The sequence below is a fragment of the Haemophilus parainfluenzae genome (assembly GCF_014931375.1).
Lineage (GTDB): Bacteria > Pseudomonadota > Gammaproteobacteria > Enterobacterales > Pasteurellaceae > Haemophilus_D.
The window spans coordinates 979,595-1,094,937 of sequence record NZ_CP063117.1; the positions used below are offsets into that span (position 1 = coordinate 979,595).

Annotated in this window: 118 protein-coding genes, 8 tRNA genes, 1 pseudogene and 2 other annotated features (2 of these 129 running past the window's edge); of the genes and pseudogenes, 78 read left to right on the forward strand and 49 right to left on the reverse strand. The window is 38.5% G+C overall.

Translation table 11 applies throughout. From position 1 onward, the window contains the following. The 4 genes from cpxA to yejK form a co-directional block, all read right to left on the reverse strand. Window positions 1-1,157, reverse strand: partial view of an envelope stress sensor histidine kinase CpxA gene (gene cpxA, locus INP95_RS04720; RefSeq protein WP_070591579.1) — the 5' portion only. It extends 247 nt beyond the left edge of the window; 1,157 of the gene's 1,404 nt are visible here — the first part of the coding sequence; the start codon lies at window positions 1,155-1,157; its stop codon lies off the left edge, out of view. Further along, window positions 1,157-1,867, reverse strand: coding sequence for a response regulator (locus tag INP95_RS04725; protein ID WP_049365682.1), 711 nt, complete (start codon window positions 1,865-1,867; stop codon window positions 1,157-1,159). The genes cpxA and INP95_RS04725 overlap by 1 nt, the downstream gene beginning before the upstream one ends. A gap of 63 nt (window positions 1,868-1,930) precedes the next feature. Then, entirely contained in the window at window positions 1,931-2,344 is a 414-nt protein-coding gene (gene bamE / locus INP95_RS04730) for an outer membrane protein assembly factor BamE (RefSeq protein WP_197561011.1), read from the reverse strand. 62 nt (window positions 2,345-2,406) lie between these two features. Then, a complete protein-coding gene (gene yejK / locus INP95_RS04735) occupies window positions 2,407-3,423 on the reverse strand; it encodes a nucleoid-associated protein YejK (RefSeq protein ID WP_197561012.1) in 1,017 nt (338 codons plus the stop codon). A gap of 139 nt (window positions 3,424-3,562) precedes the next feature. On the opposite strand from yejK, the gene INP95_RS04740 reads away from it, so the two are divergent. From INP95_RS04740 to INP95_RS04750, 3 genes are all read left to right on the forward strand, one after another. Beyond that, window positions 3,563-3,781: a YejL family protein gene (locus INP95_RS04740; RefSeq protein ID WP_005698664.1), complete on the forward strand. Its 219-nt coding sequence runs from the start codon at window positions 3,563-3,565 to the stop codon at window positions 3,779-3,781. A 1-nt stretch (window position 3,782) separates the two neighbouring features. Then, complete coding sequence (locus INP95_RS04745) at window positions 3,783-5,525, forward strand: DUF3413 domain-containing protein (RefSeq protein WP_197561013.1); 1,743 nt, start codon at window positions 3,783-3,785, stop codon at window positions 5,523-5,525. 190 nt (window positions 5,526-5,715) lie between these two features. Continuing rightward, complete coding sequence (locus INP95_RS04750) at window positions 5,716-6,708, forward strand: amidohydrolase family protein (protein WP_070591571.1); 993 nt, start codon at window positions 5,716-5,718, stop codon at window positions 6,706-6,708. A 118-nt stretch (window positions 6,709-6,826) separates the two neighbouring features. Here the strand turns inward: INP95_RS04750 and INP95_RS04755 are convergent. The 4 genes from INP95_RS04755 to INP95_RS04770 all read right to left on the reverse strand — a co-directional run bounded on the left by INP95_RS04755 (window position 6,827) and on the right by INP95_RS04770 (window position 7,280). Continuing rightward, window positions 6,827-6,902 (reverse strand) — tRNA-Val (locus INP95_RS04755). Between the two features lie 47 nt (window positions 6,903-6,949). Beyond that, window positions 6,950-7,025: transfer RNA gene (locus tag INP95_RS04760), tRNA-Val, on the reverse strand. 59 nt (window positions 7,026-7,084) lie between these two features. Then, a tRNA-Val gene (locus tag INP95_RS04765) sits at window positions 7,085-7,160 on the reverse strand. Window positions 7,161-7,204: 44 nt separating this feature from the next. Beyond that, window positions 7,205-7,280, reverse strand: a tRNA-Val gene (locus tag INP95_RS04770). 172 nt (window positions 7,281-7,452) lie between these two features. Between INP95_RS04770 and gltX the strand changes: the two genes are divergently transcribed. Both gltX and INP95_RS04780 read left to right on the forward strand, forming a co-directional pair. Then, entirely contained in the window at window positions 7,453-8,895 is a 1,443-nt protein-coding gene (gene gltX / locus INP95_RS04775) for a glutamate--tRNA ligase (RefSeq protein WP_197561014.1), read from the forward strand. A gap of 80 nt (window positions 8,896-8,975) precedes the next feature. Further along, window positions 8,976-9,051, forward strand: a tRNA-Ala gene (locus INP95_RS04780). A 55-nt stretch (window positions 9,052-9,106) separates the two neighbouring features. On the opposite strand, the gene mtgA is transcribed toward INP95_RS04780, so the two are convergent. The 10 genes from mtgA to INP95_RS04830 all read right to left on the reverse strand — a co-directional run bounded on the left by mtgA (window position 9,107) and on the right by INP95_RS04830 (window position 16,814). Next, entirely contained in the window at window positions 9,107-9,853 is a 747-nt protein-coding gene (gene mtgA, locus INP95_RS04785) for a monofunctional biosynthetic peptidoglycan transglycosylase (RefSeq protein WP_070591567.1), read from the reverse strand. After that, window positions 9,831-10,139 carry a trp operon repressor gene (gene trpR, locus INP95_RS04790; protein WP_049366422.1) on the reverse strand — a complete coding sequence of 103 codons (309 nt, stop codon included), beginning with the start codon at window positions 10,137-10,139 and terminating at the stop codon, window positions 9,831-9,833. Before trpR ends, mtgA begins: the two co-directional genes overlap by 23 nt. A gap of 32 nt (window positions 10,140-10,171) precedes the next feature. Continuing rightward, window positions 10,172-12,367, reverse strand: a complete 2,196-nt coding sequence (locus tag INP95_RS04795) for a transglycosylase SLT domain-containing protein (protein WP_070591564.1) — start codon at window positions 12,365-12,367, stop codon at window positions 10,172-10,174. 66 nt (window positions 12,368-12,433) lie between these two features. Beyond that, the gene (locus INP95_RS04800; protein WP_070591563.1) at window positions 12,434-12,730 is read right to left on the reverse strand and encodes a YciI family protein; all 297 of its coding nucleotides are present in this window, start codon (window positions 12,728-12,730) and stop codon (window positions 12,434-12,436) included. An 11-nt stretch (window positions 12,731-12,741) separates the two neighbouring features. Then, on the reverse strand, window positions 12,742-13,206 hold the full coding sequence (gene yciA, locus INP95_RS04805) for an acyl-CoA thioester hydrolase YciA (RefSeq protein ID WP_070591561.1): 465 nt from the start codon (window positions 13,204-13,206) through the stop codon (window positions 12,742-12,744). Next, the gene (locus tag INP95_RS04810) at window positions 13,206-13,760 is read right to left on the reverse strand and encodes a septation protein A (protein ID WP_014064871.1); all 555 of its coding nucleotides are present in this window, start codon (window positions 13,758-13,760) and stop codon (window positions 13,206-13,208) included. Before INP95_RS04810 ends, yciA begins: the two co-directional genes overlap by 1 nt. A gap of 1 nt (window position 13,761) precedes the next feature. Next, window positions 13,762-14,517: a beta-methylgalactoside transporter gene (locus tag INP95_RS04815; RefSeq protein ID WP_070591558.1), complete on the reverse strand. Its 756-nt coding sequence runs from the start codon at window positions 14,515-14,517 to the stop codon at window positions 13,762-13,764. Window positions 14,518-14,628: 111 nt separating this feature from the next. Next, window positions 14,629-15,267: a phosphoribosylglycinamide formyltransferase gene (purN, locus tag INP95_RS04820; protein WP_070591556.1), complete on the reverse strand. Its 639-nt coding sequence runs from the start codon at window positions 15,265-15,267 to the stop codon at window positions 14,629-14,631. A gap of 68 nt (window positions 15,268-15,335) precedes the next feature. After that, a complete protein-coding gene (purM, locus tag INP95_RS04825; protein WP_049370533.1) occupies window positions 15,336-16,373 on the reverse strand; it encodes a phosphoribosylformylglycinamidine cyclo-ligase in 1,038 nt (345 codons plus the stop codon). A 153-nt stretch (window positions 16,374-16,526) separates the two neighbouring features. Beyond that, window positions 16,527-16,814 carry a YfcZ/YiiS family protein gene (locus tag INP95_RS04830; protein WP_005697117.1) on the reverse strand — a complete coding sequence of 96 codons (288 nt, stop codon included), beginning with the start codon at window positions 16,812-16,814 and terminating at the stop codon, window positions 16,527-16,529. A gap of 209 nt (window positions 16,815-17,023) precedes the next feature. On the opposite strand from INP95_RS04830, the gene INP95_RS04835 reads away from it, so the two are divergent. The 3 genes from INP95_RS04835 to mutH all read left to right on the forward strand — a co-directional run bounded on the left by INP95_RS04835 (window position 17,024) and on the right by mutH (window position 19,692). Then, window positions 17,024-18,394 carry a porin gene (locus tag INP95_RS04835; protein ID WP_070591553.1) on the forward strand — a complete coding sequence of 457 codons (1,371 nt, stop codon included), beginning with the start codon at window positions 17,024-17,026 and terminating at the stop codon, window positions 18,392-18,394. A gap of 90 nt (window positions 18,395-18,484) precedes the next feature. After that, complete coding sequence (locus INP95_RS04840; RefSeq protein ID WP_070591550.1) at window positions 18,485-19,024, forward strand: methylated-DNA--[protein]-cysteine S-methyltransferase; 540 nt, start codon at window positions 18,485-18,487, stop codon at window positions 19,022-19,024. Beyond that, entirely contained in the window at window positions 19,021-19,692 is a 672-nt protein-coding gene (gene mutH / locus INP95_RS04845) for a DNA mismatch repair endonuclease MutH (protein ID WP_070591546.1), read from the forward strand. The genes INP95_RS04840 and mutH overlap by 4 nt, the downstream gene beginning before the upstream one ends. A 16-nt stretch (window positions 19,693-19,708) precedes the next feature. On the opposite strand, the gene tilS is transcribed toward mutH, so the two are convergent. The 5 genes from tilS to znuC all read right to left on the reverse strand — a co-directional run bounded on the left by tilS (window position 19,709) and on the right by znuC (window position 24,607). Then, complete coding sequence (gene tilS / locus INP95_RS04850) at window positions 19,709-21,001, reverse strand: tRNA lysidine(34) synthetase TilS (protein ID WP_070591543.1); 1,293 nt, start codon at window positions 20,999-21,001, stop codon at window positions 19,709-19,711. Next, complete coding sequence (gene pdxY / locus INP95_RS04855) at window positions 21,001-21,867, reverse strand: pyridoxal kinase (protein WP_049369150.1); 867 nt, start codon at window positions 21,865-21,867, stop codon at window positions 21,001-21,003. Before pdxY ends, tilS begins: the two co-directional genes overlap by 1 nt. A 115-nt stretch (window positions 21,868-21,982) precedes the next feature. Then, the gene (gene accA / locus INP95_RS04860; RefSeq protein WP_049368033.1) at window positions 21,983-22,930 is read right to left on the reverse strand and encodes an acetyl-CoA carboxylase carboxyl transferase subunit alpha; all 948 of its coding nucleotides are present in this window, start codon (window positions 22,928-22,930) and stop codon (window positions 21,983-21,985) included. A gap of 87 nt (window positions 22,931-23,017) precedes the next feature. After that, window positions 23,018-23,803 (reverse strand): zinc ABC transporter permease subunit ZnuB, encoded by a 786-nt coding sequence (gene znuB, locus INP95_RS04865; protein ID WP_054418308.1) that lies wholly within the window; start codon window positions 23,801-23,803, stop codon window positions 23,018-23,020. A gap of 9 nt (window positions 23,804-23,812) precedes the next feature. Further along, the gene (gene znuC / locus INP95_RS04870; protein ID WP_070591540.1) at window positions 23,813-24,607 is read right to left on the reverse strand and encodes a zinc ABC transporter ATP-binding protein ZnuC; all 795 of its coding nucleotides are present in this window, start codon (window positions 24,605-24,607) and stop codon (window positions 23,813-23,815) included. A gap of 179 nt (window positions 24,608-24,786) precedes the next feature. On the opposite strand from znuC, the gene mepM reads away from it, so the two are divergent. From mepM to INP95_RS04900, 6 genes are all read left to right on the forward strand, one after another. Then, the gene (gene mepM / locus INP95_RS04875; RefSeq protein ID WP_070591538.1) at window positions 24,787-26,262 is read left to right on the forward strand and encodes a murein DD-endopeptidase MepM; all 1,476 of its coding nucleotides are present in this window, start codon (window positions 24,787-24,789) and stop codon (window positions 26,260-26,262) included. Between the two features lie 133 nt (window positions 26,263-26,395). Continuing rightward, window positions 26,396-27,349, forward strand: a complete 954-nt coding sequence (locus INP95_RS04880) for an ABC transporter permease (protein WP_070591532.1) — start codon at window positions 26,396-26,398, stop codon at window positions 27,347-27,349. Then, window positions 27,342-28,301: an iron chelate uptake ABC transporter family permease subunit gene (locus INP95_RS04885; protein WP_070591528.1), complete on the forward strand. Its 960-nt coding sequence runs from the start codon at window positions 27,342-27,344 to the stop codon at window positions 28,299-28,301. The genes INP95_RS04880 and INP95_RS04885 overlap by 8 nt, the downstream gene beginning before the upstream one ends. Continuing rightward, the gene (locus tag INP95_RS04890; protein ID WP_070591526.1) at window positions 28,292-29,053 is read left to right on the forward strand and encodes an iron ABC transporter ATP-binding protein; all 762 of its coding nucleotides are present in this window, start codon (window positions 28,292-28,294) and stop codon (window positions 29,051-29,053) included. The genes INP95_RS04885 and INP95_RS04890 overlap by 10 nt, the downstream gene beginning before the upstream one ends. Window positions 29,054-29,067: 14 nt before the next feature. After that, window positions 29,068-29,976 carry a siderophore ABC transporter substrate-binding protein gene (locus tag INP95_RS04895; RefSeq protein WP_070583059.1) on the forward strand — a complete coding sequence of 303 codons (909 nt, stop codon included), beginning with the start codon at window positions 29,068-29,070 and terminating at the stop codon, window positions 29,974-29,976. Between the two features lie 120 nt (window positions 29,977-30,096). Beyond that, entirely contained in the window at window positions 30,097-31,047 is a 951-nt protein-coding gene (locus INP95_RS04900; protein WP_070591524.1) for a sigma 54-interacting transcriptional regulator, read from the forward strand. Here the strand turns inward: INP95_RS04900 and hflX are convergent. The 3 genes from hflX to rluC form a co-directional block, all read right to left on the reverse strand. After that, window positions 31,037-32,392, reverse strand: coding sequence for a ribosome rescue GTPase HflX (gene hflX, locus INP95_RS04905; RefSeq protein ID WP_070591520.1), 1,356 nt, complete (start codon window positions 32,390-32,392; stop codon window positions 31,037-31,039). The two genes, INP95_RS04900 and hflX, sit on opposite strands and share 11 nt — an antisense overlap. 9 nt (window positions 32,393-32,401) lie before the next feature. Then, complete coding sequence (gene hfq / locus INP95_RS04910; protein ID WP_049364479.1) at window positions 32,402-32,686, reverse strand: RNA chaperone Hfq; 285 nt, start codon at window positions 32,684-32,686, stop codon at window positions 32,402-32,404. A gap of 86 nt (window positions 32,687-32,772) precedes the next feature. Next, the gene (gene rluC / locus INP95_RS04915; protein ID WP_070591517.1) at window positions 32,773-33,753 is read right to left on the reverse strand and encodes a 23S rRNA pseudouridine(955/2504/2580) synthase RluC; all 981 of its coding nucleotides are present in this window, start codon (window positions 33,751-33,753) and stop codon (window positions 32,773-32,775) included. Between the two features lie 426 nt (window positions 33,754-34,179). On the opposite strand from rluC, the gene rne reads away from it, so the two are divergent. Both rne and INP95_RS04925 read left to right on the forward strand, forming a co-directional pair. Then, entirely contained in the window at window positions 34,180-36,993 is a 2,814-nt protein-coding gene (rne, locus tag INP95_RS04920; protein WP_197560241.1) for a ribonuclease E, read from the forward strand. Window positions 36,994-37,148: 155 nt separating this feature from the next. Next, window positions 37,149-37,238, forward strand: a tRNA-Ser gene (locus tag INP95_RS04925). 68 nt (window positions 37,239-37,306) lie between these two features. On the opposite strand, the gene priC is transcribed toward INP95_RS04925, so the two are convergent. From priC to gloA, 4 genes are all read right to left on the reverse strand, one after another. Next, window positions 37,307-37,888, reverse strand: a complete 582-nt coding sequence (gene priC / locus INP95_RS04930) for a primosomal replication protein PriC (RefSeq protein WP_049369170.1) — start codon at window positions 37,886-37,888, stop codon at window positions 37,307-37,309. Window positions 37,889-37,927: 39 nt separating this feature from the next. After that, on the reverse strand, window positions 37,928-39,280 hold the full coding sequence (locus INP95_RS04935) for a Na+/H+ antiporter family protein (RefSeq protein WP_070591512.1): 1,353 nt from the start codon (window positions 39,278-39,280) through the stop codon (window positions 37,928-37,930). Window positions 39,281-39,383: 103 nt separating this feature from the next. Then, window positions 39,384-39,511, reverse strand: a sequence feature (His leader region). Between the two features lie 116 nt (window positions 39,512-39,627). Beyond that, the gene (rnt, locus tag INP95_RS04940; RefSeq protein WP_197560242.1) at window positions 39,628-40,317 is read right to left on the reverse strand and encodes a ribonuclease T; all 690 of its coding nucleotides are present in this window, start codon (window positions 40,315-40,317) and stop codon (window positions 39,628-39,630) included. 74 nt (window positions 40,318-40,391) lie between these two features. Next, on the reverse strand, window positions 40,392-40,799 hold the full coding sequence (gene gloA / locus INP95_RS04945; protein WP_049356445.1) for a lactoylglutathione lyase: 408 nt from the start codon (window positions 40,797-40,799) through the stop codon (window positions 40,392-40,394). A 234-nt stretch (window positions 40,800-41,033) separates the two neighbouring features. On the opposite strand from gloA, the gene INP95_RS04950 reads away from it, so the two are divergent. Together INP95_RS04950 and INP95_RS04955 are read left to right on the forward strand one after the other, a co-directional pair. After that, a complete protein-coding gene (locus INP95_RS04950) occupies window positions 41,034-42,362 on the forward strand; it encodes a phosphoglycerate transporter protein PgtP (RefSeq protein WP_005634143.1) in 1,329 nt (442 codons plus the stop codon). 124 nt (window positions 42,363-42,486) lie between these two features. Next, window positions 42,487-45,159 (forward strand): GDYXXLXY domain-containing protein, encoded by a 2,673-nt coding sequence (locus INP95_RS04955; RefSeq protein ID WP_178162675.1) that lies wholly within the window; start codon window positions 42,487-42,489, stop codon window positions 45,157-45,159. A gap of 67 nt (window positions 45,160-45,226) precedes the next feature. On the opposite strand, the gene cmoA is transcribed toward INP95_RS04955, so the two are convergent. Continuing rightward, window positions 45,227-45,952, reverse strand: coding sequence for a carboxy-S-adenosyl-L-methionine synthase CmoA (gene cmoA / locus INP95_RS04960; RefSeq protein ID WP_049381649.1), 726 nt, complete (start codon window positions 45,950-45,952; stop codon window positions 45,227-45,229). 184 nt (window positions 45,953-46,136) lie between these two features. Between cmoA and aspS the strand changes: the two genes are divergently transcribed. From aspS to ruvB, 9 genes are all read left to right on the forward strand, one after another. Further along, window positions 46,137-47,903 carry an aspartate--tRNA ligase gene (aspS, locus tag INP95_RS04965; protein ID WP_197560243.1) on the forward strand — a complete coding sequence of 589 codons (1,767 nt, stop codon included), beginning with the start codon at window positions 46,137-46,139 and terminating at the stop codon, window positions 47,901-47,903. A gap of 63 nt (window positions 47,904-47,966) precedes the next feature. Further along, entirely contained in the window at window positions 47,967-48,362 is a 396-nt protein-coding gene (locus INP95_RS04970; protein ID WP_197560244.1) for a hypothetical protein, read from the forward strand. Between the two features lie 276 nt (window positions 48,363-48,638). Next, window positions 48,639-49,907, forward strand: coding sequence for an NRAMP family divalent metal transporter (locus INP95_RS04975; protein ID WP_197560245.1), 1,269 nt, complete (start codon window positions 48,639-48,641; stop codon window positions 49,905-49,907). 101 nt (window positions 49,908-50,008) lie between these two features. After that, window positions 50,009-50,467 (forward strand): dihydroneopterin triphosphate diphosphatase, encoded by a 459-nt coding sequence (gene nudB / locus INP95_RS04980; protein WP_197560246.1) that lies wholly within the window; start codon window positions 50,009-50,011, stop codon window positions 50,465-50,467. Between the two features lie 47 nt (window positions 50,468-50,514). Then, window positions 50,515-51,255 (forward strand): YebC/PmpR family DNA-binding transcriptional regulator, encoded by a 741-nt coding sequence (locus INP95_RS04985; RefSeq protein WP_197560247.1) that lies wholly within the window; start codon window positions 50,515-50,517, stop codon window positions 51,253-51,255. 17 nt (window positions 51,256-51,272) lie between these two features. Then, window positions 51,273-51,707: an ACP-like domain-containing protein gene (locus tag INP95_RS04990; RefSeq protein WP_049372933.1), complete on the forward strand. Its 435-nt coding sequence runs from the start codon at window positions 51,273-51,275 to the stop codon at window positions 51,705-51,707. Window positions 51,708-51,758: 51 nt separating this feature from the next. Then, window positions 51,759-52,331 (forward strand): crossover junction endodeoxyribonuclease RuvC, encoded by a 573-nt coding sequence (gene ruvC / locus INP95_RS04995; protein WP_049366388.1) that lies wholly within the window; start codon window positions 51,759-51,761, stop codon window positions 52,329-52,331. Between the two features lie 58 nt (window positions 52,332-52,389). After that, window positions 52,390-53,001 carry a Holliday junction branch migration protein RuvA gene (gene ruvA / locus INP95_RS05000; protein ID WP_197560248.1) on the forward strand — a complete coding sequence of 204 codons (612 nt, stop codon included), beginning with the start codon at window positions 52,390-52,392 and terminating at the stop codon, window positions 52,999-53,001. Window positions 53,002-53,014: 13 nt separating this feature from the next. Continuing rightward, on the forward strand, window positions 53,015-54,022 hold the full coding sequence (gene ruvB / locus INP95_RS05005; protein ID WP_070775702.1) for a Holliday junction branch migration DNA helicase RuvB: 1,008 nt from the start codon (window positions 53,015-53,017) through the stop codon (window positions 54,020-54,022). Window positions 54,023-54,078: 56 nt separating this feature from the next. Here the strand turns inward: ruvB and INP95_RS05010 are convergent, their stop codons facing one another. Next, window positions 54,079-54,399 carry a DUF5339 domain-containing protein gene (locus INP95_RS05010; RefSeq protein ID WP_049364495.1) on the reverse strand — a complete coding sequence of 107 codons (321 nt, stop codon included), beginning with the start codon at window positions 54,397-54,399 and terminating at the stop codon, window positions 54,079-54,081. Window positions 54,400-54,857: 458 nt separating this feature from the next. On the opposite strand from INP95_RS05010, the gene INP95_RS05015 reads away from it, so the two are divergent. The 21 genes from INP95_RS05015 to iscX all read left to right on the forward strand — a co-directional run bounded on the left by INP95_RS05015 (window position 54,858) and on the right by iscX (window position 70,352). Further along, window positions 54,858-56,423 carry a cytochrome ubiquinol oxidase subunit I gene (locus INP95_RS05015; RefSeq protein WP_049384296.1) on the forward strand — a complete coding sequence of 522 codons (1,566 nt, stop codon included), beginning with the start codon at window positions 54,858-54,860 and terminating at the stop codon, window positions 56,421-56,423. A 14-nt stretch (window positions 56,424-56,437) separates the two neighbouring features. Continuing rightward, a complete protein-coding gene (gene cydB, locus INP95_RS05020) occupies window positions 56,438-57,577 on the forward strand; it encodes a cytochrome d ubiquinol oxidase subunit II (RefSeq protein ID WP_197560249.1) in 1,140 nt (379 codons plus the stop codon). Window positions 57,578-57,689: 112 nt separating this feature from the next. Beyond that, complete coding sequence (gene ybgE / locus INP95_RS05025; RefSeq protein WP_049381656.1) at window positions 57,690-57,977, forward strand: cyd operon protein YbgE; 288 nt, start codon at window positions 57,690-57,692, stop codon at window positions 57,975-57,977. 71 nt (window positions 57,978-58,048) lie between these two features. Further along, window positions 58,049-58,477, forward strand: a complete 429-nt coding sequence (ybgC, locus tag INP95_RS05030) for a tol-pal system-associated acyl-CoA thioesterase (protein ID WP_197560250.1) — start codon at window positions 58,049-58,051, stop codon at window positions 58,475-58,477. Between the two features lie 20 nt (window positions 58,478-58,497). Then, window positions 58,498-59,184 (forward strand): protein TolQ, encoded by a 687-nt coding sequence (gene tolQ, locus INP95_RS05035; protein WP_049369196.1) that lies wholly within the window; start codon window positions 58,498-58,500, stop codon window positions 59,182-59,184. Window positions 59,185-59,262: 78 nt separating this feature from the next. Further along, window positions 59,263-59,682 (forward strand): colicin uptake protein TolR, encoded by a 420-nt coding sequence (gene tolR / locus INP95_RS05040; RefSeq protein WP_032803822.1) that lies wholly within the window; start codon window positions 59,263-59,265, stop codon window positions 59,680-59,682. A gap of 18 nt (window positions 59,683-59,700) precedes the next feature. Next, window positions 59,701-60,954, forward strand: coding sequence for a cell envelope integrity protein TolA (gene tolA / locus INP95_RS05045; RefSeq protein WP_070591484.1), 1,254 nt, complete (start codon window positions 59,701-59,703; stop codon window positions 60,952-60,954). Between the two features lie 41 nt (window positions 60,955-60,995). Further along, window positions 60,996-62,279: a Tol-Pal system beta propeller repeat protein TolB gene (tolB, locus tag INP95_RS05050; RefSeq protein WP_197560251.1), complete on the forward strand. Its 1,284-nt coding sequence runs from the start codon at window positions 60,996-60,998 to the stop codon at window positions 62,277-62,279. A 24-nt stretch (window positions 62,280-62,303) separates the two neighbouring features. Next, entirely contained in the window at window positions 62,304-62,774 is a 471-nt protein-coding gene (gene pal, locus INP95_RS05055; protein ID WP_049384292.1) for a peptidoglycan-associated lipoprotein Pal, read from the forward strand. Between the two features lie 178 nt (window positions 62,775-62,952). Continuing rightward, window positions 62,953-63,028, forward strand: a tRNA-Lys gene (locus INP95_RS05060). 30 nt (window positions 63,029-63,058) lie between these two features. Next, window positions 63,059-63,134: transfer RNA gene (locus tag INP95_RS05065), tRNA-Lys, on the forward strand. Window positions 63,135-63,256: 122 nt separating this feature from the next. Further along, on the forward strand, window positions 63,257-63,976 hold the full coding sequence (trmJ, locus tag INP95_RS05070) for a tRNA (cytosine(32)/uridine(32)-2'-O)-methyltransferase TrmJ (RefSeq protein WP_070591481.1): 720 nt from the start codon (window positions 63,257-63,259) through the stop codon (window positions 63,974-63,976). Window positions 63,977-64,035: 59 nt separating this feature from the next. Beyond that, window positions 64,036-64,491 (forward strand): Fe-S cluster assembly transcriptional regulator IscR, encoded by a 456-nt coding sequence (gene iscR / locus INP95_RS05075; RefSeq protein ID WP_049384353.1) that lies wholly within the window; start codon window positions 64,036-64,038, stop codon window positions 64,489-64,491. Window positions 64,492-64,554: 63 nt separating this feature from the next. Continuing rightward, the gene (locus INP95_RS05080) at window positions 64,555-65,769 is read left to right on the forward strand and encodes an IscS subfamily cysteine desulfurase (RefSeq protein ID WP_049384354.1); all 1,215 of its coding nucleotides are present in this window, start codon (window positions 64,555-64,557) and stop codon (window positions 65,767-65,769) included. Window positions 65,770-65,823: 54 nt separating this feature from the next. After that, complete coding sequence (gene iscU, locus INP95_RS05085; RefSeq protein ID WP_049384355.1) at window positions 65,824-66,207, forward strand: Fe-S cluster assembly scaffold IscU; 384 nt, start codon at window positions 65,824-65,826, stop codon at window positions 66,205-66,207. Between the two features lie 51 nt (window positions 66,208-66,258). After that, window positions 66,259-66,582, forward strand: a complete 324-nt coding sequence (gene iscA / locus INP95_RS05090) for an iron-sulfur cluster assembly protein IscA (RefSeq protein WP_197560252.1) — start codon at window positions 66,259-66,261, stop codon at window positions 66,580-66,582. 9 nt (window positions 66,583-66,591) lie between these two features. Beyond that, a complete protein-coding gene (gene hscB / locus INP95_RS05095) occupies window positions 66,592-67,113 on the forward strand; it encodes a Fe-S protein assembly co-chaperone HscB (protein ID WP_197560253.1) in 522 nt (173 codons plus the stop codon). 74 nt (window positions 67,114-67,187) lie between these two features. After that, complete coding sequence (locus tag INP95_RS05100) at window positions 67,188-67,874, forward strand: DUF2625 domain-containing protein (RefSeq protein WP_197560254.1); 687 nt, start codon at window positions 67,188-67,190, stop codon at window positions 67,872-67,874. 40 nt (window positions 67,875-67,914) lie between these two features. Next, a complete protein-coding gene (gene hscA / locus INP95_RS05105; RefSeq protein ID WP_197560255.1) occupies window positions 67,915-69,771 on the forward strand; it encodes a Fe-S protein assembly chaperone HscA in 1,857 nt (618 codons plus the stop codon). A gap of 45 nt (window positions 69,772-69,816) precedes the next feature. Continuing rightward, on the forward strand, window positions 69,817-70,158 hold the full coding sequence (fdx, locus tag INP95_RS05110; protein ID WP_005696659.1) for an ISC system 2Fe-2S type ferredoxin: 342 nt from the start codon (window positions 69,817-69,819) through the stop codon (window positions 70,156-70,158). Next, window positions 70,158-70,352, forward strand: coding sequence for a Fe-S cluster assembly protein IscX (gene iscX, locus INP95_RS05115; protein ID WP_049366368.1), 195 nt, complete (start codon window positions 70,158-70,160; stop codon window positions 70,350-70,352). The genes fdx and iscX overlap by 1 nt, the downstream gene beginning before the upstream one ends. A 115-nt stretch (window positions 70,353-70,467) precedes the next feature. On the opposite strand, the gene mglC is transcribed toward iscX, so the two are convergent. The 4 genes from mglC to INP95_RS05135 form a co-directional block, all read right to left on the reverse strand. Next, window positions 70,468-71,478, reverse strand: a complete 1,011-nt coding sequence (mglC, locus tag INP95_RS05120) for a galactose/methyl galactoside ABC transporter permease MglC (protein WP_049373959.1) — start codon at window positions 71,476-71,478, stop codon at window positions 70,468-70,470. An 18-nt stretch (window positions 71,479-71,496) separates the two neighbouring features. Beyond that, window positions 71,497-73,011, reverse strand: coding sequence for a galactose/methyl galactoside ABC transporter ATP-binding protein MglA (gene mglA / locus INP95_RS05125; protein ID WP_070591467.1), 1,515 nt, complete (start codon window positions 73,009-73,011; stop codon window positions 71,497-71,499). Between the two features lie 78 nt (window positions 73,012-73,089). Then, window positions 73,090-74,085, reverse strand: coding sequence for a galactose/glucose ABC transporter substrate-binding protein MglB (mglB, locus tag INP95_RS05130; RefSeq protein ID WP_049366365.1), 996 nt, complete (start codon window positions 74,083-74,085; stop codon window positions 73,090-73,092). Between the two features lie 178 nt (window positions 74,086-74,263). Beyond that, complete coding sequence (locus INP95_RS05135; RefSeq protein WP_197560256.1) at window positions 74,264-75,271, reverse strand: substrate-binding domain-containing protein; 1,008 nt, start codon at window positions 75,269-75,271, stop codon at window positions 74,264-74,266. A 214-nt stretch (window positions 75,272-75,485) separates the two neighbouring features. On the opposite strand from INP95_RS05135, the gene galT reads away from it, so the two are divergent. The 14 genes from galT (at window position 75,486) to murA (ending at window position 87,027) form a co-directional block, all read left to right on the forward strand. Beyond that, complete coding sequence (gene galT / locus INP95_RS05140; RefSeq protein WP_197560257.1) at window positions 75,486-76,532, forward strand: galactose-1-phosphate uridylyltransferase; 1,047 nt, start codon at window positions 75,486-75,488, stop codon at window positions 76,530-76,532. Window positions 76,533-76,586: 54 nt separating this feature from the next. Further along, a complete protein-coding gene (gene galK, locus INP95_RS05145) occupies window positions 76,587-77,741 on the forward strand; it encodes a galactokinase (RefSeq protein ID WP_070591462.1) in 1,155 nt (384 codons plus the stop codon). Next, window positions 77,735-78,760 (forward strand): galactose-1-epimerase, encoded by a 1,026-nt coding sequence (gene galM, locus INP95_RS05150; RefSeq protein WP_197560258.1) that lies wholly within the window; start codon window positions 77,735-77,737, stop codon window positions 78,758-78,760. The genes galK and galM overlap by 7 nt, the downstream gene beginning before the upstream one ends. A 141-nt stretch (window positions 78,761-78,901) precedes the next feature. After that, entirely contained in the window at window positions 78,902-79,315 is a 414-nt protein-coding gene (locus tag INP95_RS05155) for a hypothetical protein (protein ID WP_197560259.1), read from the forward strand. Between the two features lie 87 nt (window positions 79,316-79,402). Next, window positions 79,403-79,597 (forward strand): DUF5376 family protein, encoded by a 195-nt coding sequence (locus INP95_RS09940; RefSeq protein ID WP_365991418.1) that lies wholly within the window; start codon window positions 79,403-79,405, stop codon window positions 79,595-79,597. 189 nt (window positions 79,598-79,786) lie between these two features. Next, window positions 79,787-80,683, forward strand: coding sequence for a CNNM family magnesium/cobalt transport protein CorC (gene corC, locus INP95_RS05165; RefSeq protein WP_049371519.1), 897 nt, complete (start codon window positions 79,787-79,789; stop codon window positions 80,681-80,683). A 74-nt stretch (window positions 80,684-80,757) separates the two neighbouring features. Further along, entirely contained in the window at window positions 80,758-82,290 is a 1,533-nt protein-coding gene (gene lnt, locus INP95_RS05170) for an apolipoprotein N-acyltransferase (RefSeq protein WP_197560261.1), read from the forward strand. A 72-nt stretch (window positions 82,291-82,362) separates the two neighbouring features. Continuing rightward, window positions 82,363-83,157, forward strand: a complete 795-nt coding sequence (gene mlaF, locus INP95_RS05175) for a phospholipid ABC transporter ATP-binding protein MlaF (RefSeq protein ID WP_178162649.1) — start codon at window positions 82,363-82,365, stop codon at window positions 83,155-83,157. Then, window positions 83,154-83,939, forward strand: a complete 786-nt coding sequence (gene mlaE / locus INP95_RS05180; protein WP_005699256.1) for a lipid asymmetry maintenance ABC transporter permease subunit MlaE — start codon at window positions 83,154-83,156, stop codon at window positions 83,937-83,939. Before mlaF ends, mlaE begins: the two co-directional genes overlap by 4 nt. Before the next feature lie 12 nt (window positions 83,940-83,951). Further along, complete coding sequence (gene mlaD / locus INP95_RS05185; protein WP_197560262.1) at window positions 83,952-84,458, forward strand: outer membrane lipid asymmetry maintenance protein MlaD; 507 nt, start codon at window positions 83,952-83,954, stop codon at window positions 84,456-84,458. Between the two features lie 21 nt (window positions 84,459-84,479). Further along, window positions 84,480-85,127 carry a phospholipid-binding protein MlaC gene (mlaC, locus tag INP95_RS05190; protein WP_049384365.1) on the forward strand — a complete coding sequence of 216 codons (648 nt, stop codon included), beginning with the start codon at window positions 84,480-84,482 and terminating at the stop codon, window positions 85,125-85,127. A 4-nt stretch (window positions 85,128-85,131) separates the two neighbouring features. Next, window positions 85,132-85,467: an STAS domain-containing protein gene (locus INP95_RS05195; RefSeq protein ID WP_005696639.1), complete on the forward strand. Its 336-nt coding sequence runs from the start codon at window positions 85,132-85,134 to the stop codon at window positions 85,465-85,467. A 13-nt stretch (window positions 85,468-85,480) separates the two neighbouring features. Beyond that, entirely contained in the window at window positions 85,481-85,738 is a 258-nt protein-coding gene (locus INP95_RS05200) for a BolA family protein (protein ID WP_049384366.1), read from the forward strand. Between the two features lie 8 nt (window positions 85,739-85,746). Then, window positions 85,747-87,027: a UDP-N-acetylglucosamine 1-carboxyvinyltransferase gene (murA, locus tag INP95_RS05205; RefSeq protein WP_049384367.1), complete on the forward strand. Its 1,281-nt coding sequence runs from the start codon at window positions 85,747-85,749 to the stop codon at window positions 87,025-87,027. Window positions 87,028-87,071: 44 nt separating this feature from the next. On the opposite strand, the gene INP95_RS05210 is transcribed toward murA, so the two are convergent. Beyond that, on the reverse strand, window positions 87,072-88,688 hold the full coding sequence (locus tag INP95_RS05210) for a phosphoethanolamine transferase (RefSeq protein WP_197560263.1): 1,617 nt from the start codon (window positions 88,686-88,688) through the stop codon (window positions 87,072-87,074). Window positions 88,689-88,803: 115 nt separating this feature from the next. Beyond that, the gene (locus INP95_RS05215; protein WP_197560264.1) at window positions 88,804-89,499 is read right to left on the reverse strand and encodes a YggS family pyridoxal phosphate-dependent enzyme; all 696 of its coding nucleotides are present in this window, start codon (window positions 89,497-89,499) and stop codon (window positions 88,804-88,806) included. Window positions 89,500-89,663: 164 nt separating this feature from the next. Then, window positions 89,664-89,779, forward strand: a sequence feature (Thr leader region). Between the two features lie 31 nt (window positions 89,780-89,810). On the opposite strand from INP95_RS05215, the gene thrA reads away from it, so the two are divergent. From thrA to thrC, 5 genes are read left to right on the forward strand one after another with little or no spacing between them, the layout of a single operon-like run. Continuing rightward, window positions 89,811-92,258 (forward strand): bifunctional aspartate kinase/homoserine dehydrogenase I, encoded by a 2,448-nt coding sequence (thrA, locus tag INP95_RS05220; RefSeq protein ID WP_197560265.1) that lies wholly within the window; start codon window positions 89,811-89,813, stop codon window positions 92,256-92,258. 12 nt (window positions 92,259-92,270) lie between these two features. After that, entirely contained in the window at window positions 92,271-93,218 is a 948-nt protein-coding gene (thrB, locus tag INP95_RS05225; protein ID WP_197560266.1) for a homoserine kinase, read from the forward strand. 19 nt (window positions 93,219-93,237) lie between these two features. Continuing rightward, window positions 93,238-94,269, forward strand: a complete 1,032-nt coding sequence (locus INP95_RS05230; RefSeq protein ID WP_197560267.1) for a DUF262 domain-containing protein — start codon at window positions 93,238-93,240, stop codon at window positions 94,267-94,269. Window positions 94,270-94,273: 4 nt separating this feature from the next. Then, window positions 94,274-94,897, forward strand: coding sequence for a HEPN domain-containing protein (locus INP95_RS05235; RefSeq protein WP_197560268.1), 624 nt, complete (start codon window positions 94,274-94,276; stop codon window positions 94,895-94,897). A gap of 15 nt (window positions 94,898-94,912) precedes the next feature. Continuing rightward, complete coding sequence (gene thrC / locus INP95_RS05240) at window positions 94,913-96,187, forward strand: threonine synthase (protein WP_197560269.1); 1,275 nt, start codon at window positions 94,913-94,915, stop codon at window positions 96,185-96,187. Window positions 96,188-96,267: 80 nt separating this feature from the next. Here the strand turns inward: thrC and INP95_RS05245 are convergent, their stop codons facing one another. Beyond that, window positions 96,268-97,761 (reverse strand): PTS transporter subunit EIIC, encoded by a 1,494-nt coding sequence (locus tag INP95_RS05245; protein WP_197560270.1) that lies wholly within the window; start codon window positions 97,759-97,761, stop codon window positions 96,268-96,270. Between the two features lie 171 nt (window positions 97,762-97,932). On the opposite strand from INP95_RS05245, the gene INP95_RS05250 reads away from it, so the two are divergent. The 4 genes and pseudogenes from INP95_RS05250 (at window position 97,933) to INP95_RS05265 (ending at window position 102,518) form a co-directional block, all read left to right on the forward strand. Continuing rightward, a complete protein-coding gene (locus INP95_RS05250; RefSeq protein WP_197560271.1) occupies window positions 97,933-98,643 on the forward strand; it encodes a 4'-phosphopantetheinyl transferase family protein in 711 nt (236 codons plus the stop codon). 128 nt (window positions 98,644-98,771) lie between these two features. Continuing rightward, on the forward strand, window positions 98,772-100,013 hold the full coding sequence (gene hflK, locus INP95_RS05255) for an FtsH protease activity modulator HflK (protein ID WP_197560272.1): 1,242 nt from the start codon (window positions 98,772-98,774) through the stop codon (window positions 100,011-100,013). Continuing rightward, window positions 100,013-100,900 (forward strand): protease modulator HflC, encoded by an 888-nt coding sequence (hflC, locus tag INP95_RS05260; RefSeq protein WP_111386869.1) that lies wholly within the window; start codon window positions 100,013-100,015, stop codon window positions 100,898-100,900. The genes hflK and hflC overlap by 1 nt, the downstream gene beginning before the upstream one ends. A 229-nt stretch (window positions 100,901-101,129) precedes the next feature. Then, window positions 101,130-102,518, forward strand: a pseudogene (locus tag INP95_RS05265) (cytochrome-c peroxidase). A 457-nt stretch (window positions 102,519-102,975) separates the two neighbouring features. On the opposite strand, the gene INP95_RS05270 reads toward INP95_RS05265, so the two are convergent. Together INP95_RS05270 and mobH are read right to left on the reverse strand one after the other, a co-directional pair. Next, entirely contained in the window at window positions 102,976-103,818 is an 843-nt protein-coding gene (locus tag INP95_RS05270; protein ID WP_112081793.1) for a tyrosine-type recombinase/integrase, read from the reverse strand. Between the two features lie 60 nt (window positions 103,819-103,878). Further along, window positions 103,879-105,783 (reverse strand): MobH family relaxase, encoded by a 1,905-nt coding sequence (mobH, locus tag INP95_RS05275; RefSeq protein WP_197560273.1) that lies wholly within the window; start codon window positions 105,781-105,783, stop codon window positions 103,879-103,881. 236 nt (window positions 105,784-106,019) lie between these two features. Between mobH and INP95_RS05280 the strand changes: the two genes are divergently transcribed. Beyond that, window positions 106,020-106,724 carry a phosphoribosyltransferase gene (locus INP95_RS05280; protein WP_118796317.1) on the forward strand — a complete coding sequence of 235 codons (705 nt, stop codon included), beginning with the start codon at window positions 106,020-106,022 and terminating at the stop codon, window positions 106,722-106,724. Between the two features lie 315 nt (window positions 106,725-107,039). On the opposite strand, the gene INP95_RS05285 is transcribed toward INP95_RS05280, so the two are convergent. Together INP95_RS05285 and INP95_RS05290 are read right to left on the reverse strand one after the other, a co-directional pair. Beyond that, window positions 107,040-107,720 (reverse strand): helix-turn-helix domain-containing protein, encoded by a 681-nt coding sequence (locus tag INP95_RS05285; protein WP_232088508.1) that lies wholly within the window; start codon window positions 107,718-107,720, stop codon window positions 107,040-107,042. A gap of 306 nt (window positions 107,721-108,026) precedes the next feature. Beyond that, a complete protein-coding gene (locus INP95_RS05290; protein ID WP_070583400.1) occupies window positions 108,027-108,314 on the reverse strand; it encodes a hypothetical protein in 288 nt (95 codons plus the stop codon). Between the two features lie 247 nt (window positions 108,315-108,561). Between INP95_RS05290 and INP95_RS05295 the strand changes: the two genes are divergently transcribed. The 3 genes from INP95_RS05295 (at window position 108,562) to INP95_RS05305 (ending at window position 109,884) form a co-directional block, all read left to right on the forward strand. Then, window positions 108,562-108,753 carry a hypothetical protein gene (locus INP95_RS05295; protein ID WP_005653495.1) on the forward strand — a complete coding sequence of 64 codons (192 nt, stop codon included), beginning with the start codon at window positions 108,562-108,564 and terminating at the stop codon, window positions 108,751-108,753. A gap of 14 nt (window positions 108,754-108,767) precedes the next feature. Then, window positions 108,768-109,358, forward strand: coding sequence for a recombinase family protein (locus tag INP95_RS05300; protein WP_020910025.1), 591 nt, complete (start codon window positions 108,768-108,770; stop codon window positions 109,356-109,358). Window positions 109,359-109,440: 82 nt separating this feature from the next. Then, complete coding sequence (locus tag INP95_RS05305; protein ID WP_020910026.1) at window positions 109,441-109,884, forward strand: hypothetical protein; 444 nt, start codon at window positions 109,441-109,443, stop codon at window positions 109,882-109,884. A gap of 76 nt (window positions 109,885-109,960) precedes the next feature. Here the strand turns inward: INP95_RS05305 and INP95_RS05310 are convergent, their stop codons facing one another. From INP95_RS05310 to INP95_RS05335, 6 genes are all read right to left on the reverse strand, one after another. Continuing rightward, window positions 109,961-110,722: an N-6 DNA methylase gene (locus INP95_RS05310; RefSeq protein ID WP_020910027.1), complete on the reverse strand. Its 762-nt coding sequence runs from the start codon at window positions 110,720-110,722 to the stop codon at window positions 109,961-109,963. 103 nt (window positions 110,723-110,825) lie between these two features. Beyond that, complete coding sequence (locus INP95_RS05315; protein ID WP_020910028.1) at window positions 110,826-111,779, reverse strand: ArdC family protein; 954 nt, start codon at window positions 111,777-111,779, stop codon at window positions 110,826-110,828. 130 nt (window positions 111,780-111,909) lie between these two features. After that, complete coding sequence (locus tag INP95_RS05320; RefSeq protein WP_005667862.1) at window positions 111,910-112,068, reverse strand: hypothetical protein; 159 nt, start codon at window positions 112,066-112,068, stop codon at window positions 111,910-111,912. Between the two features lie 3 nt (window positions 112,069-112,071). Then, window positions 112,072-112,320: a hypothetical protein gene (locus tag INP95_RS05325; protein WP_005687602.1), complete on the reverse strand. Its 249-nt coding sequence runs from the start codon at window positions 112,318-112,320 to the stop codon at window positions 112,072-112,074. Between the two features lie 2 nt (window positions 112,321-112,322). Beyond that, entirely contained in the window at window positions 112,323-112,556 is a 234-nt protein-coding gene (locus tag INP95_RS05330; RefSeq protein WP_005653503.1) for a hypothetical protein, read from the reverse strand. Between the two features lie 84 nt (window positions 112,557-112,640). Next, window positions 112,641-112,997, reverse strand: coding sequence for a hypothetical protein (locus tag INP95_RS05335; protein ID WP_044509376.1), 357 nt, complete (start codon window positions 112,995-112,997; stop codon window positions 112,641-112,643). Between the two features lie 380 nt (window positions 112,998-113,377). Here INP95_RS05335 and INP95_RS05340 point away from each other — a divergent pair, with 380 nt between their 5' ends. The 3 genes in view from INP95_RS05340 to INP95_RS05350 are tightly spaced (at most 14 nt apart) and all read left to right on the forward strand, a layout consistent with a single transcriptional unit that may run on beyond the window. Continuing rightward, the gene (locus tag INP95_RS05340; RefSeq protein WP_020910030.1) at window positions 113,378-113,815 is read left to right on the forward strand and encodes a TIGR03757 family integrating conjugative element protein; all 438 of its coding nucleotides are present in this window, start codon (window positions 113,378-113,380) and stop codon (window positions 113,813-113,815) included. After that, window positions 113,812-114,753 (forward strand): TIGR03756 family integrating conjugative element protein, encoded by a 942-nt coding sequence (locus INP95_RS05345; RefSeq protein ID WP_011271853.1) that lies wholly within the window; start codon window positions 113,812-113,814, stop codon window positions 114,751-114,753. The genes INP95_RS05340 and INP95_RS05345 overlap by 4 nt, the downstream gene beginning before the upstream one ends. A 14-nt stretch (window positions 114,754-114,767) precedes the next feature. Further along, window positions 114,768-115,343 carry the 5' portion of an integrating conjugative element protein gene (locus tag INP95_RS05350; RefSeq protein ID WP_005687597.1) on the forward strand. 1,425 nt of this gene lie beyond the right edge of the window, so 576 of the gene's 2,001 nt are visible here — the first part of the coding sequence; its start codon is at window positions 114,768-114,770; its stop codon lies off the right edge, out of view.

Genomic DNA, 115,343 nt, shown 5'->3' on the forward strand with positions numbered 1-115,343 from the left:
TCCTGCTCATTTTTATGTAAATCAATGGTTAAGAAAATACGATCTTTCGTATATTTCAGTGCATTTCGAATAATATTTTCAATCGCACTGGTAAGCAAGCTTAGGTTGCCGTAAATCATATGTTTTTCAGGATGTAAAATAGAAATATTGACATCGCAGGCGATCTTGCGCTGCTCAGCTTCAAATAAGGCATCTTTGATCACATCATCCCAAAGCTGATTAATAGGAAATAAATTATGCTCCATTTGAGAATGCATTTGTTGGCGAGAAATGAGTAACAACTCGCTGATCATTTTATCCATTCGTTGTATTTCTTTCTCAATGCGTTTAACTGGTTCAATATCCCCTGTTTGATGACGAACCAGAGCAGTGGAAAGTTGCAAACGCGTCAACGGTGTTTTTAATTCATGAGAAATAGATGAAAGTAGATTGTGTTGGTTTGAAATCAGATTATCAATCGCAATCGACATCTTGTTAAAGCTTTGTCCTACTTCTCGTAATTCTGCTGGACCATGATTCACTAATTCATTATCAACCTTAAAGTTTCCTAACGCCACGCTATTAGCCGCCTTTTGTAAATTGGTAATTGGTTTGACGATAGTATGAGTAAACCACCAAAGTAAAGGGGTTGTAATAATTAAGGTCAAGAGCAATAAGACCCAAGGGTGGTCAAGCATATATCGTAAAATTTCTTGTTGACCATTTGCTCTAGACACAAAGAATAATTCGGAGGCTTGGTCGGAATCACCAATATAGACTTTAAAGGGGCCTGCAATTTGAATATCTTTAAAGGTTTTACGTTGTGGTTGGGCAAAGTTACTTGACTCTTGGGCGAACTGAGCAATATGCATTCTTTCTTCGCCTAAAGCACCAAAAATTTCTTTTTCCGGCGTCATGATGACAGGACGAGCAGAGTCAAATTTATCGGTTGGAAGCACTGGTACGCCAGCGAGGATACCGGTGATTCTATTGTTACGAATGGATTCAACGAGTTTCTTTTGATAGCTCGATATTTCGTTTTGATTCAAGTCAGAATATAAGCGGCTATCAAAATAAGGGAGTGCGACCAAAAGTGCGGTCATGGCAAAGAATGCCAACCAAAAAACAGTAAATGTGCGTATCGTGAGCTGATTTAAGCTGAATTTCTTGATAAGCATTATTCACAAACCAACAAGTAACCACGACCACGTAGCGTTTTCAGCCATGGTAAGCCATTGTCTCTTTCTGGGAGTTTTTTGCGCAAATTTGACATATGCATATCAATCGAGCGATCAAAAGGAGAAAGGTGTTTGCCAAGTACATTCATGCTTAATTCTTCGCGAGAGACAATTTGTCCAGGGCGAAGTACCAGTTTATGAAGTAGAGCAAATTCAGAGCCGGTTAGACCAAGATCTTGACCGTTATAAGAAGCTTGTTGAAGACCAGAATGAAGCACTAAACCACAGAATTCTAATGTATTTTCTTCTGATGAAAGTGCGGTCGAATTTTGTGTATTTTCTTTTTCTGCTGGTGTAGCACGACGTAAAATGGCTTTAATACGAGCAACCAGTTCACGATCGTTAAATGGTTTTGGTAAATAGTCATCGGCGCCGAGTTCTAACCCAAGAACACGATCGATCTCTTCACCACGTGCGGTAAGCATCATCACAGGGACATTTGATGTTTGGCGAATTTTCTTGAGTGTTTCAATGCCGTTTAATACAGGCATCATGATATCTAATAAAACTAACTGGTGGCTTGCATTTAGCTTGTCTAACGCTTCTTGACCATTATTGGCAACTTCAACTTCAAAACCAGTCAGTCGTAAAACTTCAGCAAGTAAATCTGTTAGTTCAATATCATCATCAACTAATAGAATCTTTGACATTTTCATTCCCTTGTAATACAACGAACCTGCTTGATATGGCAAGCAGGTGTTATTTTTTTATGATTACCAGAATTTCCACCAGCTTTTCTTATCTGCGTTTTCAGGTGTGCTGATAATAGTATTATTTTCGTCTTGTTTTGCCACTTCAGGTAATGGCTTATCTAATTCTGCACTGCTTACTAAGCCGTTTTGATCGAATTTCACCGTAAACGTGTGTTGTTCAGGTTTTTGGTAAGAGTGTTGTTGTAAGAAGACGTAATACCAAGTTAGGTTACTATAAGGATCGATTAAAACTGGTGTGCCAAGCAGATATTGTACTTGTTGTGCGGTCATGCCTGGTTTAACTTGCGCCACAGTCGCTGCTTCTAAATAGTTACCTTGTGGAACATCAATACGATAGACGACTTTTTGCACTGTTGAACAAGAAGTTAAACTTAATGCTAAAACAACTGCACCTAAAAATGTTCTTAATTGCATATTTTTTACCTTTTACTGCAAAGTTATGTCGAATGATACCGAAACTTTATGATCTTGCCAAATTAATTATCGCATTTTAATGCTTTTTGAAGTTGATCTTTCAGATTTGGTGGTATCCCTTTGATTGTTAAAGTATCTGTGAGTGGATCCCATTCAATACGGTTATTCAATAAATCCGCATCAAAACTTAATGTCACACCTTTACCAGAACCCGAAAATTTCGTTAATGTTTTTAAGGCTGAACGTACTGGTGGAATGGTTTCCTCCAAGCCGTAATCTTGCTCTTCTGTAAAGGTGACAAAAGGGCGTTCGTTTAGAGTCGGCAAATTCGCTGAAAGTTCAGTTAAGGCAATTTCATCGCCGTTTGCTAATTGACCTTTACAGTATTCAAATACCTGTTTTTTCACTGCTTGAGTTTGTTCTTTGTTCAATTCACCTTGTTCACAGTAGTCACTGACTGCTTGTAATAGGCATTGGTTTTGAACTTGTGGATTTAAACCTTCTTCTGCACCTAAGAAATCCATAAAGAAGTCACTAATTTTACGGCCAACACGACCTTTAATGAAGGTGAGATAACGGTTTGAGTTTGCGTTTATTTGTAAATCCGTTAAGTTGATACGTGCCGCAATATCAAATTGTGTAATATCTAAGTATTCCGTACGGCGAATTTCAAGATTTTCGTCAACTAACATGCTGATACGACTATCTAATAGTGCGATAAATAGGTAATCCGTCGCTAAAAAGTTATATTGGCATAGGATAAGCGTACCGCTGTCTGCAAAATTATATTTACCTAGCTCTTGCGCTAATAATTTTGTGGATTGTTGGCTGAAATTTAAAAAGTTGATTTCATTTTCTAATAAACGATTCAGATCTTGTGCAAAAATGGAATTCTCTTGGAAGACACCAAATGCTTTGCCTTTATTTTGATAACCTTGATGTAATTGCAACATCATTTGTTCGACTTCCGGCGTAATGGTCAGAAGTTCATCACGCAACACGCTTTCCATGGTAGTGGTTTCATTTTCAGTGTGCTTAACTAATTGATGTAGCACGATTTGATTAACCGTAATGCTCATAAATTTTTCCTTCGTAAAATTTACCTTAAATTATAACCGCACTTTTTAAGCAAGAAAAAAGAAATTATTCAGATTGGGCAAATTATCGGGTATGATATGAAAAGTTTTTTTGTATTTAGAACAGGCTTAAACATTCCAAATGGCTCAACATTCAAAGTATTCCGATGGGCAAGTTAATGCCATCATTAACGATATGATTAGCGTGCTTGAAACTCACAAAGCACCCGTTGATCTTTCTCTTATCGCTTTAGGTAATATGGCTAGTAATTTATTAACCACTAGCGTGCCAGCCGCACAGCGTGAAGCTTTAGCTCAAGCCTTTGCCAACTCTTTAATGAATTCGGTAAAAATAAAATAAAATGTTTTGGTTTAAAAAGAGCAAATTCAACGGACGTGAATACCGTGAAGAAACCTCACGAAAAATTTCGTGGGGACATTGGTTTGCTTTTTTTAACATTATCATCGCCATTCTTATTGGTAGTCGTTACGCCTTTCTCATTGACTGGCCAGACACCTTACTCGGCAAAATTTATTTCTTTATTAGCTTATTAGGCCATTTCAGTTTTTGTGTTTTTGCCCTGTATTTGCTGGTTATTTTTCCGCTGAGCTTTATCATCAAAAATCACCGCACTTTCCGTGGACTAACGGTAATTATTGCCACGATTTGCACCACTTTATTGCTGTTTGATACAGAAGTGTTTAATCGCTTCAATATCCACCTTTCTTCTATCGTTTGGAATTTATTAGTGAATCCTGAAAAGGGCGATCTTTCACGAGATTGGCAAATTTTCTTTGCACCGATGCCGATTATTTTGCTAATCCAAATGCTTTTCTCCCGTTGGAGTTGGGAAAAATTACGTAGCTTAGAACGTCAAAAATGGCTGAAGAAAGTCGGATTAGTGCTGACATCTACTTTTGTTGCAACACATTTAATTTACGCTTGGGCGGATGCATTTTTATATCGTCCGATTACCATGCAACGCTCAAATTTCCCACTTTCTTATCCAATGACTGCTCGAACCTTTTTGGAAAAACAAGGATTTATTAATGCGGAAACATACTCTCAGCGCTTAGAGCAAGAAGGGCGTTTAGATGCATTAAAAATTGATTATCCGAAAAAAGACCTGCAGTTTGAGCAAGTTGAGAACAAACCAAATATCCTCGTGATTACCGTTTCAGGCTTACGTTATGATGCGCTGACTAGTGAGAAAATGCCTAAATTGTTTGAGTTTGCCACAAGTTCAACTCAATTTACGAATCATTACAGTAGTGGTAATACGAACAATGCAGGCTTAGTAGGCTTATTCTATGGACTGAATGCAAATTATACGGACAGTATTTTGAGTAATCACACACCGTCGGTATTAATTAAAAAGCTACAAGATGAGAAATATCAATTTGTCGCTTATTCGTCTACGGCATTTAAAGATAGCTTATTTAAACAAGCCTTATTCCGTAATGTAAAATTGCCTAAAGTGAAAGCCTCTTCGCCAAAAGAAGCGAGAAATGGTGTTTTATCACTCTTAAAAAATGATAAGCCTTGGTTTGCTTATGTGGATTTAGATATTACGGATAAAACAGAAGAAAATTACACCAAATCGCTTGCAGATATAGACCAACAGATTGATGAAACCTTAGCATCAGTTTCTTTAGAAAATACGATTGTCATTATTACTGCAGAACATGGAACAACGTTTAATAAGCTAGATGAAAAAGAGCAAGAAAACTATTTTGGTCGTGATGAAATCCAAGTGCCGTTTATTGTTTACTGGAAAGATTTACCGGTGCAAGAAGTCTCTAAATTAACGAGCCATACTGATTTATTACCAGCATTGATGTCATCAATCTTTAAAGTGAAAAATCCTGTTTCAGATTATGCACAAGGCCGTAATTTATTTGAGCTTAATGGCGATCCTTGGGTGTTGGCATCGAATTTCCGTTGGAATGTCATTATTCAGCCCGATGGCACACAGTATCACATTGATCGCAAAGGAAACTATAAGAAATTTGACCGCACTTATACGGAGCAATCTTCTAGCCGCCCACCACTTGGGTTGTTCTTGGAAGTTTTCAAACAAGAGCGTTCTTTTATCAATAAATAGATAGCTTTTTTGCGCTTAAAATCTTATACTTTGCATTCAGTTGAAAGACTGAAAAGATGTTATTAATTAAAATCTGCGAATTTTTCATAACATTGCAAACAATTCACAATAGATCAGATCCTTATTGGGTTTGCTTTTCAATTAATACACTTCTCGTCTCTCTTTTCCTTTCTTTTTTGGCGGAGTTATTATGAGAAATCACGTTCGTAGCTTTAAAACGTTTATTCGAGACGAAATTATTAAAAAAGGTGGCTGGGTTAATGCCCATGCTCACGCAGATCGTGCTTTTACAATGACACCCGAAAAAATTGGCATTTATCACAATAGTAATCTTCAACAAAAATGGGATTTAGTGGACGAAGTTAAACGTACATCAAGTGTTGATGATTATTACGCCCGTTTCTGTCAATCGATTGAGCTGATGATTTCCCAAGGGGTGACGGCATTTGGTACTTTTGTAGATATTGACCCGATTTGTGAAGACCGAGCCATCATTGCTGCGCACAAAGCTCGCGAAGTCTATAAACATGACATTATTTTGAAATTTGCAAATCAGACCTTAAAAGGGGTGATTGAGCCAGAAGCACGCAAATGGTTTGATATTGGTTCGGATATGGTGGATATGATTGGAGGCTTGCCTTATCGCGATGAGCTTGATTATGGGCGCGGCCTTGAAGCAATGGATATTTTACTTGATGCGGCTAAATCTCGCGGCATTATGTGTCATGTACACGTGGACCAATTTAACTCTCCGAAAGAAAAAGAAACCGAACAGCTGTGTGATAAAACCATTGAACATGGTATGGAAGGGAGAGTAGTGGCAATCCATGGTATTTCCATTGGTGCACATAGCAAAGAATACCGCTATAAGCTTTATGAAAAAATGCGTCAGGCAAAAATGATGATGATTGCTTGCCCAATGGCCTGGATTGATAGTAACCGAAAAGAAGATTTGATGCCCTTCCATAATGCGTTGACACCGGCAGATGAAATGATTCCGGAAGGAATTACAGTCGCGTTAGGTACGGATAATATCTGTGATTATATGGTGCCACTTTGTGAAGGGGATTTATGGCAAGAACTAAGCTTGCTGGCTGCGGGCTGTCGTTTCCCTCATCTTGATGCAATGGTTGATATTGCCAGTATCAATGGACGCAAAGTGTTAGGTTTAGAGCCGATTTAATCTAAAAATTTAATGAAAGTGCGGTCATAAAATGAAACGTTTTGTGGCCGTTTTTATTTATAAGATAAAACAGAACTAATGCTAATTTGACTGATTTAAAAAAGGGTTTTAAGAAAAGTGGTGGGCGATACCGGTCTCGAACCAGTGACCCCCTCCTTGTAAGGGAGGTGCTCTCCCAACTGAGCTAATCGCCCGATGCACCTGAAAAGGTATTCGGATTTATTTAAACACTAAAATTAAGTGGTGGGCGATACCGGTCTCGAACCAGTGACCCCCTCCTTGTAAGGGAGGTGCTCTCCCAACTGAGCTAATCGCCCACATAAGAAAAGCGTTTAAATAATGGGAAAGTTTGAGCGGAAAGAACACTTTAGAAAAGTGGTGGGCGATACCGGTCTCGAACCAGTGACCCCCTCCTTGTAAGGGAGGTGCTCTCCCAACTGAGCTAATCGCCCGCTTGGTCAAACTTTTACAACACTAAAGCCAACTTTGGAAAAAGTGGTGGGCGATACCGGTCTCGAACCAGTGACCCCCTCCTTGTAAGGGAGGTGCTCTCCCAACTGAGCTAATCGCCCTTAATGTTGTGGATTGGCATTATAAGTATAATGAGATTTCAGTCAATATATTTTTATGAAAAAGCGTCTAGTTGTTGCAAAAATAGGCATAAAATCAGATTTTTTATTTAGAACTCACGCAAGTCGTAGTAAAATAAAGGTAATTTTTGTAAATGAATAGGTTATTAAGAAAATGAAAATTGATCCTCCTTTTGAATTAGATCCGAATGTAAAAGTACGTACGCGTTTTGCCCCAAGCCCGACAGGTTATTTGCACGTAGGCGGCGCACGTACAGCCCTTTATTCTTGGTTATTTGCAAAACATAACAACGGTGAGTTTGTACTACGTATTGAAGATACCGATTTAGAGCGTTCTACACCGGAAGCAACGGCGGCAATCATTGAAGGGATGGAGTGGTTAAACCTTGCTTGGGAACATGGTCCTTATTATCAAACCAAACGCTTTGATCGTTACAATCAAGTGATTGATGAAATGATTGAGCAAGGCTTGGCTTATCGTTGCTATTGCTCTAAAGAGCGTTTAGATGAACTACGCCATACACAAGAGCAAAACAAAGAAAAACCACGTTATGACCGTCATTGTTTACATGATCACAATCATGCAGCCGATGAGCCACACGTAGTACGTTTTAAAAACCCAACAGAAGGTTCAGTCGTGTTTGATGATGCGGTGCGTGGTCGTATTGAAATCAGCAATAGCGAATTAGATGATTTAATTATTCGTCGTACCGACGGTTCACCAACCTATAACTTCTGTGTAGTGGTGGATGACTGGGATATGGGTATTACTCACGTTGTACGTGGTGAAGACCACATTAACAACACCCCTCGTCAAATTAATATCTTAAAAGCGTTAGGCGCACCAATTCCGGTATATGCACACGTTTCTATGATTAATGGTGATGATGGCCAAAAACTCTCAAAACGTCATGGTGCGGTAAGTGTGATGCAATATCGTGATGACGGTTATTTACCAGAAGCCTTAATCAACTATCTTGTTCGTTTAGGTTGGGGTCATGGTGACCAAGAGATCTTTACGCGTGAAGAAATGATTAAATACTTCGAATTAGATCATGTGAGTAAATCAGCAAGTGCATTTAACACAGAAAAATTATTGTGGTTAAATCACCATTACATCCGTGAATTACCTCCTGAATATGTGGCAAAACACCTTGCATGGCACTATAAAGATCAAGGTATTGATACATCAAATGGTCCAGCATTAACTGAAATCGTGGCGATGCTTGCAGAACGTTGCAAAACCTTAAAAGAAATGGCATCAGCAAGTCGTTATTTCTTCGAAGAGTTTGAAAGTTTTGATGAAGCTGCGGTGAAGAAACACTTTAAAGCAGCGGCGATTGAACCACTTGAAAAAGTGAAAGAAAAATTGACCGCACTTTCTAGCTGGGATTTACATTCTACTCATGAAGCGATTGAACAAACCGCTGCTGAATTAGAAGTAGGGATGGGTAAAGTTGGGATGCCATTACGTGTGGCTGTAACTGGTTCTGGTCAATCACCTTCGATGGACGTGACATTAGTGGGTATCGGCCGTGAACGTGTGTTAGCACGTATCCAACGTGCCATTGATTTTATTAAATCTCAAAACGCTTAATATTTAGGCTGATAAGCGGGATTTGATTATTTCAATATTGACAGTTTATCAGCCGAAATTTATCATAGCTTGCGTTATTTGGGGATATAGCTCAGTTGGGAGAGCGCTTGAATGGCATTCAAGAGGTCGTCGGTTCGATCCCGATTATCTCCACCAAATTTAAAACCTTGAAACTTAAAATGAGTTTCAAGGTTTTTTCTTTATGAGGAATCTACATTTCTTTTAGATAATTCAAGCCTAATCCATTCATTTGTCCCATAATCCAACTTTGTTTTTTACGAACTAATGCACTAGGCTTATTCACTTTATAAATGATAGGGTTTGGCAAAACTGCAGCGAGTAATGCCGCTTCTGATTGCGTTAAATTCTTTGCTGATTTTTTGAAATAATATCGACTGGCTGCTTCTACACCAAAGATACCATTACCAAACTCAGCGATGTTTAAATAGACTTCTAAAATGCGTTCTTTGGACCAAAAGATTTCCATTAATGCCGTTGTGGGAACTTCCAATCCTTTGCGAAACCAACTTTGTCCATGCCAGAGAACGAGGTTTTTCGCAGTTTGTTGAGAAATCGTTGAAGCACCTCGGGTTCGGTGAGATTTTTCATTAAATTTAAAGGCCTTTTGAATCGCCTCAAAATCAAAGCCCCAGTGGTGGGGGAATTTTTGATCTTCAGCGGCAATCACCGCAAGCTGCATATTCGGTGAGATTTCATCAAGACTCACCCAATCATATTTGATTGAATAGCTGAAATCTAATTGTAATAAGTGCCCGATTTTTTGCTGTACCATATAGGCAGAGAAGGGAACAGGGATAAAGCGAAAACAAATGAAAAACGCCAGGATTGCGAGAGAGAAACGCCACGCAACCCGTTGCCAATTTTTTTTCCACCAAGAGGGGCGAAAAAGAGGTAAAAGTGCGGTTAGAATTCGCTTAGTTTTTTGTAGCTTGCTCATCGAGTTGGCTTTTTACCCAGTTTATAAAATCCGGATCCATTGTTTTGAGCATATTAGAACCACGCGTAATGGTTGCTGCACTGGTATTGAGATTCTGTTGAATCTCTCGTTGGGAGAGATTTTTATCTAATAACTGTGCCACGATTTGTAAACGCAAACCCACTGCATCGCGCTCATCAGGCGTGAGCAGAAGCGTTAAGAAATCTTGTGCTTTCCCTTGTTCAAATGCGGTTTGCAAGGTTGTGAGAAAAGCATTCCATTGTTCTAAATTGCGACTAATATACATATCAACAATCCTATACTATTAAACTAGTGCGACTAGTATAGCCGATCGTATTCCTCTTTGCTAAAGGTTTGTAATTTTTCTTTGTTTTGTAGGTTTTGATAGTAAAAATCGTAAGTTAATACGTTTTGAACATAACCTCGTGTTTCAAAGAACGGAATAGAGGCAATAAATTCATCCATAGCCAATTTGCCATTGGCTCTCGCAAGCCATTTTTCTACACGGCTTGCTCCCGCATTATAGGCAGAGGCGATCAAAATGCGATTATTTGGATATTTAGCATTCAGCTCATTTAAGTGAGCTGTACCAAGTAAAATATTATTAAGCGGTTTGAATAAATCTAACTCTCCGTTATAAGGAAGTTGCTGATTTTCTGCCGTTTTTTGCGCAGTACTCGGTAATAACTGCATTAATCCTCGAGCATTTGCGGAAGATTGTGCCATTGGATTCCAAGCACTTTCTTGGCGAGCAATTGCCATGGCGAAGGTTTTGGTGACACGATTATCCACAATGGCTTGAGGTTCTGTTCCGCTGAGATTCACGTTACTGAGGGCAATATCAAAATATTGACTGTAAGCATTTGGTAAGCGTAAGTCGATATAATCCCAAGCTTTTGCAATAATCGAGCCATCTACGCCCAATTCAAACCAATTTTGTTCATTTGCATATTGGCTTAATGCAAGTTGTTTCTCTTGCGGTAGTTTTTCTAATAGAGAACGCCAGCGTTGTTTGGCTGCACCTAATCGATCTAATTGACGTAGTTCTGCAATCTCAGCTAATTCAGTTGCATACTTCTCTTGGATATTGGACTCTTGAGGAATTTTAGGCATTTCCAGTTTGTAGGAATGACCTAATTTGACGGCTGCTAACATTGGATAAAACCCACGTTCTCTCGATAAAGCTTCTAATCGTTGTTTCGCATCTTTATCGGATGCTTGAGCAGCTATTTTAGCCATCCAATAACGCCATTCTTGTTTTTGTTTTGCTTCATCTGAAAGTGCATTTAACCAGGCGAGTAAATCTGTTTGTTGCCAAATAGCCGTACGTAAACGACGTTCAATGAGGTTATCTGCATTGAGTTTAAGAATTTCCTGATCGCGCCATTGCACAAAATTAGGACTTTCATTATCAAAGAAACGGTTAATAAAGGCGATTTTCCAATCACGTAATTCAGCTTCGTTTAATTGCCAAGTCTTCGCCCACTGCTCGTAAGGGGTGAATGTTGGCTCATTCATATTTTCTGGAATGGTCCGCAAATAACGAGCAAAACCTAGCACTACGACAAATTTATTGGTGATTTTATTCGTATTACCATCAATTAATGGCAATGACTCAGCGAGCATTTTCAAATTGGCTGGATTTTTTAAGAGATCCTGATAGAGCACTAAATGAGCGGCTACTTGCTCATCTTCTTTTTTAGCGTTCTCAATTTTTTCTAACTCTTTAGCGAGTATTTCGAGGCCTTTAGCATCATTTTTACCAAAGAGCATTTCCGCTTTTTGATAGATTTTCTCTTCAGTGCGTCCACCTTGTGAATACCAACCCGCCCATAGCTGAGCATCATTAGGTAGTTCAGCATTATTGAGCCAAAGTTGTTCATATTCAGACAAAATAGCCGATTTATTCTTGTCGTTTGATTGATTTTCTGTCGTCTGACTGGTATTGGCTGCCTCTATTTGATATTTAGCTGTAAGCACGGCAATTTGTGTTTCCAAATTATTAGGTGTGAGTTTGGCGAGTGCTTGAGTATCTTCAGCATTGGTTAATAATGTAAAAATGCTTTGTTCTAATTTTCCGCGTAGAAAATGAGAGGCGTGCTGTTGAATAAATTGTTCAATGTCTGTTCGCAATGCATTCACTTCTTCACGAGGCGTATCGCGATTAACGGTTTTTATACGTGCATCTAAATAAGCCGCTATAGCATCAGTTTGCAATGGATAACCTTTTAAAGAATCAATAAGCCCAAGGAATAATTTTGCATTATTAGAAACATGATTATTTTTGACCGCACTTTTTAGGAGCGACTCTAATTGTAGAAAAGTTGCACGTTGTTCAATCAGCTTTAATTCATGAGCGTGCTGTTGTTGTGCCCATTTGGCTTGTTCTTCTGCAAGGTTAATTTGTGGCGCTGTTTCATTTTTGCTTTTATGGGCATGCTGATTAGCCAAAGCTGAGCCTGAAAGTGCGGTTAAAATTAATAACGAAATTGTCGTGTGTTTAAGTGCTCGCATAGGAGATTCCATATAAAGAGAAAGACGGATATTTAGATCCGTCTTTGAGTGTAGAGTTCGTTTTATTTAGAAAACTTTTTTGAAAGGCTTCACAATCACATCACCGTAAACGCCAGCTTCAACATAAGGATCTTGTGCCGCCCAGTCTTTTGCTGCAGACAGGCTTTCGAATTGAGCAATCACTGTCGAGCCAGTAAAGCCAGCTTCGCCTGGGTTTTCATCGTCAATAGCTGGATTGGGACCGGCTGTTAATAAACGACCTTCTGCTTGTAATTGTTTTAAACGAGCGAGATGCTGCTCACGTACTGAAAGACGTTTTTCTAAACTGCCAGGAATATCTTGGGCAAAAATTACGTAATACATCATTTATCCTTTTAACAATTTAATTCTTCGATAGAGGCTAATGCACGTTCTAGTTCAAGATTACCTTCACGTGGAATAGCGCGGGATTTACCGTCTTTCCCAACTGCGACAAAGGTAAATACGGCATCTGTCACGCAGTAACGTTCCCCAATTGGTTCACTCGCAACTTTTTTCACCCATACTTCTACTTTGATTTTAATCGAAGAGCGTCCCACGCTGAGGCATTGACCATAACAACATACCACGTCACCGACAGCGATAGGTTTGATGAAATTCATACTTTCTACGGCAACAGTGACCACACGGCCATGAGCGATTTCTTTGGCAAGAATTGCTCCGCCCATATCCATTTGGGACATAATCCAGCCACCGAAAATATCGCCGTTGGCGTTGGTATCCGAAGGCATTGCTAAGGTACGTAATAATAATACGCCTTTAGATTGACGACCGTCTTTATCAGTAAGATTTGAAACCATTATTTTTCCCCATCATTTTTTTGATCATCTTTAGGTAAGTAACGGTAAATATAAGCACCGCTGACGATTGTTGCAACAAAGGTCATACCAAGTAAACCAAAAGATTTGAAATCAACCCAAGCATCTTCAGACATATTTTGGCTGATATAAATATTTACAAGCATACACAGAATGAAAAATCCTGCCCAGCCTAAATTCAATTTGTTCCACACATTATCCGGTAATTGGATTTCTTTGCCTAATAACTTTTTCACCAGTGGTGTATTGAATTGGAATTGTGCAACCAATAAAACAATGGCAAACAAAGCATTAATAATCGTGACTTTCCATTGTAGGTATTTGATTTCATTGAAATAGGCAGTGAGCAAACCAAAAAAGACGACAGCAATCGCCATGATTTTTTGTTGTTTCTCAATCATGCCATATTTCAGTTTTAGTACAACCATCTGAATGATGGTCGCGATAACTAAGACAATCGCCGCCTCACGCACCCCAAACATTTTGTAGGTGATGAAAAAGAGAACAAGAGGAATAAATTCAAGAAGTTGCTTCATATTATGCCTTCATAAATAAACTGTAAAAACGGTAAGTAAATACCAAAATAAATAGTTGAAATAATGCAGCCAAGATACCAACGATAGCACTTAAAAATGATGAACCCAAGATTGCACCAATGGTATTCACCACTAAAGGAAGAAGTAAATAAGTGAGCAAGGCATAAATAATTAATACGCCATTACGTTTAATACCTGCACGCCACACCTGTAAAGCACTTTGCCCGATAGATTGATTTGCGGCAATGTAATGCACAGGCGATAAGCATAGGCGAACAAAGAAAAATAAACCAAATACCATTGAAACAAAGGCTAGAGGGGAGAGGGCATTTTTGCTTAAAAATGAGCTCATGACATCCGCTATGCCAAAGAGAAGTGGCAAGCTCATAAAAATATCTAAAACGACCACACCTAAAAAACGACGCAATGTAAGCATGAGACCTTGATTAATCGGATTTTCATTTTGCAGACTAATATGATGAATGGTTGCAATACCGAAGGTCGCAATAAAAGACATCAATAATTGTTGGAATAAAAAAGATCCAATCAGTGCAGTTGGCTCCACTTTGCTCAATGCATCAATAATATCCTGTTGTGATGGATTAGGATTATCACCCAAACTCGGCATTGGGACACTGACTAGTGCATTAATCAATTGTGAGATGACGAAAATACCAATGAAAATCAGCACGGTTTTTCGCTGATTACGCATAAAGTTGAGGCTATCTTGAAAAATCTGAGTAAAATTAATTTGCATACTATATCCCACAATAATAAAACCCCGATTATACAGGGTTTATTGTTTTTTTCATAAAATCAGGTTATTTAATGGTGATTTCATTTACCATTTTCAAGAGAGAATATCGTTTTATTCATAAGCATAGCCATTAGGCGGTAGCAACTTACCATCTAAATAAGCTTGATTTTCAATCAGTTTTAATCGCTCTTCAATAAACCATTTAATCACTAAAGGATAAATATTATATTCCTGTTCACGTGTACGAAGTTCAATTTCCTCGACGGTATCACCAGGGAAAATAGGCACTTTAGCTTGTAACACAATGGCACCACCATCGATCTCTTCATTGACAAAATGCACAGTTGTACCGTGTTCGCTGTCGCCATTCTCAAGTGCTCTTTGATAAGTATGTAACCCAGGATATTTTGGCAGAAGGGAAGGATGAATATTTAAAATTTTCCCAGTAAAACGTTGTGTGAATGGCTTGGTTAAGATTTTCATGTAACCGGCTAACACAATGAGATCAATATTGAGAGCGTCTAAATAATCCCCTATAGCCTTATCCATAGCGGGATTGGAACTAAAATCTTGGCGCAAAAAAACTCGGCTAGGAATGCCCGCACTTTCAGCGCGTTCTAAGCCAAATGAATCAATTTTATTACTGATGACAGTCACGACCTTTCCTGGAATAAACCCAGTTTGACAAGCCTCAATTATCGCTTGAAGATTTGATCCTTGCCCTGAAATCAGGACGGCAATTTTTTTCATATTATTCTACATAAAAGAAGGGCGAACCTTTCATTCTGAAATTTTCGCCCTGAAATGGAAAAGAGAAATTATTTAATAATGACTTGTGGTTCGTTATCTGTCGCATTTTCAATATGACCGATTAACCAGACATTTTCACCGGATTGTTTTAAAATCGCTAAAGCAGTTTCCACTTGCGATTGTGGTAATGCAATCACCATACCAACGCCACAGTTAAATGTACGGTACATTTCATAGGTTTCAATGTTGCCTTTTTCTTGTAACCATTTGAATACGGGTTGCCATTCCCAACTGCTTTCATCAATAACAGCTTTGGTATTTTTCGGTAATACACGAGGGATATTTTCCCAGAAACCGCCACCCGTTAAGTGTGCGATAGCATGGACTTCCGTTTGTTTGATTAAGGCGAGAACAGATTTTACATAGATTTTTGTCGGTGCAAGCACTTGTTCACTTAATGGACGACCATCTAATTGCTCAGTGGCTGGGTTGACGCCAGCAACATCAATGACTTTACGAATTAAAGAATAACCATTTGAATGCGGGCCACTTGAACCTAGTGCAATTAAAGCATCTCCTACTTTAACTTGGCTACCATCAATGATTTCTGATTTTTCGACGACACCCACACAGAAGCCTGCTAGGTCATAATCGCCAGCGTGGTACATACCCGGCATTTCAGCGGTTTCGCCACCCACTAATGCACAACCCGATTGTACACAGCCTTCTGCAATGCCTTTTACCACATCAGAGGCAACATCCACATCAAGTTTTCCTGTCGCATAGTAGTCTAAGAAGAATAATGGTTCGGCGCCTTGAACCACTAAATCGTTAACACACATTGCAACCAAATCAATACCAATGGTATCGTGTTTTTTTAAGTCAATGGCTAAACGTAGTTTTGTTCCTACACCGTCTGTACCTGAAACGAGGATCGGTTCTTTATATTTGCCCGGAATAGCACATAATGCGCCAAACCCACCTAATCCCCCGATGACTTCAGGACGAGTAGTTCGTTTCACGTGTGGTTTAATACGTTCAACTAATTCATTACCGGCATTAATATCCACGCCTGCATCTTTATAACTTAATGATGGTTTGCTCACAATGCTATCCTATATTTTTAGGTTAAATGATAAAACGGCGTGATTGTATCAGATTAAGCAAACGTTTGCGATAGTGATTTAATTAGGATTTAAGCAAAAAAATAACCGCACTTTATTTTGCATGATAAAGTGCGGTCAATTTCTAAAATATTTTTAGCGATTTGCTAATTCGAAAATCATCGCTTCAGCTTGGCAGCTAAATGTAAAACGCGCCGTTAAATTGGCGCCATTTTCAGTTTCTGTGATTTCACTTTTAATGTCGCAAGGATCGCTTTCTGTTTTGCGTGCTTTTTCAATGAAACGATTAAGTGCCGCTTCAGCTTCAGCTTTATTCGCATAGGTTTGATGAATATCAACAGAGCAATCTGAACCGTCAATAATCGTACCCACATCAACACAACTACAAGTGAGAGATTCTTCTGCTTTGCATGTTACTGTCATAGGATTTCCTTATTTAAAATTAAGATTGGTTCTATTCTAGCATTTTTAAAACGCTCTGCCAAAGTACCGCATTTTTTTAATTTAAATATCATTTATTTATCACTGGTCGGAACACTTTTAAATTAATCTAAAATAATTTGCACTCCATTTATTGGAGTTTTAGAATCTCGCGGATTTTTTTCATTATTATTAATAACAAAAGGTTCCAAATGACAAAATTTAATAAAACGCTATTAGCAATGACCACATTGTTAGCAGCAAGCGGTGCAAATGCAGCCGCATTCCAATTAGCAGAAGTTTCTACATCCGGTCTTGGTCGTGCTTATGCCGGTGAAGCAGCAATTGTTGATAATGCTGCAGTAGTTACAACTAACCCTGCATTAATGAGTTTATTCAAAACTAATCAATTCTCTGTGGGTGGCGTTTATGTGGATTCTAAAATTCACATGAGTGGTCCAGTTACAGTTAATGCACTAGGTCGTACCGTTGCTGTTGGTTCTGCAGCTCATAATAGTGTTGTTCCTGGTTCATTGATTCCAAATATGTATTTTGTGGCACCAATTAATGACAAATTTGCCATTGGTGGTGGTATGAATGTGAATTTTGGATTAAAAAGTGAATATGAATCAGATTACAATGCAGGTGTATTCGGCGGTAAAACCGATTTAAGCGCGATTAACTTAAATTTAAGCGGTTCATATCGTGTTTCTCAAGGTTTAACTGCTGGTGTGGGGTTAAATGCAGTTTATGCCAAAGCAGAAATTGAACGTCGTGCTGGTATTTTAAGTGATGCATTAAAAAATGTTGCACCATTAGTTCCTGGACTAGTTAAAGCAGGAAAAATTCCTCAAAGTGCTGCCGCATCTTTAGCTCGCTTACAAGGAGTGAATAAAGAAACTGTACTAACCCACTTACAAGATAAAAATGCATGGGGTTTCGGTTGGAATGCAGGTTTAGTGTACGAGTTTAACGAAAATAACCGTGTTGGTTTAGCCTATCATTCAAAAGTCGATATTGACTTTGAAGATGATAATGCTGTGAGTGCGAGTCGTACTATTCGTGGTCAAGGCCCTGCTGCAGGTGGATTAACATTACACTTACCAGATTATTTAGAATTATCAGGTTTCCACCAAGTGACAGATAATTTGGCATTGCACTATAGCTACAAATTTACACATTGGAGCCGTTTCAAAGAGTTACACGCCACCTTTAATGACGGTGAACTTGCTTTCCATAAAGATGAAAAATACCGTAGCAATTCTCGTTATGCATTAGGTACAACCTATAATGTAAATGATAAATTAACGCTTCGTGCCGGTATAGCTTATGATGAAGCGGCAGCACCAACAGAACATGTGAGTGCATCTATTCCAGATACAGATCGTATGTGGTATAGCGTAGGGGCAACTTATAAATTTACCCCGAATCTTTCTATTGATGCGGGCTTTGCGCACTTACGTGGTAAAAAAATTCACTTCACCGAAAGCCAACCAATTGGTGGTTTAGCAACAGTAACAGCGAATTATACCTCTAAAGCAAGTGCTAACCTTTATGGTTTAAACTTAAACTACAGTTTCTAATTTGTTAAAAATTTAGCATAATACGTAGCACACCGAATGAATGTTCGGTGTGCTTTTTTCTTATATGGTCCCATAAAAAACGGGAGAAAAATGACCGCACTTTTTTATGCTTATATGGACTCACCAATTGGTCGGTTATTAATGCTTTCTGATGGTGAACATCTTACAAATTTAGATTGTGAGTTAGAACAAACCACGCCCAATCCAAATTGGATTTTACGAGAAGATTTACCGCTTTTTGAAAAAGTGCAGTGTTCTTTAAGGCGTTATTTTAATGGCGAGCCAGAAAGTTTCTCCGATATTCCTTTATCGCCTAAAGGTACCCCATTTCAACAAGCGATTTGGAAAGCATTATGTCAAATTCCTTATGGTAAAACGGCGAGTTATGGCAGGCTAGCAGAAAGCATTAATAATCCCAAGGCGGTGCGTGCCGTTGGTGGTGCAGTAGGGAGTAATCCCATTAGTATTATCATTCCATGTCATCGTGTATTAGGGAAAAAATGTGAAATCACCGGTTTTGGTGGTGGATTGCCGGCAAAACGTTTTTTATTGAAATTAGAGAATATTCCTTACATTGACAAAGGCGTAGAATACGTTAAACCAAAATTATTGAAGAAATACCACGCATGATCCCACAAACCGAACAAGCCTTATTAGAAAAAGCGCAATCTATTGCGGGGTTAACCTTTGGCGAACTTGCAGATGAATTAAATATTCCCGTTCCGCCTGATTTAAAACGCGATAAAGGTTGGGTTGGAATGTTGCTTGAAACCGCATTGGGGACGACTGCCGGCAGTAAAGCAGAGCAGGACTTTTCCCATTTAGGCATTGAATTAAAAACGTTGCCCATTAATGCAGAAGGTTTTCCGTTGGAAACCACGTTCGTTAGCCTTGCGCCTTTGGTTCAAAACTCGGGCGTGAATTGGGAAAATTCGCACGTTCGCCATAAATTATCGAAAGTTTTGTGGATTCCTATTGAAGGCAGTCGAGATATCCCTTTGCGTGAGCGACATATTGGTCAGCCTATCTTATGGCAACCTTCGGCTGAACAAGAACATCAATTACGCCAAGATTGGGAAGAGTTGATGGATTATATTGTGCTTGGGAAGTTAGATCAGATTACGGCGCGTATTGGTGAAGTCATGCAACTGCGCCCTAAAGGCGCAAACAGCAAAGCCATTACGAAAGGCATTGGTAAAAATGGAGAAGTGATTGATACCTTACCGCTGGGGTTTTATTTACGGAAAGAATTTACGGCAGGCATTTTAAACGCTTTTCTTAATCATAAAAATGGGTGAATCATCACCCATTTTTTTATTTCTCTAAGTTTTGAAAAACACGGAAAAAACCCACCGCACTTTGTAAAGTCTCACCATAAAAAATGAGTGGGATACGATTTCGTTGCCAAGGCGGAACGCCGAGCTCTTGCCAAATTTTTTTCATGGTTTCGGCAGGGCGATTATGTTGTCGTTTCACTTTGCCAGTATAAGCAAATCGTATTTGAATCGGCTCTTGTGTATTGGCAAGTTGAACTTGTTTGTCATTCCAATGCACTAAAATGCCTTGCTCATTGTTGATTGCATAAATTCTTCCAAGATTATCAGGCAAAAGAATCTGTTGATTTAACGGCATATCAAGACAAGTTTGCGACAAATCAGCGAATTTTCTCGTTAAATAGAGACATTGCTGATAACGGCGAATAATATGCTCCCCGAGTTGAAATTGTGGGGATGCATCTGCTTTAGCCTGAATAACATCATCAATAATATGCATTAATTGAACCTGCGTAGGCATAGCAATCTGATTTTTAGCCAACCACATGCGTAAAAGTGCGGTTTGTTTTTGCAATGAATATTCTAGAAAATTTACGAGTGAAAACTGTTTTTGATCCTCAAGAATGTGCTGCTCAAAGCAGGTCTGTAATAATTCATTAATGAGTTGTTGTTGCTCAAAACAATGTTGTGCGGCACGCTGAACTGCATGATCAAAATGTCCCCAGCGTTGGCGTATTTCAGGCAAAATTTGGTTACGTAAGAAATTGCGATCGTAATGATTATCTTGATTGCTTTCGTCTTCGACCCAAGACAGATTTTCTTGCTGAACGTAATCTTCTAATTCATTACGGCTAAAAGAAAGGAGTGGGCGTAGAATAGTCATCCCAAATAATTGGCTTTCTTTTTGCATAGCACCTAAACCTTGTAATCCTGCTCCGCGTTTTAGCGCCAGGAAAAAAGTCTCAGTTTGATCATTTAAATGATGTGCAGTAATCAGATATTCATCAGGCTGGATATGTGTTGAAATCGCCCGATAACGGGCTTCTCTTGCGCCCGCTTCAATGCCATTGTGCATTTCCACTTTGACTTTTTCAATAATAAGTGGAATGGCAAATTGCTCACAGAGTTGTTGGCAATGAGTAGTCCAAGTATCCGCATTCGGGCTTAATCCGTGATGGATATGAATAGCTCTCAGGCTTAAGTGCAGTCGTTTTTCGCTGAGTTTTTTAACTAAAGAAAGCAGTGCAGTTGAATCCAAACCACCGCTAAAAGCAATGAGAAGCTTATTGGCGGTAGTTGGGATTTGTGCTTGGAATAATGAAAAAAGATCCATTAGGCCACTTTAACAGCTTTGTAGTTTGTGCTTGGATTTAAGATTTCAAAACGTGCAGCAATAGGTTGGAGTTCGTAAGATTTTAAATCAAAGGTAGTTTTCATTACGCCAGCAACAGCATTATTCATTTTTTCAAAAGCTTCAACATCATTGCCACAGTTTAAGTAATGCGCCAAGAAAGTTCCCGCAATTAAATCACCCACACCAACAGGTTCAAAGTTAAATTTATAAAGCGGACGACTTAAATGCCATACACCTTCAGGTGTCGCCATAATAATTTCAAAGGTATCAGGATCATTTAATTTACCAGCTTTACCTAAGTGTTTAACTAACACTTTCTTCACACCTTTAGCCACTAATGCATTAGCGGCTTTCAGCACATCGTCAAACGTATTGATAGGGAAGTCAGAAAGCGTACGAAGCTCTGAAAGATTTGGTGTCATGATGTCCGCACGTGGAATCGCTTTTTCAATTAAGCGTTCACGTACACCATCGGCCACCACGCAGACTTTTTCGGCATTTGGCATAACAGGATCGCACAAGTAAAGTGCATTTGGGTTACGTGCTTTGATTTTTTCTAAAGCATAGATAATTTGGTCAACTTGCTCAGCTGAACCTAAATAGCCAGAAAGCAACGCATCACATTCTTGCAGTTTTCCAATAGCATCTAAACCGTTAGCAATTTCACCAATTTGCTCTTGTGGAATCACCATGCCCGTCCATTTGCCATATTGAGTATGGTTAGAGAATTGCACGGTATTGAGTGCCCATACATCCACGCCTAATAGCTGCATTGGAAAAGTGGCGGATTTATTACCGGCAAAACCATAAACTACGTGAGATTGGATTGCTAATACGTTTTTCATTTTGAGTTCTCCTTTTATATTATTTTAGGCATTGATGCTGTTTCTTGCATCCATGCAACATTTTTTTCAAAACACAAAAAAGAGCGGTTAAACTAACCGCTCTTTTTCTATTTTATTAACAATAACCGTAAGACATTAAACGTTCATAACGTCTTTCTAATAAGCCATCTTTGTCGAAGGTATCGAGTTCGTTTAGTTCTTCAACAAGGCATTGTTTTAAATTACGTGCCATTTCATGATAATTACGATGCGCACCACCTAATGGCTCTTGAACGATATTATCAATTAAACCTAACTCTTTTAAACGAGTTGCGGTTAAGCCCATGACTTCGGCTGCGGTTGACGCTTTTTCTGCGCTTTTCCATAAGATAGAAGCACAGCCTTCCGGTGAAATAACGGAATAAGTTGAATATTGCAACATATTTACTTTGTCGCCGACACCAATGGCTAATGCACCACCAGAACCGCCTTCACCGATTACCGTACAGATAACAGGTACTTTTAAGGTAGACATTTCACGTAAGTTACGAGCAATCGCCTCAGATTGACCGCGCTCTTCTGCACCGATACCTGGGTAAGCCCCTGGCGTGTCGATAAAGGTAATAATAGGTAAGTTAAAACGCTCAGCCATTTGCATTAAACGTAATGCTTTACGATAGCCTTCAGGTGCCGGCATACCAAAGTTACGTGTTACTTTATCTTTTACTGTACGACCTTTTTGGTGACCGATAATCATTACCGCGCGACCATCTAAACGAGCAAGACCACCTACGATTGCTTTATCATCGGCAAAGGCACGATCGCCCGCAAGTTCTTGGAAATCAGTAAAAATATGTTCGATATAATCAAGCGTGTATGGACGATTTGGGTGACGTGCCATACGAGAAACCTGCCATGCATCAAGATTTGCAAAGGTTTTTTTGGTTAATTCATCGCTTTTCTTTTGTAAGCGTTTAATTTCATCGTGTAAATCAATTTTGTCATCAGATGCTGAACGTAGTGCTTCAATTTTGGCTTCAAGTTCAGCAATAGGTAATTCAAAATCTAAATATTCTTGGCTCATTTCTTATCCTAAAATATCGTCAAAAGTTGCCCGCACTTTATCAAGATTTAAGGTGCGGTGCAAATGGTTTTCACTGGTTGGAGCGGATTATAAATATTCCTTTTTTAGTAATGATAACAAAAACAAAAATGCGGAACAAATCACGACAGAAGGCCCCGCAGCTGTATCATAAAAGGCGGAAAGGAATAACCCGCCAACGACGGAAAGCATACTGATTAAAATCGCAATAAACACCACTTGTTCAGGTGTTTTGGCAAAACGTCTTGCTGTTGCGGCTGGAATAATTAATAGCGATGTAATAATCAGGGCCCCTACAAACTTCATACTTAATGCGATCGTCAGTGCGGTCAAAATCATTAAAATAAATCGCATTTTTTTAATGTTAATGCCTTCTACTTGGGCTAATTCAGGCGAAACTGTGGTGGAGAGTAAGGCTTGCCAGAAGTAAAGTAGAGTGCCTAATACAATGATTACGCCAGCAGCAATATAAGGTAAATCGTTAAAATTAATGGCGAGTAAATCCCCAAAAAGATAACTCATTAAATCGACTCGGACATTTTTAAGTAAGCCAACCGTAACCACGCCAAGTGAAAGACAACTGTGCGCGATAATGCCTAAAAGGGTATCCACTGAAAATTGCGTGTTACTTTCGAGCCATACCATTAATACGGCGAGAATAATCGTCAAAATTACAATGGCAACATAAGGGTTAATTTGTAGGAAAATGCCTAACGCCACACCGAGTAAGGCTGAGTGGGAAAGGGTATCACCAAAATAAGCCATTTTACGCCACACCACAAAAGCACCGAGTGGTGCGGTAATTAAGGAAAGCAGTAAGCCCGTAAGCAAGGCGGGAAATAAAATCTCAAACATGATTTTTCCTTATTGTTGGCATTCTGATGGATTGGCACTGCAACTACAAACATCACCGTGCATATTATGGTGATGGTTATGGTGGTGCGTATAAAAGCCCATATTTTGTGAGATTTGATTGCCCCAAAGACGCATAAATTTGGGATCATTGGATAGGCTTTCTGGTGTGCCGGCACAGCAAATGTGTTGATTGATGCACAACACTTCTTTACTGTCCGCCATCACGATATGCAAATCATGGGAAACCATTAAAACCGCACAGTTTAAGGTTTGTTGAGTACGATGAATCAGCTGATAAAGTTCAGCTTGACCATTAATATCCACGCCTTGAGTTGGTTCATCTAGCACCAGTAAATTGGGTTTATTTAAAATCGCACGGGCCAATAATACACGTTGCATCTCGCCACCAGAGAGTTTTTGCATATTATTTTTTCTCAAATGAGTGATAGAGAGTTGCTCAAGTGCGGTTGATATTTCTTGCGTTTTAACACCTTTTTTGAGCGCCAGAAAACGCTCAACCGTCATTGGTAAGCTGTGATCGAGGTGAATTTTTTGTGGGACATAGCCAATTCTGACATTAGCGCTATAAATCACCTCACCAGATGTTGGCGTTTGCAATTTTAATAAGGTTTTTAAGAGGGTTGATTTTCCCCCACCATTTGGCCCTACAATGGTGATAATGGAATTGGGATAAATGCTGAGATTAATGTCCCGCAATGCGGTTTTTTGTTCAAAGACCACATTGATATTTTTCAGTGTAATTAATGGTGTGGGTTGGGCTGGTTGAATGGCGCGAATCTGCATAATTCCCCCTTTAAAAATGGCTCACTAAAATAGCTCATTTCCGCCTTTTTCTCAAGAAATTCCGACTATGCCTAATATTTAGGCATAAGATTTCACATTTTTAGGGTAAAATGAATTTTTCCTAGAGTTTGTAGTCTGAAAAACGAAAATCTTTTTTACTCATTTTAAAGGTATCTATTTTGCAACACGTTAAATTAGCCAGAGATCGACGGAAAAGAAAATCCCGCATAAAAGCGGCGATTTTTTTTGCCGCACTTTTGCTTATTTTAACGGGCATTTTCCTCGCCTTTAAAGATACCGCTGATTATGATCCTTCTCTGCAAAGTAATCTTGAACCAGAGATGGTAGATAACGTTCAATATCAATCTCTTACACCTGAAAAAACGGAATCGGGCAATCCTCAATCTCAAGAAGGCGAACATCCTGAAGCAAAACAACATGCTAATACAGAAGATGCAACCTCTTATGATGATGAACTTCAAGCCAAAGATGATGAAGTCGATGAAATCAAACCACAATTTGACGATCTCAATGATTTACCAAAAGATGCTCAAGATGCACTCAGCGGTATTTTAGATGTGGCCGATCAAGCATTACGTATCACCGATCAATTTAGCCATACCGTAGTACGTGGCGATTCATTAAAAGATGTACTAGAGCTTTCCGGTTTAGAAGATGATACGGCGAAAGATTTGATTGCTGCGTATCCTGAATTAAAAACGCTGCGCGCAGGTCAGCAGTTCTATTGGATTTTAGATAAAGAAGATCAGCTGGAGTATTTAAACTGGTTGGTGTCTGAAAAAGAAGAACGTATTTATGAACGTACGGAAGACGGTAAGTTTAAACGCCAAATTCTAGAGAAGAAAAGTATCTGGAAGAAAGAGGTGTTAAAAGGAACAATTAACGGATCTTTTGCATCAAGTTTGCGTGATTTAGGTCTAGATGGTCGTCAAATCAGCCAATTAAGCTCAGCATTACAATGGCAAGTAAGTCTTCAAAAACTCAGTAAAGGTACTAAGTTTGCGATTTTGGTATCACGTGAATATTTAGGCGATAAATTAACCGGTCAAGGTAACGTTGAAGCCATTCATATTATGGCAGATGGTAAGAGCTATTATGGTATTCAAGCGGCGAATGGTCGCTACTACGATAAGCAAGGGGAAACCCTTGGCAAAGGTTTTGCGCGTTATCCATTACAACGCCAAGCACGTATTTCGTCACCATTTAACCCAAATCGCCGCCATCCGGTAACGGGACGTGTTCGTCCGCATAAAGGGGTAGACTTTGCTGTTTCACCAGGTACGCCAGTTATTGCGCCAGCAGAAGGTGTGGTGGAAAAAGTGGCTTATCAAGCCGGTGGTGCAGGACGTTATGTGGTGATACGCCATGGTCGTGAATATCAAACGGTGTATATGCATTTAAGTCGTGCTTTAGTGCGTGCGGGCCAAACAGTGAAGAAAGGGGAGCGCATTGCATTAACTGGTAATACGGGTATTTCAACCGGTCCACACTTGCACTACGAGTTTCATATCAATGAGCGAGCGGTGAACCCGCTTACGGTGAAATTACCAGGTACCAGCAGTGGAATGGCAACAGCAGAGCGTAAGCAATTCTTAGTCCGAGCGAAAGAAGTTGAAAGAACATTAAAATTATAGTGAATAAAATGCGGTCAAATTTGACCGCATTTTTTATAGGCCTAAAAAATTAACTTAAAACTAACCGCACTTATCTTTTCTCTTTTTCCTCAATATGCTATTCTCTTTGCATTTTAGAATTATTCTCATTTTTATGGTTAAGAGACGTTATCTGATTTTTCTTTTGATCGTGCTTTCCTTTGTTTCACTTTTTCTCGGGGTAAGTACCGTTAATTTGCAAGGGTTACTGAATTTTGAAGGTAATCAATGGCAGATTTTTTTAATTAGTCGCGTGCCTCGCTTAATCAGTATCTTGATTGCAGGTGCATCCTTAAGTATTTGTGGCTTAGTGATGCAGCAACTCAGTCGAAACCGATTTGTTTCTCCTACCACGGCGGGCACAATGGACAGCGCACGATTAGGGATTTTAATGGCGATGCTGTTTTTCCCAACGGCCTCAATGTTGTTAAAAACCGCAATTGCAGTGATCGTCTCTTTCCTTGGTACATTGTTATTTATGACGATTCTGTCCCGTTTGAAATTCAAGGACACCATTTTTGTACCTTTAGTAGGGATTATGTTTGGTAATATTATTAGCTCGATTACCGCCTTTATTGCTTACAAAGAAGACTTGTTACAAAACTTATCGGGATGGTTACAAGGGGATTTTTCGCTTGTGATGTCTGGTCGTTATGAATTGTTGTATTTCAGTATTCCTACACTCATCGTGGCTTATTTATTTGCGCATCGTTTTTCTATTGTCGGGATGGGGAAAGACTTTGCGGTTAATCTGGGTCTAAATTACAACCAAGTACTTTATCTCGGATTGCTCATTGTGGCGGTGGTGTCTTCGATTATTATCGTGTCTGTTGGCGTGATCCCTTTCTTGGGGCTAATTATTCCAAATATCGTCACGCTTTATTTAGGGGATAACTTGAAGAAAGTGTTATCTCATACCGCTTTGTTAGGTGCGGTATTTGTTTTATTCTGCGATATTTTAGGTCGAAGTGTGATTTATCCTTATGAGATTTCCATTAATGCCGTGGTTGGCGTATTTGGCAGTGGTATCTTCTTATTTTTATTATTAAAGCGGTATAGAAATGGCTAAGAAATCTTCTTCTCAACTGATTGTATTGTCGTTGTTAGCCATTGTTTCTCTTGCACTCTATTTAGGCTACAACTTACCAAACCGTTGGCAATATGCCTTGGAAAATCGTGCTTTATCCTTAATTGCGATTGTGATTACAGGCGCGGCAATTGCACTCGCTACGATGATTTTCCAAACGGTTGTGAATAACCGAATTCTCACGCCGAGTATTTTGGGTTTGGACTCGCTGTATTTACTGATTCAAACGACGATTATCTTTCTTTTCGGTTCAAGCACATTGCTTTCAATGAATTCGATTGCATTGTTTGTCTTGTGTACGGGATTAATGATGGCATTTTCATTAGTGCTTTATCACTTCCTGTTTAAGAAAGAGAACCAAAATATTTTCTTTTTGTTGCTTGTCGGGATTATTTTCGGCACCTTCTTTGGTAGCTTAACGACATTTATGGAAGTGTTGATTGATCCAAATGAATTCCAAATCGCTCAAGATATTGGCTTTGCAAGTTTCAACCGAATTAATACACAAATCTTGTGGGTCGCATTAGCCATTTTAGTCGCGACGATTGTTTTCAGTCTGAGATATTGGCATTGCTTTGATGTGTTGGCGTTAGGGCGAGAAAATGCCGTTAACCTAGGTATCGATTACCAAAAGACCTTAAAAATCTTATTAATTCTGGTGGCAATTTTAACGTCAGTGTCGACCGCACTTGTTGGCCCACTTACGTTCCTCGGGTTATTAGTGATGAACGTGACCTTTGAATTTGTTCGTGATTATCGTCACAAGATACTCATTCCTGCTGCGATGTTAATTTCCATCATTACCTTGGTTTTAGGGCAATTATTGGTGACGCATATTTTTACGTTCCGCACGACATTAAGCATCATCGTTAATTTTGTCGGTGGCGTGTACTTTATTTATTTGTTATTAAGAGCAAACAAAAAATGGCAATAGAAATTCGCAATATTACTAAAAGTTACGGAAGCAAAAAGGTGGTGGATAATGTGTCCGTCACCATTCCTACGGGGAAAATTACGTCTTTTATCGGGCCGAATGGCGCGGGGAAGAGTACGGTGCTGTCTATTATGAGCCGTTTGTTGAATGCGGATAGTGGTGAGATCTATCTCAACGGTGAATTGCTCAATCGTAAGAAAAGTAGCGATATTGCGAAACAACTTGCGATTTTAAAGCAAACTAACAACATTAATTTGCGTCTAACCATTGAAGATTTAGTCGCTTTTGGGCGTTTTCCTTATTGCAAAGGAAACTTAACCCAAACTGACCGCACTTTTATTGATAATGCTATTGCCTATATGAATTTAGATGATATCCGTCATCAATATATCGATAACTTAAGTGGTGGGCAGCGACAACGCGCTTATATTGCGATGACGCTTGCACAAGATACGGATTATATTTTGTTGGATGAGCCATTAAATAATCTGGATATGAAACATTCAGTGCAGATCATGCAAGTTTTGCGAAAATTAGCGACAGAACTCAACAAAACCGTGGTGATTGTGATTCACGATATTAATTTTGCCTCTTGTTATTCAGACTACATTGTCGCCATGAAAAATGGAAAATTAGTGCATCAAGGGGAAGTTAACCACATTATGCAATCGCCCGTGCTACAAGATATTTATGATATGGCGATACCTATTCAGGATATCGACGACCATAAAATTGCCGTTTATTTTAGATAAATAAGGAAATTTTCATGAAAAAAACATTATCAACATTAGCACTTTCACTTTTTGCTTTGGTCGGTGTTGCTCAAGCAGCAGATATTACCGTTGAAAATGCCGCTGGAAAGCAGGTTGTGCCACAAAATCCACAGCGAGTCATTGTGCTTGATTTTGGTGCAGCAGACACACTTCGTGCATTAGGTGTGCAAGATAAAATCGTGGGTTTCCCACAAAGCGGAAAAATTCCAAGCTATCTTTCAGAATTTGCAGACAAAAAATATAAGAATGTCGGTGATTTGAAAGAACAATCATTGGAGCAAATTAATGAACTCAATCCTGATTTGATCATCGCGTCTAAACGTCAAGAAAAAATGATCGACAAATTTAAAGAAATTGCACCAGTATTTAATGTTGAAAATGATTACAACAATTACTACCCGAGTTTTCAACAAAATGTGACCGCACTTGGTCAGATCTTTGGTAAAGAAAATGTTGCGAAAGAAAAACTTTCAGCATTAGAAAGTAAGGTTGACCAAGTCGCCAAAGATGCGAAAGGCAAAACAGCCTTATTGGTATTGGTTAATGAAAGTAAAATCAGTGCCTTTGGTGATGGTTCTCGTTATGGTATGGTGTATCAAAAATTTGGTTTTAAACCGATTGATGACAGCATCAAATCGTCTACGCATGGACAAAGCGTTGGTTTTGAATATATCTTAGAAAAAAATCCAGACTTTTTACTTGTCGTGGATCGTACCGCGGCGATTACAGAAAAAGCCAACAATGCACAAAAAGTGTTGGATAACGATATCATCAAACAAACCAAAGCGTATAAAGATGGACACATTGTGTATCTTGATGCAGCGAATTGGTATCTTGCGTTTGGTGGTTTAGAAAGCATGGAAATCATCGCACAAGAACTTGATCGTGCAGTGAAAAAATAATACAAAAAACCATCTAAAAGGGCAGTCAAGGATTGCCCTTTTTATATGTAAATTAATCTTTACACATATCAATAAACTCCCTATCATATTGGCATCATTCAATAAAATTGAGCTTATTTTATGCTGACATTTAATCCACAAGATCCTTTCTCTTGCTTTGTCACTCAAAGCCTTTCCATGAAAAGTACGGTCGAAAATGCACAACGTTTTGCGATGTTTGATGTGCCGCTTTTAATTCAAGGTGAAACGGGTACGGGTAAAGACTTATTAGCAAAAGCTTGCCATTTTGCGAGCTTGCGTCGTGAGAAAAAATTCATTGCGGTAAATTGTGCCGGCTTGCCGGATGAAGATGCGGAAAGTGAAATGTTTGGGCGTAAAGTAGGTGATAGTGAAACCACTGGTTTTTTTGAATATGCTAACGAAGGCACGGTGTTGCTGGATGGCATTGCTGAGCTTTCATTAAGTTTACAGGCAAAATTATTGCGTTTTTTAACGGATGGTTCTTTCCGTCGAGTGGGTGAAGAAAAAGAACATCATGCGAATGTTCGAGTGATTTGTACTTCACAAGAACCTATGGAAAAACTGTTAGAGCAAGGGAAATTACGCAGTGATTTATTCCATCGCTTAAATGTTTTAGCGCTAAATGTGCCGCCTTTGCGTGAGCGAGTGGAGGATATTCAACCTTTAACGGACGGTTTTTTACAAGAAATAAGTGCTCAGCTTAAGATTTCAATGCCGCAATATAATGCTGATTTTCTGAATTATTTAAAAGGGCAGACTTGGCAAGGTAATGTGCGAGAGCTTTACAATGTCTTGTATCGCGCCTGTTCCTTAGCGAAAAATAACCAGCTTGATATTGAAAGTTTAAATTTAAAACCCGTACAAAGTGCGGTCATTTCTGCGGAGGATTTTGGTGAGCAAACGCTGGATGAGATCATGGGACAATATGAGGCGAGTGTATTGCGTGCATTTTATGCCCAGTATCCAAGTACGCGTAAATTGGCACAACGATTAGGTGTATCACACACGGCGATTGCCAATAAATTAAAACAATACGGTATTAGTAAATAATTTCTGACAGTTTAGGGAATTGTTTACAAAGTTTGAGCCATTTGACTTTATCAATTTGTACATTGAGGATAAATTCACCCTCATCTGAAATTTGTTCGTGACGAATGCTATTTAATTGATAGAGCGCGTGGCGAATTTTTCCCTCTTGTGGGAGCAGTGTAAGGGTGAAAGAAAGTATCTCATTTTTCAACCGCACTTTAATGGCTTCAAGTAGCAGCTCTAATCCTTCACCTGAATGTGCTGAAAGATAAACGGCAACGGGCTTATTCTCATCATCATATTCAATATGGGGTGCCACATTTTCCAATAAATCGATTTTGTTATATACCAGCAATACTGGTACTTTGTCAGCCTTAATTTCTTCCAACACTAAATTCACGGCTTCAATATTTTCGATCTTTCGAGCGTCTGCTGCATCAATGACATGCAATAACAAACTGGCTTCTACCGTTTCTTGCAAGGTAGATTTAAAAGCGGAAACTAAATCATGGGGAAGTTGGCGAACGAAACCAACGGTATCGGCGAGAATCGCTGTGCCAACATCTTGAATTTGCAAACGTCTTAATGTGGGATCGAGGGTGGCAAAAAGCTGATCTGCCGCATAGACATTGGCTTGCGTGATGAAATTGAAGAGTGTTGATTTCCCCGCATTGGTGTAGCCTACTAAGGAAATGGTCGGAATATCCGCTTTTTGTCGTGTTTGGCGATTTTGATTGCGTTGTTTTTCGACTTTCGCCAAACGATTTTGCAACTGCGCAATACGCACCTTGATTAAACGGCGATCCGTTTCTAATTGCGTTTCGCCTGGACCACGCAATCCAACCGCACCTTTTTGCTGATCTAAGCCTGTTTTTCGGCGGACTAATCGAGTCGATAAATGCTTAAGTTGAGCTAATTCAACTTGCAATTTCCCTTCGTGCGAGCGGGCTCGTTGGGCAAAGATATCTAAAATCACTCCAGTGCGATCCACTACACGACATTGGCAGATACTTTCTAAATTACGAGTTTGAGCGGGCGTTAATTGGTGATTCACCAAAACAACATCGGCATCTAAGTCTTTCACGGCATCTGCAATTTCTTGTGCTTTTCCCTCACCGATAAAGTATTTTGCTTGTGGCGTGGCACGGCTTGTGGTGATGATTTGTAAAATCTCAACATTGGCAGATTCCGCTAAAAGTTGGAATTCTTGTAGATCTTCAATGTTTTTATTTTGAGAAAAGAAAACATGCACGACGACAGCTTTATCTTTCGCCGATTGGCTATTGTCGCCTGTTTTAGATGACGAAAGTGCGGTTGAAATTTCTGGTGAATTTTCAACCGCACTTAAATTGATGAAATCATTCATTGAACAGAATTATTCTGCTTGTGTTTCTACTTCCGCTGCAGCGTCAGAAGTTTGTGCTGCATGATGACCGCCGTTATTATTGTGGTGAGAAACAGAACGTGCTGGAACCACAGTTGAAATAGCGTGTTTGTACACCATTTGATTAACAGTGTTTTTTAATAAAATCACGAATTGGTCGAATGATTCGATTTGACCCTGTAATTTAATCCCATTAACGAGATAAATCGAAACAGGAATACGTTCACGGCGTAACGCATTCAAATAAGGATCTTGTAATGATTGTCCTTTTGCCATTTTGCTATCCTTTGTTGTTATATGTTAATTAATGATAGAAACGAGTTGTCTCCGTCACCAAATATAGCAATAAACATTTTTCTTGTCTATGGGTTTATCTCTTTGCTTTCACGCAGTTTTTTCAGAATTGTTTTCATTTTTTCATCTAGTTGTGCATTGAAACGTAATGTTTCGCCCGTTTTAGGGTGTTCAAAGCGAATAGAAAATGCATGTAAAAACAAACGATTGAGTCCGAGATCTTGCATATATTTATCAAATTCTTTATCACCGTATTTATCATCCAGCGCGATTGGGTGACCTGCATATTGAGTATGAACTCGGATCTGATGGGTTCTTCCCGTTACAGGCGACGCTTTTACTAAGGTCGCATTTTGATAGCGTTCTTCAATGGCAAATCGCGTTTCAGAAGGTTTGCCTTGTTCACTGACTTTAACGATGCGTTCACCACTGGCCAGTTCATTTTTTAATAAAGGCGCTTGCACAACTTTCACATGAGATTGCCATTGTCCACGTACGAGTGCGAGATAATCTTTTTGTACGGTTTTAACACGAAGTTGTTCATGTAAGTTGCGTAAGGCAGAGCGTTTTTTTGCCACTAATAAGATACCCGATGTATCTCTGTCTAAGCGATGAACCAATTCTAAAAAACGGGCTTCAGGACGTAATGCGCGTAAGGCTTCAATCACACCAAAATTCAGACCACTCCCGCCATGAACCGCAATGCCAGAAGGTTTGTTCAATACTAATAAACAATCATCTTCAAAAAGAATATGGCTTTCAAGGGAGGCGACTTTATTTAAGTTTTTAGAAATTGGTGCAGTATTTTTTTCAGAAACACGAACTGGTGGTACACGCACCACATCACCATTTTGTAATTTATATTCAGGTTTGGTTCGCCCTTTGTTCACACGTACTTCACCTTTACGCAGAATGCGATAAATCAAGCTTTTTGGCACACCTTTTAATTTTGCCAATAAATAATTATCAATGCGTTGTCCTGCTTCATCCTCAGAAATCGTGAGCATTTTGACGGATTGATTGATGATTTTTTCTTGTTTTTCAGTCATTGAATCTGTCCTTTAAAAATTGGGCTGAATCATATCACAATATCCCTGGTGATAATAGCAAGAATGCCTTGCTAATTTAGCCCTGAATGTGGATAATAGAGCGTCTTTCTGCGCCTAAAATTTGGCATTTAGAAAGCGATTTTGTATGTTGGTCAAAACTCAATGCGGCGAATGGCATAAGACATTGATAATCAACATATTTTTCATGAAGGTTAACGCTTCCTTGCAATGCGTAATTAACACACCGCATTGTTTTACGAAAATTGTCTTAGATAACAATTGAGTATGCTATCAATGCACCCAGCAACACACAGTCGTGAGATTGACTGTTCGCGAGAAACACGAGGTCGATGGCTAAGGTCAGTAAATCTGTAAAGTGCGGTTAATTTTCAAGGTATTTTAGATAATTCAAACGAGAAATTGACAATGAAAAGAATGTTAATCAATGCGACTCAAAAAGAAGAGTTGCGCGTTGCGTTGGTCGATGGCCAGCGTTTATTCGACTTGGATATTGAAAGTCCTGGTCATGAACAGAAAAAAGCAAATATTTACAAAGGAAAAATCACTCGCGTAGAGCCGAGTTTAGAAGCAGCCTTTGTGGATTATGGTGCAGAGCGCCATGGCTTCCTTCCTTTAAAAGAAATTGCCCGCGAGTATTTCCCTGCTGATTATGTGTTCCAAGGTCGTCCAAATATCCGTGATATTTTGACCGAAGGCCAAGAAGTGATCGTTCAGGTGAATAAAGAAGAACGTGGCAATAAAGGTGCAGCCTTAACCACTTTTGTTTCCCTTGCCGGTAGTTATTTGGTGATTATGCCAAATAATCCGCGTGCAGGTGGTATCTCTCGTCGTATTGAAGGCGATGAACGTATCGAATTAAAAGAAGCATTGAGTTCTTTAGATGTACCAGAAGGCGTTGGTCTTATCGTGCGTACAGCGGGTGTGGGTAAATCACCAGAAGAATTACAATGGGACTTAAAAGTACTTTTACATCATTGGGAAGCGATCAAACAAGCTTCACAAAGTCGTCCAGCGCCGTTCTTAATTCACCAAGAAAGTGATGTGATCGTTCGTGCGATCCGTGATTACTTGCGTCGTGATATCGGTGAGATCTTAATTGATAGCCCGAAAGTATTTGAAAAAGCGAAAGCACACATCAAACTTGTACGCCCAGATTTCATCAATCGTGTGAAGCTGTATCAAGGCGAAGTGCCGCTATTTAGCCACTATCAAATTGAGTCACAAATTGAATCCGCCTTCCAACGTGAAGTTCGCTTACCTTCTGGCGGTTCAATTGTCATTGATGTGACAGAAGCGTTAACGGCGATCGATATCAACTCGGCGCGTTCAACTCGTGGTGGTGATATTGAAGAAACCGCATTAAATACTAACCTTGAAGCCGCAGATGAAATTGCTCGTCAATTACGTTTACGTGACTTAGGTGGTTTAGTGGTCATCGATTTCATCGATATGACACCAGTTCGTCACCAACGTGAAGTTGAAAACCGTATTCGTGATGCGGTACGTCAAGACCGTGCTCGAATTCAAATTAGCCGTATTTCTCGCTTCGGCTTATTGGAAATGTCACGTCAGCGTTTAAGCCCATCATTAGGTGAGTCTTCTCACCATGTTTGCCCACGCTGTCAAGGTACAGGTAAAGTGCGTGATAACGAAAGTTTATCACTTTCTATCTTACGTTTAATCGAAGAAGAAGCGTTAAAAGAAAATACCAAACAAGTACACACCATCGTGCCAGTACAAATCGCGTCTTACTTACTTAACGAAAAACGTAAAGCCGTTCATAGCATCGAAAAACGCCATGATGTTGATATTATCGTGGTACCAAATGAAGCAATGGAAACGCCACATTTCAGCGTATTCCGTGTTCGTGAGGGCGAAGAGCTAAATGAATTAAGCTATAACTTAGCGAAATTCCATGATGCACAAGACGATACATTTGTACCAGAAGAGTCTCTAGTTTCTCGCAATATTGAAACTGCAGCAGTGACATCTGAGCAAGTGATGGAAAGTGCGGCAGTATCTTTATCGATTCCAACGGCTGCACCAGCACCGGTTGAGCGTAAATCGGAAGAACCATCATTGTTTGCGAAAATTGTTGCCGCAATTAAAGGTTTATTTGCTTCTGAACCAAAAGAAGAAGAGAAAAATCAAAATAACCGCAACAATCGTAACAACAACCGTAATAATCGCCGCAATCAAGATCGTCGTAATAATCGCCGTTCTCGCAATAATGAAAACAACGATAATGCGAAAAATACAGATGAAGAAAATGTGCGTCCAACTCGCGAGCGTGTAAATAATCGTCGCAATCGTCGTAACGCGAATGAAGAAGTGACATCTGAAAGTGCGGTTAATTTTGCTAATGTTTCTGATGATAATCGTCAAGAAGAAAAAGCAGATAAACCGGTAGCAGAGCGTCGTCAACGTCGTGATTTACGTAAACGTGTTCGTATTGATGACAATTCAACTGATGTAAACGAGAATGTTATTGAAGCGGTTGAAGTACCCGTTGTTGAGACTGTTCAAAATGAAGTAGTTGAAAACAATGTTGCTGATAATGCTGAAGATAAACCACGTCAAGAACGTCAGCGTCGTACTCCACGTCATTTACGTACATCGAATAATCAACGCCGTCGTCGTAATGAAGTGAAGTCACCAATGCCATTATTTGCGGCAGTTGCTTCGCCTGAATTAGCAAGCGGTAAAGTATGCATCGATTATTCTGCTGTGAATGCACCGAAAGAAAATAATTTCTTATCGGTGGATGAATTGCTTGAGCAAGAAAAAACGAAAAAAGGTGTGATTACGCCAGCAACAGGTATTGTCGTGGAAGAGAAATCAGTTGAAGCACAACCAGCGTTAGATTTCATTACTCAACCGGCAAATGAAGCTGTTCAACAGAAAGTGCAAGAATCATTAGAACGCTTGCATCATAAATCAGAACCTGTTGCTAAAGTTGCAACGACAGAAGTTGAACCACAAGAGAAAACAGAGTTTGTTCGCTCTTATGTGTTCACTGGTCGTGCAGGTACCATTTCAGCGGTACAACACACTAAAGCAGCGATGACATTAGCTAAAGCACCAGATGAAGAGTCTAAACCATTCCCAATTGTAGAATGGACGGAGTCTCGCTATTACTTTAACGGTAAAGGCGCCGCAGGCCATCATAGTGCAATTAGTCATATTTATTCTGAAGCGACACAAGCGAAATCAGAGTAATATCTTAATCATAAAGACGGAGCCAGTAGGTTCCGTTTTTTATTTTGTGTATTTTTAAAACATAGTGATTTAAAAGTAGTCAGTCAGATAATTTTTTTATTTTCTTGCTTGACGGGATGGGGGAAAAAACGTATTATTCACCTCGCTTAAATCACGGAGGAATGGTCGAGTGGTTGAAGGCACCGGTCTTGAAAACCGGCGAGGGTTTACGCCCTCCGTGAGTTCGAATCTCACTTCCTCCGCCATCAAATTCAAAAAATCCCTAAGTCGAAAGATTTAGGGATTTTTGCTTTTCAGTCTATTAAAAAATATCTTATTTTTTGACCGCACTTTCTTGGGCTTCTTTAAAGGCAAGGTATTCTTCTAAGGTCTCAATCGCCTCTAAACATTTTTGACGGCGCGTTAAATAAATTGCCGCAGTTTGCTTATGCATATCTCGTTGAATATCTGTTTGTGCCGTATCCGCTTGTGCTTTAGCTTCTTCGTATTTTTCCGTGAGTTGCTGCAAGGCTTCATAATACTTTTCTAGACGCTCTCTAGGAGGGAGACGATGAATGCTATGTTGTGATTTACTACTTGCAACTTGTGGCTCTGCTATTTTCGGCTGAATGGGCTTTTTATGCTTGCGATTCATGGCTTCGGTCAAGGCGGTACATTGCCCTAAAAGATGTTCTGCCATAAATACAATTTGTTCTTCATTTTGATGAGTAATTTTACATAGCTTAGTTAAGCTTTGTTGGATTTCTTTGAGATAAAAACCGACGGTTTCAAAATCTTCGGTAAATAAAGTGCGGTTAAATTTCGCGTTGATTTTTTTATCAGAGTCAGTTTGATAGGCTTGAGTCAGTTGCTGTACTTTTTGCTCGAGCGCATTGAGTAATGATTGAATAGACATAAAAAAATCCCCGCATAATGTATGCAGGGATTATAACGATTAAAGGGTCATGGCTGCAATCCAACCGAACGCTAATAGTGGGATATTGTAGTGAATAAAGGTTGGCACAACAGAATCCCAAATGTGGTCGTGTTTACCATCTATATTTAAACCGGATGTCGGCCCAAGTGTTGAGTCAGAAGCCGGTGAACCCGCATCCCCTAATGCTGCTGCTACACCTACGATAGCTACTGTCGCAAGTGGTGAGAAACCAAAAGAGAGACAGAGTGGTACATAAATTGAGGTAATAATTGGTACAGTTGAGAAAGAAGAACCAATACCCATGGTAATCAATAACCCAACGAGTAACATTAAGAATGCGGCAACGCCTTTACTTTGAATCGCACCGGTTGAAAGTGCATCAACTAATTCTTTCACGCCACTTGTGGTATTAATCACATTCGCGAAACCAGAGGCAGCAATCATAACGAAGCCAATCATTGCCATTAAGCGTAAACCTTGTTGGAAAATGTCGTTACTTTCTTTGAGTTTGAAGATACCGAATGCCCCGAAAATGATTAAACCGACTAAACCACCAATAATTGTAGAGCTTGTGAAAAGCTGGGTGGCAAAAGTGGCGACAATGGCGACCGCACTTGCGGTAATTTGAATAGGTTTAATATTCGCAATGTGTTGTTCAATTTCAGCTGTAGTGGGTTCTGCCGTTGTCACAACATACTCGCGCGGTTTGCGATAGGTAACAAATACGGCAGTGAGTAAACCAAGAATCATACCAATAACAGGGATAAGCATAGCAAAAGAAACTTCACCAACACTGGTTTGTAAACCGAGTGGAGCACCAGCCAGATTGATATTTTTTACTAAAACGCTTTCGATAAAGATTTTCCCGAAGCCAACCGGCAAGATCATATAGGTTGCGGTTAAACCAAAGGTAATAATACAAGCCACTGCACGACGATCGATTTTTAAACGGTTAAAAATAGAAAGTAAAGGCGGTACCACAATCGGAATAAACGCAATGTGTACTGGGAGCAAGTTTTGGGATGAAATTGAGAATAAAAGCAAAATACCAAGTAGCATATATTTAAACCAAGCTAAATTTTTGCCGGTTGGTGTTTTGTTCATTCGAGTAATAATTTTATAAGCAAGCAAATCAGTGATGCCAGATTTTGAAATCGCAATGGCAAATGCACCGAGCATCGCATAGTTCATGGCAACTTCAGCACCACCACCTAAACCACCTGTAAAGGCTTCAATGGTTTTGCTTAAACCTAAGTCTCCGCATAAACCAGCTGTAAGGGCCGAAATCACAAGTGCGATAACCACGTTCACGCGCAGTAGGCTTAACGCCAGTAGCACGACAATTGAAATAACAACGGGATTAGATAGCATATTGTTGTTCCTTATTGATTAATTAAAATAAAAAGGTCGCATAAAAGAAAATTGATTTAAGGTTAAATGTCGCATAGTAATAAACTCCTGTAAATTGATAATAAAACAAAACCCCTCGAAAGTTGCCTTCCGAGGGGTAAGATTTTTTTGATCTTTATCTTGTCAGCTCGGAAGAAATCTTCCAAGCACGCCAACAGCCTGAAAGATTATTCAGTTGAATGGCGATGATGGTGACGAAGGATAAAGTTCATTTGAAACTCTCTTATTTAGATAACTAAATTGAATTACTTTTTAAAATACGGTAAAGCGAAAAGGATTGCAAGCCTTTTTTCTAAAAAATTTGAAAATTAAAGTGCGGTATGATTTTCAGTAGTTTTTTCCGTTTCATCGGTTTGAGCAATATGCGGGAAACCACCAAGCTCTTTTAAATGATTCACCATATAGCAAAATAATTCTGCCGTACGTTCGGTATCATATAGTGCCGAGTGTGCTTGTTTACCATCAAAAGGAATTTTTGCCGCTTGGCACGCTTTGACGAGCACCGTTTGCCCAAACATAAAACCAGCAAGCGTTGCAGTATCAAACATCCCAAAAGGGTGGAATGGATTACGTTTTACACCCGTACGTTCAGCTGCCGCCATCACGAAGCTTTGGTCAAAAGCCGCATTATGTGCCACGATGATAGAACGCTGACATTCTGCATCTTTTTGTCCACGACGCACCATTTGGAACAATCCCGTGATGGCATCTAATTCAGATACGGCACCACGCAATGGATTGTGAATATCAATCCCGTTAAATTTGAGTGATTCGGGATTAATATTCGCACCTTCAAATGGTTCAATATGGAAATGGCATTTTTGATCAGGGTGTAAATTGCCATTTTCATCCATTTTTAAGGTAATTGCCGCAAGCTCTAAAAGTGCATCTTTTTTCGCATCAAATCCCGCTGTTTCCACATCAATAATGACAGGAAAGTAGCCACGAAAACGATTTTTTAATTGGTGGTGATAAGGAGTTTCTTGAGAATTGGACATATTGTATCCTTTAAAATAAATAACGCAGGTAACCCTGCGTTATAAAAGAGCGAAAAAATCAACCGCACTTTTAATTAATTGCCTAGACCAGATTTTGAGCTTTTATTTTCGATAAATTCAATTTTATAGCCATCTGGATCTTCAACGAAAGCAATAACGGTTGTACCACCTTTAACAGGGCCTGGTTCGCGAGTCACTTTACCACCACTTGCACGAACTGCTTCACAAATAGCATAAATATCATCAACGCCGATAGCAATATGTCCATACGCAGTGCCCTGTTCATATTTATCTACGCCCCAGTTGTATGTTAATTCAATTTCTGCAGCGCTTTCGCCATCTTCGTAACCTAAAAATGCAAGCGTGTATTTATATTCTGGGTTTTCACTCGTACGCAATAAACGCATACCTAAAACATCTTGATAAAACTTAATAGAGCGGTCTAAATCACCTACTCGAAGCATTGTGTGTAAAATTTGCATCTTGTTTTCCTCTTTTCTATTTGGGTGTTGGGGGATTATAGCATAGAAATTTTTAAATAGACTTAGAACGTAATTTGTTCCAGAAATTGGTGCTGTTGAATGATGTAAATGAACTAATCATTTGTAGTGATCGGAGCTCTGTTTTGTATTCGGTTTTGGTAATCTGTTTTTTGTTGTAATGGTCTAGCTATTGCAACAATATGACAAGTTATAAATTATTATAGGAGAACAAAGATGTTTTCATTCTTAAAAGCATCTCCTCCAGCACCAAGAATTGAAAGTTCTAGAACAGATGCCGAGTATAAAAAATTACGTTGGCAGGTGTTTGCTGGAGTATTTATCGGGTATGCGGCTTATTATCTTATCCGCAAAAACTTTTCTTTAGCCATTCCTTATCTTATTGATGAATATGGCTTTACTAAAGCTGATTTAGGTACAGTAGGGGTAGCCTTGTCACTGGCTTACGGTTTTAGTAAGTTCATTATGGGAAACATCTCTGATCGTAGTAATCCTAAATATTTTATTACCATTGGTTTATTAGGTTCTGCATTAGTGAGCTTAATTTTCGGTTTAGTACCTGGTGTACTTTCTTCTATTCCATTGATGATTGTGTTAGCCGCATTAAATGGGTGGTTCCAAGGAATGGGATATCCACCAGGTGCAAAAACAATGACCAACTGGTTCTCAGTTTCTGAGCGTGGTGTGTGGTGGAGTTGGTGGAACGTATCACATAACTTAGGTGGTGGTTTAATCGGTCCATTAGCGCTCCTCGGTTTATCGATTTTCGGCGTATGGCAATCTTTATTCTATTTACCAGCCTTAATTGCCATTGTATTAGCATTCATCATGTTCTATTTAATGCGCGATACACCTGAGTCTCAAGGGTTACCGCCAGTAGATGAATGGAAAGGTGAAAAAATCGTAGAGAAAGTTGAATCAGCTCACACGCTTTCGTCTAAAGATATTTTTATGAAATACATCATTAATAATAAGTTCTTATGGGCGATTGCACTTGCGAACGTATTTGTGTATTTCATTCGTTACGGCATTATTGACTGGGCACCAACGTATCTAAAAGAAGTGAAACATTTCTCTGTAGACAAACAAAGTTGGGCGTATTTCCTTTATGAATACGCAGGTATATTTGGTATGCTTGCTAGCGGTTATTTAAGTGATAAAGTATTTAAAGGCCACCGTGCACCACCGATGTTATTATTCCTAACCGGTGTATTAATCGCGATTATTGTTTATTGGAAAAACCCAGAAGGAAATCCACTCGTAGATAATATTTGTCTTGTTGCTATCGGTTTCTTAATTTATGGTCCAGTAATGATGATAGGGCTTCAAGCAGCTGATCTTGTGCCACGTGTTGCAACAGGTACAGCGACAGGTTTAACGGGGTTATTTGGTTACTTATTAGGTTCTGCGAGCGCAGGCTATGTGATGGGTAAACTGGTAGACTTATTTGGCTGGGATGGCGGTTTTTATGCCTTGATTGTTTCTTGCTTCTTAGGATTTGGTTTTATTGCTTTTACCTTACTCCATAAGCCGAATGCAGCGTAATAAATATTATTTGACCTAAATTAAAATGTGGCTAAATTGTATTATTTAGCCACATTTTTGTTATTTATTTACCTTACTATTATGCTAAGATAATACGGATCTTTTTATAAAAAGGAAAAAATGAATGAATACAACAGGCCTTTTTAATCTTTCTTGGCAACGTTATTTAAATTTACTGTTTTTATTATTAACCGTGGGATTTTTGACGAGTGGAGTAGTCACGTTAATTGCAGCTAATTTAGATTATTTTTCTGATTTAGCCAAAATTTATGGCTTACAGACATTGCTTGTGGTGACAGTAGTATTAGGTATTTATTTCTTTATTCGAGAGAGTCGTCGACAAGCCACAGAAAAATTAAAGTGGAAGACATATAGCCTCTTTTTTGTTGTTTCTGTCTTGATTGGCGGTTTATTTGCCTTAGTTGGCCAAACCTATCAAACGGGGGCTGATGTATGGCAGTTATTTGCAGTTTGGACACTTTGCCAACTTCCATTTTTATTATTATTTCCGAATGTGGCCTCTGCATTATTATTTGCTGCCACCGCCAATCTTGCGTTTTATTTATTTAATGAACAAAACTCGCATAACTCAATGTGTTATGCTGTGTTAATTAATGCTGGATTACTTGTGATATCGGAATTATTCAGTAAAACTTTTCATGACCAACATTGGCGCATTTTACCCAAAGTATTTCTAGTACTGACTTTTGCCAGTTTATTCGGTTTAATAGTAATTTATGATGTGTACTTTTATGCTTATGCTTGGGGTGAGCTTGGTCGTTCATCACTCAGTTCTTTGCTAATTGCTATTCCTGCCTTAATCGCACTTTATGTATATCACAAATATCGCTTTGATTTTATTAATTTAATTATTTCAGTCATAGCCTTACTTGGCGCTTATTGCTTTTTGGCATCTCTTTTGATTCGTGGTGCATCTCTTTTGATTCGTGGTGTAGAAGAGGGGGTGGTTTTAGGATTGATTGGCTTTATTTTCACAGTCATGGCAATCAAGTGGTTAGTGAAACGCTATAAACAAGAATATCCAAATAATAAGAAATCCCATTGGGCGATTTCAATACTATGGATGATAGCTTTATTGATAGCTTTCGTGACTATAGGTGTTTGGTTATTTTTATTTTTAGGTTTAGATGAGTCTAGTGCATTCATCGTTGGTATTCTTTTATTTGGTATAGCTTGGTTGATTACTTTAAATAAAGATAAAAATGAATACACTACAATTTTAGCAGGTTTATTTTTTCTAATCGCAAACAGTTTTTTAGGATTCTATTTGCTTGTTAAATTTGATGATTTTTTTCTTTTATTAGGAAATGAATTTAGCAAAGATTCAAATCTCGGTATCTTTATTTCCACACTGATTTTTTCAGTCATTATTATTGTTAGCTACAAATTGATGCCGAATTCTTTAGTGAGGATTCTACTGGTTACCCAGCTTCTCGTTTTTTGGCAAATTTCCTATAATCTATATTTCCATAATTACAGCTTGAATAACGCATGGTTTAACACATGGTTTAATAACAGATGGTTTAATAAAATCCAGCTCTTGAGTTCGATTGTACTCTTTTATTGGGTCATGCGACCTCATCAATCAGCGCGAATTCATTTAAAGCCTATTGCCTGGGGAACAGTATTATTCTCTCTATGGATCTCTGTGCCGTCGTATATGATGATTCCTTGGGTAGATTATGGCCTTATTGATACAGATGTTTCAAGTGATGTCATGCCAGCAGACGCGATGAGTCTTGATAATGTGTTGCAAGTTTTAAGTGGACAATTTTGGTCACACTTCCAGTTTGATGTTAGCCATATCTTATATCTGCTTATCTGTGCATTACCATTAATTGTCTATGTACTAATGAATAAGCATAGTGAATCCAAACACACAGAAGCAGTGTTAATTTTATTAGTATTAACCTTGTTTGCATTAGGCTTTGTTGGGATACCCGTCATTTTATATTTAACAGCGTTATTATTGCTTGTTTATTGGACGGACAGCCGTGCGTTCTTCGGTCTTTTGGTATTTGCCTTTGTTGTTTATTTAGGTGGGTTCTATTACCAATTGAGCATCCCATTACTCTATAAAGGGGTATTGCTAGTAAGCTTTGCCGTTATTTTTGCGATTGTTACTTTATTCTTGCATGCACGTTATAAAGCGCCTTCACAAAGTGCGGTCGAAAACCATTCTGTTTTTAAAGCACCGATTTGGCTTGTTGGCGTCTTTGTGATTGCATTATTGGGGGCGGTGAACTATAAAGTGCAGCAATTTGAAGATGTGCTGGCTACCGGTAAGCCTATTGTTTTAAAAATCGCCCCTGTGGATCCTCGTTCATTGATGCAAGGCGATTATATGATATTGAATTACGCTATTTTATCTGAGTTTCAGCAAAGTCAGGTTTTACCTGAATCGAATGAATCCCTTGAAAGCAATGAATCTATTGATACTCTTGAATCTAATGAAACCACTGAAACCACAGGTATAGATGAATCAAGTCCTTCGGGAAACAAAGCTTATATCCTTGTTCATCTTGATAAAAATCATGTTGCGACATTTTGTGAGGCGCAATCAGAAATACCAACAGATTTTAAACATTGCACACCAAATGTTTATTTGCCAATTCGTTATAATGGTAGTTGGCTTCCTAAATTACCAAGCCAAGATTATTTCTTTGCAGAAGGAAAAGGTGAATATTATGCACAAGCAGAATATGCAGAATATCGCTTTAAAGACGGTATTTTGTTGCTAGCTCGTTTATTAGATAAGGATTTAAAAGGGCTATAAAGCATTGGTGACAAATAAGGGCGTATTTGATACGCCCTTATTTTTTAGATGATTGATTAGGTTATGATTATTTCACTGCAATCATTGAACCAAAATTAAAACATTGGAACCATAATTCGACGTGTGAAAATCCGATGTTTTTTAACCGCTCTTTGTGGATGTTAATCGAGTCAGTACGCATGACATTTTCAAGTGCGGTGCGTTTTTGGCTCACTTCAAGCTCACTGTAACCGTTAGCACGTTTGAATTGGTGGTGGAGATCAATAAGCAACTCATTCACTTTTTCATCTTCAAAACGGAATTTTTCAGAGAGTACTAATACACCATTTGGGTTTAAACCTTGGTAGATTTTGGTGAGCAAGGCTACACGATCTTCTGGTGGTAAAAATTGTAATGTGAAGTTGAGCACTACCATTGAGGCGTTCTTAATTTCAATTTGACGAATATCATCGCAAAGAATTTCTACGGGTACATCACTATGATAAGCCGCAACGTGCTGACGGCAGCGTTCCACCATTGGCAAAGAATTATCGACACCGATAATTTTCACATTCGGTTGTTTAATATTACGTCGCATAGAAAGAGCTGCCGCACCGCGTGAACAGCCTAAATCATAGACTTGGCTGTCTGCAGTCACAAAACGTTCAGCCAACATACCAATCGCCGTGATAATGTTGGAGTAGCCAGGAATCGAGCGTTGAATCATATCGGGGAAAACTTCCGCCACGCTTTCATCAAAAGTAAAATCGCCCAGTTTTTCAATCGGGGCGGCAAAAATTGTATCTTTCATCATTCTTGAGTTCTATTGTTGTCTTGAGAGAGCATTTAGTTAGATAAAATGCAAAAAACTGCGGTCATTTTAGTGAAAGTTTTTAAAGGATCAAATAAATTTCGCTTTTCAATTTAAAAGGCACGTCTTTTTCCGTATAATCAACGCGTTAATTATCCATTTTTAGAAAAATGAAAGGAATATAGAAATGATGCGTACACATTATTGCGGTGCATTAAACCGCAACCATATTGGACAAGAAGTAACATTAAGCGGTTGGGTTCACCGTCGTCGCGATTTAGGTGGTTTAATTTTTATTGATATGCGTGATCGTGATGGTGTTGTGCAAGTTTGTTTTGACCCTAAATATCAAGAAGCGTTAACTGCAGCGTCAGGCTTACGTAATGAATTTTGTATTCAAATTAAAGGTGAAGTGATCGCGCGTCCTGATAATCAAGTTAATAAAAATATGGCGACAGGCGAAGTAGAAGTATTGGCGAAAGAATTACGCATTTACAATGCTTCTGACGTTTTACCACTAGACTTCAACCAAAACAACACAGAAGAACAACGCTTAAAATATCGTTATTTAGATTTACGTCGTCCAGAAATGGCTCAACGTTTAAAAACTCGTGCGAAAATCACCAGTTTTGTGCGTCGTTTTATGGATGACAATGGTTTCCTTGATATCGAAACTCCAATGCTTACTAAAGCGACACCAGAAGGTGCGCGTGACTATTTAGTGCCAAGCCGTGTACATAAAGGCAAATTCTATGCATTGCCGCAATCACCACAGCTTTTCAAACAGCTTTTAATGATGTCTGGTTTTGATCGTTATTATCAAATCGTGAAATGTTTCCGTGATGAAGACTTACGTGCAGATCGTCAGCCTGAATTTACTCAAATCGATGTGGAAACTTCTTTCTTAACAGCGCCAGAAGTACGTGAGATCATGGAACGCATGGTGCATGGTTTATGGCAAAACATCATTGGTGTGGATTTAGGCAAATTCCCACAAATGACCTGGCAAGAAGCGATGACTCGTTTTGGTTCAGATAAACCAGATTTGCGTAACCCGCTTGAATTAGTCGATGTGGCTGATATCGTTAAAGACGTTGAATTTAAAGTATTTAATGAGCCTGCAAATAATCCAAACGGCCGTGTGGCAGTCATTCGTGTACCAAATGGTACTGAAATCACTCGTAAACAAATTGATGAATATACACAATTTGTTGGTATTTACGGTGCAAAAGGTTTAGCTTGGGCGAAAGTAAATGACATTAATGCTGGTCTTGAAGGCGTACAAAGCCCGATCGCAAAATTCTTAAATGAAGAGGTATGGAAAGCGTTAGCAGGACGTGTGAAAGCTCAAACTGGAGATATTTTATTCTTCGGTGCTGACAAATGGCAAACCACCACGGATGCAATGGGTGCGTTACGTTTGAAATTAGGTCGTGATCTTGGCTTAACTCGTTTAGATGAGTGGCAACCACTTTGGGTGATCGATTTTCCAATGTTTGAACGTGATGAAGAGGGTAATCTTGCAGCAATGCACCACCCATTCACTTCACCAAAAGATTTTACGCCGGAACAATTAGAAGCAAATCCAACAAGTGCGGTAGCAAATGCTTACGATATGGTGATCAACGGCTATGAAGTAGGTGGTGGTTCTGTCCGTATTTTCGATCCGAAAATGCAGCAAACCGTATTCCGCATTCTTGGTATCAATGAACAAGAACAACGTGAAAAATTTGGTTTCTTATTAGATGCATTAAAATTCGGTACACCGCCACATGCAGGTTTAGCATTTGGTTTAGACCGTTTAACCATGCTTTTAACAGGCACTGAAAATATCCGTGATGTGATTGCATTCCCGAAAACAACAGCCGCAGCTTGCTTAATGACAGAGGCACCAAGTTTTGCGAATCCGCAGGCGTTAGGTGAGTTGAGTATTGCAGTGACTAAGGCTGAGTAGTTTTTTCAATATTTAAAAATAAAGAAGTGCGGTCAATTTTGGCCGCATTTTTGTGGAGAGTAAATGAAGCAACCTACATCATTAAAAGTAATTGCAGGGATTAATATCCTTGCTTCAGTGATTGGATTTTTGTCAGTTTTCTATATTTTATGGGATGGGTGGCGAACTTTAGGATATGTAGTTCCTGGAGCTATCCCATATTTAATTTTTGCATTTGTAGTTTCTTTCCTTGTATTTTTATCTTCTATTGTAATGCTGGAAGGTAAATCATGGGGAAGAACACTTTATATAGTTATAGGATGTTTGTCTGTTGCCGTTGGTTTTATCGATGGCGGATATGCAGATAAAGATGCAATTAGAAGTCTAATTAAATTATGTATTTTGGGATTTTTCCTATATCGTCCAATTATTAATGAATATTTCAAGTCCTCAAAAATAGAAAACGTTCAAAATAATTAGTTTTATTATTCTTACGGTGCGGTCAAAAATTCAACTGATTTTGACTGCACTTTTTTTTTGTTGAAAAAATTTTATTCACTTAAAGATATCAGTTTTTCGGTATGAATACTTGTGAAATTTATTTGTTTTGAAGTTATATTCTGAAAAAATAAAATAATCAGATTTTTATTTTTCACTACTGCTTTTAAGTGGATTTTATTTACTTTACTCAAGGATAAAATTCTATTATAAATAAGACCTTTTTCGGTTTATGGTCAATTTATAAGAGAAAATTTTATGAGTGAAGTTTCAACTCCAGTAGAAAAATCAACATGGGCGAGTAAATTCTCAGCCTTAGGCCCTGGAATCGTGATGGCATCAGCAGCTGTCGGTGGTTCACATATTATTGCATCCACCCAAGCGGGTGCGATCTATGGTTGGGAATTAGTGAGCATTGTTATTCTTGCTAATTTATTCAAATATCCTTTCTTCCGTTTCGGTGTTCAATATACCTTAGATACGGGTAATACTTTGCTAGAGGGGTACCGTCAAAAAGGGAAATTCTATCTTTGGTTATTCCTTGCTTTAAACATTTTTGCAACTGTGATTAATACTGCAGCAGTAGGGTTATTAACAGCAGCAATTTTAACCTTCATTACTCCAATCCCACTACCGATGCCAGTATTGAGCTCATTAGTGATTCTTGTGACAACCGGCATTTTATTGTTAGGGAAATACCGTCTATTAGATAGCTTATCGAAAATCATCATGATTGCTTTAACGGTAACCACCGTGAGTGCTGTTGTGATTGCTTTTATGCGTAATGGTATCCATGGCGTAGCCGCGCCTGATTTTGTCGCGCCTTCTCCATGGGAATTAAGTAAATTAGCGTTTTTAGTCGCCTTGATGGGCTGGATGCCTGCACCAATTGAAATTTCTGCAATTAACTCAATGTGGGTGGTAGCAAAACGTCGTCTAACGAAAGTATCTTATGAAGACGGTTTATTTGACTTCAATGTGGGTTACATCGGTACTGCCATTTTAGCTGTTGTCTTCTTAGCTCTTGGCGCATTGGTACAATATGGTTCGCCAGAAACTGTAGAGATGGTGGGCGGAAAATATATCGCACAACTTATCAATATGTATGCAAGTACTATCGGTGAATGGTCTCGCTTATTAATTGCAGTAATTGCCTTCATGTGTATGTTTGGTACAACAATTACGGTAATTGATGGTTATTCACGTACTAATGTTGAAGCTGTACGTATCTTGTTTGGTAAACAAGAAAGCTCAGTAAGAATTTTAAACATTGGCATGATTTTAGCCGCATTATCTGGTTTAGCGATTATTTTCTACTTCAATAATGCAGTAGGCCCAATGCTGAAATTTGCGATGATTGCTTCATTTGTTTCTGCGCCAATCTTCGCTTGGTTGAATTTATCTCTGACTAAGCACGCGAAACACAGTGTAAAAGGCGGGTTATTGTGGTTATCCCTTATTGGTTTATTCTATTTAACCGCCTTTGCTGGATTATTTATTGCCCAACAAGCTGGCTGGTTAAACTAAAATAATTGAGATAATTACCGCACTTTAGTTTTAAAGTGCGGTAATTTTTTTGAAAGTTTTTAGTAGAAAAGGTATGATGCTGCCCATTCTCAATTATGCAGATGACGAGTTTGACATATAAAAATAATCAATCGGTTCTCGTGGTAATTTATGCGGAAAGCACGCATCGTGTTCTTATGCTTCAACGTCAAGATGATTCTACTTTTTGGCAATCTGTTACGGGGACATTAGAACGAAATGAAACACCAAGAGAAACCGCCATTCGGGAAGTTTGGGAAGAAGTAGGATTAAAAATAGAAGAAAATTCGACCGCACTTTTTGATTGCAAAGAGAGCATAGAATTTGAAATTTTCCCGCATTTCCGCTATAAATACGCACCGAATGTGACTCACTGTCATGAACATTGGTTTTTATTGGCAGTTGAGCAGGAATTTGAGCCGATATTAAGTGAGCATTTGGCGTATCAATGGGTTTTACCTGAAAAAGCGATCCAAATGACAAAATCGCCGAATAATGCCGAGGCCATCAAAAAATATTTGATGAAAGGCTTTCCTCTATAGAAGAGGGTATAATTTACAAACGTTTTTAAGATAAGAAGGAAAACAACATGGCAGGCCATAGTAAGTGGGCAAATATTAAACACCGTAAAGCAGCACAAGATGCGCAACGCGGTAAAATTTTTACAAAATTAATTCGTGAATTAGTAACTGCTGCAAAAATTGGTGGCGGTGATGTCGGTGCGAACCCGCGTTTACGTGCAGCAGTAGATAAAGCTTTATCAAGCAACATGACTCGCGATACCATTAACCGTGCGATTGAACGCGGTGTGGGCGGTGGTGATGACACCAATATGGAAACAAGAATTTACGAAGGTTATGGTCCGGGTGGAACTGCTGTGATGGTTGAGTGTCTAAGTGACAACGCAAATCGAACCATTTCACAGGTTCGCCCAAGTTTCACTAAATGTGGTGGTAACTTAGGGACTGAAGGTTCTGTGGGCTATTTATTCAGCAAAAAAGGCTTGATTTTAATTAGCGAAGGTGAAGAAGATGCGTTAATGGAAGCGGCAATTGAAGCCGGTGCAGATGATATTCAGCCACAAGATGATGGTTCATTCGAAATCTATACTGCGTGGGAAGATTTAGGTTCTGTGCGCGATGCAATCGAAGCAGCAGGATTTAAAATTGATAACGCAGAAGTAACAATGATTCCATCAACAACGGTTGATCTTGATCTTGAAACTGCGCCTAAATTGTTGCGTTTAATTGACATGTTAGAAGACTGTGACGATGTACAAAACGTATATCATAACGGTGAAATTAGTGATGAAGTTGCAGCTCAGCTGTAATTTTAAGGAGATTTAGAATGAAATTAGCTAAAGTATTACCTGCAATGGCCGCTCTTGTTGTTTTATCAGCTTGTGCAAGCGATGCACCAAAAATGGAAAACAAGGCAGAGCAAACTGCAGCACCTACTGTAACGGATAAAACAGTTGTTTATACTTGTAATAAGAAAACTGTAACTGCAGTTTATCAATTCGAAAACCAAGAGCCAACAGCGGCAATGGTAATGGTAGGCAACAAAGTTGTTGCGAAAGATTTCGCTCGTGATGCAGCTCAAAAAGACTTCACTTCATTTACTTCAGGCAAATATGTTTGGAACGTAGATAGTGGTTTAACTTTAGATAAATTTGATTCTGTAGTGCCAGTAAATCTTTTAATCAAAGGCAAAAAAGCAGACAAAATTGTTGTGAAAAACTGTGATGTAGATGCAAAAGCAACTGCAAAAGCAAATCAATAATTAACGCTAAAAAACGGCCGGCATTGACCGGCCGTTTATTTTTGAGAATTTATGAGTATTATTTTAGGCATTGACCCAGGTTCTCGTGTAACGGGCTATGGTGTGATTAGACAAAATGGTCGCCAATTAGAATATCTCGGCAGTGGAGCAATCCGTACGCAGGTAGAAGATTTACCTACACGATTAAAACGAATTTATGCCGGTGTGACAGAAATCATCACGCAATTTCAGCCGGATATGTTTGCCATTGAACAAGTGTTTATGGCTAAAAATGCAGATTCCGCTTTAAAACTGGGGCAAGCACGTGGTACGGCAATTGTGGCAGCGGTGAATCACGATTTACCTGTATTTGAATATGCCGCTCGTTTGGTGAAACAGACTGTCGTTGGGATTGGTTCGGCAGATAAAGTTCAAGTACAAGATATGGTGACACGAATTTTGAAGCTCTCAGATAAACCACAAGCTGATGCGGCAGATGCTTTAGCCATTGCGATTACCCATGCCCACACCATTCAACATTCTTTGCATATTGCTGGCTCGGTCAAGACGACAGAAACACATGAAAAAATGACCGCACTTTTAAAAACAAGGTATAGCCGAGGTCGATTTAGACTAAAAATTTAACTGGATTAATATCCAGTTTTATTTTATTCTATGCAAAATTTTTTTACATGGAAATCTTATGATCGGTCGTTTAAAAGGCATCTTATTAGAAAAACAACCTCCTGAAATTTTGCTTGATGTGCAAGGCGTAGGTTACGAATTATTGTTACCAATGACCAGTTTTTATGACTTACCTGAAATCGGGCAAGAAACCACTTTATTTACCCATCTTGTTGTGCGTGAAGATGCTCATCTTCTTTTTGGATTCGCCCAAAAAACTGACCGCACTTTATTCCGTGAATTAATTAAAACCAATGGTGTTGGTCCTAAATTGGCACTCGCAATTTTATCTGCAATGTCCGTAGAGCAATTTGCTTATGCTATTGAACGAGAAGAACTGTCAAAATTAGTTAAAATTCCTGGTGTGGGCAAGAAAACGGCTGAACGTTTATTGGTAGAGTTAAAAGGGAAGTTTAAAGATGTTCGCCAAAGTGATTTCTTTGTGGAGAGCAAGCATATTCCTTCAACGTCAGAATTACGCCAAGCTGAAAGCTCTACAGATGAAGCGATTGCTGCATTGGTTGCATTAGGTTATAAACCAACCGATGCTGAAAAAATGGTGAAAAAAGTCGCTAAAGCGGATTTAAGCAGTGAGCAATTAATTCGCGAAGCCTTAAAAGCCGCATTATAAAGATTAAACAGATATGATCGAAGCAGATAGAATTATTAGCAGTCAGGCAAAGATGGATGAAGATGTCATCGATCGTGCGATTCGTCCAAAGCTTTTAGCGGACTATGTGGGGCAGCCACAAGTGCGAGAGCAGATGGATATTTTCATTAAGGCGGCAAAACTGCGTCAAGATGCCTTAGATCATCTTTTGATCTTCGGCCCTCCAGGTTTAGGAAAAACGACGCTAGCTAATATTGTGGCAAATGAAATGGGTGTGAATATTCGCACAACATCAGGGCCTGTGCTTGAAAAAGCCGGCGATTTAGCGGCAATGCTGACAAATCTTGAACCCCATGATGTGTTGTTTATTGATGAAATTCATCGTCTTTCCCCTGCGATTGAAGAAGTGCTTTATCCAGCAATGGAAGATTATCAGCTGGATATTATGATCGGTGAAGGCCCTGCTGCACGCTCAATTAAATTAGATTTGCCACCTTTCACATTAATTGGTGCAACAACTCGAGCGGGTTCTTTAACTTCACCATTACGAGATCGTTTTGGTATTGTTCAGCGTTTAGAATTTTATTCCGTTGAAGATTTAACTTCTATTGTGACAAGAAGTGCCTCTTGCTTAAATCTAGAATTAGAAGATAAAGCGGCTTTTGAAGTGGCTCGTCGTTCGCGTGGAACCCCTCGCATTGCAAACCGTTTATTGCGTCGCGTTCGAGATTTTGCTGATGTACGTAATGATGGCATTATTTCGGCAGACATCGCGAAACAAGCACTTTCAATGTTAGATATAGATGATGCGGGCTTTGATTACTTAGATAGAAAATTGCTTACCGCAGTGATTGAACGTTTTGATGGTGGGCCAGTTGGGTTAGATAACTTGGCAGCAGCAATAGGTGAAGAACGAGACACTATCGAGGATGTTTTAGAACCTTATTTGATTCAACAAGGATTTTTACAGCGAACCCCTCGAGGCCGAATTGCGACTTCGTTAACTTATCGACACTTCGGACTTCAGAAGCCGTCAGAATAAGAGATAGAAAAAAAGGACATATTGATATCAATATGTCCTTTCTTTTTGAAACCTGCTTAGTTAGTTCCTTCAGTTCCTTCAGTATAGCTCTTCATACTATTTAATCTTGCTAAACCCACATCACAGCTTTTTTGTTGAGTCGCTAATTCCATTTCAAGAATTTGCTGTTTGCTTTGATTTAGTTTGCTTTTGATTTTACCTACTTGAGTGTGAGTGCCGGGCTGTTTTTCTGCTTGGGCAATCAAATTTTCTGTTTCTTTAAATAACTGAGTACATTGTTGTGGAAGAGCAGCTTTGTTTTCTGTAAGAGGTGCTGCAGTGGCAGATAATGCCATAGAACCGAAAAGTGCGGTCAAAATTACGCAAATTTTTTTCATTGTAAATCCCTACAAATCTCTCCAAATATTATTAGGCTAAAAAATAGCAAAATCTTGCAGCCCTGTCTAGTGATTATTTTGTCCATTTTTTTTAAATAAAGTTTCCTTGTGATAGATAAATTTTTCCATTTTGAGCAAAAAACACAGAATTTGATGTGGATCAATTTTGTCATTGTTATGCAAAATAGGGTATTTTGTAACTTATATCAAAAAATGTGATCAAGATAACGGTTTTTTCTGTTTTTTATCCTCATAAATAGTAGTAGAATATGGCAAATTTTTGAATATTTATATTGTAATCGGTTACTGTATTCTGTTTTGAGAATAGAAAAGGCAATTATTACGTAAATAATTCAATATTTCTTAACAATTTCTGTTGAGTAGTTTGGGGTGGTTATTTGGGGTTATCCTTGGTAATCATAAAGTGAAAATCTTGTAGATTTATACAAGGAGTTGAGATGTTAGACGTTGTTGATCTCTCACGCTTGCAGTTTGCGTTAACTGCGTTATATCACTTCATTTTTGTACCATTAACATTAGGTTTATCTTTCGTTCTTGTGATCATGGAAACCATTTATGTTAAAACGGGCAAAGAAGTATATAAAGATATGACTAAATTCTGGGGTAAGTTATTTGGTATTAACTTTGCTCTAGGGGTAACGACCGGTATTATCATGGAGTTCCAATTCGGGACAAACTGGTCTTATTATTCTCACTATGTAGGTGATATTTTCGGTGCGCCATTAGCGATCGAAGCATTACTTGCGTTCTTCTTAGAGTCCACTTTCGTGGGTCTATTCTTCTTCGGTTGGGATCGTTTAACTAAAGGTAAACACTTACTCGCAACTTACTGCGTAGCCTTTGGTTCAAACCTTTCTGCGATGTGGATTTTAGTCGCGAATGGTTGGATGCAACATCCGGTAGCGGCAGAGTTTAACTTTGAAACCATTCGTATGGAAATGACCAGCTTCTTAGATCTTTGGTTAAATCCAGTTGCGCAAGGTAAATTCTTACACACATTAACAGCAGGTTATACAACCGGTGCAATGTTTGTATTAGGTATCAGTGCATTCTATTTATTAAAAGGCCGCGATATTGGTTTTGCTAAACGTTCATTCTCTGTAGCGGCAACTTTTGGTTTTATCGCTGCATCAGCTGTATTAATTATGGGGGATGAATCAGGTTATGAAATTGGTAAAGCACAACCTGTGAAATTGGCTGCAATGGAAGCTGAGTTTGATACTCATGCAGCACCAGCACCATTCCATCCAGTTGCGATTCCAAATACCGCCGAAATGAAAAATGATTTTGCGATTGATATCCCTTACTTAGGTGGTTTAATTGCAACGCGTTCTTTAGACACTGAAATTGTTGGTTTGAAAGACATTCAAGCGAAAAATGAAGGTCGTGTTCGTAACGGTATGGTTGCTTATGATTTATTCACGCAATTAAAAGCAGAGAAAAAATCAGCAGGCCAAGTAAATCCTGAAACTAAAGCAAAATTTGATGAAGTCAAAGGTGATTTAGGTTTTGGTTTATTATTAAAACGTTACACAGATAAAGTTGTAGATGCAACGGATGAACAAATTAAACAAGCAGCACGTGATACTATTCCAAACGTAGGTCCTAACTTCTGGGCATTCCGTGGTATGTTAGCGGCAGGTGGTTTAATTATTTTACTGACCTTTGGTGCATTTGTTCAAAATTTACGTAACAAAGTCACTTCTTCTCGCTTATTACTTAAAGCATTGCTTTGGGGTATTCCATTGCCATTCTTAGCGATTGAATTTGGTTGGTTCTTAGCTGAATTTGGTCGTCAACCATGGGCGATTTATGAAGTATTACCGGTAGGTGTGTCTGCCTCTAACTTGAGTGTAGGTGATTTATGGTTCTCTATCGGTTTAATTTGTGTACTTTACTTCTTCTTCATTATTGCAGAAATGTATTTGATGTTTAAATATGCACGTTTAGGTCCAAGTGCATTGAAAACCGGCAAATACTATTTTGAGCAATCATCTAAATAAGCAGGAGATGGATTATGCTTGATTATGAAATTCTACGTATTATTTGGTGGGTGCTAGTTGTTGTATTGCTTATCGGTTTCTCTGTAACAGATGGATTCGATATGGGCGTGACCGCACTTTTACCCGTAGTTGGTAAGAAAGAAGTAGAAAGACGTATTATGATTAACTCGATTGCTCCACACTGGGATGGTAACCAAGTTTGGTTATTAACTGCTGGTGGTGCAATCTTCGCGGCATGGCCGATTGTTTATTCTGTTGCGTTTTCAGGCTTCTATATTGCCTTATTTTTAGTGTTAGCTGCGTTATTCTTCCGTCCAATTGGTTTTGAATATCGTGCGAAAATTGATAATCCAACATGGCGTGCTATGTGGGATTGGGGCTTATTTGCGGGTGGTTTTGTACCTGTATTAGTATTCGGTGTAGCATTTGGTAATTTATTACAAGGTGTACCATTCGAATTAAATGAGCTTTCACAAGCAACTTACACAGGTTCTTTCTTTGCATTATTAAACCCATTCGCATTACTTTGCGGTGTGTTAAGCCTTGCAATGTTAGTGACTCACGGTGCAAACTGGTTACAAATGAAAACCACTGCTGCATTGCGTGATCGTGCAAGAGCAATTACACAAATTGGTGCATTAGTAACATTAATTACTTTTGTACTTGCAGGTGTGTGGCTTTCATTCAAAGACGGTTATGTGGTGACTAGCACGATTGATCATTTTGCAGCATCAGCCCCAGCTTCAGGTAAGCAAGTAGCAGTTGAAGCAGGTGCATGGTTCAAAAACTTCAATGAAAATCCAGCTTTATGGGCGTTCCCAGTATTAGCTGTGGTTGGTGCATTATTAAATGTGGCTGCATCTAAAGCAAATCGTTGTGGTTTTGCGTTCTTCTTCTCCGTATTAACCATGGCAGGCGTGATCATCACTGCGGCAGTATCAATGTTCCCATTTGTAATGCCTTCAAGTACTCATCCAGAACAAAGCTTGTTAATGTGGGATGCAACATCAAGTCAATTAACATTAAACTTAATGTTCTACTTGGCATTAGTATTCGTTACCATCTCATTGCTTTACACCACTTGGTCATACTACAAAATGTTTGGTCGCTTGGATGAAAGCTTTGTTGAAGACAACAAAAACTCATTATACTAAGGAGAAACAATATGTTATATGCAATTTGGGTAGTGGGTGTGTTGGCTGCAGTTATGGTGAGTGCTAAATTAACCATTGGTAAAGAAAAGTCAGGTAAATTTGACGAGTAATGATGATTAATTCACTCTATCAATTAAGTAATAAGGGTTCCTTGCGAACCCTTTCGTTTATTTTAGCGTTATTTTTAACTGCGGCTTTCTTTCTAAATTTAAGTCAATTTTCGACCGCACTTCGAACTGCTCATCCTGCTTGGATTCTCGCAATCTTTTGGGGATTGATTAATTTATGGATCCACGGCATTGGATTTGATATTCGACGGGCAATATGGCAGCTTGTTTTCTTGCCATTTATTGGTTATTTCACCACAATAATCGCTATTGTTCAGCATTGGTTATTATAAGAACGATAGACAAATATTATTATTTGGATCTTGCACATCTTATGAACAGGTTCTAAAATAAGCGGTTTGTTATGGCTGATAATTTGAGCATTATTTTGAATAACCAATGTTTTACCTTTCCGGTTCGTGTGTATTATGAGGACACGGATGCAGGCGGAGTAGTGTATCACGCACGTTACTTACATTTTTTTGAACGTGCGCGAACTGAATATTTAAGAACGCTTAATTTTTCCCAACAATCATTATTGCAGGAACAACAAGTCGCTTTTGTGGTCAAAACCGTGTCTATTGACTATTGTATTCCGGCAAAATTGGATGATTATCTTATTGTCGAAACTGAAATAACGGCAGTGAAAGGGGCGACAATCCTCTTTGAACAGCAGTTAGTTCGTGAGACGGTGGTGTTATCAAAGGCTACTGTTAAGGTAGCCTGTGTTGATCTAGGCAAAATGAAACCTGTCGCAATTCCTGAAGAATTAAAAGCGGCATTTTTAAAGTAAATAACTTTTCGGAGTATGCAATGACTGCAGAATTGAACTTTTTAGATCTTTTTCTAAAAGCGAGTATCGTTGTTCAACTTGTAATTGTGATCTTAATTTCGTTCTCAATTATTTCTTGGGCAATCATCATTCAACGTAGCCGTATTTTGACGAGCGCGTTAAAAGAAGCGAACACTTTTGAAGATCGTTTCTGGTCTGGTGAAGATTTAAATAAACTTTATGATGGTTTATCTAATCGTCGTGAAGTATTAACAGGTAGCGAACAAATTTTCTTTGTCGGCTTTAAAGAATTCTCTCGCTTAAAACAAGTGAATGCGAATGCACCAGAAGCAATCATCAAAGGTACGACTCGTGCGATGAACCTTGCGATGAATCGTGAAGTAGAAGCGCTTGAAAGTCGTGTACCTTTCTTAGCAACAGTTGCTTCTGTAAGTCCATATATCGGTTTATTTGGTACCGTTTGGGGGATCATGCACGCATTTATGGCATTAAGTGGTGCGAAACAAGCAACATTACAAATGGTTGCTCCAGGTATTGCAGAAGCCTTGATCGCAACAGCAATCGGTTTGTTTGCGGCGATTCCAGCTGTAATGGCGTATAACCGTTTAAGCTTACGTGTAAATGCGATTGAACAAAATTATGGTAACTTCATTGATGAATTCACCACAATTTTACATCGTCAAGCTTTTGGTAAAGCGCCCCATTAAAAATAAATGAAAAATTGACCGCACTTAATAAATAAAACGAAAAGTGCGGTGGATTTTAGCGAAGTTTTAGAGGAAATTATGGCTCGTCGTCAGCGTAAAGACATTAAATCTGAAATTAACATCGTGCCATTTCTCGATGTTCTTTTAGTTTTAGTGTTAATTTTTATGGCAACCGCGCCGATTATCAGTCAGAGCGTTCAAGTGGAACTCCCTGATTCGGTGCAAAGTCAAAATGTATCAAATGAAGATAAAACACCGGTTATTTTAGAAGTAGCAGGTGTTGGGCAGTATTCGATTTCGATTGGTGGTCAACGCCAAGAAGGCCTTAACGAAGAAATGGTAACCCAATTATCAAAACAAGAATTTGATAAAGACAATAACACAATGTTCTTAGTGGGTGGAGCAAAAGATGTACCTTATGAAGAAGTGATTAAAGCACTGAATTTACTACATCTTGCCGGCATTAAGTCTGTGGGTTTAATGACTAACCCAATTTAAGAATAAGTAGGTAAAACCGTGCAGAATAATCGACGAAAAAAACGTGCAAATGAGTTTGTCATCTCTATTGCGATGCACCTTGCATTGTTTGGTTTGTTGATTTGGAGCTCTCTTTATCAAACCGTTGAAATAATGGGTGGTGGAGAAGGTGAAGGTGATGCCATGGGAGCTGTGATGGTCGATACTGGCAGCGCAGCACAGGAGTGGGGACGTATTCAACAACAGAAAAAAGGTCAAACTGATAAACAGAAGAAACCTGAGCCTGTAGTTGAAGAGAAAAAACCAGAGCCTGAACCTGAACCAAATCAGCAAGAAATTGCGAAACAAGAAGAGATTAAGCGTCAGCAGGAAATTCAACGTCAAAAAGAACTTGAAAAACAAAAGCAGCAAGAAATTGAAAAGCAAAAGCAAAAACAGCAGCAAGAGCTTGCTCGTCAAGAGGCGTTAGAAAAACAGAAACAAGCTGAAGAAGCAAAAGCAAAACAAGCTGCAGAGGCAGCGAAGTTGAAAGCTGAAGCTGAGGCAAAACGTTTAGCGGCAGCCGCTAAACAGGCTGAAGAAGAGGCGAAAGCGAAGGCACAAGCTGAAGCTCAAAAAGCGAAAGAAAAAGCAGAAGCAGATGCTAAAGCCAAGGCTGAGGCGAAAGCGAAAGCAGAGGTTGAAGCAAAAGCGAAGGCAAAAGCTGAGGCAGACGCCAAGGCTAAAGCAGAAGCAGATGCTAAGGCGAAAGCGAAAGCTGAGGCCGATGCAAAAGCGAAAGCAGAGGCTGAAGCAAAAGCGAAGGCAGAAGCAAAAGCTAAAGCGGATGCAGAAGCTAAAGCGAAGGCTGATGCAAAAGCGAAAGCTGATGCAGCAAAACGTAAAGCGGATCAAGCAGCTTTAGATGATTTCATGAATGGTGGTGACATCGGTGGTGGTAGCGCATCTAAAGGTGGCAATGCGAATAAAGGCGGTACACAAGGTAGTGGTGCTGGACTAGGGGCCGGAGACGGTGGCAAAGTCGGTGACCAATATGCAGGTGTGATTAAGCGTGAAATTCAACGCCGCTTCTTAAAAGATCCAAGTTTTGCCGGTAAAGTTTGCCGCATTAAAATTCAACTCGGTCGAGATGGTACTATTTTAGCTTACCAACGAGTTTCTGGACCTGATGACATCTGTACTGCGGCAATGAGTGCGGTAGCAAGAACGAAAAAAGTTCCAGCGGCACCATCTGATGCAGTGTATGAGAAATATAAAGCGCCGACTATCGATTTTGATATCAATGCTCGATAATCGGTTTTAGGAAAATAACAACGTTAAAATAAGGTGATTAAATGAAATTGATCAAACGTGTTATGGGGCTATTTGTGGTGATGTTTGCATTTGCAAGCACAGCAATGGCAGAAGATGAAGTTAGAATTGTGATTGATGAAGGGGTTGATGGGGCTCGTCCTATCGCAGTTGTTCCTTTCGCAGGTTCTGCACCTGAAAATATTGGTCAAATTGTTGCGGATGACTTACGTAATAGTGGTAAATTTAATCCAATTCCAGTAAGCCAAATGCCACAACAACCAACAACCGCAGCAGAAGTGAAACCAGAGGCTTGGACTGCTTTAGGTATTGATGCTGTTGTTGTAGGTCAAGTGACTTCAACTGGTAGTGGTTATAACATTTCTTATCAGTTAGTTGATACTGTGGGCGCATCAGGTACGCCAGGTGCAGTGCTTGCACAAAATAGCTATACCGTGACTAATAAATGGTTACGTTACGGTGCGCACACTGTGAGTGATGAAGTATTTGAAAAATTAACTGGTATTCGTGGTGCATTCAGAACTCGTATTGCTTATGTGGTACAAAAAAATGGTGGATCACAACCTTATGAAGTTCGTGTAGCAGATTATGATGGGTACAATCAATTCATTGTAAATCGTAGCTCACAACCAATTATGTCTCCAGCCTGGTCTCCAGATGGTAAACGTTTAGCTTACGTATCTTTTGAGAACAAGAAATCACAACTTGTTGTACAAGACCTAGGTTCAGGTTCTCGTAAAGTGGTTGCTTCTTTCCCTGGTCATAACGGTGCACCAGCGTTCTCTCCAGACGGTTCTAAACTTGCCTTTGCTTCTTCACAAGATGGTTTATTAAACATCTATGTAATGAGCTCAAATGGCGGAAAACCTACTCAATTAACTAGCGGTGCGGGTAATAATACAGAACCGTCATGGTCTCCAGATGGTAGCTCAATTCTCTTTACTTCAGATAGAAGCGGTTCACCACAAGTTTATCGTATGAGTGCAAGCGGTGGTGGTGCGTCACCAGTAGGCGGTCGCGGTAGTGCGCAAATCAGTAGTGATGGTAAAACACTTGTGATGATCAACGGTAATAATAACGTGGTAAAACAAGATCTCACCAGCGGTAGCTCTGAAGTATTAAGTACATCTTTCTTAGGTGAAAGCCCAAGTATTTCTCCTAACGGTATCATGATTATTTACAGCTCTACACAAGGGTTAGGAAAGGTGTTACAATTAGTTTCTGCAGATGGTCGCTTTAAAGCGAGTCTTCCAGGAAGTAATGGCCAAGTGAAATTTCCAGCTTGGTCTCCATACTTGACTAAATAAAAAAACTCATTGAGGAGAAATCTAATGAACAAATTTGTTAAATCATTATTAGTTGCTGGTTCAGTAGCTGCATTAGCAGCATGTAGCTCATCAAACAACGATGCAGCAGGCAACGGTGCTAACAACAACGGCCAAACTTTCGGTGGTTACTCTGTTGAAGATCTTCAACAACGTTACAACACCGTTTACTTCGGTTTCGACAAATTCAACATCGAAGGTGAATACGTTCAAATCTTAGATGCTCACGCTGCATACTTAAATGCAACTGCAGCTTCTAAAGTGGTTGTTGAAGGTAACACTGACGAACGTGGTACTCCAGAGTACAACATCGCTTTAGGTCAACGTCGTGCTGATGCAGTTAAAGGTTTCTTAGCTGGTAAAGGTGTTGACGCTGGTAAAGTATCAACTGTTTCTTACGGTGAAGAAAAACCTGCAGTGTTAGGTCACGATGAAGCAGCATACTCTAAAAACCGTCGTGCAGTGTTAGCATACTAATTTTTAGAGAATTTTGATTCTTAGAAAAAGGGAGAGTAGAAATACTCTCCTTTTTTTTATTTGTTCTAAGATATTGGCACAAATTGACGAGTATTCACGCAATTAGCACAATTTCTTCAGATTTTTCTTGCGTCAGAAAATAAAATCGGTAATATACGCACCTGTTACGAAACAATGTGGGTCGTTAGCTCAGTCGGTAGAGCAGCGGACTTTTAATCCGTTGGTCGAAGGTTCGAATCCTTCACGACCCACCATCTATTTTACAGGTCATTATTTAACCGGTTGGGTTGTTAGCTCAGTTGGTAGAGCAGCGGACTCTTAATCCGTCGGTCGAGAGTTCGAGTCTCTCACAGCCCACCAGTCAACTTCTTATTCCTCCTGTTTGTTAATAAATTTACAAAAAAGTAAAATATTTTCAAAATTCTTGACTATATTTAGCGGTTATTATGATAGAATATCCACAACTTTAAGTCGGGCATAAAATGTTACAAAATATTCGAATTGTTTTGGTTGAAACATCTCATAGTGGGAATATAGGTTCAGCCTCGCGTGCGATGAAAACAATGGGATTATCCAACCTTTATTTGGTCTCGCCAAAATCGGTGGATGAGCAATCTATTGCATTAGCTGCAGGCGCTGATGATGTTGTGCGTAATGCCAACATTGTTGATACTTTTGAACAAGCAATAGAAAATTGCTCATTAGTAATTGGGACCAGTGCGAGATTACGCCATTTACAGAGTACGTTGATTGAGCCAAGAGAATGTGCGGAGAAAGTCAGTGCACATCAAGGCCAAGTGGCAATCGTGTTCGGTCGTGAGCGTGTTGGGCTCACAAATGAAGAATTACTTAAATGTCATTATCATTTAAATATCCCTGCTAATCCTGAATATTCTTCGCTAAATTTAGCGATGGCAGTACAGTTGGTAAGTTATGAAATGCGAATGGCATTTTTAGTGAAAAATAGAACGGAAACTGCACTTTCAACAATAGAAAATATCTATCCAACAGCACAAGAAATGGAGTATTTTTTCGTGCATACGGAACAGGTATATCAATCACTTGGTTTTATTCAAAATCAAGGGGTTATACAAAAGTTAAGACGACTTTATAACCGTTCTTCTCTAGAAAAAAATGAATTAAATATTTTGCGAGGAATGTTAAGTGCGGTTGAAAAACGCCTTAATCTGCAAAAAGACTAAAATTGACTATCATAGTCAGATATGTAAACTATCCAAACGACGATTAATAGGGATGCTTTATGAAACTTACATCTAAAGGACGATACGCGGTTACCGCAATTTTAGATATCGCATTACACGCAGGGACAGATCCAGTTTGTTTAGCGGATATCTCAGAACGTCAAAATATTTCACTTTCTTATCTTGAGCAATTATTTGCCAAATTGCGTCGTGGTAGATTAGTAAAAAGCGTTCGTGGTCCAGGTGGTGGCTATCGTTTAGCGTTACCATCTGATCAAATTTCTATCGGTATGGTAATCTCTGCCGTAAACGAGAACATTAATGTCACAAGATGCCTTGGAAAGGGGAATTGTAAAGGTGGGGTTGAATGTTTAACTCATTCTTTATGGCAAGATTTAAGTGATCGTATTTCTGATTTTTTAGATGAGATTACATTAGCCGAGCTTGTAGAGAAAAAATCAGGAAAACATAAAGCTCACAAAGATTTTGATGATTTGGTTGTCGTTAACCAATAATAGGAAAGTAGATCAAAGTGCGGTCAAAATGATGGCATTTTTGGTAGTTATTTAGGAGTGAAAATGAAATTACCAATTTATTTAGATTATGCAGCAACATGTCCAGTTGATGAACGTGTGGCTAAAAAAATGATGGAATATTTAACCATTGATGGTGTATTCGGTAATCCAGCATCTCGTTCACATAAATTTGGCTGGCAAGCTGAGGAAGCGGTTGATATTGCACGTAATCAAATTGCGGATTTGATTGGCGCAGACTCTCGTGAGATCGTATTTACTTCTGGCGCAACAGAAGCAGATAACCTTGCAATTAAAGGTGCGGCACACTTTTATCAAACAAAAGGTAAGCACATTATCACCTGCAAAACTGAACACAAAGCTGTATTGGATACTTGCCGTCAATTAGAGCGTGAAGGCTTTGAAGTCACCTATTTAGATCCAGAAGAAGATGGTTTAATCGATCTTGAGAAATTTAAAGCAGCATTACGTCCAGATACAATTGTTGTGTCAATTATGCATGTGAATAATGAGATTGGCGTGATTCAAGATATTAAAGCAATTGGTGAGCTTTGCCGTGCAAACAAAACCATTTTCCACGTAGATGCGACCCAAAGTGTCGGTAAGGTAGAAATTAATCTTGCTGAATTACCAGTTGATTTGATGTCAATGTCTAGTCACAAATTGTACGGGCCAAAAGGTATCGGGGCATTATATGTTTGTCGTAAACCTCGCGTTCGTTTAGAAGCAATTATCCATGGTGGTGGTCACGAGCGTGGTATGCGTTCTGGTACATTACCTGTACACCAAATTGTTGGTATGGGTGAAGCTTATCGTATTGCAAAAGAAGAAATGGCGACAGAGATTCCTCGTATCAGAGCTTTACGCGATCGTTTATATAATGGATTAAAAGAAATTGAAGAAACCTATGTAAATGGTTCAATGGAGCACCGTGTAGCAAATAACTTGAACATCAGCTTTAACTATGTTGAAGGTGAATCATTGATGATGGCATTACGTGATGTGGCAGTTTCTTCTGGTTCGGCTTGTACTTCAGCGAGTTTAGAACCATCTTATGTATTACGTGCATTAGGTCGTAATGATGAATTAGCACATAGCTCAATTCGTTTCACTCTTGGTCGTTGGACAACGGAAGAAGAAATTGATTACACCATTAATTTAACACGTAATGCAGTAGCAAAACTTCGTGAATTATCGCCACTTTGGGATATGTTCAAAGAAGGTATTGATTTAAACACTATTGAGTGGGCAGCCCACTAATTTTCAAGGTGGCTTGACCGCCTGATAGCAACTTATTTAGGAAAGGAACATAATATGGCATACAGCGAAAAAGTTATCGAACATTACGAAAATCCACGCAATGTTGGTTCAATGGACAAAAAAGATAATTCTGTGGGCACTGGCATGGTGGGCGCGCCAGCTTGTGGTGACGTTATGCAGTTACAAATCAAAGTAAATGACAGCGGCATTATTGAAGATGCAAAATTTAAAACTTATGGTTGTGGTTCTGCGATTGCTTCTAGCTCTTTAATTACTGAATGGGTAAAAGGCAAATCTTTAGATGAAGCAGGTGCAATCAAAAACAGCCAAATTGCGGAAGAACTTGAATTACCACCGGTAAAAGTTCACTGCTCAATCTTAGCAGAAGACGCAATTAAAGCCGCCATTGCTGACTACAAAAATAAACAAGGTAAGTAATCAAAAGTGCGGTCGAAAATGACCGCACTTTATCAATTTAAGGATCAGAATATGTCTATAACACTCACTGAAAAAGCGGTACAACGAGTTCGTACTTTTCTTGAAAATCGTGGAAAAGGTATCGGTTTACGCTTAGGTGTGAAAACATCAGGTTGTTCGGGTTTAGGCTATGTGCTTGAATTCGTTGATGTGCTCAATGATGACGATCTTGTTTTTGAGCAGCATGGCGTGAAAGTGGTAGTCGATCCAAAAAGCTTGGTTTATTTAGATGGCATTGAGCTAGATTATGTCAAAGAAGGCTTGAACGAAGGCTTTAAATATAACAATCCAAATGTGAAAGAATCATGTGGATGTGGTGAAAGTTTCCATGTTTAAGGAATAAAGATGACAAATCCTTTTGCTATTTTTGATTTGCCCGTTGCTTTCAATGTTGATCAATCGCTTTTGTCTGAACGCTATTTAGTGCTTCAAAAGAGTTTGCATCCGGATAATTTTGTTACGGCAGATGCACAAGAACAACGCATTGCAATGCAAAAATCAACAGAAGTTAATGATGCATTAAAAACCTTGAAAGACCCAATTTTACGTTCGGAAGCAATTATTGCATTAAATACGGGAGAAGCACAGGATTTAGAACAAAAGAGCACACAAGATATGGCATTCCTAATGCAGCAATTAGAATGGCGAGAAGAGCTCGAAAATATTGAGCAAAGCCAGGATGAAAATGCATTAGAATCCTTTGCGAAACGCGTTAAAAAAGAAACAAAAGAAATGTTGACCGCACTTGAAGAACAGCTAAATGAGCAACAATGGTCAACTGCTGCACAGTTCTGTGATAAATTACGTTTTCTAAAAAAATTGGCGGATGAAATTAGCCAAGTAGAAGAACGTCTATTTGAATTATAATCTTGAGGGCGTTTAATACGCCCTTTTCGCTATTGATAAATGGGCAGCGGCCCTCATACTAATGAAACTCGATTATGCAAACTTTAGAACAACTGACTGATGCCTCAAAATCTGCTTGGGGAACCATTTCCCAATGGATTGAGCATGCTCGTAATCATTGTGATGTGATTAAAAAAGATCAATCTAGCGCAGAACGTGAGCTTTTCACCATGCAAATGCCCACTTCTTCTCCAATGGGAGCGGTCATTTATGAAACTGGCGGCATTTTAATCCATCATGGTTGGTTGCGTATATTGGGGTCAGGCAGTTTTAAATTACCACGTGGATTAATGGACTGGAATTTCAGCAAATCCTTTAATCAATCAGGTGATAAACCAAAATATTTGCTTGTTGCGGACGATGTCATTGGTGGTTATTTTGCTTTAAATGGTGGCTCTTTAGGTTCTAATCTTGGCAAGATTTATTATTTTTCGCCAAAAGATTTAACTTGGCATGATTTAAATTTTACCTATACGGATTTCTTAGCTTGGGCATTAAATGGTGACATTGAAGCATTTTACCAAAATCTATTTTGGCAAAATTGGCAAGAAGATGTAAAACAACTCGATGGTAACCACATGATTGTTTTTACACCAGAGCTTTCAGAAGATAAGACGACTTATATTAATCAGCGTGAACGACGCGAAGTCAACATTGAAACCCATTACAACGCAAGTTTCACTGAACAAGATAAATTTGCACAAGCTTATTCAGTGGCATAACGAGCCCTTAACGAATTAATTATTAGAGATAAAAAGAGATATGGCATTACTCCAAATTGCAGAGCCAGGACAAACGGCTGCACCACATCAACATCGTCTTGCGGTAGGGATTGATTTAGGTACAACAAACTCTTTAGTTGCCGCAGTGCGTAGCGGTCAAGCCACCATTTTGAATGATGAACAAGACAGAAGCCTTGTGCCTTCAGTCGTCTACTATGGTGAAAATGAAAAACTTGTTGGTACAGAAGCATTTGCAAAAGCTGCAATTGATCCTAAAAATACGATTATTTCTGTGAAACGGCTGATTGGACGTAGCCTTGATGATGTGCAATCTCGTTATACCAATTTACCCTATGAGTTTGTGGCAAGTGAAAATGGGTTGCCATTATTGGTGACACATCAAGGTAAAAAAAGCCCAATTGAAGTCTCTGCGGATATTTTATCTCGTTTAAATCATATTGCAGAACAACGACTTGCAGGTAAGCTTTCTGGCGTGGTGATTACCGTACCTGCCTATTTTGATGATGCTCAACGCCAAAGTACAAAAGATGCGGCACGTCTTGCAGGGTTAAATGTATTACGTTTATTAAATGAACCCACTGCTGCAGCAGTGGCTTATGGCTTAGATAGCGGAAAAGAAGGTGTCATTGCTGTTTATGACTTAGGTGGCGGTACCTTTGATATCTCAATTTTACGCTTGTCTAAAGGTGTATTTGAAGTCTTAGCAACAGGTGGGGATACCGCTTTAGGTGGTGATGATTTTGACCATTTAATTGCCGATTGGATTATTGAACAAGCGGGTATTCAACCACAAAATGTGAATGAGCAACGTGAACTTTTAAGTTTAGCCACACAAACTAAAATTGCTTTAACGAGTGAGCAAAGTGCGGTCATTTCTTGGCGCGGATTTGAAGGTGAGTTAAGTCGTGAGCAATTCAATGAATTAATCCACTCATTGGTAAAACGTTCTTTATTAACCTGCCGTCGAGCATTGAAAGATGCGCATGTTGAAGCTGAAGACGTGCAAGAAGTGGTTATGGTTGGAGGCTCAACTCGCGTGCCTTACGTACGTGAACAAGTAGGCGAATTCTTTGGTAAAACCCCATTAACCTCTATCGACCCAGATAAAGTAGTGGCCTTAGGTGCAGCTATCCAAGCAGATATTTTAGTGGGCAACAAGAATGACAGTGATATGTTGTTACTCGATGTTGTGCCGCTTTCTTTAGGCATTGAAACCATGGGCGGTTTAGTGGAGAAAATTATTCCACGTAACACCACGATTCCAGTGGCTCGCGCGCAAGAATTTACTACCTTTAAAGATGGTCAAACTGCAATGACTGTACATGTGGTACAAGGTGAACGAGAGTTGGTGGATGATTGCCGTTCTTTAGGTCGTTTTACGTTGCGTGGTATTCCGCCAATGGTGGCAGGCGCGGCTCATATTCGAGTGACTTATCAAGTGGATGCAGATGGCTTATTAAGTGTGACTGCTATGGAAAAATCCACAAAAGTCCAAGCATCGATTCAAATTAAGCCTTCTTATGGTTTAACGGATGAAGAAGTAACGGCAATGATTAAAGCTTCTTTTGATAATGCACAAGATGATATGCAAGCACGTGAATTAGCTGAGCAACGTGTTGAGGCTGATCGTGTGATTGAAAGCGTGATTGTGGCCTTACAGCAAGATGGGGCGGAATTATTAACCGAAGCCGAATTCCACCAAATTGAAAATGCATTGAAACAATTAATGGATGTAAAAGAAGGTACAGATCGTCATGCTATTGTTCAAGGGATTAAAGCCCTTGATATCGCGACTCAAGAATTTGCGGCAAGACGAATGAATAAATCCATTAATCAAGCGCTGACAGGTAAATCTGTATCAGATATTGAGAAATAAAGTGCGGTTATAAATTAATGAGTTTTTTATATTGAGGAAAGTAATATGCCAAAAGTGATTTTTTTACCGAATGAAGAATTCTGTCCAGAGGGTATGGTGGTTGATGCAGCAGCAGGCGACAACTTATTAGAAGTAGCGCATAATGCGGGTGTTGAAATTCATCACGCTTGCGATGGTTCTTGTGCTTGTACAACATGCCATGTCGTCATTCGTGAAGGGTTTGATTCATTGAATGAAGCCAGCGATCAAGAAGAAGATATGTTAGATAAAGCATGGGGTTTAGAAATGGATAGCCGCCTTTCTTGCCAATGTGTCGTGGGCGATGAAGATTTAGTGGTGGAAATCCCTAAATATAATATTAACCATGCGAATGAGGCGGCTCACTAATGAAATGGACTGATGCACAACTTATTGCAGAAGAGCTGTATGATCGTAATCCAGATTTAGATCCTAAAACGGTACGTTTCACGGATTTGCATAAGTGGATTTGTGAACTAGACGGTTTTGATGATGATCCAATGAAATCTAATGAGAGTATTCTGGAAGCGATTTTGTTGAAATGGTTAGATGAATATGAGTAATCGATTCAATTAAAAAAAGCGAGCAGAGAGGCTCGCTTTTTTGTTTTAAGAATTTACCTCAAAATAAAACCGCACTTTATTGCTAAAGTGCGGTTATTTTTATCGTTGTTTTTAATTATTTTTTCTTCGCGTATTTTAAGGAGTCGATAGCAACCGCGAGGATGATAATGCTACCTTTAATGATATATTGCCAGTAAGGGTTTACACCGATGTAAGTTAAACCGTAGTTAATAACGGTGAAGATGATAACACCCGTGATTACGCCGATAACAGTACCCACACCACCAGCGAAAGATACACCGCCTACTACGCAGGCAGCAATCGCATCTAATTCATACATGAAACCAAGGTTGTTGGTAGCACTACCGATACGACCTGCTTCTAACATACCACCGAATGCATAGAACATACCTGCAATCATGTAAATCACAACAAGGTTACGCGCTACGTTTACGCCCGATACTTTTGCTGCTTCAGGGTTACCACCGATAGCAAAGATATTTTTACCGAAGCGTGTTTTATTCCACATCACCCAAACTAAGAATGCACAAATCGCCGCATAAATAGTGATGTAGGATAATTTGAATGAACCAAGTCTGAAGAAACCTTGTGCGAAGTTAGAGAAAGATTCACTGAAGCCAGCAATTGGTGAGCCACCTACGCCATCATAATAAAGTGAGTTGAAACCGTAAACGATGATCATGGTACCCATGGTTGCAATGAACGGGGTTACATTGAGATAAGCGATAACTAAACCATTCACTAAGCCGATTACAGCACCTACCGCACAAACAGTCAGGATAACTACAGGAATAGGAATTTCACCTAAATCCGGGAACACGCGGTTCATGTTTTCCATTGACTGCAAGAGGGTAGCAGAAATAACCGCTGCTAAACCGACTTGGCGACCGGCTGATAAGTCGGTACCTTGAGTAATAAGCAAGCCTGCAACACCAAGGGCGATAATGAGACGGACGGATGATTGAGTTAAAATGTTACTAAAGTTGCGAACATTCAAGAATGTTGGATCTTGTGCGATGATGATGCCAAGTAAAATCAACAACACAAAATAAATCGCATTTTGTTTTAAGAAATCGAATGATTTATTTTTTGGTAAGGCACTCATAATTTGTTCCTTTATGATTTATAAATATTTTGCGGCAAGTTGCAAAATTTCTTCTTGAGACGTTTTTGCCGTTTCAACGATGCCGGCAACACGACCATTACTCATGACCAAAATTCGGTCTGTTACGCCTAATAGTTCCGGCATTTCTGATGAAATCATAATGATGCCTTTATCTTTTTTAGCGAGTTCTTGAATGAGCTGATAAATTTCAAATTTTGCCCCAATATCAATACCACGAGTTGGTTCGTCGAGCATTAAGATATCTGGTTGGGTTAAAAGCCAACGGCCGATAATGACTTTTTGTTGGTTACCACCAGAAAGCGATCCAATCGTTGTTTTGTGAGAAGGTGTTTTCACGTTCATCGCATCAATTACCCATTGCGTATCGCTCGCCATTTTTTTGTTGCTGAGCAATTTCCATGGGGTAAGGTAAGATTTCATATTTGAAATCAAAGAGTTAAATTCAATACTTAGGTTTGAATAAATCCCGGTTGAACGACGTTCCTCAGTCACCAAAGCAAAACCGTGGTTAATCGCCTCAAGTGCGGTATGATTTTTCACGATTTTTCCGTTGAGTTTGATCGTCCCTTCTTTTAATTCGCGTACACCAAAAATGGCTTCCACAATATCAGTTCGTTTTGCACCAACAAGACCTGCAATACCTAAAATTTCACCTTTGCGTAAATTAAAGGAAACATCTTGAATGGAAGGTTGATTCACCGCAGTTAAATGTTCCACTTCAAGCGTGATTTCTTTTGGTACGTTAGTTTTTTCAGGGAAACGTTGTGTTAATTCACGGCCTACCATCATTGAAACAATTTCTTCCATGGTGGTGCCTTTAACTTGAACGGTATTGATCCATTTACCATCACGAAGAATGGTGATTTCATCACAAATTTTGAAGATTTCATCCATTTTGTGTGAAATATAGATAATGCCACAACCGCGATCTTTTAATTTTTGAATAATTTTGAAAAGATGTTCCACTTCTTTTTCTGAAAGTGAGGATGTTGGCTCATCCATAATTACGATTTTAGCGTTATAAGAGAACGCTTTCGCAATCTCGATCATCTGCATTTGTGAAACGGAAAGTTTGGCCACTTTTTCTTTTGGATCAACATCAATATCCAATTCATCGAAAATCGCTTTGGTATCACGATACATTTTGGCGTGATCCACAAAAGGACCTTTAAGTGGGTAGCGACCCAACCATAAGTTATCCATTACACTAGTTTGACGCACCAAGTTAAGTTCTTGGTGAACCATTGAAATCCCATTTTCAAGGGCTTCTTTTGATGTTTTAAAATCAACAGGTTTGCCTAAGAATAAAATTTCACCTTCGTCTTTTGCATAAATTCCGAAGAGGCATTTTAATAATGTCGACTTACCCGCCCCGTTTTCGCCCATTAAGGCATGAACAGAGTGAGAACGAACTGTTAGATTGGCGTGATCAAGGGCTTTTACACCGGGGAAAGACTTACTGACATCTGTCATCGTCAGTAGTACATCACTGTCTTGGGTTTGAGTTGTCATATCCAACCTCATCAAAAAAGGGGAAAGGGAATTTGGGTTTCCTTTCCCCCTAAAATTAAAGAAAAGCAATAGATTTTCTTATTTTAAGAATTCACTTAGGTTATCTTTATCCACACCAACATAAGGAATACGTACAACACGATTTTCTAATTTCCATTTTGTACCTTCTGTTGCTGCTTTACCGTTAGCAAGGTTTGCTGAAAGTTGAACAACTGCTTTACCTTGGTTAACACCATCGTTTAACACAGTACCAGCAATTTCGCCTTTCTTAATTAATTGAAGTACTTCTGGTAATGCATCCACACCAAAGATTGGTAATTTTTTACCGTGTGCTTTGGTTGCTTCTAACGCACCTAACGCCATACCGTCATTGTTTGAAATGATCATTTCAATTTCGTTAGCTTTAGAGCTAGACAACCATGCATCCACTTTATCTTTTGCCATAGCTGCATCCCACATACCGGTATCAATAAATAATTGTTCGGTTGGAATACCTTTAGCATTTAATTGCTCAATCACATATTTAGTACGTGCTTCCGCATCTGGGTGGCCTGGTTCACCTTTTAATAATACATATTGGATTTTACCATCTTTATTTAAGTCTAAGGCTGGCATTGCTTTCCATTGTTTTGCAATTAAATCACCTTGGATTAAGCCTGATTCTTTAGGGTCGGTACCAACATAGTAAGCGTGCTCATAGCTACCGATAGCTTTTGCACCAGGGTCTTTATTGAAGAACACAACAGGAATGTCATCTTGTTTCGCTTTGTTGATAACAGTTGAAGCTGCAGCTGGGTCTACTAAGTTAATGGCTAGGGCTTTTACACCTTTAGAAAGCAAACCATCTACTTGGTCGTTTTGAATAGATTGTGCATTTTGAGAGTCATTCATCAATAACTCAATGCCGCCAAGGGCTTTCGCTTCTTTATCGATTTCTTTACGCATTAATGACATGAAGTTGTCATCATATTTATAAATGGTAACACCAATACGGTTATCGGCTGCGAAACCTGAAGTTGCTGAACCTAAACCGATTGCTAAAGCGACCGCACTTAATACTGCTGTTTTTTTCATAAAAACGCTCCTATTAGAGAAAGAGATTTTATTGTTGATTTTTATATACCAAATAGAGGAATGTTGCTTACATCTATTGCAACTGAATCCATCATAACGAAATCAAAATTGTTAATCTGTGATCAAACTCACATAAATGAAAACGATTACATAGCAATGTTTAAATTTGTGATCTCCATCACGGTTTCATTGCATTTTCTACAGAAAAACGTCTCACCAAGGTTGGATTAAATTGGACAACAGTCGGTGTAACAATAGACGAATCAACTAAGCTTAATGCCAGTTTTGCCGCATAATTTGCCATTAAATCAATTGGATATCGAATGGTGGTAAGCTTCGGAATCAAATATCGAGCAATTGGCATATCGTCAAAGCCCACAATGGAAAACTGTTTCGGCACTTTGATATTGTTTTCATTTAAAACGGAAATTGCTCCCGCAGCCATCGTGTCATTATAGGCTACAACCGCTGTTAAGTTAGAGTTGTAGCTCAATAAATCAATCATCGCCTTTTCACCGCCTTCAAAATCAGGCGAATTATGCACAATGGCTTGTTCGACAATAGGAAAGTGATGATCTCTTAAAGCGGCCAAATAACCTTCTTTACGTTCGGTTTCATCTAAAATACCATGATTAGATCCAATGTAGGCTATGTGCTTATGACCATAACGAATCAGCATTTCAGTCGCGAGATAGGTACCTTGTCGGTTATCAAGACTGACGCAACGATTTTCATAACCGGAAATCACACGGTTAATCACAACCATACCCGGTACATTTTCGAGATAATGACGTAATTCTTCGTCAGAAAGGGCTTTGGAATGAACGACTAAACAACTACAACGCTTGCGTAGCAAGGTATCAATGGCTTCACGCTCTTTTTCTGCATGATGGTATCCAATGCCGATCAAAATCGTTTTTTGATGCTCTTCAGCCACTTTATCGACTGATTTGACCAAGATAGCAAAGAACGGATCCGTTACATCGGTAACCACCACGCCAATGGTATCAGTATTTTGCACGGCCAAAGCTTGTGCATTTGCATTGGGTTGATAATTTAAGACTTCCATTGCACGTTGTACCGAATAACGGGTTTTTTCACTCACGGATGGAGAGTGATTAATCACCCGGGAAACAGTAGCAACCGACACGCAAGCTAATTCAGCAACATCTCGAATTGTAGGCATAACTGGGCTCTCATTCATTTTTTCATACTAATTATCATAGTAAATTTGAATAAAATTGAAAGCGGTTACTTTCAAAAATGCTACATTCGTCACAAAAAAGAGATTGGACTGGTGCCTTATTTCCTGATTTTGTGATAATGATCACGGTTTATTTTTTTTAATTTGTTATCTTATGAAGAAAATTTTGTAATCGTTTACATTTTGGAGCAAAAATATGAGCGAAGCCGTATTTGAACCGACAGATCATCCGCATCGTCGTTATAATCCGTTAATTGACCAATGGGTTTTAGTCTCGCCACATCGTGCTAAACGTCCATGGCAGGGGCAACAAGAAAAAGTGAGTGAGGAACAAAAGCCAAGCCACGATCCAAATTGTTATCTTTGCCCACGTAATAAGCGTATTACCGGTGAACCTAATCCGGATTACCATAAACCTTATGTATTCAAAAATGATTTCTCGGCTTTATTAGAAGATACACCAGCGCCAGAGCAATCAGCCGATCCGCTTTTCCAAATGAGCCAAGCTCGTGGTGAAAGCCGTGTTATTTGTTTTTCGCCAGATCACAGCAAAACATTGCCGTTATTGACCGCACTTGAAATTGAAGAAGTGATTAAAGTGTGGCAAGCGCAATTGCGTGAACTGGGTCAAAAATATCAGTGGGTACAGATTTTCGAAAACAAAGGTGCGGCAATGGGATGCTCCAATCCACATCCGCACGGACAAATTTGGGCAAACAGCTTTTTGCCGAATGAAGTCGCGCGTGAAGATGTTGCTCAACGAAATTATTATGAAAAGCATGGTTCTGTCCTTTTAGTGGATTACGTTCAAAAAGAATTAGAAAAAAAAGAACGTATTGTGGTGGAAACCGAGCATTGGGTTGCAGTGGTGCCTTACTGGGCAGTGTGGCCGTTTGAAACCTTGTTATTGCCAAAAGTGCATGTTAAACGCTTAACAGAATTAACCGATGCTCAAGCCAAAGATCTTGCCGTGATATTGAAAAAGCTGGCAACAAAATACGATAACTTATTTGAAACGTCTTTCCCTTATTCAATGGGTTTCCATGCAGCGCCATTTAATGGCGAAGATAACGAACATTGGCAGCTTCACGCGCATTTTTATCCGCCATTATTGCGTTCAGCTACAGTACGTAAATTTATGGTGGGTTATGAGATGCTAGGTGAAAGCCAACGTGACCTCACCGCAGAACAAGCCGCAGAAAGATTACGTGCGTTAAGCGAAGTACATTATAAAGAACGTTAAGCAATAATTTCCCTCTTGAGTTAAGAGGGAGTGTGAAAGATAAAGGAAAATAATATGACTCCAGTCCAAAAATCCCAACACATTTTTACGCAAAAATATAACAAGCAACCTGAACTGACTGTGTATGCGCCAGGTCGTGTAAACATTATCGGTGAACATACCGACTACAATGATGGCTTTGTGATGCCTTGTGCGATCAATTATGGTACAGCCATTGCGGGATCAAAACGTGCTGATCATATTTGGAATGTTTATGCCGCAGATCTTGATCTTGAGGATACCTTTTCTCTTAATGAAGATTTTCCTCAAAGTGAGCAAAAATGGGCGAATTATGTGCGTGGTGTCGTGAAATTTATTCAGGAACGTTGCCCGCAATTTAAACAAGGCGCTGATTTGGTGATTTCCGGAAATGTGCCACATTCTTCTGGTTTAAGCTCTTCCGCCGCCCTTGAAGTGGCGACAGGCAAGTTCTGCCAACAACTCAGTGATTTACCTTTAACCCATACCGAAATTGCTTTAATTGGTCAAAAAGCTGAAAACAAATTTGTAGGCGCAAATTGCGGGAACATGGATCAATTAATTTCCGCTTTAGGGCAAAAAGATCATCTCTTAATGATTGATTGCCGTAGCTTAGAAACACAACCAACGCCTGTGCCGAAAGATGTCGCTGTTATTATTGTGAACTCAAATGTACCGCATGATTTGGTGACAGGCGAATACAATACACGCCGTTGGCAATGTGAAAAAGCTGCAGAATTCTTTGGCGTAAAAGCGTTACGTGATGTGTCAGTAGAAGAATTCCAAAAAAGAGAAGCAGAATTGACCGCACTTAATGCTTTAGTGGCCAAACGTGCACGCCATGTGGTGACTGAAAACCAACGCGTACTTGATGCGGTTGAAGCATTAAAACATAACGATTTAACAAAATTAGGCGAATTAATGGGGCAATCTCACGAATCCATGCGTGATGATTTTGAGATTACCGTGCCACAAATCGATTATCTTGTGGAACTTGCTCAATTAGTGATTGGTAAAACCGGTGGCGCGAGAATGACAGGCGGTGGTTTCGGTGGCTGCATTGTTGCCCTTGCTCCTCATGATAAAGTTGAAGAAGTGCGTAAAATTATTGCTGATAATTATGAAAAACAAACAGGTTTAAAAGAAGATTTCTACGTTTGCACTGCCTCACAAGGAGTGAGTCTATGCTAGAAAAAACGGCGTTCAATGCACCAGATGGACAGCCTTATCAACTTCTTCAACTCACCAATTCAAATGGCATGACCGTGCAATTTATGGATTGGGGAGCCACTTGGCTTTCTTGTAAAGTCCCAGTGAATGGTGAGTTGCGAGAAGTTTTACTCGGCTGCAAAGTGGAAGATTATCCTAATCAAGCTGCTTATTTGGGGGCAAGCGTAGGACGCTATGCGAACCGTATTGCTAACGCCAAATTTGAATTGGGTGAGCGAACAATCCAGCTGGTTGCGAATCAAGGCAAACATCAATTACATGGTGGTAAAGAAGGTTTTGATAAACGCCGTTGGAAAGTCGAAGAGTGCGGTCAGAATTTTGTGCGTTTTTCTCTTGTGTCTCCTGATGGTGATCAAGGTTTTGAAGGCAATGTACAAGTTAATGTGCTTTACACGCTGACCGATGAAAATAGCGTAAAAATTGAATACGAAGCCGAAAGTGATAAAGATACCGCGCTGAACTTAACAAACCACGCTTATTTCAATTTAGAAAATGCTGAACAGGGTAGTGATGTGAGAAATCATACATTACGCCTTAATGCGGATTTCTATTTACCGGTTGATGGCGAAGGCATCCCAAATTCACCACTTAAGCATGTGGTGAATACCAGCTTTGATTTTCGTGTGGCAAAACCCATCGCACAAGATTTCCAACAAGGTGATCAAGTAGTAACAAAAGGTTATGATCATTCCTTTATTGTCAATAAAGCATGGCAAAGGCCTTGCGTATTATTGACTTCCCCTAATGAAGATTTAAGCCTTGAAGTACTCACATCCCAAGCAGCATTACAGATTTATACGGGAAACTATCTTGCAGGCACCCCAACTCGTGAAGGTAGCACTTATCAAGATTTCAGCGGTATAGCCCTTGAAACGCAATGCCTTCCCGATACCCCAAACCACCCAGAATGGCAGAATTATGGTGGTATTCAAAAAGCTGGTGAACGCTATTACCAGTGGACAGAGTTTAGGTTTAAATAGGTAATCCTTGAAAAGGAAAGTGCGGTTAAAAACTATTGTGTTTTTAACCGCACTTTGTTTATATGTAATTACACAAAATGTATGAGAAATACATTAATGACATTTAATTCGTAATATTTTACTAGAGGTAAAAAATCACAAATGAAAAGCACCTTTGAAAAAACGATGCTTAAAATATCTAAAGGAAGTAATGCAGGATTTTTCCCTGTTTATTTTGGATATGTTGATAATGATCGATGCCAAATATCCTTTGAATGTTTTGGTATGAAAATTTGTATTGTAGAGGATAATTTTTGGGATTGTTTATCTAGATTAAAAAAACAATATCCTGATATATTGTTACATTGTAAAGGATATAAACGAAATGCTTATCCATCGCGCATGCTACTACAGATGGGAAAAGCTGTAAAAGTGTATGAATACAAACTTGGTAAACAAGCTACATTTGAAGATTTAGTTTTTATTTTTTCTCCTGAAGATAGTGAACTGACTTCTTCCGTAGATGAACAAATTGTGTTTTTTAATAAATGGATTAATTCGTTAGACAACAAGTAAAATGTTCTAAGTATTTATCCTATAAGAGGGCAATAATGATAGTTGAATTTGGATATTGTGATTCTTTTGGCAAACTAGCTCCTATCTGTGCAACTAAGGATTCGTTATTTGATTCTTCTAGATAAATACGATGAAATTGATGATAAAAGCGATCATACAGAGTATTTAATACCTCGTAAGAAACTAACTTATCTTTTAGAAAGATGGTTGGCGTTCATACAAAAACCAATACCAGATCCGGACTACGTAGAAATTATCGATTCAGAGGATGCGTATAAATAAGCATAAGCTATAGAAGCTCTTTCTACCTGCAGAAGGAATCATAACAACAGTTAAAATTGAAGTGCGGTTAAAAACTATGGTGTTTTTAACCGCACTTTATTTTCAGCCATTTAGCTTAAGTTTTTTGCGATTTTTGTCAAAATATGCTACTTTTTACACAGTCAATCCGACAGTAACATATTTAATTTTATGAACGAAGAACATTCGAGTAATCAAACTGAAACAACTAAAAAATCTTTTTTCCAATCACTTATTGGCCGCTTTTTCCAAGGTGAGCTGAAAAATCGTGAAGAACTCGTGGAAGTGATTCGCGATTCAGAACAAAACGATTTAATCGATCAAAACACTCGTGAGATGATTGAAGGGGTAATGGAAATCGCCGAGCTTCGTGTGCGCGATATCATGATTCCACGCTCTCAAATCGTATTTATTGAATCAAATCAAGATCTTGATGCGTGTTTGAACACGATTATTGAATCTGCACATTCACGTTTTCCTGTTATAGCTGATGCGGATGATCGTGATAATGTTGCAGGTATTTTGCACGCAAAGGATTTACTCCGATTTTTACGTGAAGATGCGGAAGCCTTTGATCTTTCAGCCTTACTTCGTCCAGCCATTGTTGTGCCGGAAAGTAAGCGCGTGGATAGAATGTTAAAAGAGTTTCGTTCAGAACGTTTTCATATGGCGATTGTGGTGGATGAGTTTGGAGCGGTATCTGGTCTTGTCACCATTGAGGACGTATTAGAGCAAATTGTTGGTGATATTGAAGACGAATTTGATGAGGAAGATGTCGCCGATATTCGTCAGCTTTCTCGTCATACTTATGCGGTGCGTGCGTTAACGGATATTGATGATTTTAATGCGCAATTTAATACGCATTTTGATGATGAAGAAGTGGATACCATTGGCGGTTTAATCATGCAAGCCTTTGGGTATTTGCCTAAGCGCGGTGAAGAAATCACCTTAGAAAATATTCAATTTAAAGTGACCTCTGCCGATAGCCGCCGTTTAATTCAGGTACGTGTAACCGTGCCAGATGAGCATTTATCGGATATGGAAGGCGTGGAAGAACAAGCTGAATAAGTTGTTTAGCCTGACTGTATTCTAAGCCCCCTCTTTGCTGAAGAGGGGGAATATTTTTTTATAGTATTGATAAAATGAATAAATTAGTCGTTTATCTTATAGCCCTGATTTCTGGCGTAATTGGCGTATTTGCCTTTTCACCGTTTGATTATTGGGGATTAGCCTATGTATCCTTGGGCGGATTGCTTTTTGTGGCAAAAAATGCCAAAAAATCAACCGCACTTTTGGCCACTTTTTTGTGGTCGATGGGCTTTTTCTGTTTTGGTGTAAGTTGGTTGAATGTCAGCATTCATCAATTTGGTGGAGCATCCCTTGGCGTGAGTTATCTCTTGGTGGGCTTGCTTTCTGCCTATCTTGCACTTTATCCAATGCTTTTCACTTATTTCGTGCAGCGTTTTCAGGTGCAAAGTGCGGTCATTTTTGCTGCGATTTGGACATTGACTGAATTCTTGCGTGGATGGGTGTTTACTGGTTTTCCTTGGTTACAATTTGGTTATACCCAAATCGACAGTCCATTTTTCGGCATCGCGCCGATCTTTGGTGTCACGGGGCTGACATTCTTTACCGTTTGGGCAAGTGCGGTCATTTTTAATCTTGTTTTTTCACTATCGAAAAAACAATGGAATTTAGTCAGTGTGAATGCATTGCTATTATTGGTTGTGGGTGGATTAAGTGCTTATGCAGGTAAGGTGAATTTTGTTCAACCCAAAGACGGTAAAGGACTAACTGTCACGCTTGCACAAGGTAATATTGAGCAAAATTTAAAATGGGATCCTGAATATCTTTACGCAACGGTGGATATCTATCAAAAACAAATTTTGGCGCATTTAGGCACGTCTGATTTGATTATTTTACCCGAGTCGGCATTGCCTACCCTTGAAAATGCGATTACGCCATTTTTTGAAGCTTTAGATAAAGTCGCGAAAGAGAAAAACACGGAAGTGATGATTGGTACCGTATATCGCGATGAGCAAAGTGGTAAATTATTAAATTCGATTGTGACGGCAGGGAATCCTGATTTCCCTTATGAGTTGACGACAAAAAATCGTTATAGCAAACATCATCTCGTGCCATTTGGTGAGTACGTGCCGTTAGAAAGTTTGTTGCGTCCACTTAATTCTGTCTTTAATTTGCCAATGTCTGCGTTCCAAAGTGGCGATGCAGTACAGCCGTCATTTATGGCGAAGCAACATGCTTTTGCACCAGCTATTTGTTATGAAATTATTTTTGGTGAGCAACTTCGTGAAAATCTGAAAAAAGAAACGGATTATTTGCTGACTATTTCCAATGATGCATGGTTTGGTGATAGCATTGGCCCTTGGCAGCATTTACAAATGGCTAGAATGCGTGCACTCGAATTAGGTAAACCATTAATTCGTGCAACGAATACAGGGATTTCAGTGTTTATTGATGCAAAAGGCAACATTGAAGCGCAAGCGCCTCAATTTGAGGAAACCACACTGACCCATAAAATGGTGCCAACAGAAGGCAAAACGCCTTATGCTGCACTGGGTAATTTACCTATTTATGTGTTGTCATTGATTTTTGTGTTATTACGAGGCTTCACGACGTTATTAAAACGCCGCTTGAACCTTTCACAAAAATAGCAGTCAAAACGACCGCACTTTTTTAACGTGAGAGGAAAATAAATTTTCTCTTGTAAAACCAATGAGATTTTAATGAATAAAAATCTAATCGAAGTCAAAAACCTGACCTTTAAACGAGGTGAGCGTGTGATTTACGATAACCTGAATTTGAAAGTCCAACAGGGCAAGATTACGGCTATTATGGGGCCATCAGGGATCGGGAAAACCACGTTACTGAAATTAATCGGTGGTCAGTTATATCCTGAACAAGGCGAGATTTTGTTTGATGGACAAGATATTTGTCGTCTTTCAAATCGCGAGCTTTACGAAGTACGTAAACGCATGGGAATGTTATTCCAATCAGGCGCTTTATTTACGGATATTTCCACGTTTGATAACGTGGCATTTCCGATTCGCGAGCATACCCGTTTGCCGGAAAGTCTAATTCGTCAAATTGTGTTGATGAAATTAGAAGCGGTGGGCTTACGCGGTGCGGCAGATTTAATGCCTTCGGAGCTTTCTGGTGGGATGGCGCGTCGTGCCGCATTGGCTCGAGCGATTGCACTTGATCCGGATTTAATTATGTTTGATGAGCCGTTTACAGGGCAAGATCCAATCAGCATGGGCGTGATCGTAAGCTTAATTAAACGCTTGAATGAAGCATTGAATTTAACTTCTATCGTGGTTTCCCATGATGTTCAGGAAGTATTAAGCATTGCGGATTATGCCTATATTATTGCGGATAAACATGTGATAGCCGAAGGAACATCAGAGCAACTGCTCGCGAGCCAAGATCCTCAAGTGGTTCAGTTCTTAAAAGGCGAAGCGGATGGTCCGGTGAGATTCCATTATCCAGCAAAAGATTATGTGGAGGAATTATTTAAATGATCGTTGATATGATTTCTTCACTTGGACGAAGCGTAATTAAATTTTTCCGTGCATTAGGCCGATCAGGCTTTATGTTGTTTGGTGCGTTAGTCGGTAAACCACAAATTCGTAAGCATTTTCCTTTATTAGTGAAGCAGTTATACGCATTAGGTGTACAGTCTTTATTAATTATCCTGCTTTCAGGTTTATTTATTGGGATGGTGTTAGGCTTACAAGGCTATGTGGTCTTGGTGGATTTTTCTGCAGAAACCAGCCTTGGACAACTTGTGGCGCTGTCTTTATTACGGGAATTAGGCCCAGTAGTGACCGCACTTTTATTTGCGGGGCGTGCAGGTTCAGCGTTAACGGCTGAAATTGGCTTAATGAAAGCCACAGAACAACTTTCCAGCCTTGAAATGATGGCAGTCGATCCACTACGTCGTGTGATTGCCCCGCGTTTTTGGGCGGGCGTGATTGCGATGCCAATTCTTGCGATTCTCTTTACCGCGATTGGTATTTGGGGTGGCTCGCTTGTTGGTGTGGATTGGAAAGGTGTAGATGCCGGTAGCTTCTGGTCAGTGATGCAAAATGCAGTGAGCTGGAGCTATGACATTCTAAACGGATTTATTAAAAGCGTATTTTTCGCCATTGCGGTGGTGTGGATTGCGTTATTCAATGGTTATGATTGTATTCCAACATCTGAAGGTATCAGTCAAGCCACAACCAGAACGGTTGTCCACGCATCACTTGTGGTACTTGGGCTCGATTTCATCTTAACTGCCATTATGTTTGGGGCAGGCTAAAAGGGTATTTTTATGCGACAAACAATTAAATATGAATTTTGGGTAGGGCTATTTTTACTACTCGGTATCGCCGCGTTAGTGTTTTTAGGCTTACGTGTAGCAAACGTACAAGGTTTTGGTGAAACAAAATCTTACACGGTGACTGCAACTTTTGACAATATTGGTGGACTAAAAGTCCGTGCACCACTTAAACTTGGTGGGGTAGTCATTGGTCGCGTATCTGACATTACGTTAGACGAAAAATCTTACTTACCAAAAGTCAGTATTGCGATTAATGAAGAATATAAAGAAATTCCGGAAAACAGTTCGTTATCGATCAAAACATCGGGATTATTGGGCGAGCAATATATCGCCTTAACAATGGGTTTTGATGATGGTGAAACCGCGATGTTAAAAAACGGTAGCCAAATTCAAGACACAAAATCCGCAATGGTATTGGAAGATTTAATCGGCCAGTTCCTTTACGGTGATAAAAAAGCCGACGGCAATGCTGACAAAGCACAACCTGAAGCCAAATAATAATCTTTATTTAGGAGATTTATGATGAAATTTACTCAGTTTAAAAAATGGTTTAGCGTAATGGCATTTGCAGTGACTGCACTTTTTGTGACTCAAACTGTACGTGCAGAAACGAGCCCTTATGTGTTGATGCAACAAGCATCAGATAAGTTATTTGCCGATATCAAAAACAATCAGGCAAAAATTAAAAAGGATCCAAACTATTTACGTACTATCGTGCGTAATGATTTATTACCTTACGTGCAAGTAAACTATGCAGGTTCTTTAGTGTTAGGTTCATACTTTAAATCAACCACACCAGAACAACGTGAAAAATTCTTTAAAGCATTCAGCGATTTTATCGAACAAGCTTACGCACAAGTGTTAACCGCTTACACCGATCAAAATATTCAAATTGAACCGGCTAAAGAAGTAGGCGACAAAAACCTTGTAAGCATTCGTGTAAACATCGTGCAAAATGGTGGACAAGCGCCAATTAAATTAGATTTCAAATGGCGTAAAAACAGTAAAACGGGCGAATGGCAAGCCTATGACATGGTTGCAGAAGGCGTGAGCATGGTTGTCACCAAACAAAACGAATGGAGCGGTATTTTACGTCAACAAGGTATTGATGCTTTAACAGCTCAAATTCAAAAATCTGCCGCAGCACCTGTGACATTGAGCAAATAAGAGAATGACTGCGTTAAAGTGGGATTTAATCCAAAATAATGATAAGATAGCTCTCCAATTATCGGGGGAGCTATCCCGCAACACGTTGTTACCATTATGGCAGCAACGTGCTTCTTTTTTATCAGAAAAGCTGGCGAATCAAAGTACCATTGAATTTGATTTAACGAATATTAAACGAATTGATTCTGCCGGTTTTGCATTATTGTGTGATTTTCTACATGATAGTGAGCAGTTACCAAATAAAAAAGTGCGGTTGATAAATCCGCCAGAACAGTTATTAACCCTTGCTGATTTAGTGAATTTATCTCATTGGATTGGCACTTTTATTGATCATCATTAAAACGGAAATCCGAATGGAACTGCAAGAAATTGAACGTATTTTAAAAGAAAGCCTGAATGTAGATGAGGTTTATGCTCAAGGTGAAAATGCACACTTTGGTGTGATTGTAGTGAGCGATGAGATCGCTGCACTTTCTAAATTAAAACAACAACAAACTATCTACGCGCCATTAATGACTTATTTCCAAACTGGCGAAATTCATGCTTTAACCATTAAAACCTATACCACTGCAAAGTGGAAAATGGATCGTCTATTACATCAAGCAAGCTAGGATTTTCTATGGAAAAATTTCGTGTTTATGGCGGGCAATCTCGCTTAAGTGGTACTGTAACCATCTCTGGTGCAAAAAATGCTGCACTTCCTATTCTTTTTGCCGCAATTTTGGCGACTGAGCCGGTTAAATTAACAAATGTACCGGAACTCAAAGATATTGATACCACCTTAAAGATCTTACGTAAACTTGGCGTGGTGGCAGAGCGTGATGCTGAAGGTGCAGTATTATTAGATTGTTCTAAAATTGATCACTTCGTTGCACCGTATGAATTAGTAAAAACCATGCGTGCTTCTATTTGGGCATTAGCACCGTTAGTAGCTCGTTTTAATCAAGGTCAAGTTTCTTTACCGGGTGGTTGTTCTATCGGTGCACGTCCGGTTGATCTTCACATTAGCGGCTTAGAAAAACTCGGTGCGACCATTGAGCTTGATGAAGGTTATGTAAAAGCAGTTGTCGCAGAGCGCCTTGTAGGTACACGTATTGTGATGGAAAAAGTGAGCGTTGGTGCGACTTTATCTATCATGATGGCGGCAACGCTTGCTGAAGGTACAACAACGATTGAAAACGCTGCACGTGAGCCTGAAATTGTTGATACAGCTGATTTCCTCAACAAAATGGGCGCGAAAATTACAGGTGCGGGTACGGATCATATTGTTATTGAAGGTGTTGAACGTTTAACTGGTTGCGAGCACAGCATTGTGCCAGATCGTATTGAAACCGGTACATTCTTAATTGCGGGTGCCATTTCAGGTGGTCGCGTGGTATGTAAAAATACCAAAGCGAATACCATGGATGCCGTGATTGATAAACTTCGTGAAGCGGGTGCAGAAGTTGAAGTAACTGAAGATAGCATTACATTGGATATGCATGGCAATCGTCCGAAAGCCGTTAATATTCGTACTGCACCACACCCAGGTTTCCCAACAGATATGCAAGCGCAGTTCACCTTGTTAAACATGGTGGCAGAAGGCACCAGTATCATTACTGAAACCATCTTTGAAAACCGTTTTATGCACATTCCAGAATTAATTCGTATGGGCGGTAAAGCGGAGATTGAAGGTAACACGGCGGTTTGTCAGGGTGTTGAGCACCTTTCTGGTGCAGAAGTGATGGCGACAGATTTACGCGCATCAATCAGTCTTGTGTTAGCAGGATGTATCGCAAGTGGTGAAACTATCGTAGATCGTATTTATCACATCGATCGTGGTTATGAGCACGTTGAAGATAAACTTCGTTGCTTAGGTGCGAAGATTGAACGTTTCTCTGAAAAGAGCGAAGAAGTTTAATTAAATCCAGATAAAAAAGAGCGGTCAATATTGACCGCTTTTTCTTAGTTGGTAATTCTTATATCAATTGCTGGATCCAGTGGAATTTCCCTTTTATCTATCGTTTCTTTTAATCCATAATCACTGGTATCTGGTTGATCAGAAAATAAATCAATACTCTTATTTAGTTTGCTATTTGCTATACCAATCCAGTTAGCAATTCCATCTGTAAAATTCAAGCCAGATTTGAAGACTTTATATTCTTTTCTATCAACATCATCAGATGATATTTTGAATAATGGAACATCATTGTGAAGTTTACTTAAACAAGCTTGAGATACAATAATATTAGGTGGATTTATAGAAGAATGACATTGTCCATGATCTGAGAAATAAACTATTGAAAATTTGCGGTTTTTTACTTTATTAACATTATTCATTAGGTTATATGTGTTTTCAATAAATTTATCTGTTTCTTTTATAGATGTAATATAGCAATTAAGATAAAAGTATTTCTCATCAAACTCTTTGTCTTTTAGAATCATTTCTTTTCCTTTAATTCTATCGCAAGCATTTGGATGCGAACCATATAAATGAATAACAATAAAGCGTTTTTCTTTTGAGTCTTTATTTATAATATTTTCTAAATAAGGTAATAGCAGAGTGTCATCGGTATCTTGTTCATCGTATTTACCTTTTTTTATAAAGAATTTATAGTCTGCCTTGTTTCCAATAGCAGATATTGGAGTATCCCATTCTCCTAAGTAACCTTGGTTAGAAAGCCAATAAGTTTTTATGCCTGCAGACTTAATTAAATCAATTAAATTTAAACTATAGTTTTCTTCCCATTTTGATGTATCAGGCTTAGTTAGCATTAATTTTAATGATCCAATAGTATAAAAACCCGCAGATTCCAATCCATCAATAAGTATACCTTTTGATGAACTCATAAATGGAGTATTTGCAATTGGATAACCGTATGCATGCAGATAATCCCTTCTCGCGCTTTCCCCAATGATTAAAATATAATCATCATATTTGGAATTTTCTAAATATGTATCTCCCCATTCATTTTTTAAGCTTAGTTTATTTAAAGTATCTAACTCTCTTTTTACATCTAGAGCTTCAATATATGTTTTTCTAAAGAAATCAAAGGGGGACATATTGAAGAGTAAGTATAATGTGGCTATAGATAAAATGAATTTATTTTTAAAGAAATTTATTCTGAACTTTACCGTTATTATTCTATAAGCAACAATAATAATAATAATACTTATTGCATATAAATAATTTTTATAAGGTATCTGAAGTAGAAATTCTTTGGCTTCATTGGTATCAGTTGCAACTAATGAGGATATATGTTGATAAGTTGGCCCTCCGAAAGTCAAGCCGATGGGGGTATATAGAGCATAAATAAGAATAAATGGAAAAAGCAAGAACCAAAATATTTTTTTTGATGAACTAAATATAATAATTAGATATGAGAATATCAGTATTTGTTCTATATTGGGTTTAGGGTAATAACCCGATCCTCTAAGAATTAGCTTGCTATCTATAATAATCAGACTGAGTGCTATTAAGCACCCAATAACCCATTTTGCATTTTTAAGAGAAAATACATTCTGTAGGTAGTTAGTTAGCTGATAGAGTTTTGTTCTAAATTTGCTACTCTCTATAGACATAATTATTAGTTCCTTATTCTTATTAATATATAGTAAAATTTAAATTGTAATTGTTGATATTATAATGTCAATGGCAGTGTTAAAACATGTGGAAAGTTTATAATTTTATCGTAATTTAATAAATTCTCGCCCCAAAAATGGCTGTACCAATACGTACCATGGTTGAACCACATTTTATGGCACTTTGCATGTCATCGGTCATTCCCATCGAAAGCGTATCAATTTGTTGATGAGGGAAAGCGACTTTCAATTGCTCAAATAATTGTTCCATTTGGCTAAAAGCCGCTTCTTGTTCTGCAATATTGTCTGTTGGAGCAGGGATCGCCATTAATCCACGCAAACGTAAGTGCGGTAGATTTTCAATGTGTTTTGCAAGCTCAATCATTTGACTTGGTTGAATGCCTGATTTACTCGCTTCGTCACTGATATTAATTTGGATTAAAACATTCAGCGGAGCTTTATTGGCAGGGCGTTGTTCATTTAAACGAACGGCAATTTTTGCACGTTCTAACGTTTGCATCCAATCGAAATGTTCAGCCACAAGACGCGTTTTATTGGATTGCAATGGGCCAATAAAATGCCATTCAAGCTGAATATTCTGTGCTTCAAAATACTGAATTTTATCTACACCTTCTTGAACGTAGTTCTCCCCAAATGCTTTTTGTCCTGCATGATAGGCTTCTAAAATCGCTTCATTGGGTTTCGTTTTAGAAACCGCTAATAAAGTGACCGCATTTTCAGGGCGATGAGCGAGTTGTGTGGCTTCTTGGATTTTTTGATGGATGGTTTCGAGTGCTTGTTGAATTGTCATAATTCCCTTCCTGACCAATGTGAAACTCTCTTCATTCTACACCAAAGCGATGATTTTTAGAAAAAATCTTCATTTTTTTGATTTTGTGTTTGACAAGCCAGCGCTTTTTCGGTATTTCTAAACACATCTTTTTTTTCAAGGTTAAAACACAATGAAAAATAACCGCACTTTCACGATTACCACCATTATTATGACCATTACGACAATTAATGGGGCGGGTTAGTGCATAACAAACAGGATCAAGAAAACCCGCATTCAGTCTAGTGCGGGTTTTTTAGTATTTAAAAATCACAACATCTGAGGATATTATCATGCGCGTATTAAAATTTGGTGGCACTTCATTAGCCAATCCTGAGCGTTTCTCACAAGCAGCTCAATTAATCGAAAAAGCTCATTTAGAAGAGCAGGCTGCCGGTGTCTTATCTGCCCCAGCAAAAATTACTAACCATCTTGTTGCCCTCTCTGAAAAAGCCGCATTAAACCAACCTACTGATACCCACTTTAACGAAGCCATTGAGATTTTCTATAACATCATTAATGGTTTACACGCTGAAAATAATAAATTTGATCTTGCTGGTACTAAAGCCCTCATTGATGCAGAATTTGCTCAAATTAAAGGCTTATTAGAAGAAATTCGCCAAGCTGGCAAAGTAGAAGATAAAGTTAAAGCAACCATTGATTGCCGTGGTGAAAAATTATCAATTGCGATGATGAAAGCGTGGTTTGAAGCACGTGGGTATAGTGTTCACATTGTTGATCCAGTTAAGCAATTATTAGCACAAGGTGGTTACTTAGAATCTTCAGTTGATATTGACGAATCAACAAAACGCGTTGATGCGAAAAGTATCGATAAAGATAAAGTTGTTTTAATGGCTGGTTTTACCGCATGTAATGATAAAGGTGAATTAGTGTTATTAGGCCGTAATGGTTCTGATTATTCAGCAGCCTGTTTAGCAGCTTGTTTAGATGCGTCTGTTTGTGAAATTTGGACTGATGTGGATGGCGTTTATACTTGTGATCCTCGTTTAGTGCCAGATGCTCGTTTATTACCAAGCCTTTCTTATCGTGAAGCGATGGAGCTTTCTTATTTTGGCGCGAAAGTGATCCATCCACGTACAATTGGTCCATTATTGCCAAAACAAATCCCTTGTGTGATCAAAAACACCGGTAATTCATCTGCACCTGGTTCAATAATCGATGGTCATGTAAAATCTGAAGGGTTACAAGTGAAAGGGATTACTAACCTTGACAACGTGGCAATGTTTAATGTTTCAGGCCCTGGTATGCAAGGCATGGTAGGGATGGCTGCGCGTGTCTTCTCAGCCATGTCAAAAGCCGGTATTTCAGTTATTTTAATCACTCAATCTTCTTCTGAATACAGCATTAGTTTCTGTGTGCCAGTTAAATCAGCGGATGCAGCGAAAGCGATTTTAGAACAAGAGTTTGCGACAGAATTAAAAGCGCATGACTTAGAGCCAATTGAAGTCGCAAAAGATCTATCTATCATCTCAGTTGTAGGTGATGGTATGAAACAAGCTAAAGGTATTGCGGCTCGTTTCTTCTCTGCCTTAGCACAAGCGAATATCAGCTTAGTCGCAATTGCACAAGGTTCTTCTGAGCGTTCAATTTCCGCAGTTGTCGCGCAAAATAAAGCGATTGAAGCTGTGAAAGCGACTCACCAAGCCCTTTTTAATAACAAGAAAGTTGTCGATATGTTTCTAGTCGGCGTTGGTGGCGTTGGTGGTGAGTTAATTGAACAAATCAAACACCAAAAAGAATACCTCGCAAAGAAGGACATTGAAATCCGAGTTTGTGCGTTAGCGAATTCAACAAAAATGCTTTTGAATGAAAACGGATTGAATTTAGATAATTGGAAAGTGGATCTTGAAAATGCAACCCAACCTTCTGATTTCGATGTGTTGTTATCTTTCATTAAATTACACCACGTAGTGAACCCAGTCTTCGTAGATTGTACAACGGCTGAATCGGTCGCAGGACTTTATGCGCGCGCATTAAAAGAAGGCTTCCATGTAGTAACCCCAAACAAAAAAGCGAATACCCGTGAATTAGCTTATTACCACGAATTACGTCGCAATGCACAAGCAAGCCAGCATAAATTCCTATATGAAACCAACGTAGGCGCAGGCTTACCGGTTATCGAAAACTTACAGAATTTATTAGCAGCGGGTGATGAGCTTGAGTATTTTGAAGGCATTTTATCGGGCTCACTTTCTTTCATTTTTGGTAAATTAGAAGAGGGACTTTCTCTTTCAGAAGTGACCGCACTTGCACGTGAAAAAGGGTTTACAGAACCAGATCCTCGTGATGATTTATCAGGACAAGATGTGGCACGTAAATTGCTTATTTTAGCGCGTGAAGCAGGGTTAGAACTTGAGCTTTCCGATGTGGAAGTGGAAGGCGTGTTACCGAAAGGCTTCTCTGAAGGCAAATCAGCCGATGAATTTATGGCGATGTTGCCACAATTAGATGCGGAATTTAAAGCACGCGTTGAAGCCGCGAAAGCCGAAGGCAAAGTATTGCGTTACGTAGGTCAAATTAAAGATGGCCACTGCAAGGTATCAATCATCGCTGTGGATCAAAATAATCCATTGTACAAGGTGAAAGACGGTGAAAACGCCCTTGCATTCTACACGCGTTATTATCAACCAATTCCGTTGTTATTACGTGGTTATGGTGCAGGTAACGCAGTGACTGCAGCGGGCATCTTTGCGGATATTTTAAGAACATTACACCACTAAAAAGGACATAATATGTTAAGAATTTATGCTCCAGCATCGAGTGCAAATATTAGTGTAGGGTTTGACACATTAGGCGCAGCCATTTCACCGATTGATGGTTCATTATTAGGTGATGTCGTACAGATTGAGTCTATTCCAAGTGGTTTTGAGCTTGAAAGTGCGGGCTATTTTGTGCGTAAATTGCCAAAAGAGCCACAAAAAAACATCGTGTATCAGGCCTATGTACTGTTTAGTGAGCAATTAAAATTACGCAATGTGAGAGTCAAACCATTGCGTTTGACCCTTGAGAAAAATATGCCGATTGGTTCGGGATTAGGCTCAAGTGCCTGTTCTATTGTGGCTGCATTAGTGGCATTAAATAAATTCCACGATGAACCATTCTCAAAAATGGAATTGTTAGAGATGATGGGAGAGCTAGAAGGTCGTATTTCAGGTTCTATCCATTATGATAACGTTGCGCCTTGCTATCTTGGCGGTGTGCAGTTTATGGTACAATCTCTCGGTAACATTTGCCAAAAACTACCATTTTTTGATAATTGGTATTGGGTCTTAGCCTATCCAGGCATTGAGGTTTCAACCGCTGAAGCACGCGCAATTTTACCGAAAAGCTACACGCGCCAAGATGTGATTTCTCATGGTCGTCATTTAGGTGGCTTTGTGCATGCATGTCACACGCATCAAGAAAACCTAGCTGCGATGATGATGAAAGATGTGATTGCGGAACCTTATCGTGAGGCTTTATTGCCAAACTTCGCAGAAGTGAAACAAGCTACTCGTGATTTAGGCGCGTTAGCAACGGGGATTTCAGGCTCTGGACCAACGATTTTCTCCATCGCACCTGATTTACAAACGGCAACAAAACTGGCGACTTATTTAGAAAATCATTATTTACAAAACAATGAAGGCTTTGTTCATGTTTGTAAGGTCGATAATGAAGGTGCTAAATTGTTAACTCGTTAAATTTATTTGAGATGCAATTATGAATAGTTCAAAAGAAAAGCATTTAAATTTATATCCTATTGATTACCCATTTGAAACTTTAAAGTCTAGAATTGAGAGTGGAAAGCTTAAACTAGACCCAGATTTTCAAAGAAAATATAAGTGGGATAAGAAAGGATGGGGAAGAGCATCTAAGTTTATTGAATCTTGCTTAATGAGAATTCCTTTACCTTCATGCTATTTTGCTGAAGATGATAAAGGAAATCATATTGTTATTGATGGAGTTCAAAGATTAACGACTATCCAAAAGTTTTTTAATGATGAATTTGCTCTGGAAGGGATGACAGCATTTTCTGATCTTGAAGGGAAGAGATTTTCTGAATTAAATGAATCTAAGAGTGACTTAGAAAATACGACTATACGCTGCATAGTTTTACGTAAAGATAATTCTCAGGAATTAATTAGAGAAATTTTTGCAAGGTTAAATCAAGGCTCAGTGACTTTAACAGATCAAGAGATTAGGCACGCTTTGTACCCCAGCGCCTTTAATAATTTACTAGATGAATTAGCGATTCTTTTGTCAAATTATAAGTTTAATTCTATTAAAGATGATAGTGGTAAAGCTGAGCTAGTTTTACGGTATTTTGCTCTTTCTAGTGATGATAAGTTAGTAAACTATTCTGATAATTTGAAAGAATATTTAGATTCATATCTTGAGGAGAAAGTTTCAGTTTCAGAGGATGATATAAATACCTATAGGGATAAATTTAAATCAGCATTAGAAAATTGTCGAATAGCCTTTGGTGATGATCTATTCTTAAACTTATCTAGAAAAAGAAATATGACTCTTAAAGCTATTGTTCATTATGATCTTCAAATGTATTCAGTTGGTCGATTAGACCCAAAGATTGTCAAAAAATTTGCACATAAGATTAAATCTAAATATAAAGAGTTATGTGATAGAGAAGACTTTGGAAAAACGTTAAAAAGAAGCGTACAAACTAAGTCATCTATAATGACTCGTAGGAAGTTATGGGATTATCTTCTTCAGGAAGCAATAGCTGAAAATTAATAGTATGAGCCAGACATATTCACCTATATATAAAAAATATAGTTCTTTGTTGACAAAGCTTTCTAAGGTGGTAAAAGAAAGTAGAGATAGAGTTATTACTTCTTCCGATTCTTTATTTGTTAAGAATGTGAATCTTTTCTCTAGAAGTTATTTGATTAATCTATGTACTTATTTAGAGTCTTATTTAACTGAAATTACAATAAAAATATTTGAAAGACATTGTAAATGTATTAACCAATATTCAGTTCCAGAAGTATTTGTTTTAGCAAGTTTATCATCCTGGAATGTAGACAAAAAAAGTCGGGCAGTTAGAAACTATAATGTATCTTATGCTAAGAAAGATATAGAGAGTTTCCTTGATGCTAATAAAATATCAGGGAATATAAAAAAAACATTAAATGTTTTCGAATTGTTAGGAATAGAGCTAGATAATAAGCTTAATTCTGCAATTAAAGATCAGATTAGTAGCATTGTTAATAAACGTAATGACATTGTTCATAGAAACAATGATGTTACAGATACATCTTTATCTGATATTGTTCTGCATATTAAAACGGTACGACTTTATATGCAAGAAATAGAAAAAATTATTCAAAAATCGGAATATGACTTTAAGAAGTATTATTAATAATTAGGATATACAATGAATTTATATAACATCAAACACCCTGAAGAAAAAGTGAATTTTGCGCAAGCAGTACGTCAAGGACTTGGCAAAGATCAAGGTTTGTTCTTTCCAGAAACGATCCCCGCTTTAACCAATATTGACGAGTTATTAGCCTTACCATTGGTTGAACGTAGCCAAAAAATTCTTGGTGCATTAATTGGTGAAGAATTACCGAAAGCAACATTAGATGCAATGGTGAAAAATGCATTTACTTTTCCTGCACCGTTAGAAAAAGTAGAAGACAATATTTATGCCCTTGAATTATTCCACGGTCCAACTTTAGCATTTAAAGACTTTGGTGGTCGTTTTATGGCGCAGGCACTTGCTGCAGTACGTGGTGATGGCAAAATTACCATTTTAACAGCAACATCTGGAGATACCGGTGCGGCAGTTGCCCATGCATTTTATGGGTTGGAAAATATCAATGTTGTGATTTTATATCCGAAAGGCAAAATTAGCCCATTACAAGAAAAACTGTTCTGTACTTTAGGTGGCAATATTCGCACTGTGGCGATTAATGGTGATTTCGATGCCTGCCAAGCGTTAGTCAAACAAGCCTTTGATGATGCAGAACTGCGTCAAGCGATTGGTTTAAACTCAGCAAACTCTATTAATATTAGCCGTTTATTAGCGCAAGTTTGTTATTACTTTGAAGCGGTAGCGCAATTACCAAAAGAAAAAAGTGATAATGTCGTGGTTTCTGTACCAAGTGGCAACTTCGGTAACTTAACCGCAGGGTTAATCGCAAAAACATTAGGTTTACCAATTAAACGCTTTATTGCAGCAACCAATGCGAACGATACCGTACCGCGTTATTTAGAATCAGGTAATTGGGCACCTAAAGCGACTGTAGCCACGCTTTCTAATGCGATGGATGTCAGTCGTCCGAACAACTGGCCACGTGTCGAAGAGTTATTTAAACGTAATGGCTGGAGTTTAAGTGATTTAGGTTCTGGTATGTTAAGCGATAGCGAAACAGAAGAAACCTTAAAAGCGATGTACGCAAAAGGTTATTTATGTGAACCACACGGTGCAATAGCCTATCAAGTATTGAAAGATCAACTTAAAGCGGATGAAACTGGTATTTTCTTATGTACGGCACATCCTGCAAAATTTAAAGAGTCTGTAGAGCGTATTCTTTCGCTCAATCTTCCATTGCCAGAAGCATTGGATAAACACAATAAATTGCCATTACTTTCTGATGAAATGGATGACGATTTTACTCAATTACGTGCATATTTGTTGAAATAATAAAAAAGTGCGGTTGATTTTGACCGCACTTTTGTTTCGTTACTCAAAAGGGCGGGATAAACGCCCTTTATTTTTAGGAATTAATCTTCTTTTCCTAAGATTTGATTCACTTCACTCTTATAGAGTACGGCTTTTGCACCGAAAATGGCCTGTACGCCACCGCCCACTTCAAGCACATCAATTGCACCTAATTTTTTCAATGTGGCTTTATCAACGGCTTTCACGTCCTTAACAGAAACACGTAAGCGAGTAATACATGCATCCACGTTTTCAATATTTTCAGCGCTACCTAATGCCGCAATAATTTTATGTGCATTTTCAGTAAGAGAGCTGGTTTCTTGTTCTACATTTTCTTCAGTTTCTTCACCGCGTCCTGGTGTCATTACATTAAAGATGCGAATCAAGAAAATGAAAGAGAAATAATAGAGTAGAGCCCAAGGAATACCTACAAAAATCACACGCAACCAATGGGTGTTTTCATCACCTTGTAAGATACCGAAGAGCAAGAAATCAATAAAACCACCAGAGAAAGTATTCCCGATAGAGATATTTAAATAATCGGCAATAAAGAAAGATACACCATCTAAGAAAGCGTGGAATACATAAAGCCATGGTGCGACAAACAAGAACATAAATTCGATCGGTTCTGTAATGCCAGTAATGAAAGAGGTTAGGGCTGCACCAAGGAATAAGCCGCCAATTTGTGCACGACGTTTTTTCGGTACACAGTGATACATGGCTAAGCAGGCTGCTGGTAAGCCAAACATCATGGTATCAAAACGGCCGGCAAAGAAACGAGTCCCTTCAGTAAATAAACCGTGGTGATTAGGATCGGCTAATTGAGCAAAAAAGATTTTTTGTGCCCCAACAATCATCTCGCCATTGACCATTTCAACACCACCTAATTCAGAATACCAAAACAGTGGGTAAATCATATGATGTAAGCCAACCGCACCAGATAATCGCATTAAGAAACCGTATAAGAATGTTCCAAAGGTTCCCATGGAGGCGATGCTTTTACCTGCCGATACGAGCCATTGTTGGAAAGTTGGCCAAATGAGGAAGAAAACTAATCCAACAAAAATAGCTGAAAAAGCAGTCACAATTGGCACAAAGCGAGAGCCGCCAAAGAAACCTAATACTTGTGGTAATTGGATGTTGTGATAGCGATTGTGTAATTTAACGGTAATCAAGCCCATCACCAATGCTCCAATCACACCCGTATCGATGCTTTTTACATCAGGAGAGAAAATCGGAATTAATGCAGCAATGGTACCCGTCATAATGAGATAACCAACAACCGCAGCGAGAGCGGCAACGCCTTTGTCACGTTTGGCTAAGCCGATACCTAAACCAATACACAATAATAAGGCTAAATTAGCGAACACTACGCTACCGGCTGCTGACATGATCTGAAACAGGCCTTGCAGCACCTCATTATTTAAAATTGGATAAGCTTGCACCGTTGCTTTATTGGAAAGCGCCCCACCGATCCCAAGTAAAAGACCCGCAGCAGGCAAAATAGCAATCGGCAACATGAATGCCTTACCGACTTGTTGAAGTTGTTTAAACATAGAACCTCCTGTGATTACTTTTTTGAAATGTAACGTATTTGAAGGGAAAAATCTGTGAAACCGCTCACAGTTTCAACCTAACACCTTGCTTTGATGAGTTTTAGCTTATGTTGGCGTGCGGTGGATTTCCTTTTATAATGCAAGAAAACTTGCGTGTTTATTCATTATTTTATGACAACTTTTATTGCCTACGCCAATATTCAACAACCTTTTCCTTTTGATGAAATCCCTACGGATCTAGTCCCTGAAAATTTGCGTACTGAACTGCAGGGAAATTCTCGGATAACGCAACGTCATCAATGTCGTCGATTGGCGCATTTTTTACTTTGGCAGTTGCTAAAAAAAGCGGGAAAATCAACCGCACTTTTAGGGCAAATTTATCGTACGCAAAGTGGTAGACCACAATTTCTCGTCGAGAACATCGATTTTAATATAAGCCACTCAGGCGATTGGGTTGCCGTATTGCTGCATATTAATGAATCAGAAAAAAGTGCGGTCGGTATTGATATTGAATTTCCCAAAAAACGAAATTTTTCTGCACTCATGGCGCATTTTGCGCCACAAGCAGAGCAAGAATGGTTTGCTAAACAACTTAATGAGGAGCAGGCTTTTTATCGCTGTTGGTGTTTGCGTGAGGCGGTATTGAAATCACAAGGAGTAGGAATAGTGAAACTATCAAGTGTGACGCATTTGCCAGAACAATTGCAGATCTTTTCAGATTATTGTCCGAAAGGGAAATTGCTCTTTACTGATGAATTACCTTTTTACTTTGCGGCATTTATTAATCAGTCAAAAATCCAACCGCACTTTTATCAATGGAATGGAAAAGAATTAGAAGAAAAAAATATAAAAAAATCCTTGATTTACCAAGTAAATGAATAAAAGAAAATCCTTGAAAATATTAAAGGATTTTTTATTTTGTAAAATTTGCATTGTCACTTGTATTTTCATAGACTAACCCCATTTATTTCGTTAAACTCATTAAAAATTTTAGACAAATGGAGAACGTAATGTCGCAAAACGGTCCAGATCAAGATCCTTGGGGTAAACCGGGACAGAGCAGCGGTCCAAAACAGTCAGATAATTCATCAGATAAGCAAAATGAAAATGGCTGGGGTTCGCGAGACAATAAAAATCAGGAACAATCACCTCCAGATATTGAAGAGGTATTTAATAATCTGTTGAAAAAATTAGGTGGTGGGAATAAGAAGGGTGGATCAAATAATACTTCGCCGAATATACCTGCATTTAATTTAGGTAAGATTTTACCGATCGCCGCAGTAATCGGAGGGATTATTTGGGGTGCAAGCGGTTTTTATACTATTAAAGAAGCAGAACGTGGCGTAACGTTACGTTTTGGCGAGTTTCATTCTATCGTTCAACCAGGTTTAAACTGGAAACCAACCTTTATTGATAAAGTGATTCCAGTGAATGTAGAACAAGTTCGTGAGCTTAAAACGCAAGGTGCGATGTTAACCAAAGATGAAAACATGGTTAAAGTGGAAATGACTGTGCAATATCGCGTGCAAAATCCTGAAAAATACCTGTTTAGCGTAAGCAATGCGGACAATAGTCTTGGACAAGCGACTGACAGTGCACTTCGTTATGTGATTGGTCATATGACTATGAATGATGTGCTGACAACCGGTCGTGCCGTGGTACGTGAAGATACATGGAAAGCCTTGAACGATATTATCAAACCTTATGATATGGGACTTGAAGTGATTGACGTGAACTTCCAATCTGCACGTCCACCAGAAGAAGTGAAAGATGCTTTCGATGATGCGATTAAAGCACAGGAAGACGAACAACGTTACATTCGTGAAGCGGAAGCTTATGCTCGCGAGAAAGAGCCAATCGCTCGTGGTGATGCACAGCGTATCGTTGAAGAAGCAACGGCTTATAAAGATCGTGTTGTGCTAGATGCGCAAGGGGAAGTGGAACGTTTACAACGTCTGCTACCTGAATTTAAAGCGGCCCCTGATTTGTTAAAAGAGCGTCTTTATATTCAAACCATGGAAAAAGTCATGGCAAATACACCTAAAGTGATGCTAGATAGCAATAATGGTAACAATTTAACTGTATTGCCATTGGAGCAATTAATGGGTAAAAAGACGGTTAAGCCAGTGGCCACTACTTCTGAAAGTGCGGTCAGTTCTGCGCCTGTTTCAACACAGGAACGTCGTGTAGAAACACAAGCGGTTCAACCGGTTCAATCAAATGAAGGCATTCGCCAAGGGAGATTTAACTAATGCGTAAATTTTTACTTCCGATTATTGTGGTGATTGCTGCGGTGTTATATTCCAGCGTCGTGGTTGTAACTGAGGGCACTCGTGGCATCATGTTGCGTTTTAACAAAGTACAACGTGATGCAGAAAATAAAGTGGTCGTCTATGAACCAGGTTTGCATTTTAAATTGCCTTTAATTGATAGCATTAAAGTGCTTGATGCGCGTATTCGTACCCTTGATGGCTCAGCTACTCGTTTTGTGACAGTCGAGAAAAAAGACTTGTTGGTGGATTCCTATGTGAAATGGAGAATCAGCGATTTCGGTCGTTTCTATACTGCAACGGGTGGTGGTGATTATAACCAAGCTTCAAGCTTATTAAGCCGTAAAGTGAATGACCGTCTGCGTTCAGAAATTGGTACACGCACGATTAAAGACATCGTTTCAGGTACACGTGGTGAATTAATGGCGGGGGCGAAAAAAGCGTTAAATTCAGGGCAGGATAGTACCTCTGAATTAGGGATTGAAGTCGTCGATGTTCGCGTAAAACAAATCAATTTACCGGATGAAGTCTCTTCTTCCATTTACCAACGTATGCGTGCAGAACGTGATGCGGTTGCTCGTGAACATCGTTCGCAAGGTAAAGAAAAAGCGGCGTTCATTCAAGCGGATGTGGATCGTAAAGTCACCTTGATCTTAGCGAATGCAAATAAAACAGCACAAGAATTACGAGGTAATGGTGATGCGGCAGCGGCAAAACTATATTCTCAAGCTTTTGCCCAAGAACCACAGTTTTATAGCTTTATTCGTAGCTTAAAAGCCTATGAAAGCAGCTTTGAAGGTTCAGATAATATGATGATTTTGAAACCTGATAGTGATTTCTTCCGCTTTATGCAAGCGCCAAAGAAATAAACAAGAGATAATAAAAGCAAAGTGCGGTTAGAAATAACCGCATTTTTTATTGCTTAATTTTAGGGGAATTCTCACTTATAAGATAAAAAGGCCTTTAATGCAATCAATCGAATCCATAGCCAAAGTTAATTAAATCCATACAAAATATAAGCCAAATTTTTGGCATAATCACCTTACTTTAAGCTTTACGTTTCTTTTTATGTTTATTGATCGTTTGGAGGATTATTAGATGAAAAAACTGATTATTGGCGGAGCCGCCATTGCTATCTTAGGTTATTTGGGCGTTGTGGGGTATCTACACCAATTTGATAAAGAGAATGCGACCCAACTTTTAATGGAAAATCGCTATGCTGGCGAATAAGAAAAAGTGGCAAAAGCCTTATTTGATAATAGCTGCCAATATTGCCATAGTCCAAACACACCTCTTCCATTTTATTCAAAATTCCCGATTGTGGGTGATGAAATGCAATCGGATATTCAAAGTGGGCTTCGTGCTTTCCGCCTAGATCGTTTACTTGAAGGCTTAAAAGATCCGAGCAAATTATCCCAAGCTGATTTAGCAAAACTACAGCGTGTGCTTGAAAATAATGAAATACCAATTGCTAAATTCAGACATCTCCACTGGGGAAGTAAACCAGATGAGCAAGAAAAAGTGACATTGCTTAACTGGATTCGTGAAGCACGTAAAATGTCTTTACCAAAAGAAACCCCCAATGTTGATGCAGATCGTTTAGTGCAACCTATTCCAGACAATATTGCAACAGATGAAGCAAAAATCGCGTTAGGTCATGATCTTTTCTTTGATGGTCGTTTATCAGGCGATGGTTCTATTCAATGTCACACTTGTCACCAATTAGATAAAGGTGGTGTAGATAGACTTGAAACTTCAACAGGGATTGAAGGTAAAAAAGGTCCAATTAACGCACCAACCGTATTCAATGCGGCATTTAACTTTGTGCAATTCTGGGATGGTCGTGCAGCAGATTTAGCTGATCAAGCGAAAGGTCCTCCAACAAATCCAGTAGAAATGGGCTCGCACTCGTGGGATGACATCGTGGCACGTTTTGAAATGGATGAAGAATTTAAAAAAGAATTCTTAAAAGAATATCCACAAGTGACGAAAGAAACCTTAACTCACGCAATTGGTGAATATGAAAAAACATTAATTACACCAAATAGTGATTTTGACCGTTATTTGAAAGGGGATAAAACAGCCTTGACTGAACAACAAGTTCGCGGTTATGAGTTATTCAAACAACATAAATGTGATACTTGTCATACTGGCGTGGCAATGGGCGGACAATCTTATGAATACATGGGACTTTACGGCGATTACTTTAAAGATCGTGGTACGCCATTAACTGATGCCGATGAAGGTCGCTTTGCTCAAACGAAAGATCCGTTTGATATGCATCGTTTCAAAGTGCCAACCTTGCGCAACGTCGCACTTACTGCACCATATTTCCATGATGCCTCAGCAAAAGAGCTAAAAGATGCCGTTAGTGCAATGTTGAAATATCAAAGTAATGTGAAACAGCCAGCTCAAAAAGATGTTGAAGATATCACGTCTTTCTTAGAAAGCTTAACAGGTGAATTTAAAGGTGAAAAATTAAAATAATCCTTTAACTGTAAATAGAAACGACCGCAAGTGCGGTCGTTTTTTTGTGAGTTTTGGTTAGATACAAAGTCATAAATGACTTAGTCAAAAAACAGAAAAGCTAAATTTTAGGTATAAAAAAAGCCGCTTACGCGACAATCTTCTTTTTATATTTAAAATGGTGCCCGAAGCCAGACTTGAACTGGCACGCCTCGAAAGGCGAGGGATTTTAAATCCCTTGTGTACATCATTTAAGTTTGAAAACTATTTGTTTAGACCAATTCCGTGTACCTAGCCAATACACCATGATCTACCCACTAACGCTCTGTGGATAGGTTAGATCTTACACAAAAATACTAGTTTGTAAAGCCTGAACGTACTAATTTTAAAAATATTTTTATAAGGATGAATAAGCTTAGAACGAGCGGTTTAAATTATTTTTGCAAGGAACACCCTTGGATGCCCCTTGCATACCTATCTAAAGCAATTCTGTATATTCTCTTATTGAATCAATATTATCTTCAATATAACTCAATGTAACTTTGACATCTTTATGTCCTAGTAATTGTTTGGCTATATATAGGTTTTCAGGTTTTTTCATTAGATTTGTTGCTGCTGTATGCCTAAATCTGTGAGGGGAGCTGATAATCCCCGTATATTTTGAAATAACTTTGAAGATATAGCTCACCTGGTCATTGGTCATTTTCTCTCCCTTTCGTTTAACAGCATTTGAAAATAAATTAATGTTAAATAGTTGAGATTCTACAGGCTGATTCAGTTTACTTAGTTCAGTTAATAATTTCTTTAAATAAGGATAAAGTGTAGTTGATATAGGAAGTATATGATACTCGTGATTTTTATTTATCTCAGATGGAATATGAATAACTTGATTCAGCAAATCTACATCTTTAATTCTTAATTTATTTAACTGAGAGCGTCGAATTGCCGTATAGCGGAAAGTCATAATTATGGTTTTAGTAAACCATAATGGGCGAAGAATAGGAGGAAGATGCTTTGATTCAGTGATTCCAAAGCTAAGTTTTTTTAAATCTGAAGAAGTATATACTTTCCTTTTCTTCTTTCCTTCTCTAATGAACAAACCATCGAAAGGGTTCTTTGTAAATGGGAGGAGTTGTTTTTCAATTCCAAATTTGAAAATAGTCTTTAGCTGACGAATATAGCTGTTCCAAGTCACTTCAATGATAGATTGTCCAACAACTCTCTTTCTCCATTGGAGTATTAATGATTCTGATATTTCATCAGGATATTGAAGGTTGCAATTTTTCTGTAATTGTCTAATTGCTTTTTCATAGCTTTTAATAGTATCTATACGTAAATGACGGTATAAAAAAAATTACTAAGTAACATATCAAATGTGGTTCTATTCACTTTCATTTTCCTCAATAAGTGATAAATGCAAATTATCAATTGGAATTCTATTACCGAAAAAATAGTCGGTTTTATCAATCAAATACCCAATCAATTGAGAGGTTCTTCTTGGGCCAATAACCTTACAGCGCCAAAAATTAATACTATCATTGTTTGATTGATGGTATTTCTTGTGTAATTTAAGGTCTTGGAAACTATATTGCAAATTTTCGATATCTTTTTTAGTAAAGTTGGTAATGCCCTTACTATTGAAAAAGAGCTGAAAGATTCCAGGTGTTACAAGGAAAAGTTTGCCTTTGACTATATGTAATTTAGCATTTGAATTATTAATAGTTAGGGTATTCCCGATAATTCCGGATTTTAGCCATTCAACAAAAATCTCTCCTGAGACAGCCTCAGTTTCCTTTGTATCATCACCCACTGTTATAGATGGGGTAGAGGCGATTTTATTTATTTCGTTTTCTTGAGATGGTTTTTTATCAGTAGAGTCTTGAGATTCTTCTACAGGTGAAAATAAATTCATTACCAAATCAGTCATATCCGTCTCGGTTTCTGAGTTTTGGGTATTGATTTGAGTGTTTTGAGAGGATGTATTTTCAGACAAATCCGGTTTATTCAGTGCGCCTGTTATTGTAGGAAGCTGCATTTCAGATTCCATAATCACTGAATTTTCTTCTTTAGTATCTTCAGCTGAATTTAATTGTTCTTCATTTTCAATATCGACTCGACCTAAAAATATACCTGGTCTGTCATTAAGATTTTCCCAAGCTACTTCCGGTTTAATTCTGAGTAAAGAAAATGCTTTAGGTGGGCACCAGCCTGAATCAGCTTTAATTCGACAATGCCAAATTGCTGTACCATCATTTGTACTTTCAATAATCCCCAGCGATTGCATTTCACTAAATAATTTAGGATTGTCAGCTGGAGCTGATATGCCTTGCTCCAATAAATAAGCTCGAATTTGGTCTGCAGTGGGTTTGCTCATTAACCATAGTGCATCCTCTGTAAGCCAACCATCAGATGGGCCTTTAGGTGTATTAATTTTAAATTTATGTTGCAGTAAATGACGTAAAGCCATGAGTAGTTGTTTTGCAAATGACGTTATAGGTTTCTGAGTCAGTTTTGATACGTCTCCACCTAGTGCAAGAGTTACACTATTTTGGTCTGCTTTTTGTACTATTTCAGATAATAAACCAGCTTTATCTTTATGATCAGCCATGGCATACATTAAAGCTGAAAAAGCTTCCGGGTATTCTGCTAACCATGCAAATGCTTCTTTAGGAATTAAATAGTTTGCAAGAAAACTACCCATAACCGGGTGAAGATCATAATCTCGTCCTTTAATATATTTGAATTTATAAGGTTGAGTTGGTACTCCTAACCAAGGAAACCAACGAGAACCATCTTTTAATTGTATATCTATATCAACAATAACTTTGCCAATGTCATGAACCAATGCAGCATAAATAACAGCTGCAGTCCAAGCATCACGTTGCTTAGATTGTTCTTCCGGAGCAGCATTTTGTGGCAATACATAACTTTGTCGTAATTTAGCTGAAAATGAAAGAACTTCTAGGCCATGATCAAGCATACCACCTAAATGTGAGTGATGATGTGATTCTGAGGCAGGTAATAGTTGAACCATTTCAGCGTAGCGCTCGATAGGTTTTTTATAGAGCTCATTAAACATATCTTGCGTCATTGATACTTGTTGCCAAAGTAAATTTAAGTATTTTTGGCGTAATTCAGAATTGAGTAATTCTGACGCAGTAAAGGGGGTTATCCATCCCTCATCATCCACTTTGAATGTTGATAAATTAAGATTTTTTAGAGAGGATGTGATATTAAGGGAATCTTGTTTTTTCCCTCTGATTTTATGAAAAATAGATGAAAGCATAACTCAGAACCTTTTTTGTAAAAGAATATTGATTTATGCATCGATCTCAATAAATAAATAATTCTAAATCGGAGATAAATATTAAAGCCATTTTGAAAGCCTTTTGGCCTTTTTAGGTAAGACCTTTCCCTTGGAAAGGTTACCTTTATTACATTACCCTTAATCCCGTTAGGGATTCCTTTAACCTTTTGTTTTTTTTGCTACAATAATAACAATTACAAAAAAAGAAGAAAAATATGAAGTTTGAAATTAAAGATAACCAGGTTGTTATAGCTTCTTACCCTAGCAAAGAAACCATATTAAAACATAATGGAGAAATAACTATATACTCTATAATTAGGCGTTATAAAGAACGAAGAGGGAAATGCAGACCTATCGGTGATAATTGCCCCATGTTGTATGCCATGAAAGGAGCTGAAGGGTTAACAACAGATATTGAAACTATCGATGCTGTATATGAATACGCTAAAAAACTGATTGATGAATATCCATTTGAAGAACATATCGAACAACCATTTGATGTGATCATACTAATGCCATCTAAACATAGTATTGGGCGTAATTTAGCTTGTTTATTGCAGCAAAAATTTAACATAAATATTATTGATAATTTTCTCAGAAAAAAAACGCCTCAAACATTGATTGAGGATGTTATAAGTGATAACACAATTCCCCCAGATAAAAAACAGTCCTTAATTACTGCATTAAAGAGAAGCGAAGGGAGATTATCAATAAAAGACATAGCTCCGAAGAATAGATGCTACTTACATATTTTTTGTGGTGATCATGTAAAATTACCAGCTGATGCTAAACATGTATTACTCGTTGACGATATATCTTCTTCAGGAACAACATTTGAAAGCGCGGCAGCAGTGATTAGACAATATTGCAAACAAGTTGAAATGATCTCAGCAGTTACATTATTTGCACCGATTAAATGAGTTTTAAGTAACGATTAGCTATTGTCATTAATCATAAGAATTAATCATAAGAGTTAATCATAAGAGTTAATCATAAGAGTTAATCATAAGAATTAATCATAAGAGTTAAAATTAGATTGACATTTAATTAGTAAATACTTAACATTAAGCACATCTAAGAGATTAGATTGACAGGGTAAATGTCCCCTCGGTCATAAAACATAGCAGGGACCCGCAGAGTGCAACTTCGGCCAGCTTATAATGAGCAAGTAGAAGGAGTTCTAGGCAGCGGCTAGAAAAATAATGAAACAATGGGGAGCTTGGCTCCCCATCATTTTATCTATTAGGATATATCAGTTCATTATAATTTTTTAGGTAATATTGGTTAGGTAAATTAACCTTCTCTCCATTAACCTTATCGTATCCTCTATCAACTCTGCTGAGTAGTTCATTTACCAGCATGAATGATAATGTCTTTTTTATAAACCCTTTTGGAATTCCTGTTTTTTCAGTTATCTTGAGATAAGATGCCATTGAATACTTAAACTTTTTATCTCTTATTGCAGAAAAATAAATGAATAATTTTAGTGCATACAATTCAATTTGTGAACGCAACGAGAAGCTTCTACAAAATATGCCTTCTAGCTCATGAATTGGGACTTTACACCACGTTTTATCTTCATTTTGATTTACTATATATTGGTTTGTTCTTCCAATTCTCTTAATTGAAATAATATTATTGGATTCCAATACTTTTAATCCCATGCTTATAGATTGCCTACTAATACCTAGACTCTCTGAAAATTCTTTATAAGTAAAATTTGTTATCAACTCATCATTAAATTCATCTTTTTGTGCCTTACTTACGATAATTAAAAATATCATTAATGCAGCAATATTTGCTGCATTCATTTGATTTTGGTTATTAGATGAGTATCTAAATTTTTTTAGACCACCGTCAATAACCCATCTACTCGGCATTTTGGACCAATATTTCATTTTTTTTTGTACACCCATAAAAATAGACTCATACATAAGAACATAAATCCAATACCAATTGAAAGATCGGTTAATTCAGTTACAAAGGTAGATAAATGATCTAAATTGAAGTTTGATAAAACGGTCATGATTAATGATAAAAATCTCTGTATTTGCATATTGATAAATTCCCATATAAATTTTCATACGGTATATTTATCTTTAAATGACCCCAATATCTAGATATAGTTTTTATAAAATTTACATAAAAATGTAATAAAATCAAATTGTTGCTTATTAAAAATTAGTCTTTATTTTAAACTAATTAGTTCATAATGGATAGATTTATTCACTGTACATTTCATCCAGGCTATCATAATCGCTATATTCATTCTCTGATTCTGTTGTATCTTCGTTTAATTCTGATTCTAATGTTCTTCGGTCTTCATCACCTAAAAATTTCCAGTAGTTACAAATCAACTCCTTTTCGCCATATTTTTCCCATACTCCTGGATAAAAGTATTCTGCTTCAACGTGACAAATCCCTCCTTCGTGAGGGTCTCTTATATTAGCTATAGATTCAAGGCTTTGAGTTGCAATAATACACGTGATATAGAGTAGATGGCGTTTCATAGTTGGGTCAGTATTTTAAAAATGACTAATTCTAAACATCCTATCCAATACTAAGTAGCTTTATTTAGAAACTCTCCTGAAGATAAAAATAAATTATCAATGATGATACAGAGCTAAATCTATATTATTTGTCTAGAAACTTTGATTTTGGTTTTTAGACGGTCTAAAAACTAGAGAAGGGTAAGATTTTAGACTGGCAATATTAGGTAGTCTAAAAAGTATTGAATTTTTAATAAAGGAGTTAATTATGGACTATGATTATCAAAAAGGCTTTGAAGAAGGTTATAGAATGATTATGGGGGCATCTGCATTGCTACCTTTAGCACCTATTCAACCATTGACACCGCTTGGAAGTACTCCATTTAGAGAGGGATTAAAAGCTGGTATAAATTTAGCTAAAAGAAATAACCAACAGTCATTTAATAACATTTTTAAATAATTTTAAGAGAGAAGATGGCATTAATAGGATTTGCTCGAGTATCAACTCAACAGCAGGATCTAAGTGAACAGATTCAAGTATTAAAAGAATACGGCTGTAAGAAAATTTTTTCAGGGAAGCATTCCGGTAAAGCTGAGAAAAATAAAGCACAATTGGATGAACTACTGGATTATATCCGAGAGGGTGATGTCGTTGCAGTAACTAAGCTTGATCGCTTAGGAAGGAGTCTTGCTCAGTGTTTGAATACACTTGAACTATTTAAGAATAAAAATATTGGTTTTGTTGCAATACAACAAGGAATAGATACCCGAACCCAAAACAATCCTATGGGGATGGCCTTAATTCAATTGTTAGGTATTTTTGCTGAATTGGAAAGGAGTTTTATTGTTGAGCGTACTCAGGAAGGGAAGCGAACAAAACTTGCTTCAGGTCATAAAAATGCATTAGGCGGCCGTCCACCTAAAGTGACAGATAAAATACGTAAAAAGATTTATGCGGATTTTAAAGCTGGTGATTCTATTTCAACAGTAATGAAACGATATGATTTATCTAAATCAACAGTGGCGAGACTAAAAGGTATTTATAACAGAGAGAATAAGAATTAACTAATAAATTCTTTTTTATGAAGAATTTAATGTAAAATATATTGTCTAAGCAGTTAGGATTTAAATAACTAGGAGTCAATTTATGACAAATTTCATTAAACTAAAAATTGAAAAAAAAATTGAAAATGATGCAGGTGAACTTCAAGGCTTTGAGTGGGTAGAGGTTTATGTCAATGCAGATAATATATCCCATTTCAAAAAGGTCAAAAATAGGTTATGCCCAAATAAAAATGTTGAAAAAATATATTTCACTGATGAGAAATATAAAGATTCTACTTATTATAGTCGGTTAGAAAAGTATCTATTAAAATCAAAGACACAAGATGCATTTCTAAAAGATGAATTTAGTGACTTTATTCAAAAGTATGGAAGGGCTGATGTTAGTGCTATTTTTGCTGGGGATATTATGTTTTCTGAGGCTATTGAGGTTTACTTTAAAGCGGGGGTTCATCCATTAGATAGTTCTGATAAAGAGCCTGTTATTTCATGTTGTGGTTTAGAAGAGCTTAGGATATTGGTTCCCTAAGTAGAGCAAAGCAAAGTAGAGCTTAAATCTGTATAAATAAAAAAATGCACTTACTTTTAAAGTAAGTGCATTTTTTCTAATAAAACATAGGTTCATTTTCCCAATCAATGTCAAGCGGGGGTTCTTCTACTGGTTCAGGTTCAATAACTTGATATTCTGCTTCAGTATAGGAATCTGCACTCTCCAATTTTTTGTTCCAATTTCCCATTATGTGAGCAGGTGTGTATAAATGGTAATTCACCTCATCTTTAAGGGTGTTACCTATAATGACTTCTCCCGGTATATGCAAGAGTGTCATTTGTATATAACACATTAATGCTGCAGTAAAATCCAAATCTCTTGCTTGAGCCCACATTTGTTGCTGAGGGTTGAAGTCCTCTTCGCGCAAATAATTATAAGCCTCAATAATCATTACGCCTGACCCACAAGTTGGCTCTTGCAATGTCAAAAAGCCACGTTTTTTAATTAAACTATGACAATCTGATAGAGTTACTGCTGCCATTAAGTGTGCAATGTGACTAGGTGTGAAATATTGAGCTTTATATTCATCACCTAAATCTAACGCCATGAACACGGAGCCTAGGAAATCATAGGTTTTATGCTCCAAAGCTTCAACAATAATGTTGAAAAGGCGACTGAGAGCTTGTATTTCATCCTCATTATAATGCCCAGCTGCACTCTGATAGCGTTGTCTCAACGATTCGTCTGCTTGTGCACCATATAGGATAAGATAGAACTCTAGGGCAAAGATTGTAATAAAGTCGTAAAACACTTCAGAACGTCGATATTGTGGTGCAATCGACTTAAAAAGTGCGGTAAATTTTTTCTCGAAATCCATAGATTACTCCTAAAATAACGGGAGTAATCCCCTTTGAGGATTACTCCCCAAAGGGTGGTTTATGAGAGCTCTAACAAAAAACGTTAGAATGGTTTAATTGAGGCTAAGCCGCTAATTTTGCTTCTTCATTCGATGTTAATTCGAGAGCATTTAACAAGAATTGTGTTGCTTCACGTGCTTGAGAAGATGCTCGGAAAATAGCTTTTTTATCGGCTTTTAATGCGTTAATCCAATGTTCAATATACGCTGCATTTTGTGAAATATTATTGCAAACATTCACGTGCGCACAGGTAAAGGCGCTTGTGAGTTCAGCTATTAATTCTTCAAATGCATATTGTTCAGAACCAAATTTATCAAATTTAGCTACACCGTCACGATTTAATCGGTCTTTATGCCCGGTGGCATGACCGCATTCATGCAGTAGAGTTGCATAGTAGTCGTCAGCTGTATTGAATTTTTTGAAATCCGGCATCACAATGCAATCTTTTCTCGGCATATAACAAGCACGATCTTGTGCTTTGTTATACAGCTGCATACCCATTTTATTGGGTAATACATCTAAATCCGGACGAGCTTGCATTTCAGAAGATTTTTCCGGTTCAGGAAATTCCTCATAGTATTTTTCTAAACCTTCACACTGTTCAATATTAAACACGTGATGGCCACGAATAAATACAGATGACTTCATTTTCGGATCACCGTTTTCATCAAGTACAACATTTCCGCTATCGTCTTTTTCTTCAAACATATTTTGTTTATAGAAAATAATAACCGTACTTTTTTCACCTGTGCGAACTTGACCACCTAGATGATTTGCCCCTTGAAAAGTTACCCACTTGCGTTGAGTAAAGTTTTTTCTAATGGCGCTCATCCAAAGCAGAAGTACATTGATCCCAGAGTATTGACGACCACTTTCACCGTTGCATGGAATAGCCATTTGTGGCCATCTACTATCCCAAGGTTTTTGCCATGGCATCACACCTTGTTCTAATGCTTCGAGAATTTGGTCTGTAATTTGTTGGTATAAATCTTTGGCAGGTTGAGTTCTTTTTTTCATGGTTGTTCTCCAACAAAAAAAGGGAACAACCCCCCGAATGGGAAATTGCTCCCAGTCGGGTAAAAGAAAACCTTGAACACGCCAATGGCATGATCAAGGTTTGTTGTAAAGGTTGCAGGTATTAATTCAGTTATGAATTAACACCAAGGGAATGTGTTTTCTTGCTTTGTGCTTTTTGCTCTTGTTGGCGTTTTAATGATCGCACGCCAATAAAAGCAACTGTTCCCATAAAAAACAGTACAAAGACAATTGCAAAGAGGAACCCATTCCAGTTTAACGTAATATTCATACGTTACGCTCCGTCTGTCTCCATTAAGTTGTTGCAATATTTAGCTAACAACACACCACAGAACCAAGCTATTCCGCCAAATATCATAATGATAATGGCAAGAAGTAGCGGAATATTGTCATTCTGAACAAACATTGCGACAAACGCAATACCTAAGATGTAAGTGCCGATTTTACGAAAATCTTCAGAAACCAGCAGCATTGTTTTTTTGTCCCAATTGGAACTAACAAGCTTGAGTAAACGCTTAATCATGTTTACCCCCTTACACTTAACAAATCTTTACGGTTTGCGTATGGCGAAACTGTAAAGAAGTGATATTTCTGTCCGTATTGACTAGGGATATTCACCATAATACGAGTAGAAGATACATCTTTTCCTCGATTTTCCCAGGCATTTAATGCTTGAGTGCGAACTTCCTCTATTAGAGATTCTGAGTCATTATGTTTGGCTAAATAAGCTAAACAACTGTTATGTAATGTCACTTTCATAAGTTTTCTCCTACAGCAAGGGAAACCTTTACCTCTAAGGGTAAAAATTCCCCTTAGGGTTGAAAATGAATAGCTTATGCAATGTTAATGCATAAGGTAGTAAAGAGTACCCACTGTACCAACAATACCGACAATCAAAAATAAAATGCTAAATAACGTTGTTCGTTTTAACCACGTTCTTTGCACATCATCAATAATTGCCTCATATTCTTCCGCTTGGCTATCTAGCATCATTTGTAATTCGCAAAGCCGACGAGCTTCTTCGTCTTCAATGCTTTGATTGATACCAGATGTTACTTGTTTGTATTTGTCGGTTGCTTTGTTTTTAGCTGCAACGAAAAAACGGCCCAAGTGTTTTCCCACACGGAATGATAATGTTGGAGTTTCAAGAGGGTTACTTGATGGAACATCATAGTGTTCCAATTGAGTGGATGAGGACATAGTCATTCTCCTAATGTGAAATAAAAAATTCCTTGGAAAAATGACATGCCCGAAGGAAATCATTTTCCCTCGGAAGGTCTTTAAGGTGGCATTCCTACGATTGCGTAGAGTATCCTTTCAGAATGCTGGATAACATTTTGGCTATGATTCTACTTGCACTAAGGCAAGGCGTTGCTTCTCAAGAATCGTGCAACTTATAAGAGCTGTTTGCACAGCGACTTATCAAGTCCAATCATACTTAATAAGGCTGTCGAATCTCTATCAAAAATTGTTTTTTGGAAATGGAGAATTTATCTCAAAATCAAAAAGAATTTTTTATATATTCCCCCCTGTCATTTCGTTAATGTTTCAACTATCCAATTTCATCGTAAAGGATGGTTATGTCTATAAAAAAATCACTGTTTCTTTTCGGTTTGTTACCACTATCAGTGTTCGCCCAGGGGCCTAATCCCATAATTACTGTTTATTCAACACAAGATTATCCAATTCTTCACGCGGAGCTTGCAAGCCAGGTGTATTTACTTGATCAAGTTGAGCAATGGGAAAATTTGATTAGTCAGCGATTGAGTGCGAATCCTAGTGTAGCAGCTCAGCAAGCATCTCAGATTTTTCAGTCTGCTGAATGGAAACAGTCTGAAGAGCAATTAAAGCGTTCTTATCAGGGCCTTATAAGTGGTTGGCAAAATGGAATCAAGAAGGTGCCTGCAATTTTATTTCAATATCCGGGAAAAGAGGATAGCGTCATATATGGCGAAACCAATATTGCTCAGGCATTAAGTTTATGGCAACGAGAGATTACAAAAGAGGGGACAAGATGAAATTGAAAAAAATGACATTATCCGGGCTTTGTATTGCAATTGCGTTGACCAGTATTTCAGGGCAAGCTTCGGAGTCCGGTCAATCTTCTTTAAATACTGCATCAATTATGGCATCAAGTGCTTCGACAAGTTGTTTAGATTATAAGGTCGTGGGCACTTGTTTTTGGCTATTTTGTACAAAATTCGGCTGTAAGATCCGGACATCTACGAAAATAAAACACTATATTCCCGAGGTAGTGGTTTCAAGTTATAACCATCAGGCTCAAAATCCTTGGGTGGAAATGAATTTCCTTAGCAATGGGGTAAAAGGTGGAGATTATCAATCACCACACAAAGACTACACGCAAGCAACATTTAAAAATGTTGATGTAATCGGTCATCCGCAGGGGGCGATTAGTCAAATGCTTAATAGTACAGGGTATTACTGCAAAAGTCAGACAACGCCTTTTGTGCCTTATTACTTGAGTGGTTTGGACTTTTTAGCATGGCGATTTGGTGTTCCGGAAATGGTTTATCCTGAAGCGCTTATTCCAGGTATGAGAGAAATTAGAGCAAATGGAGACACTTGGGGAAATATTTATCCACGAGCGGGTACAGTAACACAAGTTCATGACTATAAAGCTTCAGCTGTAACAGCGCATCGAGTAGCGGATGTTGTGACAAATACTTTCCAACCACATGTATATATACCGATTGCGAAAAAAGATAATCAATCGAATGGTGAGTGGTTTCCCCCTCCAGTGAAAGAAGGGGATGAAAAGACACATAAATGGCAACAGCTTCACCCGGTTACTTCACAGTCTTGTGCTATTTTCCCTGATAACCCGCCAAGTATGCTATCTGAAAATGGTAGTTATGCCTGGGCATTATGGCGCCCTTACAAGTGCTGTAAAAAACGCGGACAAACATTTTTGTATAGTATTGATTGGTCTAATTAATAAAGGAATTGAGTATGAAATTAAATCATGCACTGAAAGCATCTTATATTGCTATATCGTGCGCAATCTTATCCTCAACCATGCCAGTATCAGCTTCTAATAGTAATCCGTTTGGATTTAATAAAGCCGATTCTATTTTGTCTGATATGGTGTTTTATCAAATTGGGGGCGGTGTAGGTTATATGGCTCCCCCGAGTCGAGGTACGATTCCTGCAGCTGAATTTGGGATTGGTTGGAAAGCTAACTTGATGTGCGGTAATTTTGACATTAAGACGAGTATTAAAAATCAGTTAAATGGTTTAACTGAAGGATTTAAAGATCTTTATAGTAACGTTATCGAATCAGCCACAGGAGCTGTGGCGAGTTTACCTGCAATGGTTATTCAACGAGCAAATCCTCAGTTATACGATATTCTTACGAATGGTTTATATCAAGGTAAAATTGATTTTAATAGCTTAAAAACCAGCTGTGAAGAAATGTCTAAGAAGCTTGCAGACGCAACTTTAAATGGTCGTTGGTCTCAAAGTTCGGATATGGAATCCTTTAAAGACATTACTTCAACTGAACCAGATGCTACTCGAGCTAAAAAG

Bases quoted from the DNA above. Each gene is read 5' to 3' on its own strand.
- INP95_RS05195 (WP_005696639.1), top strand. From the start codon at position 85,132: ATGACTGCGTTAAAGTGGGATTTAATCCAAAATAATGATAAGATAGCT.
- tolR (WP_032803822.1), top strand. From the start codon at position 59,263: ATGGCTCGTCGTCAGCGTAAAGACATTAAATCTGAAATTAACATCGTG.
- thrA (WP_197560265.1), top strand. From the start codon at position 89,811: ATGCGCGTATTAAAATTTGGTGGCACTTCATTAGCCAATCCTGAGCGT.
- gloA (WP_049356445.1), bottom strand. From the start codon at position 40,799: ATGCAAATTTTACACACAATGCTTCGAGTAGGTGATTTAGACCGCTCT.
- INP95_RS05100 (WP_197560254.1), top strand. From the start codon at position 67,188: ATGCAAACTTTAGAACAACTGACTGATGCCTCAAAATCTGCTTGGGGA.
- INP95_RS05310 (WP_020910027.1), bottom strand. From the start codon at position 110,722: ATGGATTTCGAGAAAAAATTTACCGCACTTTTTAAGTCGATTGCACCA.
- INP95_RS04745 (WP_197561013.1), top strand. From the start codon at position 3,783: ATGTTTTGGTTTAAAAAGAGCAAATTCAACGGACGTGAATACCGTGAA.
- yciA (WP_070591561.1), bottom strand. From the start codon at position 13,206: ATGGTTTCAAATCTTACTGATAAAGACGGTCGTCAATCTAAAGGCGTA.
- rnt (WP_197560242.1), bottom strand. From the start codon at position 40,317: ATGTCCAATTCTCAAGAAACTCCTTATCACCACCAATTAAAAAATCGT.
- purN (WP_070591556.1), bottom strand. From the start codon at position 15,267: ATGAAAAAAATTGCCGTCCTGATTTCAGGGCAAGGATCAAATCTTCAA.
- INP95_RS05245 (WP_197560270.1), bottom strand. From the start codon at position 97,761: ATGTTTAAACAACTTCAACAAGTCGGTAAGGCATTCATGTTGCCGATT.
- hflC (WP_111386869.1), top strand. From the start codon at position 100,013: ATGCGTAAATTTTTACTTCCGATTATTGTGGTGATTGCTGCGGTGTTA.
- hflX (WP_070591520.1), bottom strand. From the start codon at position 32,392: ATGAATGATTTCATCAATTTAAGTGCGGTTGAAAATTCACCAGAAATT.
- iscU (WP_049384355.1), top strand. From the start codon at position 65,824: ATGGCATACAGCGAAAAAGTTATCGAACATTACGAAAATCCACGCAAT.
- accA (WP_049368033.1), bottom strand. From the start codon at position 22,930: ATGAGCCAAGAATATTTAGATTTTGAATTACCTATTGCTGAACTTGAA.
- INP95_RS04900 (WP_070591524.1), top strand. From the start codon at position 30,097: ATGCTGACATTTAATCCACAAGATCCTTTCTCTTGCTTTGTCACTCAA.
- INP95_RS05015 (WP_049384296.1), top strand. From the start codon at position 54,858: ATGTTAGACGTTGTTGATCTCTCACGCTTGCAGTTTGCGTTAACTGCG.
- hflK (WP_197560272.1), top strand. From the start codon at position 98,772: ATGTCGCAAAACGGTCCAGATCAAGATCCTTGGGGTAAACCGGGACAG.
- INP95_RS04880 (WP_070591532.1), top strand. From the start codon at position 26,396: ATGGTTAAGAGACGTTATCTGATTTTTCTTTTGATCGTGCTTTCCTTT.
- lnt (WP_197560261.1), top strand. From the start codon at position 80,758: ATGAATAAATTAGTCGTTTATCTTATAGCCCTGATTTCTGGCGTAATT.
- INP95_RS05305 (WP_020910026.1), top strand. From the start codon at position 109,441: ATGACAAATTTCATTAAACTAAAAATTGAAAAAAAAATTGAAAATGAT.
- gltX (WP_197561014.1), top strand. From the start codon at position 7,453: ATGAAAATTGATCCTCCTTTTGAATTAGATCCGAATGTAAAAGTACGT.
- mutH (WP_070591546.1), top strand. From the start codon at position 19,021: ATGATCCCACAAACCGAACAAGCCTTATTAGAAAAAGCGCAATCTATT.
- INP95_RS05320 (WP_005667862.1), bottom strand. From the start codon at position 112,068: ATGAATATTACGTTAAACTGGAATGGGTTCCTCTTTGCAATTGTCTTT.
- INP95_RS05345 (WP_011271853.1), top strand. From the start codon at position 113,812: ATGAAATTGAAAAAAATGACATTATCCGGGCTTTGTATTGCAATTGCG.
- aspS (WP_197560243.1), top strand. From the start codon at position 46,137: ATGATGCGTACACATTATTGCGGTGCATTAAACCGCAACCATATTGGA.
- ruvC (WP_049366388.1), top strand. From the start codon at position 51,759: ATGAGTATTATTTTAGGCATTGACCCAGGTTCTCGTGTAACGGGCTAT.
- ruvB (WP_070775702.1), top strand. From the start codon at position 53,015: ATGATCGAAGCAGATAGAATTATTAGCAGTCAGGCAAAGATGGATGAA.
- INP95_RS04985 (WP_197560247.1), top strand. From the start codon at position 50,515: ATGGCAGGCCATAGTAAGTGGGCAAATATTAAACACCGTAAAGCAGCA.
- nudB (WP_197560246.1), top strand. From the start codon at position 50,009: ATGACGAGTTTGACATATAAAAATAATCAATCGGTTCTCGTGGTAATT.
- INP95_RS04990 (WP_049372933.1), top strand. From the start codon at position 51,273: ATGAAATTAGCTAAAGTATTACCTGCAATGGCCGCTCTTGTTGTTTTA.
- INP95_RS04800 (WP_070591563.1), bottom strand. From the start codon at position 12,730: ATGTATTACGTAATTTTTGCCCAAGATATTCCTGGCAGTTTAGAAAAA.
- yejK (WP_197561012.1), bottom strand. From the start codon at position 3,423: ATGAGCATTACGGTTAATCAAATCGTGCTACATCAATTAGTTAAGCAC.
- INP95_RS05235 (WP_197560268.1), top strand. From the start codon at position 94,274: ATGAGCCAGACATATTCACCTATATATAAAAAATATAGTTCTTTGTTG.
- INP95_RS05230 (WP_197560267.1), top strand. From the start codon at position 93,238: ATGAATAGTTCAAAAGAAAAGCATTTAAATTTATATCCTATTGATTAC.
- INP95_RS04795 (WP_070591564.1), bottom strand. From the start codon at position 12,367: ATGCGAGCACTTAAACACACGACAATTTCGTTATTAATTTTAACCGCA.
- cmoA (WP_049381649.1), bottom strand. From the start codon at position 45,952: ATGATGAAAGATACAATTTTTGCCGCCCCGATTGAAAAACTGGGCGAT.
- INP95_RS04955 (WP_178162675.1), top strand. From the start codon at position 42,487: ATGAATACAACAGGCCTTTTTAATCTTTCTTGGCAACGTTATTTAAAT.
- INP95_RS04950 (WP_005634143.1), top strand. From the start codon at position 41,034: ATGTTTTCATTCTTAAAAGCATCTCCTCCAGCACCAAGAATTGAAAGT.
- tolB (WP_197560251.1), top strand. From the start codon at position 60,996: ATGAAATTGATCAAACGTGTTATGGGGCTATTTGTGGTGATGTTTGCA.
- mglC (WP_049373959.1), bottom strand. From the start codon at position 71,478: ATGAGTGCCTTACCAAAAAATAAATCATTCGATTTCTTAAAACAAAAT.
- pdxY (WP_049369150.1), bottom strand. From the start codon at position 21,867: ATGAAAAACGTATTAGCAATCCAATCTCACGTAGTTTATGGTTTTGCC.
- mlaF (WP_178162649.1), top strand. From the start codon at position 82,363: ATGAATAAAAATCTAATCGAAGTCAAAAACCTGACCTTTAAACGAGGT.
- tolQ (WP_049369196.1), top strand. From the start codon at position 58,498: ATGACTGCAGAATTGAACTTTTTAGATCTTTTTCTAAAAGCGAGTATC.
- znuC (WP_070591540.1), bottom strand. From the start codon at position 24,607: ATGCAGATTCGCGCCATTCAACCAGCCCAACCCACACCATTAATTACA.
- rne (WP_197560241.1), top strand. From the start codon at position 34,180: ATGAAAAGAATGTTAATCAATGCGACTCAAAAAGAAGAGTTGCGCGTT.
- INP95_RS05280 (WP_118796317.1), top strand. From the start codon at position 106,020: ATGAAGTTTGAAATTAAAGATAACCAGGTTGTTATAGCTTCTTACCCT.
- iscX (WP_049366368.1), top strand. From the start codon at position 70,158: ATGAAATGGACTGATGCACAACTTATTGCAGAAGAGCTGTATGATCGT.
- galT (WP_197560257.1), top strand. From the start codon at position 75,486: ATGAGCGAAGCCGTATTTGAACCGACAGATCATCCGCATCGTCGTTAT.
- fdx (WP_005696659.1), top strand. From the start codon at position 69,817: ATGCCAAAAGTGATTTTTTTACCGAATGAAGAATTCTGTCCAGAGGGT.
- pal (WP_049384292.1), top strand. From the start codon at position 62,304: ATGAACAAATTTGTTAAATCATTATTAGTTGCTGGTTCAGTAGCTGCA.
- INP95_RS05285 (WP_232088508.1), bottom strand. From the start codon at position 107,720: ATGGGTGTACAAAAAAAAATGAAATATTGGTCCAAAATGCCGAGTAGA.
- mglA (WP_070591467.1), bottom strand. From the start codon at position 73,011: ATGACAACTCAAACCCAAGACAGTGATGTACTACTGACGATGACAGAT.
- INP95_RS05250 (WP_197560271.1), top strand. From the start codon at position 97,933: ATGACAACTTTTATTGCCTACGCCAATATTCAACAACCTTTTCCTTTT.
- hscA (WP_197560255.1), top strand. From the start codon at position 67,915: ATGGCATTACTCCAAATTGCAGAGCCAGGACAAACGGCTGCACCACAT.
- INP95_RS05340 (WP_020910030.1), top strand. From the start codon at position 113,378: ATGTCTATAAAAAAATCACTGTTTCTTTTCGGTTTGTTACCACTATCA.
- hscB (WP_197560253.1), top strand. From the start codon at position 66,592: ATGACAAATCCTTTTGCTATTTTTGATTTGCCCGTTGCTTTCAATGTT.
- hfq (WP_049364479.1), bottom strand. From the start codon at position 32,686: ATGGCAAAAGGACAATCATTACAAGATCCTTATTTGAATGCGTTACGC.
- trmJ (WP_070591481.1), top strand. From the start codon at position 63,257: ATGTTACAAAATATTCGAATTGTTTTGGTTGAAACATCTCATAGTGGG.
- znuB (WP_054418308.1), bottom strand. From the start codon at position 23,803: ATGTTTGAGATTTTATTTCCCGCCTTGCTTACGGGCTTACTGCTTTCC.
- INP95_RS04815 (WP_070591558.1), bottom strand. From the start codon at position 14,517: ATGCAAATTAATTTTACTCAGATTTTTCAAGATAGCCTCAACTTTATG.
- INP95_RS05315 (WP_020910028.1), bottom strand. From the start codon at position 111,779: ATGAAAAAAAGAACTCAACCTGCCAAAGATTTATACCAACAAATTACA.
- galM (WP_197560258.1), top strand. From the start codon at position 77,735: ATGCTAGAAAAAACGGCGTTCAATGCACCAGATGGACAGCCTTATCAA.
- mlaC (WP_049384365.1), top strand. From the start codon at position 84,480: ATGATGAAATTTACTCAGTTTAAAAAATGGTTTAGCGTAATGGCATTT.
- thrB (WP_197560266.1), top strand. From the start codon at position 92,271: ATGTTAAGAATTTATGCTCCAGCATCGAGTGCAAATATTAGTGTAGGG.
- INP95_RS04740 (WP_005698664.1), top strand. From the start codon at position 3,563: ATGGCTCAACATTCAAAGTATTCCGATGGGCAAGTTAATGCCATCATT.
- ybgC (WP_197560250.1), top strand. From the start codon at position 58,049: ATGGCTGATAATTTGAGCATTATTTTGAATAACCAATGTTTTACCTTT.
- INP95_RS05325 (WP_005687602.1), bottom strand. From the start codon at position 112,320: ATGATTAAGCGTTTACTCAAGCTTGTTAGTTCCAATTGGGACAAAAAA.
- INP95_RS05155 (WP_197560259.1), top strand. From the start codon at position 78,902: ATGAAAAGCACCTTTGAAAAAACGATGCTTAAAATATCTAAAGGAAGT.
- iscA (WP_197560252.1), top strand. From the start codon at position 66,259: ATGTCTATAACACTCACTGAAAAAGCGGTACAACGAGTTCGTACTTTT.
- INP95_RS05080 (WP_049384354.1), top strand. From the start codon at position 64,555: ATGAAATTACCAATTTATTTAGATTATGCAGCAACATGTCCAGTTGAT.
- INP95_RS04725 (WP_049365682.1), bottom strand. From the start codon at position 1,867: ATGTCAAAGATTCTATTAGTTGATGATGATATTGAACTAACAGATTTA.
- INP95_RS05200 (WP_049384366.1), top strand. From the start codon at position 85,481: ATGGAACTGCAAGAAATTGAACGTATTTTAAAAGAAAGCCTGAATGTA.
- ybgE (WP_049381656.1), top strand. From the start codon at position 57,690: ATGATTAATTCACTCTATCAATTAAGTAATAAGGGTTCCTTGCGAACC.
- thrC (WP_197560269.1), top strand. From the start codon at position 94,913: ATGAATTTATATAACATCAAACACCCTGAAGAAAAAGTGAATTTTGCG.
- bamE (WP_197561011.1), bottom strand. From the start codon at position 2,344: ATGCAATTAAGAACATTTTTAGGTGCAGTTGTTTTAGCATTAAGTTTA.
- INP95_RS04935 (WP_070591512.1), bottom strand. From the start codon at position 39,280: ATGCTATCTAATCCCGTTGTTATTTCAATTGTCGTGCTACTGGCGTTA.
- galK (WP_070591462.1), top strand. From the start codon at position 76,587: ATGACTCCAGTCCAAAAATCCCAACACATTTTTACGCAAAAATATAAC.
- INP95_RS05215 (WP_197560264.1), bottom strand. From the start codon at position 89,499: ATGACAATTCAACAAGCACTCGAAACCATCCATCAAAAAATCCAAGAA.
- trpR (WP_049366422.1), bottom strand. From the start codon at position 10,139: ATGTATATTAGTCGCAATTTAGAACAATGGAATGCTTTTCTCACAACC.
- INP95_RS05010 (WP_049364495.1), bottom strand. From the start codon at position 54,399: ATGAAAAAAATTTGCGTAATTTTGACCGCACTTTTCGGTTCTATGGCA.
- corC (WP_049371519.1), top strand. From the start codon at position 79,787: ATGAACGAAGAACATTCGAGTAATCAAACTGAAACAACTAAAAAATCT.
- iscR (WP_049384353.1), top strand. From the start codon at position 64,036: ATGAAACTTACATCTAAAGGACGATACGCGGTTACCGCAATTTTAGAT.
- INP95_RS05290 (WP_070583400.1), bottom strand. From the start codon at position 108,314: ATGAAACGCCATCTACTCTATATCACGTGTATTATTGCAACTCAAAGC.
- murA (WP_049384367.1), top strand. From the start codon at position 85,747: ATGGAAAAATTTCGTGTTTATGGCGGGCAATCTCGCTTAAGTGGTACT.
- mobH (WP_197560273.1), bottom strand. From the start codon at position 105,783: ATGCTTTCATCTATTTTTCATAAAATCAGAGGGAAAAAACAAGATTCC.
- cydB (WP_197560249.1), top strand. From the start codon at position 56,438: ATGCTTGATTATGAAATTCTACGTATTATTTGGTGGGTGCTAGTTGTT.
- ruvA (WP_197560248.1), top strand. From the start codon at position 52,390: ATGATCGGTCGTTTAAAAGGCATCTTATTAGAAAAACAACCTCCTGAA.
- INP95_RS04885 (WP_070591528.1), top strand. From the start codon at position 27,342: ATGGCTAAGAAATCTTCTTCTCAACTGATTGTATTGTCGTTGTTAGCC.
- INP95_RS04830 (WP_005697117.1), bottom strand. From the start codon at position 16,814: ATGACAGTAACATGCAAAGCAGAAGAATCTCTCACTTGTAGTTGTGTT.
- INP95_RS04840 (WP_070591550.1), top strand. From the start codon at position 18,485: ATGACCGCACTTTTTTATGCTTATATGGACTCACCAATTGGTCGGTTA.
- mlaE (WP_005699256.1), top strand. From the start codon at position 83,154: ATGATCGTTGATATGATTTCTTCACTTGGACGAAGCGTAATTAAATTT.
- INP95_RS05335 (WP_044509376.1), bottom strand. From the start codon at position 112,997: ATGTCCTCATCCACTCAATTGGAACACTATGATGTTCCATCAAGTAAC.
- INP95_RS04890 (WP_070591526.1), top strand. From the start codon at position 28,292: ATGGCAATAGAAATTCGCAATATTACTAAAAGTTACGGAAGCAAAAAG.
- mtgA (WP_070591567.1), bottom strand. From the start codon at position 9,853: ATGAGCAAGCTACAAAAAACTAAGCGAATTCTAACCGCACTTTTACCT.
- mglB (WP_049366365.1), bottom strand. From the start codon at position 74,085: ATGAAAAAAACAGCAGTATTAAGTGCGGTCGCTTTAGCAATCGGTTTA.
- INP95_RS05210 (WP_197560263.1), bottom strand. From the start codon at position 88,688: ATGTCTATAGAGAGTAGCAAATTTAGAACAAAACTCTATCAGCTAACT.
- mlaD (WP_197560262.1), top strand. From the start codon at position 83,952: ATGCGACAAACAATTAAATATGAATTTTGGGTAGGGCTATTTTTACTA.
- priC (WP_049369170.1), bottom strand. From the start codon at position 37,888: ATGTCTATTCAATCATTACTCAATGCGCTCGAGCAAAAAGTACAGCAA.
- INP95_RS05135 (WP_197560256.1), bottom strand. From the start codon at position 75,271: ATGCCTACAATTCGAGATGTTGCTGAATTAGCTTGCGTGTCGGTTGCT.
- INP95_RS04895 (WP_070583059.1), top strand. From the start codon at position 29,068: ATGAAAAAAACATTATCAACATTAGCACTTTCACTTTTTGCTTTGGTC.
- INP95_RS04810 (WP_014064871.1), bottom strand. From the start codon at position 13,760: ATGAAGCAACTTCTTGAATTTATTCCTCTTGTTCTCTTTTTCATCACC.
- INP95_RS04835 (WP_070591553.1), top strand. From the start codon at position 17,024: ATGACAAAATTTAATAAAACGCTATTAGCAATGACCACATTGTTAGCA.
- INP95_RS04970 (WP_197560244.1), top strand. From the start codon at position 47,967: ATGAAGCAACCTACATCATTAAAAGTAATTGCAGGGATTAATATCCTT.
- INP95_RS05330 (WP_005653503.1), bottom strand. From the start codon at position 112,556: ATGAAAGTGACATTACATAACAGTTGTTTAGCTTATTTAGCCAAACAT.
- INP95_RS05295 (WP_005653495.1), top strand. From the start codon at position 108,562: ATGGACTATGATTATCAAAAAGGCTTTGAAGAAGGTTATAGAATGATT.
- INP95_RS04975 (WP_197560245.1), top strand. From the start codon at position 48,639: ATGAGTGAAGTTTCAACTCCAGTAGAAAAATCAACATGGGCGAGTAAA.
- INP95_RS05300 (WP_020910025.1), top strand. From the start codon at position 108,768: ATGGCATTAATAGGATTTGCTCGAGTATCAACTCAACAGCAGGATCTA.
- rluC (WP_070591517.1), bottom strand. From the start codon at position 33,753: ATGACTGAAAAACAAGAAAAAATCATCAATCAATCCGTCAAAATGCTC.
- tilS (WP_070591543.1), bottom strand. From the start codon at position 21,001: ATGGATCTTTTTTCATTATTCCAAGCACAAATCCCAACTACCGCCAAT.
- INP95_RS04750 (WP_070591571.1), top strand. From the start codon at position 5,716: ATGAGAAATCACGTTCGTAGCTTTAAAACGTTTATTCGAGACGAAATT.